This window comes from Pseudidiomarina marina (assembly GCF_044807045.1).
In the GTDB taxonomy this organism is placed as follows: domain Bacteria; phylum Pseudomonadota; class Gammaproteobacteria; order Enterobacterales; family Alteromonadaceae; genus Pseudidiomarina; species Pseudidiomarina marina.
In genome coordinates this window covers 2245660-2361002 of record NZ_CP085233.1, presented here as the reverse complement: position 1 = coordinate 2361002, position 115343 = coordinate 2245660, and the positions used below count along the sequence as shown (strand labels likewise).

Genomic DNA, 115343 nt, shown 5'->3' with positions numbered 1-115343 from the left:
TTCCCAACTACCGAGCAAGGCCTTGAAGCCTTAACCGAAGAGCCAAACGTTGACCCGCGCCCGCGCAACTACCGTCGCGGCGGCTACATCCAACGTTTGCCATCCGACCCATGGGGCAACGAATACCTGTTATTAAGCCCGGGTGAGTTCGGCGATATCGACATTTTTTCAGCCGGTCCTGATGGCCAAACTGGCACCGACGACGACATCGGCAACTGGAACATCGAGTAGCCCGTCGTTCCACGACGGGTGGCCGAAGGCCGCTAATGATGCTACCCACGAATCATGCCGCTAATCGCAGAAGCCGAACGAGTCACCAAGGCTTCACCCTAGTCGAAGTCATGGTCACCATGGCGGTTATCGGCATGCTGGCGCTGACCGTCAGTTTCGTCGTACCCGATAAACAGGACGACGAAGCTGCCGACAATGCACGAGTACTCTACGAACGCATCCGCTACGCCCGCGAATACGCCTTAGTGCGCCACGCCATTCTCGGTTTGCGCATTGACGACGGTAACAGCTACCGTTTTCTTCAATTCACCGACGGTCGCTGGCAGGATATCACCCACCGAGGTTTGCGGCGCACGGATCTCAGCACCGATATCGAGCTAACCGTCGAGGCCGGCGATCTCGAGCTGTTACAACAAGACGATACTGAGCTCGATGAAGTATTCGCCGTGGACCGTGAGGACCGCGGAACTCGCTCCGACGACGACAAACCAGCCAGTGAACCCACACCCCAATTATTTATTTTTGGTAGCGGCGATCTCCCACCATTTGAATTATTTGTGCGTCATGTGGGCTTGCTAGGAGAGCCAGTTAGCTGGCGCATTGCCAGTACGGATGGCGTCGATATTGTGCTGGAGCGCGAAAATTAATGAGTATGCGTAACCGTGGATTCACCTTAGTGGAAGTGATGTTTGCACTGGGCATTTTCGCCTTGGCGGCACTGGCTGCAGTGGCTGCAACCAGCCAACATTTAAATGATCTGAACTACATGCAGGACAAGTCGATGGCGCAATATGCCGCGGCGAATGCGATGGCGCGAGTGAGCTTGGATTATCCTCCTGAAAACGGTGCCAGCGGCGCGGAAGTGGTTGGCTCACGTCAGTGGTTTTGGCGCTCAGAAGTGTTGAAAACACAAACCGAAGATGTGTTTTATGTGACGGTGCGTGTATTTGCAGAGCAACCCAGCTCGAGTGATAGTAACGAGGGTGCTTTGGTGGTCTTGAGCCGATATTTAGGCCCAGACTCTGGTTCTGCTGATGGCGGTGCGCGCCCATGATGCAGCATCGTCGCGGATTCACCTTAGTTGAAGTATTGGTCACCGTCGTCATCATGGCGGTGATAGGGCTTGCCTCAGCCGCGGTGATTAACGCCATTATGCGTACCAGCGAGCAAAGCGAAGCCGCCATCGCCCGGCTCGAAAAACTCCAGTACAGCATGCTGATTTTAGAGCAAGACATTCGCCAAATGGTGGCACGCGATAATCCGACTGGGCGTTATATCTTTATTGACGATGATCGTTTGGGATTTGTTCGCTCGGGCTGGTTTAATCCGCTGGGCTTATTTCCGCGCAGTGAATTGCAGCCGGTGGCCTACTTAATTCGCGAAGGCAATCTGGTGCGCGAGCATTTTAACTTTGTCGATGTGAGTGAATCGTCCGATCCGGTATCGCGCATCGTGCTTGAGGGCGTCACCGCCTTCACCGCCAAACCCCTTAAGAGGGGTGCAGTCCAAGGACAGACCCCCACCTCCGCGCGCAATAATTCGAACGACAATAGCGATATCGAAGGCTTACCGCCAGCGCTCGAGATTACGATTGAAACAGAAACTTGGGGCACCATCACGCGGGTGTTTTTGATTAATGACGGAGGTCTTGATGATCAGCCGTCGCCGTAATTCGCCCGCAGTCGGGCCTGTGCGTCAACGTGGTGTGGCGTTATTAATGGTGCTATTAGTTGTGGCACTCGTATCCATCATGGCCGTGACATTAAGTGGGCGCTTACAAACCACGGTGTTGCGAACCGCCAATTTTCAACAAGCTGAACAAGCCTATTGGTATTGGTTAAGCGCCGAAGAAATTGTGCGAGAGTTGCTACAACGCGAAGTGAGTGAAAACGACGGGGTCGTGACCCAGCAGCAAATGTGGTATCAGCAAAGTAAGAGCGGCAGCATTTACCCAGTTGATGGCGGTGCAATCAAAGGTGAAATTCAAGATTTGCAGAGTTGTTTTAATTTGAACTCATTGCGGGTAGAGGATGGGGTCAGCTCCGGCTCCGGAGCAGGGACTGCACCCCCTTCGAATACCGGGCAAGGCAGCCAAAGCGGCACCAATACCGGCTCGAACTCCGGCACGAATAACAACAACGCCAACTCGGGTAGTGGCAATAATGCGGGCGGTTCAATCGCGCCAGATGTGTTACGCGAACGCCGCAAAGCGCAACTACGCATGCTGTTGATGGCAACTGACGATAACATGGAGCCATATGCCGCAGACGTGATTGTCGATTCGCTGGCCGACTGGCTCGATAGCGATGATAACATTGATGGCAGTTACGGCGCTGAATCGGTGGATTATCAGAGCTTGCAGTTTCCGTATCGGGCGGCGAACAGTTGGCTGGTTCATGTGAGCGAATTACGCTTAGTGCGTGGTGTGACGGCGCGTATTTATCAGCAAATTAAACCGTACGTATGTGTTATTCCTCGCGATAACAGTCTGAAATTAAACATAAATACGGTTAGTAAAGAGCAACCCGAGCTCTTGCAGGCTGTAACAGTCGGTGCAATGTCGATGGGCGATGCCGCGAGTTTCTTGGCCTCCCGTCGCGAAAGTGGCTATGAAAGTATGGACGATGCGCGTAATAATGGGGCGATAAATGATGCCGCATCGCGCGGTACCCGACCGAATTTTGGCGGCGGTGTAACCCCAAATGGCGTGACCGCGCAAACAATCGGTGGTGCACTTGACGATTTAGACGTGAACAGTAAGTATTTTCAATTAAACGCAAAAATTGGTTATGGCGACCTGACGATGGCCGCCGAGAGCCAGTTTTTAATCACCAGCGAGACCGCAGAAGTATTGTATCGCGGCGCAGGAGAACCCTAAATTATGGAACAACTATTTATCCGCTTGAGCTCGGCTGAACGCGAGCCGCTGCACTGGCTGATTTGGAGCCCAGCGCAAAGCGAATTAATTGCAAGCGGAACGCTGAATGATTTGTCCGAGTTAAGCCAACTGACGGACCACGCCCGTAGTCGCGAGGTAATTTGTTACGCGCCAGGTACCGAGTTGTTACTCACACAAGTGGAATTGCCTAGTAGCGCGATTCGCATGCTGCCACAGGTAGTGCCGAACGCGTTAGAAGATGAATTGGCGCAGGATATTGGCGAGTTGCACTTTGCGTGGCCTCCGGCGAAGAAGGGGGGGGCAGTCCTTGGACTGCACGTTGCCGTTGTCGCCCGCGAAGTTATGGCAAAATGGCTAGCAGCATTGGACGAAGCCGATATTGAGTGCGACGAAATTTACCCCGATATTTTTATGGTGCCAGCGCCGCAGGTACAACCGCAGTTGTCTGAAAGCGAAGAGGGTGCAGGCCCAGCTCCGGAGCAAGGACTGCACCCCACCTCCCTAACCCTAGGCGAGACGGTGATTGTGCGCACCGGACAGTACACCGGCTTTACCACCGACACCGCGCTCGCGCCAATTGTAACCGAAGGTATGCAGTTGCAGCCGGTCGAGCAGATGGATATCGAAGTGCCATTGAGTGTGGTTGCCACCACTTACAACGCGCGGAAATCTGCGCCACCGATGATTAATCTTCGTCAGCAAGAGTTTCGCTCGCAGCGTAAAAAGCGCAAAGGCGTGAAAGTAAGCACTTACAAACCAGCGGCGATTGCGGCTGGTGTACTGTTGGCGGTGGCTTATAGCTCGCAAGTGATTGAATATGTGCAACTTGGCAATCAAAGTGCGCAACTCGAACAAGCTATTGAGCAAACCTATCGCGATGCGTTTCCGAATGAAAAGCGCATTGTAAATGTCCGCTCGCAACTCAATCGCCACTTAGAAAGTTTAGGCATGCAAGGCACAAAATCATCGCCGCTTGAGTTATTGGCGCATCTTGAAGGTGCGTTTAAAGCGAATCGCGATGTCAGACTTGAGCTTATCCGTTACGATGACAAAACCCTTCGCATGCAAGTAAACGCCAGTAGTTTCGACAGCTTAGAGAACTTTCGTAAAGTAGCGAATCAAGGTGGGCAGGTGGTTGTTGAGCAAGGACCTGTGAGTAACCAAAGCGGTGCAGTAAGCGGCGCCCTAACCGTGAAGAAGGATGTGTGATGCCTCGTTTGTTACAGCAGAGTTTGTTACAGCAGAGTTTGTTACAGCAAATAGTGCAACGCGTTCCGGGGTTAGAAGCGCGCGTGAACCAAATGAACCAACGCGAGAAACGATTAGTCAGCGTAGCCGCAGTGCTTCTGGTCATTACGTTGGCGTACTTCATTGCCTGGAAGCCGTTAGCCGATGGCATCGCCGAGCGTGAAGCTAAAGTTGTCGCGCAGCAAGAGCTATTGCAGTGGGTGCGTGAAAACACCGGCCGCTACCTTTCGCAAAAAGGTGGGGTGCAGTCCAAGGACAGCACCCCCACCTCAGCCATGAACGGCAGCATGAGCGAACGCGTCACGCGCTTAGCTACCGCCGCCAAAATCGAAGTCACGCGCATGCAACCACAGTCTGACAGCTTAGTTGTGGTAATAGACGAAGTGCCATTTAACGCGCTGCTGCAGTTCATCGAAAGCCTTGAGACTCAAGCTGGCCTCGTTATCGAACACCTCGATGCGACCGAAGGCGGTGAGCCGGGTATTGTTCGGGTACGTCGCTTGCAGGTGGCGGAATGATGTCGTGGCGCTGGCTGTTATGGCTAATTCCGTTGTACCTGATTGCGCTGATCGCGTTGACACCCGCTTCAGTGATTAAGTGGGGTGCAGGCCTAGCTCCGGAGCAGGGACTGCACGTCTCCTCCACCGCAGGTACGATATGGAACGGGCGGGCGAATATTAGTGCAAAGCTGCCGACAGGCGGCATGTTAAATCTTGACGATGTGCAATGGCAGCTGAATCCGTGGAAGTTATTCATGGCTGAAGCGGAAATCGCAGTCGAAATTCCGTCGAAGAATTATCTGTATGGCACAGCCGTTATCAACGCGGGAATGTCGCAGGCGCAGCTCAAAGGCAATCTCAAGGGCGCAATGCAGCCGGCGATCCAACAACTGAAACTTCCCGTACCCATCACTATGGCTGGTAACTTCGAACTTGATATCACTGATTATCAAGTCTCTGATTTTAATAGCGGAAAGATCTGCGATGCGTTAGCCGGTACAATCAATGCGCGGCGAACTGAAATGCGAATTAACCAGCAGTGGTATGAACTGGGAGACTATTTAGCGACGCTCACATGCAATGCTGAAAATGGCATAAATGTTAGAATCGACGATAATAACATCGTTGGTTTGCGCTTAGACGCACAAGTGAATGGGCGTATCGATGCACCGCAACTGAGCGTAAACGGCAGTATGAAACCAACGTTGCAAACCCCGCAGCCAATCTCTGAGCTGTTAGTTTTCATCGGAAAACCGGACGCTCAAGGCCGATACAACTTTAAATGGTAAAAAGGAGTACTTATGGAACAAGTCACGACATGGATTAGCGAAAACCAAGAGCTAATTCTCAGCTACACCGTAAAATTTATCGTCGCAATTATCATCTTAATTGTCGGTAAGATTGTAGCGAACTCAGTTTCTAAGTTAATGGGCAAAGGCATGGAGAAACGCGGCACCGATAAAGCCGTGATTAGCTTCCTTGGCGCCATTGTTCGCTCGGTTATTTTCATCGCCGCCGTGCTCATGGCGCTGTCTCAGGTTGGCGTCGAAACCACATCCTTCATTGCTATTTTAGGTGCCGCCGGTTTGGCAATCGGCCTGTCACTGCAAGGCTCGCTATCGAACATGGCGTCGGGCGTATTAATCATCTTATTCCGTCCATTCCGTGCCGGTGAATACGTGGACGCAGGTGGCGTTTCGGGTACCGTTGAAGAAGTGAACATCTTCCAAACTATCCTGAAAACACCAGATAACAAAGTGGTATTCGTGCCGAACGCGCAGATTACCGGCTCGCCAATTACGAACTACAACCGAGAAGATACTCGCCGTGTCGATCTGCTTATCGGCGTGTCATACGACGCCGACTTGCACAAAACCAAAGAAGTGCTTGAAAGTGTATTGAAAGCAGATGAACGTTTGCTGAAAGATCCAGCTTGGAACATCCAGGTTCATGCATTAAACAGCTCTTCGGTCGATTTCATTGTTCGCCCTTGGGTGAAAAGCACTGACTATTGGGCGGTGTATTGGGACTTGATGCGCGAAATTAAAATTGCATTAGACAAAAACGAAATTGGAATCCCTTATCCGCAAATGGATGTGCACCTGCACAAACAAGACTAGAAAAAGGAGGGGTGCAGTCCAAGGACTGCACCCCACTTATTTACTTCTGCGAAAGCGGATATTCGCGCACTAAACTCTCAAGCGGAATATCCAGTCCATGGTTTAGATTTCGAATCATCGCCAAACTTAGTTTGCGTTTTTTATTCAGCACTTCACTGACTCTGCTACGTTGTCCGAGAAACGGCACTAAATCGGCATCTGCTAACCCCAACTGTTCCATTCGAAACTTAATTGCTTCAACCGGATCGGGAGTTTCAATGACAAATTTTCGTGTATCATAAGCCTCAACCAGCGTTGTCAGTACATCAAGCTCGTCACCTTCAGGCGTGTTCGGTTCCGCATCGAATATTTCTTCGATGCGTCGCATAGTCGACAGATAGTCGTCTTCTGTTTTGATAGGTTGAATATTCAAGTGCTATACCTCTGCCGCGTTAATCTTGTCATATTGCTCATGAGTACCCACAAACCGGATATAAACGATCGAAAATTTGTAGTTAACCATGACAATCAAACGATATTTGTTTCCGTGAATATTGAAGATGACTCTGTTTTTACCGACAAAGCTCGCATTTCTGTACTGCCATTTGACGTCGTTTGGAAATTTCCAATCGGCCTTCTTTACTTCATCAAACCATGCTTTGAGCGCCTGCTCAGAGTCGGTAAACCTGGGTTGTTCCCAAAAATCACGAAGTGTTTTTCTTGAAATTATTCGCATTATAGCTCCATTTTCCCGATATGGGAAATAAAGGGGTGCAGTCCAAGGACTGCACCCCTCCTCTTATTCATCTTCGTCGTCGGCGAGCGCCATGTTGACGAGGCGGGTGTAGCTCACGAGCGGGAAGTCGACCTGCGCCGAGAGCATTTTGTGGAACTCTTCGTCGCCGTAGACGGCAATTTGGTTGCGGGCAGTGTTGATGATTTTGCACTGAGCTTCGTAATGCGAGGCTTCGACATTGAACGATCGACGAATGAAATCCCGATAATTAGCTTGTCGCTCATCTGGGTCCGAGCCAAGTAGGGTATACAGCGGATGTTCCACTAAACCATAGCTGTGTAATCCCCATGCGTTGGTGTGAAAACTGCTCCAATGATACTGACGTGGGCCCTTTACCATTCCAGCGCGCACCGGATTCAACTCGATATACCGATATAACTCTAAAATGTATCGCTGGCCATCTGCTAATAGTTGACGGAATCGTTGCTCCCAGAGCGTGCCTGAGCGGTTGTATTTCTTGTTGTAATGCTGCGTATAACTCCCTTTAAGTTTTTGCATGAAAATACTGATGGTGCGTGGATTTTTAGGCGTGAGCAAAAAATGAAAATGATTGCTCATCATCACCCAGGCGTGCAGGGCAATCTCGTACTCTTCGGCGAAGTCAAAAGCGCGATGAATGAACGCCGCATAGTCTTTTTCGTCATGAAATATCCGCATTTTATTGATGCCACGATCAAAGATATGCTGACAAACCTGAGCCCCTTGGTATCGCTTTCTGCGAGGCATAACACACTCCTTGTGTATGGATGGGAGAGGAGGGGTGCAGTCCAAGGACTGCACCCCACTTACCGGTGCGGGCACCGATGCCTTATTTTACCACCTTTCAGGCCACGTAAATTCTGAGCAAAAGAAGGGTGCAGTCCTTGGACTGCACCCCACCTCTCGCCTATGCTGAAAGCAGGACTTCAACAAAAGGAAGAGAGCAATGAAACCTTTCGTAACAAAAATGTCAGTTGCTGCGCTAGCAATCGCCGCATTAACAACAACAGCGCAAGCGCAACAAACTCTACAACAGCCTAGCTTCGACAAGCTCGGCGTGAGCTATATCAACTACGACCTCGAAGGCGAAACCTTGAACGGCGCCGGCCTGCAGTTTAACCGCCACATTAATCAAGACTGGTTCTTCGACGTAAATTACATTTACGCCACCGACGATTACACCGTTAGCGGCGTTGACGTCGACGCCACCGCAAATACGCTGTACGGCAACCTTGCCTTCAAGTTCTATCAAATGAATAACATGGTGGCTTACGCCAGCGCTGGCTTGGTGTACAGCGAAATTGACGTCGACAGCGGTGTTGGTAGCTTCAACGAAGACGACACCGGTTGGAACGCCCAAATTGGTATGCGCACCCGTATCACCGACGTTTTTGAAGTCGACGCAAACGTACGTCACGTCGATATCTACGACGGCAGCGACCAAGAATGGAGCATTAGCGGCCAGTACTACATCACTAATGAATTCAGCTTAGGCCTTGGTTACACACTTGTTGACTCTGATAACAGCTACGTCGCGCTAAGCGGCAACTTCCACTTCTGATAAAGAGGGGGCAGTCCTTGGACTGCACCCCACCTCTCACTTACAATTTTCACCTTTACAGACCTCTAACTAACTGATAGATTTACAAGTGATCACTCACATAGACGTGAGCTGATTGGCCAATCAAAGAAGTAAGGAAGAGGAAATATTATGAAAACTTTATCAGCATTATTTGCTGCTGCACTTATGGCGTTAGCGCCAACTGCAATGGCATCTGGTCAAGCTGGTGGCGCTGAGGCATCTGGTTCAGGTGCAGCATTCTCTACTGGCGCAATGGTAGCCGCTGGTGTTGCTGGCGTAGCTGTTTTAGTTGTTGCAACTGACGATGACGACGATTACGTCATGCCAGAAAACAACGACAACGACGACGATGATGACGACGACGATAACGGCAACGGTACCGTTACTTCAACTAGCACAACTACCTCAACTGTAGGTATGTAATCTAGTTTGAAGTAAACATAAAAGTCGCAAGCGCAAGCTTGCGGCTTTTTTATTTTGTGAAGGTGATAATTATGTTAATATCGCCGGAATAAATAGAACACAAAAGCTCCAGCAAACAGAACCCAAAACTAAATCATGAAAGCCAAACAAACCTTTTACATTCAAGTCATCATTTTGGCTCTCATCAGCACGCTGATAAGTGGCTGTAGCGCTCGCCTTCAAAATTATCAAGAAATTGTCACCGAACTCTTCAGCACACCAGAAGACGTGACGCTCAGCCAACAAGAAATTGAAGAATTCCCGTATGCCGGTAGCTACATTCAAGTTGATAAGCGACCGCGCGCATTTATGGCATTGGCATTCGACGATAATGGCGTACTTAAATGGCGCACCGGCGGTGAGGAAATTATCCACACCAAGCACGGTCGAATTACAGCGACCAATAATATGAGCGGCGCTATCGCACATACCAGTAACTTAAAAAATGACCCGCTAGGGTGTTTCCGTGTTGCTATTATTGATGATAACGATCTCGAGACCTGCTCAACAACCTGGCAGCGTGAGATCTGGGTCACCACCGCTACGCCGGAAAAAATCGAAGATCAGGCGTACACCTATACCTCTGAATTCAAAGTAGGCGCTACCGAGCAAGTCAGTTTGGCTAACGGCAGCGAGCACCAAGTCATCAAAATTGAAGAACGCGTAAGCACTGGCACAAGCGACCACCACATCACCAACACCTTTTACATCAGCACCGACAACGGTCGCATTGTGAAATCGCACCAGCTCATCGCGCCCCAAAGTAACTCCGAAAGTACCTTCGCAACCATTGAAGAAGTGAAGCCGTACACCCTAGAAAAAGTGAAGAATAACGGATGATCACGCGCACTCTTAAACTCACAGCCATCGCATTCGCTGTAGCAACGGCTGCAACAAGCGCTTATGCCCAGAACCAAGCAACGGTCGCCGTAAAAATTCAAGGCCCAGAAAAGGCCCCAGAGTTGCAATTTGCCGGCAGCCCGCGTCTACACCAGGTGTACGAGAACGCGCAAATTAAACCAGAAGAAATCTTTTGGCCGGGCGTGCGTCTTGTCAGCGCAGAAAAGCACAACGAGATCATTCAAAAGCAAAAGCAGCTTACCCAGCAACTCTACAAACTCGAACGCTACTTTCAGCAAGAAGGCCAACGTAGTTATGCGCAACTAGCTAACCGCATCGCCAGCCAAATCTCAAATTGGCCGGTAGTGGGCGCTGAGCCAATTGGTCGCGGCCATGTTGAGCAGGGTCCGAAAGATGTCACGCTAGGCGTCGATATCAACAAAAAGAGCAGCCTTACCAGCTATTACGACGAGGCGCGCCTCAACATCAATGCAAACCCGCAGCTACCGCAGGGCTCCAAAGAGCAGCCGGCGCGGTATCAGTTGCTCATGCCAACAATCGAGAAACACCAAACAAAGCACCTGCAAGTAATTGGCGCTGTGTGGATGCCGTTCACCATGAGCTACCACCCGCATTTCACCGCACGTGAAACCGCGCACAAAGAGAACTTCAAGCAGCGCCTTGAAGCGATCACGCATAAAGACAAAGTGCTACAAGTAACCGCTCAAGGCGACATTCAAGAAATCGCAATCGATCCATATAACGCTCACAGCCAGAAATTTTCAGCTGGCGCAAAAATACTAGCGTTGTTCAACACCAAAAAACTGCCAAAAGAATTCAAAAACATAAACACGCAAATGGCAGAGCTTGCGAAGTACTGGAACCCATTGCAGCCAACTCTGCATGAAACCAGTCATTTCACTACGTTGGGTAAGTACACCCAAAGCGAAAAAGAGCAGCAGCCACCAATGCTTATCTTCGGCGAAGCGGACAAGAAGCCGCGTCCAAGTACGAGTGATTATGGCAGCGTGGGTCTGTTGCAAATGCCAAGTGGACGTCATGCCGAACAGGGTGAATTTAGCTTTACCTATTCCGATCAGGAAGAGTACCGTCGCTGGGCATTGAATCTACAACTGTTCCCGTGGTTAGAAGCAACACTGCGATATAATGATATTCGTACCCGCAAGTACAGCCAATTCGAAGAGTTCTCAGGTGATCAAACCTATAAAGACCGCGGTGTCGATTTAAAACTTCGTCTTACCGAAGAAACGCGCTGGATACCCGAAACCAGTGTGGGTATTCGAGACCTTGCTGGTACCGGTTTATTTGCTGGTGAGTACGTAGCTGCCAGCAAGCGTTTAGGTAACTTTGATTTTACTGCGGGTATCGGCTGGGGCTACCTCGGTAAAAATAACAACATTAACAATCCGTTCTGCGAACTCACCGACGAATTCTGCAATCGCACAGGTGGTTTCAGCGGCCGAGGTGGAAGCTTTGAAGTGGATAAATGGTTCAAAGGCAACACCGCCTGGTTCGCGGGGCTTGAATACCAAACGCCGTGGGATCCGCTTAGCATCAAAGTTGAATACGACAGTAACAACTATAAAAATGAGCCGTCGACGGTCGCTATGCCGCAAGACTCACGTTGGAACTACGGCTTAGAGTATGATCTCGGCAATAACATGAGCCTGAAAGCCAGCTACGAACGCGGCAACACCATCATGTTTGGTTTTACCCTGCGCACGAACCTTGCGAATGCAAAACAGCCAAAAATAGATAGCCATCGGAAGCGCCCACCAGCGCCACCGCGGCTGCAAAGTGTCGAACAGCTCAAGCAACAAGATGAGCTCAATAAACTACGCACAACAATGAACGCTGAAGCGAGCACGTGGGTACGTGAGTTGGCGCTTAGCGAAGACGAGCAAACGCTCACGTTATACGGTAGCCAATATCGCTATCGAGACAGTGAACTTGGCCTTGAAAAAATCAGCCGCGTACTCGCAACCGAAGTACCTGATTCCATTAAAACGTATCAGTTCATTGATCAATCAGGCACCATGAACTTGGCACAAAACAACATTGATGCTGAGATATTCAAAGACGCCATGGGCCGCCGAACTATCAATGCCACCACGCAACAGGCATACAGCCGTAGCGAGGTGACCGATAATCCAGGCGACATGATTTACAAGAAAGAGTTTGAGTTTGCCGATCTACCAACGGTGAGCGTGAAGCCTTACCTAGACCAAAGCTTCGGCGGGCCAGAAGACTTTTATTTGTATCAGCTCGGCGTTGATGCGCGCGTGCGTTATTCATTAAGCCGTAACACGTTCGTCGCCGGTACCGCCAGCTTACGCGTTATCGATAACTACGATAAGTTCAATTACACAACCGGCACGGAAACCGGTGCATTGCCGCGCGTACGTACCTATGTACGTGAATATGTGACAGGCAGCGATGTGTTCTTGCGCAACCTGCAAGTAATCCATCGTCGCCAGCTAGCCGACAATTGGTTCGCCGCGGGTTACGTCGGGTACCAAGAACAAATGTTTGGTGGCTTTGGTGGCGAATTGCTTTATCGTGAATTAGACAGTAATTGGGCGGTGGGCTTAGATATTAACTATGCCAAGCAACGTGACTGGGAAAACCACTTCGGTTTCCGTGATTATGACGTGATTACCGGCCATTTAACCGGTTACTGGCGTCCGAACTTTATGCCAAATAGCTTGGTGCGTGTAGCAGCAGGTCAATTCTTAGCCGGTGACCGTGGTGCGCTCGTCGCATTTGATCACAAGTTCGACAGCGGCATCATTGTCGGTGCCTATGCAGCGAAAACCAATGTCTCAGCGGAAGAATATGGTGAAGGTAGCTTCACCAAAGGGTTCTATATCAGCATTCCGTTTGACATACTGCAGCTACGTTATAGCCCGGGCCGCGGCACAATCGGCTGGAGCCCATTGACACGCGATGGCGGCCAAATGCTAGGTCGCGAATTTAGTCTGTTTGGCGCAACCGATAAACGTAGCCCGTATTATGTTGATTAAGAGGGAATTTAAATGGCAAAAGTAGTTGTCGCCGGCACCGGATACGTCGGCCTGTCAAATGCCGTGTTACTAGCGCAGCACAACCAAGTGCATGCGCTCGATATTGTGCAAGAAAAAGTTGACCTGATTAACGCAGGTAAAAGCCCAATTGAAGATAAAGAAATCAGCGCGTTTTTAGCCGAAAAAGAACTGAATTTAACGGCGACAACTGACCCAAGTGTATACGCGGAAGCGGAGTGGGTGATTATTGCAACGCCAACCGATTACGATGCACAAACCAACTACTTCAATACGCGTTCGGTTGAAGCTGTGATTGAAACCGTACTAAAGCATAATCCGCAAGCGGTGATGGTGATTAAGTCGACCATTCCGGTGGGCTACACCAACGAACTGAAAGCCAAATTCAAAACCGACAATATTATCTTTTCGCCAGAGTTTTTGCGTGAAGGTAAAGCATTATACGATAACCTGTACCCATCACGCATTATTGTGGGCGAGCGCTCACCGCGCGCCGAGACGTTTGCGACGATGCTGAAGCAGGGTGCGATTAAACAAGATGTACCGGTATTGTTCACCGATGCCACTGAAGCCGAAGCGATTAAATTGTTCGCGAACACTTTCTTAGCGATGCGCGTGGCGTACTTTAATGAGCTAGACACCTATTCAGCAGTGCATGGCTTAGATAGCCGTCAGGTGATTGAAGGCGTATGCTTAGATCCGCGAATTGGTAACCATTACAATAACCCGAGTTTCGGCTATGGTGGTTACTGTTTACCGAAAGACACCAAGCAGTTGTTGGCAAACTACGATGAAGTGCCGCAGAATATGATTCGTGCGGTGGTTGATGCTAACCGTACGCGCAAAGATTTTATTGCCGAAGATATTCTGCGCCGCAGCCCGAAAGTTGTTGGTGTATACCGCTTGGTAATGAAGCAAGGCTCAGATAACTTCCGTGCTTCGGCAGTGCAGGGCGTAATGAAACGCCTAAAGGCCAAAGGCATTGAAGTGGTAGTGTACGAACCAGTATTAAAAGAAGAATCATTTTTTAACTCACGTGTGATTCGTGACTTAGGTGAGTTTAAGCGGATGAGCGATGTGATTGTGAGTAATCGCCATCATGACGTGCTTAGCGATGTCGCGGATAAAGTGTATACGCGTGATTTGTTTGGTAGTGACTAAAACTACAATTATAGGTCGATAAATAAATGAGCAATGAAACGACTAAAGGTGTAAGTGAAATAAAATTCAACGAGCTGATAGCCGATTTATGGCAGAAAAAAATAACCATCATCGTATCAACGATAGTTGGTTTTATTATTATGCTAGTTATTGGATTAAGCCTACCAGATTATTACCGGTCTGAGGTTACGCTGGTTCCTTCCGAGTCTTCAAATAAGTCTATGTTGCCGATTGGTGGTGAACTTGGAAGTATTGCAACCTTGGCAGGATTGGATGTTGGACAGCAAGGAATAGATAAAACACAACTGGCTCTAGAGATAATACAATCTAGACGGTTTATTAATGAATTTGCAGCTAATAGGCAGATTCTTCCCGATTTAATCGCTTACGACGAATGGGTTAAAGAGGGTCGACGAAATTTATATGACGACGAGCTCTATGATGCAAATTCTCAGCAATGGGTGGAAACCCAAGGCGGTACCCAGTTTCAACCGTCGACTGCTAGAATTTATAAAGAATTTACGGAGTTGTTAACTATCGAAACGGATAAAAATACAGGTGTAATTCGAATCGCCGTAAAACACTTTTCTCCAGATATTGCACAGAAATGGACTGAATGGTTGATTGAAGACATTAATAGCGAAATGCGCAAACGTGATGTCCAAGAAGCTCGAAATAGTATTAGGTTTTTAGAGAGCGAACTGAAAAACGTGACCTACTCGGAAATGCAAAGAGTATTTTTTCAACTAATGGAAAGTCAGTTGAAAACAATCATGCTCGCGGATGTGCGGCCTGAGTACGCTCTACAAACAATAGATCCTGCGGTGGTGCCAGAGCGACCAAGCGAGCCCAACCGAATTATTATTTCGTTTTTAGGCTTACTATTGGGTGGATTTGTCGGCGTAGTTATCGCATTAAATACAGGGAAACGGAAGGCAATCTGATGTTACTCAGCGTTATTGTACCTACGTTTAATCGCGCGGATATGCTTGAAAACCTACTAAATCGTTTTCAATCACTTATTGATGCTCGAGATTGTGAAGTTATTGTTGTTGATGATGGTAGTCGACCAGATCAAAGATCTAAGCTAGAACTATTGCAGAAACAGTTTTTAAATCGAGTTACTTTTCATTTACTAGCGTCAAACTCTGGCGGCGGATTTGCACGAAATGCCGGAGCTAAGATTGCAAGTGGTCGCTGGCTTTGGTTTTTCGATGATGACGACGATATCGACTCTGAAAACTTAGATACGTTGATAGATACGTTACGGAGCGACTCTGAAATCGATAACGACATGATTTTCCTAGCTTACAATGAGATTTTCGAAAGCGGCAAAAATAATTATGTTGTACCAACTGGAACAAAGCTTTTCGAGGAATTTCGTCGATACGGGCAAGCCGTTAATACATCTTGTTTGCTTATAACCAGACAACTATTTGAAAAAATCGGAGGCTGGGATCCTAGTTTGAAAGCTGGCCAGGACACGGATATTTTTTTAAGAGCATCATGCTATTCGGATGCTTACGTTATCTCTAATATTCATGTGAATGTATTTTTTCATGAAGGAGAACGAGTAACAACGAATCCCAGAAAGCAAGTTGTCGCAAAATTTCAGTTTCTCAAGAAGAACTGGAGGCTACTCCACTGGTCAAGACGTTTACGCTATTTAGTCACAATGATTTTTCTCGTGCCTTATATAAAGAAAACTTTGGGTAGATGAAAAAAATTAGCTTCGCCATAGTACTCTTCATTGCGTTCTATAAGGTCACGCTACTAAGTAGTGCTTTGTATCTTGTATTTCCAGTGACGATATTAGGGTTACTTTTGTTAATACGAGATAATCATTTAATTAAGGGTTTCATTGCCGATAATTTTCACGTTATTGGTGCTTTTTTACTGTTATTTGCATTTACCGTCCTCATTGATGTGGTCGGCGGCGGATTATCAAGCAATTTGATGGGATCATTCACGTTACGAGCCATCACATTAATTTTGATGAGTTTTATTCCCGCATTTGTGATTATTCATTATTACGTTGGTACGGATTTAAATAAACTTCGCAATATATTCATAATCGCGATAGCAATACAGATTATTTTTTGGCTAATCACTTTTCTCAGCACAGACATCAAAGTAGCCGTTTATTCTCTAAGTGGGCATGGTGACTCTGTTAATTTAAGACCGCATAACCTTTCTACTCGCGGATTCGGGTACACCAGTGAGATTAACTTTACTGGTCCATTCATGACAGTGGTCGTTGCTTTGATCTTTTTACGAAAATTCTTGTTTTCGGCTGCGGTGACTTTGATGCAACTTGTCAATTCAAACATGACAATTGTCGCAGCCGTTGGGGGATTAATTCTTAGTAAGATACCCAATTATTTAAAAGTATTGATTGTTGCGGTTGGCGTAATAGCCATAGGGATAGCAGGTAGTATTTTATTCCCAAGGTTTTACGATGAATTCATCACCGGCGGGGGAGTTCGGACCTTGATGATTTTGTTAGAAAATCATGTTGTCGTACTCAACAACAGTATGTGGGACAAGTTATACGGATTGGGTGTTTATATATTTGATGGTAATGAAAAAGTATACTCGGACATCGGTTGGGTAATCATGTTTAACTTTGGTGGGTGGGTTATTGTATTACTCTTTTTGATACTCCTCGCCACGCTTTCATATAGTATTTTTGGATTCAGTATGTTGGGATTGGCATGGTTTGGTTTTGGTTTAGTGCTAAATACAAAAGGTTTGTTATTTAGTCCGAATGCTTACATGTTCGTCTCATTTTTACTGCTTTTGTATGGCGCGCTCACGCAAAAAAAAGTGTCGCTTTAGACATTTGAGTAAAAAGTGTTGCGGATAGTCATTAATTTACCAGAAGCGAGTGATTAGGAATAAAATAATGTTTAAGGATAAAATCTTATTAATATCAGGCGGTACAGGCTCTTTTGGTAATGCCGTCCTTCGCCGTTTTCTCGATACAGACATCGCAGAGATTCGCATCTTCAGCCGCGACGAGAAAAAACAAGATGACATGCGTAAAGCGTACAACAATCCTAAGCTTAAGTTTTATATTGGTGATGTACGTGACTATCAAAGCGTGTTGAACGCAACACGTGGCGTTGATTTTATCTATCACGCAGCCGCGTTAAAGCAAGTACCATCGTGTGAGTTCCACCCCATGGAAGCTGTTAAGACCAACGTTATCGGTACAGAAAACGTTCTTGAAGCCGCTATTCAAAATCAAGTGAAGCGCGTGGTGTGTTTAAGCACCGATAAGGCCGTTTATCCAATTAATGCCATGGGCATATCAAAAGCCATGATGGAAAAAGTCATGGTGGCAAAATCGCGTAATGTAGATGAAAGCAAAACCGTTATTTGCGGTACCCGTTATGGTAATGTTATGGCTTCACGTGGCTCAGTTATTCCGTTGTTTGTAGACCAAATTCGTGCTGGTAAACCTATCACTATGACTGACCCGTCAATGACGCGATTCATGATGACCCTTGATGATGCAGTGGATTTGGTACTCTATGCATTTGAACACGGTAAAAACGGTGACATTTTTGTTCAAAAAGCACCAGCAGCAACCATCGACACACTATCTAAAGCCATTTTGTCATTGATTAATAAAGACGATTATCCAACTCAAGTGATTGGAACACGTCACGGCGAAAAACTCTACGAAGCGCTGCTTTCTCGCGAAGAGATGGCCTGTGCTGAAGATATGGGACAGTACTACCGTGTACCGCCAGATTTGCGTGACCTGAACTACGCCAAGTATGTTGAAGAAGGTGATAGCAAAATTAGTGAATTGGAAGATTACAATTCACACAACACCGAGCGCCTTGATGTTGATGGCATGAAGCAACTCTTGCTTAAACTAGATTTTATGCGTGCCTTTGCCGCGGGCAAGTACATTCATCCAGAAGGTTAAATCATGAAGCTGTTAATTACCGGAGCAAACGGATTCGTCGGTAAGAACTTGCAAGTTCATTTAAGTGAAATGCCTGACGTGAGCTATAAATGTTACACGCGCGAAAATCATGTCCGTGAACTTGAAAGCATGTTGCAAGACGTTGACGCCATTATTCATTTAGCTGGTGTGAACCGTCCGCAGCATGAACAGGAATTTCAAGAAGGCAATGCAGATTTAACCCAAGCATTGGCTGATGCGGTTCGTAGTGTTTCAAAAGAGCAGAAGCGTCGTATTCCAATTCTTTATAGCTCGTCGATACAAGCAGAGCGCGACAACCCGTACGGGCGTAGTAAAAAGGCCGCTGAAGATATCTTGCGCAAGCTTTATGGCGAAACGCAAAACCCAGTGTATATCTATCGATTAGCTAATGTGTTTGGTAAGTGGTGCAAACCGAATTACAACTCAATGGTAGCGACATTCTGTCATAACATAGCGCGTGATTTACCCATTCAAATTAACGATGAAAAAGCGCAGGTACAATTAGTTTACGTTGATGACGTGATAGATGCGTTTTTGAAAACAGTATTCAAGGCCATCACCGCGATTAAAAACAAGAAACCTGTGCCTATATCAGGTTTGAAACTTGCCGGGCCAGTGCATACCAAAACTGTGGGTGACATCGCCAAACACATTCAAGCATTCAAGAACAGCCGCGAAACGCTGATTACTGAGCGCGTTGGAACCTATTTTAAACGTAAGTTGTATTCAACGTACGTGAGCTATTTACCAACCGATAAGTTCACTTATACGGTGCCGAAGTATGGTGATGAACGCGGTGTATTTGTCGAAATGCTGAAAACGCCAGATAGTGGGCAGTTCTCTTTTTTTACAGCGCACCCTGGAATCACCCGTGGCGGGCATTATCATCACACCAAAACCGAAAAGTTTCTGGTAATCAAAGGTAAAGCGAGCTTTAAATTCCGACATGTTGTGACCAATGAGTTTTATGAGTTGTTTACTGACGGTGAGAACCCTGAAATTGTTGAAACGGTGCCTGGTTGGAGTCACGACATTACCAATATTGGCGACGAAGAGATGGTGGTGATGTTATGGGCGAACGAAATATTCGACAGAGAAAAGCCGGATACCTATGCTAGCCCTGTAATGAATAACACCGAACAAACGAAAAAATAAAAGAGCTGAAAAGAATGAAAAAACTAAAAGTCATGACAATTTTGGGAACGCGCCCAGAAATTATTCGTTTGTCACGCGTGATGGCCGCACTTGATCAAGTCGTCGATCACAAAATTGTTCACACCGGTCAAAATTATGATTACGAATTGAACGACGTTTTCTTTGAAGAACTCGGTGTGCGGCAACCCGATCACTTTCTCAATGTCGACACGTCAAGCTTAGGTCGTAGCCTCGGCGAAATATTGATTAAAACTGAGCAGGTGATTCTTGAAGAAAAGCCTGATGCCGTGTTAGTACTTGGCGATACCAACAGCGCCACAGCGACCATTATGGCAAAACGCATGAAAGTGCCGACTTACCATATGGAAGCAGGTAATCGTAGCTTCGATGCGAACGTACCAGAAGAGATCAACCGCAAATTAGTCGACCATCTTGCCGATTTTAACTTGGTATATACCGAACATGCTCGCCGTCATTTAATTAGCGAAGGCTTATCGCATCGCTTTATTTATTTAACAGGTTCGCCAATGCGCGAAGTGCTCGAACACTCACTCGATTCAATTCAGAACTCGAATGTCTTGAAACAACTCGAATTAGAACCGGGTAAGTTCTTTATTGTTAGCGTGCACCGTGAAGAGAACGTAGACAGCAAAGAGAATCTTGCCAAAGTGGTCGAAGCACTTAATGCGCTGTATGAAGTATATGGTTACCCCGTGGTGGTTTCGACGCACCCACGCACCCGTAACCGCCTTGAGAAACTTGGTTTAGATAAAATTAGCGGCGATATTCGCTTTTTAAAACCATTCGGTTTCTTTGATTACAACAAGCTACAAATGGAAGCATTCTGTGCCATTTCTGACAGCGGTACCATTAGTGAAGAATCATCTATTTTGAATTTCCCTGCAGTAACGTTGCGCCGATCCATTGAGCGCCCAGAAGCACTCGATACCGGCGCTATCGCGCTGACAGGCCTCGACAAAGACACTCTCATTGAAGGTGTTCGCATAGCAACAGCGAGTCGCGATGTGTTTTCAGGCACCGAGCGTGAAATTCCGGAAGAGTACAAAATCAGAAATACCTCAGAGCGTGTGGTGCGATTGATTACAGGAACCGCCAAACTCACACCGCATTGGAAGAATATGGATTCGTTTAGCCGATATGATTGGTAGTTAACAGCATGGCTAAATTGTTGCTATTAATCGATGACTATTTGCCTCATAGCACACGCGTTGCTGCAAAAATGTTTCACGAGCTGTCACTAGAGCTCGTGAAACTTGGTAACGAAGTTACCGTTGTGACTCCCAATTCAGTACTAGAGTCTTCATTTGAAGAGAAATTCATTGATGGTATTCGGGTTTGGTATTTCCAGAGTGGTGATGTCAAAACACCATCGAAAATCAAACGCGCAATTACCGAAACGTTATTGTCTTACAGAGCGTGGAGTAATCTCAAATTCAAATTCAAATCCGAAAGGTTTGACGGAATTGTCTATTATTCACCATCAATATTTTGGGGTGGGTTAGTAAAGCGATTAAAGCGACTGTACCAAGTGCCCGCTTATCTTGTGCTACGTGATATTTTTCCGCAATGGACCATTGATGCAGGTATGATCCGCGAAGGTTCGGTCATACATCGTTATTTCAAGTATTTTGAGTTGTTGTCTTATCGTCAGGCCGACATGATAGGGATGATGTCTGAGGCGAATATTAACTTTTTCAATCAACTTCATGGTAATGGCTTTCCACTTGAAGTACTCAGAAATTGGGCATCGCTTAATGAGCCGACCAAGCCACAATCTTATCTTTCACAAAGAGAGCGTCTCGGACTACAAAATAAAGTCATCTTCTTCTACGGCGGAAACATTGGTCATGCGCAAGATATGGCGAATCTCATGCGACTTGCTCGAGCGTTAAAAGACGAACCCGAAGCGCATTTTTTATTTGTAGGGCAAGGCGATGAAGTTGAGCTAATTAACCAACTTGCTAAAGAATGGCAGCTTGATAACGTCAGTTATCTTCCGTCTATTGATCAAGAGTCATTTGCTGCGCTGCTAGATGAAGTCGATATAGGTTTGTTCTCACTATCGAACAAACATTCGTCACATAATTTCCCTGGTAAGCTGTTGGGGTATATGCAGCATAAGCTGCCAATATTAGGTAGTGTGAACAAAGGAAACGATTTAATTAGCGTTGTTGATGCCAACAAAGCTGGTTATATAAGCATAAATGGCAACGACGAAATACTTTACAGTAATGCAATAACATTACTTTCAAGTTTAGACGAACGAACAAAACTTGGTGAAAATGGTTACAAATTGTTAACGAAAGAGTTCTCAGTAGAGGCCGCTGCGCAGCAAATACTCGTTAAATTACTCATGCCAAGCGATAAATAGTACAATTAGCTCAATTTGTGTACACATAAAGTTAACGTCTTCAAATGTAAATATGCTTACTGTCCGTGGCGTTGTAAACAACAATAGTGTAAAATTCGGCTTAATTTGGATATAAAAATAACGTATTCCGTCTGGAGATGACCCAAAGTATGTCCGTTTTACCGATTTTGATCGTATTAGCAGCGACAGCGTTAATGCTGCGGCTTATGCATCCTGTAGCCGTATTGATCGATTTGTTGGACAAACCTTGTAACCGCAAACAGCACACTGGCTCTGTACCTCTTATTGGTGGTATCGCGGTGTTTGGTGGGCTTGCGGTCGCTATGCTGTTTTCAGCAGAGCTCGCACTACATAGCCGGTTATTTCTTGTGAGCGCAGCCATGATGGTATTTATCGGAATGCTTGACGATAAATATGATTTAAGTGTGCGTCTTCGCTTAATTGGTCAATTCATCGCAGCAAGTGTCATTATTTTCGGTGGTGACTTATATATTTCAAATCTTGGTAACTTGTTTGGATTTGGAACTGTTGATATGGGAATGGCGGGTATCGTCTTCACATATCTAGCCGTGTTGGCGGCAATGAACGCATACAACATGATTGACGGTATCGATGGCCTCCTCGGCTCGATGGGCGTTATCTCCTTCTTCGGTATCGGTTTACTGGCAGCGCTAAACGGTCATGCTGAATTACAATTGATTGCGACATTAGCAGGTTTTGCGTTGGTGCCGTTCTTATTCTGCAACCTCTCAATTTCGAAACGCTATCGCAAAGTGTTTATGGGCGACGCTGGCTCTATGTTCGTCGGTTTGGCCGTTGTTTGGTTACTTACTCTAGCCACACAATCGCAATTCACAAGTGTTGAAACAGCGATTATCAGCCCAGTAACTTCATTGTGGTTAGTGGCCATTCCTATCATGGACATGGTCACTATTATGGTGCGTCGTGCTAAGAATGGCGTAAACCCAACCACACCTGATCGTGATCATATTCACCACTTCTACATGCGTGCAGGGTATTGCCCGCGTCAAACATTAATGATTCTTTGCGGTCAAGCCATTGTACTGGCGGCAATTGGCGTTGTATTGAACCAACTTCAGACCCCAGAATGGGCGTCATTACTCTTGTTCTTAGGCGCATATGCGGTATATTGTCGTCAGTTTAAGATGTTAAAACGCAAAGCCCGCGCATTAAGCGAAGCTCAACTAGAAAAATAATCGCAGTAAAACATACAGGAAGGAGACGGTAGTGCGCCGCATTCTCTCAATTACTGGCCTAGCCATGGTCATGCTATGGACTAGCCTTTTTGCATTTTCATACTCAGCGCAGGCACAGGTTGCCGGCGTTACCCCGCAGCAAATTGAACAATTCAAGCAGCTTCCGCGAGCTCAGCAAGAAATGCTGGCGCGCCAGTATGGTTTCGACCTGTCTTTACTCGATTCTCAAGATACCTCTACGGGCAGTCGCACGAACGAAGACCCACAAACGGTTTTCCCGCGGGGAACGACATTTGACGATAATGGCGATCCGGTTATTCCAGAAGATATCCGAGCACAATTCGCCGAAGAAGAAGGCGTACCGAAGCCATTCGGTTATAAACTATTTGCAGGTGAGCCGAGTACATTCGCACAAGTGACGGGTGCACCTGTTCCAAGCAACTACATTATTGGTGTAGGCGATACCATTTCGGTACAGCTATATGGCAAAGAATCTAAATCACATCAATTAAAAGTCGACCGTCAAGGGTTAATCACGGTTCCTGATCTCGGCCCTATTCAAGTGGCTGGGCTAACGTTCGACAAAATGCGCGAACTAGTTCAACAAGAAGTATCGCAACGCCTCATTGGTATGCAAGCCGCTGTGAGCATGGGCGAACTGCGTTCGATTCAAATTTTTGTGATGGGTGAAGCACATAAACCAGGTGCTTATACGGTAAGTTCACTCACCACCATTACTCAAGCGTTGTTTGTCAGCGGTGGTGTTTCAGATATCGCCTCGCTACGTAATGTGCAGCTAAAACGTGATGGCGAAACCATTGCGACGCTCGACCTCTACGATTTTCTCATTCATGGCAACATGGGCAACGACCGTCTATTGCAATCAGGCGATATGGTATTTATTCCATCGCGTGGCGACATGGTAACCGTTCAAGGTGAAGTAGTTCGTCCAGCAATTTACGAATTAAAAAATGAAGATAGCTTAGCGGAAGTACTTGAGCTTGCGGGTGGTGTGTTACCAACCGCTTATAAAAAAGCAACGCGCATTGAACGCGTTCGCGATGGTCGTCGTTTGGTCAGTACCGTAGATCTCGCCAATGCGAAAACCCTTAACGTGGGCAACGGCGACGTGGTTGAAGTGCCACAAGTATCGAACGAAATTGTCGATTCAATCATGTTAGTGGGTGCGGTTGCCCGCCCTGGTTACTATGAATTTAACCCTGGCATGAAAGTGTCAGACGTTATTACGAACATCAAAACCAGCTTACTGAGCTACGCCGATTTAGGTTATGGGCTGATCGTTCGCGAGCGTGATAATCGCGGCAATATCGAGTTGCATCAATTTGATGTGGCGGCAGCGGTTGAAGGCGACGCGGAACACAACAAACAACTCGAAGCGCACGACCAATTGGTTATTTTCTCGCGCTATGAAGATAAAAAGCTGCAAGATTTGCAGCTAACGGATTGGATTGTTAGCGAAACCGAAAAGCAACGCAAAGAGCGCAAACAATTGCTGAAAGATTACCGTCAGAATTATCTGCGTGGTTTGGTAGCAGAACAAAAGCGGGAGCTTGCAGAAGAAGAAGAGTCTCAGCGCTCTGAAACGCAAGTCGAGCTGCAGGGATTATTTACGCAGAGTAATATGGATAGCGATATTGCGAATGCAAAAATTGAAGAATATGCAGAATATTCGCGTAATAATTTGCTAGAGCCGATACTCACTAAGCTCCGTCACCAATTTAGCGAAAGTGGTAATTTACCTTTGGTGTACGTATCCGGCGAAGTGAAATACCCTGGCGTATATCCCTTAGTCGAAAAAGCTGATGCATCAGACCTTGTCGCAGCGGCCGGTGGTTTAAAAGAGTCAGCCTATTTAGCGCGCGCGGAAATTACGCGAACGCAAGTGAAGGGCGATGAAACCGTTACGGATTATTTAAGTTTTAACTTGTTCGATGCATTAATGGGTAAGCAAAACGTGCCAGTGAAGGGACGTGATAGCTTGAACGTATTTGCGATTCCAGATTGGCAGAACACGTTAGAAGTAATACTTGAAGGCGAAGTTAAATTTCCAGGTAAATATACAATTCGCCGTGGGGAAACTTTAACGGCTTTGATTGAGCGTGCCGGTGGTTTAACTGAATATGCATTCCCGCGCGGTGCTATTTTCACGCGTGAAGAGCTGAAAGAACTTGAACGACAACGTATGCAGGCATTGGCTCGCGAACTTCAGCATGAGGTGGCAACAAATAGCATTACTGGGAACAATCAAAGCAATATGAGTTATTCTCAAACTCGCCAGCTTCTGAAAGACTTGATGGAAGTGGAGCCGGTAGGCCGCCTAGTCATTGATTTACCGCACGTGATGAGTGGCAGCATGAATGCCGACATTCAATTGAAAGACGGCGATCGCTTGGTGATTCCAGCACAGCGCAATACTGTTAATGTGATTGGCGAAGTACAGCTAGCCAGTTCTTTCCTTTATGACGGTAGTTTGAACGTTGAAGACTATCTGCGTCGTGCCGGCGGTACGCGTAAGAAAGCCGACGAAGAACGTATCTTTATCGTTAAAGCCAACGGTTCCGTTGAGACGGTTGAGCTTGGTGGCTGGTTTAGTCTAGCGTCGAATAATCGCCTAGAACCAGGCGATACCATTGTGGTTCCGTTGGATACCGAGTACACCAACAATATGGAACTATGGCGTGATGCAACGCAGATTCTGTATCAGATTGGCGTCGCGTTGGCCGCACTGACCGCTATCTAGTGAACATGGATGAACAATGATTATAGAAAGTGATTTTCTGAACTTAGATACCACTTACCAAGGCGTCGATATCGACGCCTTGCGTGACTTTGCTGCGAAGCGTTTACCAGAAAATTTCGATAAGTTACGCACTCAACTTCTTCGTGGCGAATTCTATAATGCTACGGAAGACAGACATGTCAGCCATTGTTTAAATCGCTCAATCCACAACGTTGTCAGAGCCGGTAACGGTAAAAACCGATTCTGTACTATCGTACGTGAACTACGTGCTGGAAAGTGGCTGGGCGCTACCGGTAAACCGATTAAAGATGTGGTGAACATCGGTGTCGGTGGGTCTGACTTAGGGCCAATGATGGGTAGCTTTGCGCTGAAAGAATTTGCTGACGACAACAGTCTTCACCACTTAAGCGTGCACTTCGTAAGTTCAATGGACGGCGGCCAGCTTTACGCGGTGCTGCCAATTGTTGATCCTGAAACCACCCTATTCATCATTGCATCAAAAAGCTTCGGTACGATTGATACCTTGGCCAATGTCGATACCGTGAGAAAGTGGATTGAACCAACGCTCACGCAAGAGCAGTGGCTCAGCCGACATGTGATTGGCGTTTCAGCAAACAATCAAGCTATGACCGACTTTGGCATTCCACCAGCACAGCAACTGAGTTTTGCTGAATCAGTTGGTGGTCGTTTCTCGCTGTGGTCAGCCATTGGTTTACCCATTGCGCTCACGATTGGTTCTAATCAATTTGGGCGGATGCTTGAAGGCGCCAAAGCGATGGACGATCATTTTGCCAACGCACCGCTCGAGCAAAACATTCCACTGCAAATGGCACTTCTGGGCGTTTATAACCGTGAAGTACGCGAGATTAATAACCTTGCTGTTTTGCCATACGATGGCCGTTTGCGTTACTTACCGAGCTACCTACAACAGCTCGACATGGAAAGTAATGGCAAGCAATGCGACTTTGAAGGCAACGCCATTGATTACCCAACCGGACCCATTATTTGGGGTGGTTTTGGACCCAATGGTCAACACGCATTCTTCCAGCACTTACACCAAGGTTATGACAAGTTCTGCGCTGACTTCGTGGCAGTATTAAAACGTGCCGCGCCTGACTTTGAACCGGCTGTTCAAGAAGGCCTAGCAGAACAGCAGCGCCTCGCTGTGGCGAATTGCTTAGCGCACCGACGCCTCATGTGGTTTGGTGCTGAAAACGGTGAAGCGCGTAACCATTATATTGGTAACCACCCGTCGAATTTATTGTTTGTGGATGAGCTTACGCCGCAAAGTTTTGGTGCATTGATAGCTGCATATGAGCATAAAGTGTTTACTCAAGGGGTGATTTGGAACTTGAATAGTTTTGATCAGCCGGGAGTCGAAAAGGGTAAAAAGCTAGCAGTTGAAATTTTAAGCGTATTGGATGACGAGGTTGAATCATTATTTGATGAATCAACAGATGGTATTCTTTTACGATTTACAAAGATAAAAGGTCAATAGCCGTTGATATCATCGGAAGACAGGCGCTGATTCGTGTTGTTCAGCCTTCCTTTTGGGTTTAGCGAGAAGTAAATGAGTTCCTCAACTTTAAAAAAGTATTTAGCAAACACCAGCTGGATGTTCAGTGATAAGGTACTCAGTCTCGCTCTGAATTTTGTAGTATCGATTATTATCGCCCGTTATCTAGGCGCCGAAGACTACGGAACTTTAGCCTACGTACTTTCTTTAACTACGATTTTTACCGTAGCCGGACATATGGGGCTCAGCGGACTAGTAGTACGAGAGATAGTAAATAGCAAATCTGAACACGATGTTATTTTGGGCACATCTTATGCGATTAAGATGGCTGGAATGCTGTTAGGTTTCATCGGTCTTCTTGCGTACGCTGTCTTAACAGAACTAAACAATGTAACAGTTTTTTGGATGCTTATTTTCGCATCATTACCAATGCTAATACAGCCTATTACGGTTTTAGATTTTTGGTTTCAGTCGCAAGTGCAGGCAAGATTCACGGCAATTTCAAATACTTCAGGTTTAGTAGCGGCTTCGCTATTTAAATTGCTACTTGTTTTTTCAGGCGCTAGCGTTTTGTTTTTTGCGTTAGGAAACTTGATTCAATCATTTGTCGTTATGACCTTACTGATTTTCTTCTACAAAAGGTCATCGAGCTTATCAATTTCTGAATGGCGATTTGATAAGAACAAAGCAATAAGCTTGGTGAAGCAAAGTTGGCTTATTTTTGCCGGAGCAATTTTTGCTGTTATATACATGAAAATCGACCAAGTCATGTTGAAATTTTTTGAAGGTTCTACAAGTGTAGGCATATATGCCGTCGCAGCGCAGATATCCGAGGCTTGGTATTTTATTCCTACTATTATTGCCGCATCGATTTTTCCGAAACTAATTCAACTGCGTGAAAGTACTCCCAATGAATTCTACAGACGGCTCCAGCAGTTGTTCGATATCTTGTTTATCATTGGCCTAGTTATTGCTGTTATAACGACCTTTGTAGCGCCATTCGTAATCAATTTTCTATATGGTATAGAGTACCTTGAGAGTGCAAATATTCTTGTTGTGCACATCTGGGCTGGTATATTTGTAGCTCTTCGAGCTGCTTTTTCTAAATGGATCCTTATCGAGAACGCATTGGTTTTTTCTTTGGTTACTCAAGGAGCCGGGGCTCTATTAAACGTTGTGCTAAACTGGATTCTCATTCCCCACTTTGGTGCAATGGGTGCTGCGGTATCAACACTAATTTCGTATTCAGTCGCATCATTTTTTGCTCTGACGTTGAGTTCTCATACCAGACCGATATTTTGGATGATGTTCAAAGCGATGTTTGCGCCAATTCGATATCCATTAAGTCTGTCAAAATAATCTCTGTGGAGTTACTGAATTGAAGTCAACATTAAAGAAAATCTTACCTCAGCGACTTGTTCTGAAAGTACGGTATTTTTTCATGAACACTGAGGTGGCTTTGACTCGTATTTTTTCTAAAAATGCCGTTTTAGCTTCTATATATTACCTGTTGTTTAATAGAAGTTTTTATAGAGAACATCGAAGTGTTTTAGCGGGTCGTATAGCGTACAAAGCGTCATTGAAAAAAATTGATAGTTCAAACTATTTATTGAGACGCAACATTCATCGATTAGAGAAAGGTCTGATCATGCGGCCGCGTCGACCAATTTTTGCGCTTGATTATATTGCGGAAACAATTGAAATATATGGACGGTCTGTGAGTTCGCAAAAACTTTGTATCAGTGAAGCAAAGTGGGCTACGGACGTGCTTACCGAGTATTTCAATGTTGTCACTGCGAATAAATTAATTGAACGTTTGGCGAATGATTTTAACGAATACAAAGATAGCTATTTTAGGTTGTTAGCAAATAGAAAATTAGAAAATGAATCGCCAAACTTTATTCCATACCCTTCAAGCAAGCTTCCAAAGCTTGAGGTTACGTCTGACTCATTGCACCAGTTATTTTTACGCCGAAGATCGACTCGGTGGTTTGAAGAAACCCCGGTTGCAAAAGAACTACTACTTCAAGCAATAGACATGGCTTCGCTTGCCCCTTCAGCGTGTAACCGTCAACCATACCAATTTAAAATTTTGACCCAAGCTTCAGCAGCGCAACGAGTTGCAAAATTAGCGATGGGAACTTCTGGTTTTGTAGAAAATATACAAACGTTAATTGTGGTTGTTGGTGACTTAAGTGCTTATCCTTTTGAACGAGATAGGCACTGCATATATATCGACGCGTCACTTGCAAGTATGCAACTAATGTTAGCCTTGGAAACAATGGGGTTATCAACGTGCCCAATTAACTGGCCAGACATAGAGTCTCGAGAAATGAAGATGCAAGAAATGCTGAGCTTGCCGCACTATTTAAGACCGGTAATGCTAATTGCAGTTGGATATGCCGATAAAAATGGTGGTATTCCATATTCGCAAAAGAAAAGCAGTCAAACCCTCGCTGACTTCATTGAATTATAATGGAATAAGGCGGATTCCATTGGGTTAAATTTTTATTCTACAAATTTAGGTTTCAAGATGATTATAGAAATTAAAGGAATAGGAATTCCGAATAAAGGTGCAGAGTTAATGCTCGTAGCGATCATAGAGCATTTTCAAGACTTAGGGATTAATGCAAAGTTCGTTAGCGCACCACAGACTGACTATGAAGCTAGAGCTAGATACGGTTTGTATCAGCTCGCTACCTTACGTTTAAGAAGGTTAGACTTAAGCTGGCTATGGAATTTTGTGCCGTCTAGGCTTCGAAAGCAATACGGTATTGTTCTGCAAAAAGAAGTTGACGTGGTACTAGATGCATCAGGCTTTGCATACGGTGATCAGTGGGGAGTTGAAAAGCTAAAGCATAGGTTGACCTCTCGAATCAGAAGCATGAAGAATAATAAAACGAAAGTTATTCTAATGCCTCAAGCGTTTGGCCCGTTCAAAAAGAGCGGGTTTGCGAATGAGCTAATAACCTTAGCTGATCATGCGGATTTAATTTGCGTTCGTGATTCGCGGTCTTTTTCCTTTTTGAAGGATATCGTCGGCACTCGTGAAAATATTGTTTCATTTCCAGATTTCACTGGAATTGTTTTACCTGCATCAAATCAGGCTCACAAAGATAAAGATTACGGAATTTGTTTTATACCAAATTCGAAAATGGTTGAGATGAGAGGTGATGGAGAATTTTATCAAGATGAAATGTTTCAGGCGGTTAAATGGGCATCAGATTCTGGATTCAAGGTCACTCTTTTAGTGCACGAAGGCAAAAAAGACAAAATTCTTGCTAAAGATCTTCAAGAGAAAGTTGGTGGGAATATACAGTTACTAGAGGCAAGTGATCCAAAAGAAATAAAACAAATTATCTCGCGATCTCGAATTGTTGTTAGTTCTAGATTTCATGGTTTAGTCAGTGCTTTGAGTCAAGGGATTCCCGCGATCGCTACTGGATGGTCACATAAATATGCAGAACTTATGAACGACTACCAAGTTAATGAACTGATGGTTGAAGATTTTGCTGATATTAAAAACAAACTGCAGTGGCTTTCATCTTCTGAAAACTATGAATTGATTCGGGATAAACTGGTCGAAAGTTCTTCGCTTCAGAAGCAGGAAATTAAGCGAATGTGGTCGCACATAGATCAGGTGATTGGGGTAAATCAGTTGTGACGGATGCTAAGCAAGTTGCTCAAGACTCTTTGCCATTAATTACTGTTGTTATACCAACCTACAATGATTGGGAAGATCTTTTACGATGTATTACTGCTTTGCAGGAACAAACCTACCCGTCTGAAAAATATGAAGTGATTGTAGCCAATAATAATCCTAAAAATACAAAGCCGAGGTGGTTAGATAATTTTCTAACGATCAAAGTTATTGATGTCGAAATTCCTGGGTCCTACGCTGCTAGAAATGCTGCCTTAAAAATTGCTACGGGTGATGTGATTGCATTTACTGATTCAGACTGCACCCCTGAAAAGGATTGGTTGATGCAAGGTATTAGTCACTTATTACTTGGACATGACAGAGTTGCAGGACATGTTGCTCTATATTTTGAAAATGAACGGCGATCAGTAGCTGAGCTTTACGAAAAGATTTTCGCGTTTCAACAAAAAAGAAATGCGCAAAATGGTGAGTCAGTAACCGCTAATTTATTTACTTGGAAATCGTTATTCACAGACGTTGGATTTTTTGATGATTCACTCATGTCTGGAGGAGATTTGCAATGGAACAGAAGGGCATCAAAGCTCGGTAAAACAATATCCTACGCAGAGGAATGTGTGGTATATCATCCAACGCGAGCGACTTTAAAAGAGCTTCTAAGAAAGAAGAAACGAATAAGTCGCGGTGCAGTGGCAGCCGGACTAATTAAGAAATCAGATTATTTTATTAGGGGACTAGTCCCTCCTGTTTTTGTCATTCCAAGAATTTTTAAGACTCATGGTTTGACGTTCATACAAAAGTTAAGTGTCTTCGGTATCTGTTACCTTTTGAAAGTGTACAGTGTCTTTCAAGTATACGGATATATAATGGGCTTGGGCAAACAAACCCGTCGTTAGCTGATTTAGTAAAGGTAAGGTGAATTGTTCATAAAATGAAATGGTATGTCATCCGCACCAAACCGCGGCAAGAGCAGCGCGCGTTGGTGAATCTCGAGAACCAAGATATTGCGGCGTACTTGCCGCAAATTACGCTGGGCAAAGTACGGCGCGGTAAGCGGGTGCCGGTTACTGAAGCGTTGTTTCCTGGCTATATCTTTGCGCAGTTGGATGATTTTGCGGGATGCTTCCATAAAATCCGTAGCACTTTTGGCGTACAGAAGTTGTTAATGTTTGGTGAAAAGCCTGCGACAATTCCTGACGCACTGATTGAAGAATTAAAGACACTTGAACACGACCCCATTACTCAGGCTACTGCTGAACATCAGTCATCGCCACAAGTTGGTGATCAAGTTGAGATTGCCAGTGGTCCATTTGCAGGATTTATTGCGAAGATCATTGATTTAGATGGTGATTCTCGCTGTATCGTTCTCCTCGATTGGCTTCAAAAAGACGTACAAGCATCATTTTCGTATACCGAAGTGAAGAAAATCTAAGCACATTTCAAGCAACAATTGTTTACATTTTAGACAAAGAACACACCCCGCAATCCCGCACCGTACAAGCCATTCACATAAATTTAATTTTATTTTTCAGTTGTAAAAATTTAATTAAAATGCTCCAATATCGATAATATAAATACAACAATTAAACGCGTTAATAATAACAGAATACAATGAACGCGTTAGCAGAGAGCAATGTGGGAGCTGTAACCTAAGGGCGGTAGCGTGTCTGAAGTTAGGGCAAAAACACTGCACAAATATCGCACAATTCTTTTGCTAATTTCCTACAGCCTGCTATTCTTTCTGCATCATTCAAATTCATTTAGGGACAACAACAGATGACAAAATTGACTTCGTCTTTCGCTGCAGTGATGGTAGCCGTTGCTTTAACCGCAACACCAATTGCATTAGCTAATCCTGAGCCAGCACCGAAACCAGCGCCGGCTCCAGCACCTGCGCCGCAAACAGGTACAGCAGCAGGTGGCGCAGCCGCTGGTGGTGCCATCGGTGGTGTTACTGTCGCTGCAGTTGTTGCAACGGTTGTAGCTGTTGGCGTTATCGCTACTGTCGCATCGGATGATGACGACGAAACACCAACCACGGTGACGAACAACTAAATTGTGATAAAGCAATTCAAAACGGCCACTTCTTTAAGTGGCCTTTTTTATGGTTGTTTCGCGCTAGCGGCTATGACCACTCTTTCAGGTTGTAGCTTAATGCGGTCAACCCGGGTGCTGGATGAGTCTGCCAGTGCCGCCTCGCAAAGTCTGTACTATGCGTTTGCCGGTCAAACGGATGTAGAACTGACCGAGCAGGAAATAGCCGAGTTACAGTTCGCCGCCAACTATGTGCAATTTGAGAATCAAGCGCGAGCGCTCATTATTTTAGGATTCGATGATGGGCACTCACTGCAGTGGGTGTCGGCTAACAACGAAGTGATTACGACCAGCCTGACCGGTCGCGTTATTCGTACCGATAGCCTGCTAAGTAACCTTGAGCACGTTGCGAACTCTGAAGCTGATCCTTTAGCTTGCATTCAACAAGCACCCTCGATTGAGCAAGCTCAGCAATGTCAGCCTTCGTGGCAACGACTGATTACTACCGAACATAACGGGCAGTTTAGCCAGTGGTTAGTAGAAACCACCTTTGAAGTGGAAGATAAAGACGCTATCCGTATTGTTCGAGAAAACGGCACGGCAACACCAGTTTCTCGGCAGTCACACGCGGCAGAACCGAAGCTGATTTCAAATACCTTTGAGTTTGCGGCTTACAACAATGTGTTTAGGCCGGTTGCGTCGACGCAATGGATTAGCCCTGAATTAAGTGTGCTTCAACAACAAGAAGTGAAGGCATATAGCGAATACCTGTCAAATGACAGGTTTAAGCAGTCAATTGACACAAAAGATCAGAAAAACACGTCAAAAGACGCAAATAATAATCAAGGCATGTCAAATGATCATAAAAACCTGTCAAATGACATGTTTTTTCAAGATCAGCTATTCAGCCAGCCGCCTCAACTCACAAATCAGCAGATGTGGGTGCGTATTGAGCGTAGTAATGGCACCAAGGTAGATATTGTCACCGATGGTGAACCACGCATAAGCCAGTTACTCGATGCCGTGCCAACAGCGCAATCGGTGATGTGGCCGCAAACGAAGATCAGTAGCCCTTCACTTAGCCAACAATTTGAAGCGCGTAAGCAGGGCATGTATGTGCGATTAAAAATGCTTGCGCAAACTTTCCGATATGATGGTCAAGCAGATCTTGCGACAAAAGCTGACGCATTGGCCGATGCGTTTCTAACCTCGCCATTAAAGCCAAGTTACGTCACAGATTTCTCGCGCGCTAAGGCACGACAGGATTTGTCGCAGAATCCGTTGCTAAATCACGCGCAGGTTGGCGCGGGCCGAATAAATAATGAGCCGCATTACACCATTACGTTAAGCGCGTACTACGACCAAACGCAGCTGCCGGCCTTACCAATTGCTGACCATGAATTACCGAAAGGCTTTCGTGACGTAAACCAGCAATTACGAATGTTCATGCAATACTGGCACTTTACCGAAGCAGTAGGGCAGCACTAGATGGCATTGACTAGCTCAGCTTTGGTGATATTGGCAAGTAGTGCTTGGCAGCCTGTAAGCTTTCAGCCCGAGACAGTCAATCAGAGTGATTTTGGTGGTGTTGGTTTAATGCAAACACCAACGGCGCGCATGCATAATGAAGGTGAATTCTCGTTAAACTACGTGGATAACGAGCAGTTTCGTCGGATGTCGGTGAGCTTGCAGGTGTTTCCTTGGTTGGAAGCGACGGCGCGATATACGGATGAGCGCGAAGTGAAGTGGGGCGGTGGCCCTGACTTTAGTAACAACCAAACCAATAAAGACAAAGGCTTCGACGCCAAATTCAGGTTGTGGCTAGAAAGTGAGTACTTACCGCAGGTGGCGCTTGGATTGCGTGATATGGGTGGTACTGGTTTGTATGCTGCAGAATATATTGTCGCAAATAAACGCTTTGGGAATTTTGATATAAGTCTTGGTATGGGATGGGGTTACCTCGGTCGTCGTGACAATATGACTAACCCGTTTTGTGAAGTTGCTGACAGATTTTGTGAACGACCAGTAGAAACTTCAGGACGTGGTGGCGAGTTTGAAGTTGATGAAATGTTTCGTGGTCCGGCAGCAGTGTTTGGCGGCGTACACTATCAAACACCGTGGCCGCAACTTCAACTGATGGCCGAATACGATGCGAATGATTACAGTCAAGACCGCGTCGAAACGCCCATTCAAGTCGATAGTCCTTGGAACTTCGGCGCAAACTACGCGGTATCTGATAACCTCAACTTAAAGCTCAGTTATCAACGTGGTAACACGTTCATGTTTGGGGCAACTTTCCATTTCAACTTGGCGACGATAAGCCAAGCTAAGTACGAGCCAGCGCCACAAAAAGTTGGTTACAGCGAAACGCGCGAACTCAGCCAAGTTGATTACGAGCGGTTAAGCCAAGATTTATTGCGCGAAGCTGGCTATAAAGTGCATGCGGTTGAAACTGATAAAACCCAACAACGCGTGACGTTCTACACCACGCAAACACGCTACAGAAATAGTGAGCAGGCGGCCGAAAAAGCCGCAAGCATTCTCGCAAATAACTTGCCGGAAGAAGTCACAAGCTATGAGCTGGCGCAAACCGATAACGGTTTAGCATTAACTCAACATAACGTTGATGCCATGCGCTTCAAACAAGCAGCTCGCGGTGAGCGGTTCTTCGCAAAAACCGAACAAGCGCTCAGTGAATCAGATGTTCGATATAGCTCAGCTGATTCAACCAAACGCTTGTACACCCGTGAAGCGGCAACATCAAAACAAGACAAGTGGAAATTCGCCGTACGCCCCGATTTAGATCAAGCGTTTGGTAACCCAGAAACCTTTTACCTGTATCAACTGAGTTTGTTTGGTACCGCCGATTGGCAACCGAGTGCCAATTTCAGCATCAATAGTTCGGTGGGTTTAAATCTCATCAATAACTACGATGAATTTAACTTCTTGGTGGATAACCTCGATACGCCGTTACCGCGTGTGCGTACCCGCATTCGTGAGTATTCCGTTGCCAACGATGTTTGGTTGCAGAACTTACAAGCAACCTATACGCATCAATTCAGCCGTAACTGGTATGGTCTAGCGTACGGTGGTTATTTAGAACGCATGTTTGCCGGTGTTGGCGGTGAAGTTTTGTATCGTCCGCATAATAGCGATATCGCCTTTGGCTTCGATGTAAATTACGTGAAGCAGCGTGAGCCAGATAGTTATACGGCTTTAGAAGATTACGATGTGCTGACTGGTCACGCCGCCATGTATTGGCAACTGCCATTTATCGATGACACTTTGCTCACGTTAAAAGCCGGGCGTTTCTTAGCGGGTGATGAAGGCGTACAAGTCAACTTCGCCCATGAGTTTGATTCAGGCGTGATAGCTGGCGCCTATGCCGCCTTTACTAATGTCAGTTCAGAAGATTACGGTGAAGGTGGTTTCACAAAAGGCTTTTACTTAAACATTCCATTTGATTTATTCTTTGTAAAACATACAAAAATGCGTGGTACCGTGGGTTGGAACCCAATCACCCGTGACGGCGGCCAAATGCTCAACCGCAGCCGCCAACTCTACCCCATGACCGAAGGAAGGTAGCCCGCCGTTCCACGGCGGGTAGCGCGCAGCGCTGTTAATCTCGAATTCAAAAATAGAAGCAAAATAATGAAATCAAAACTATTACTTATATTCTCAGCCTCACTACTAACAACAAGTTGCGCTTTCGCCCCAGGTAGCCACATTCCAACCGATGGCAATCTCTTTAGCGACGACAACCGTGACGCCAGCCAACAAGAATTCAGTGAAGCTGATTTCAGCAAGTTAGTCAGCACCTACACCATTAGCCCAATGCTTCTGGCTGAACTCAACGCCGCAACACCCAAACCAGAGTTCAACAGCGAACTAGAAAATCAACGCCAACAGTACGATTACCGCGTAGGTAAAGGCGATATCTTAAACATTACCGTGTACAACCACCCTGAGCTAACCATTCCAGCAGGCTCTATGCGTAGCGCACAAGAATCGGGTAACTGGGTTCACAACGACGGGACCATTTTCTATCCGTACATTGGTAAAGTCGAAGTTGAAGGTATGCGTGTAAGTGAAATCCGCGACATTATTGCGAAGCGCCTTGCTACCTATATTGAAAGCCCACAAGTAGATGTCACGGTAGCGAGTTTTCGTAGTCAGCGCGTTTACGTGACCGGCGAGGTACAAAAGCCAGGGGTGCTGCCAGTTACCAACGTACCCATGACCCTTATTGAAGCTGTTAGCGAATCGGGCGGTTTAACGCCGGAAGCCGATTGGACAACAGTAACCCTCACACGTAACAACCAAGAATTCGATTTCAACCTGAGAGAGCTATACCAGCAGGGCAACACCGATCAAAACATTCTGCTACAACCAAACGATGTGCTACACGTTGCCCGCAACGATCAGAATAAAGTATTTGTGCTAGGTGAAGTGCGCCAACCGAAGAGCTACATGATGGGCCGCAGCGGCATGACGTTAGCCGAAGCCCTAGCTGATGCTGGCGGCTGGTTCGAAGCAACCGCCGATGCCGAAGGCGTATTTGTGATTCGCGCAGCGAACCCTGCGTCAGGACGTGTCGCAGAGGTGTACCAACTCAACGCCAAAAACGCTACCGCCTTGGTACTTGCGGAACAATTCAAACTGCAACAACGCGACATCGTTTACGTAACCGCCGCCCCAGTAGCCCGCTGGAACCGCGTCATCAGCCAGCTTCTACCGTCCATCACCGGCCTCTACTCACTGGGTAGATTCCAAGATGACGTCCGTAACTAATGTTGGTCGCTTACGCGCCCGCTATTGTAGCCCGGCGTTCCACGCCGGGTAGCGCAAAGCGCTGTAAATATCTGAGGTTTATTTAATTGTTTAACAAAATACTAGTAGTCTGCCTTGGCAACATCTGCCGCAGCCCAACAGCTCAATTCCTGCTGCAGCATCACTTGCCAAACAAAACCATCCACAGCGCTGGCATAACTGCCATGGTACGCGATGGTAAAGGCCATGACATGGATAAAACCGCACGTGAAATTGCGGCAAAAAATGGCTTTGAGTTCCCAAAGCATGAAGCGCAACAGCTAACACGCGAACTCATCGGCCATTACGATTTAATTTTAGTGATGGAAAATAACCATCGCAGCCATATTGCGAACCGTTACCCTGAAGCTCATGCCAAAACGATGTTATTAGGCCAATGGCTTCAACAAAGCGGAAAAGAAATTCCAGACCCATACAAAAAAAGCGAAGAGGTGTATCAGCATGTCTTCGAATTAATTAATAAGAGTTGTGATCAATGGAAAACAAAACTGTGACAATGCCGAACCCAAATATTCAACCGCAACGCAATGATGAAGATGAGATCGATCTCGGCAGACTCTTTGGTTTACTGATTGATCACAAATGGCTCATTGCTCTTATTACCGCAGCCTTCATGTTTGTGGGCGTCGTTTACGCGATGCTTGCCACACCGATTTATCAAGCGGATGCGTTGCTTCAGGTTGAGAAAAAATCATCAGGTATCCCAGCCTTGGGTGAAATGTCTGAGATGTTCGCAACTGAAAGTGAGGCCGCAACAGAAATCGAGATCATGAAATCACGGATGGTGATTGGTGCCGTTGTTGACCAACTCGAGCTCACCAATGTGGTTAAGCCAAATTTCATGCCATTTATTGGTGAGTTTTTGGCACGTCGCTCAGGTGAAAATAATCAAGTAGTATTAGAAGCTCTGCAAGTACCTGAAAGCCAAATAGGTAAAGAGCTTAAGCTGCGTCTGAAAGATAAAACGTTCACCTTATTTGATAGTGAGAGTGAGGAAGTAGTTACTGGTGTGGTGGGAACGCCTGCCGAGAATGGTAGCTGGTTAATTCATATTTCAGATGCAGTAACTGCTAACACCAATAGTTTTACGTTGGTGAAACTAAACCGCTTGAAAGCCATAAATGATTGGCAGGCGGCACTGAGTGTCATTGAACGTGGTCGTCAAACAGGTATTTTAAGTGCAAGCATACAAAATGCCAATGCCAAGCATGCTGAGCGCGTATTAGATGCGATTGCAACGGAATACATGTTGCAGAACATTCGCCGTAATGCCGCTGAGGCGGAAAATAGCTTAGAGTTTTTGCAGCGCCAAATTCCAACCATTAAAGAAAACTTGAATGAGGCTGAAGAAAAACTTAATTCTTATCGGTTGCAGAGTCAGTCAGTCGATTTAAGCCTTGAAACGCAAGGGTTACTTGAGCAGTTGGTTGAATTAGAGAAGCGCATTAATGATTTAACCTTGAAAGAAGCTGAGCTTAGTCGTTTATATACTAAGCAGCACCCTAGCTATCAGGCGTTGATTGAACAAAAAGCAAACTTAGAAGCAGACCAGAAACGTTTAAGTTCACAGATTCAAGAACTACCTGAAACGCAACAACAGGTTTTGCGTTACACGCGTGACGTTGAAGTCAATCAAGAGATTTACTTGCAGTTACTCAACCGCATGCAAGAGTTGAATGTGTTAAAAGCAGGCACCGTTGGCAATGTTCGCATTCTTGATAACGCTGCAACAAAACCCGAGCCTGTGGCTCCCAAAAAACCTTTGATTGTTGTTTTGGCAACAATGTTAGGTGGGATGTTATCGGTTGGCTTGGTATTTGTGAAAGCAGCACTGAATCGAGGTGTTGAGAGCGCCGAGCAGCTAGAAAATGAAGGAATTAATGTTTACGCCTCGGTACCTAAATCAGAAGTGCAAGAGACTATGGATCAGCGTTTGGTAAGAATGGCCAAACGCAAAACGCATGAAGTGATTAAAGCACCATTGTTAGCAAAAGAAGATCCGACTGATTTAGCGATTGAAGCCTTGCGTGGTTTGCGTACCAGCTTACATTTCGCAATGTTGGAAGCGCGTAATAACATCATCATGATTTCAGGCCCTAGCCCTGCTGTGGGGAAAAGCTTCGTTACAGCGAATTTAGCAGCAGTATTAGCCCAAGCAGGTCAGCGCGTTCTTCTAATTGACGGCGACATCCGCCGCGGCTACCTGCACAGCATGCTCCAAGCGAATAATGATAAGGGACTAGCCGACCTGTTAGTAGCCCGTCGTTCCACGACGGGTGGCGAAGCCGTTAATGGTAATTCTTCTGAACTGGTCGACTATAAGCCATATATCCAATCCGGCTACATAGAAAACCTAGACTTCATTCCACGAGGAACCTCAGCACCAAACCCAGCTGAACTTTTGATGCACCCAAGAATGAATAATTTCATGGAACAGGTATCCAAAGAATACGATTACGTATTAATCGATACGCCACCAATTCTTGCGGTGACAGATGCTGCGATTGTAGGAAGCTATGTTGGCACAACACTTCTTGTAGCCCGATTCGGCTTAACGCCAGCAAAAGAGATGATTCACACAATAAAACGTTTCAATCAGAATGGTATAGAGATAAAAGGCGTAATTTTAAACAGCGTTGAGCGTAGGACAAGTGTGTATTACGGTTATAATTACATGTATGGCTACGAATATAAGCCAGAAAGTCAATGACTGGCTGATGTTTATCTATATAAGAATAAAAGTTTTAGTACTAAATCTGAAGCTAAGATGAAGAAAAATTTATACTATTTTTCCGGAATGCTTTTATTGGCACTAGCTCAATGGTCTCTTTTACGAAATGTGCTAAGTTTTTATGGCGTAGAGGGTGCTGGACTATACTATTTGTATATTAGTATCTTGACGCCATTTTATGTGCTGTTAGGAGGTGGGTTTAGGTTTTATTCACAAAATCAAAATTCAGTCTTAGACGATATGATACGATTCAGATGGCTGAATATGTGTATCATCTTACTTTCCTCAGGTGTTTTAGCCTTAACCACAGACAGGATTACATTGTTTCTGCTTGCTTTTTCTCAAAAGTTTATCGATTTTAGCTTGGAAAGCTCACAAGGATTGAAAAATAAGACCTCAAGAGACACTGATACGACACTGATATCACTTGTTATTGTAAACCTAATATTGATTTCGAGTCAGTATTTTTCAGAAAACTTGAGGAATGCTAATTTGATTAATATTGAAATCGTTTTGCCGATTGTCATTATTGCCTTTGCATGGATGATGTTGCCAAAGGCGATGTTGCGAAAATTCACTTATACATACGATGTTAAAAAATTGCTGTCTGTTTTTAATAAATATACCTATGTTTATGCATCTATCGGAATCCCAGCACTTATTATCGCTTTAATAGCTCTAGTTCCTAGGTTAAGCATTGAGTTTTTGATCGACTCTTTTGCATTGGGTGTTTTTGGCACGTACATGTATCTATATATTATTGCTAAAATAATAAATCAGTCATTAATAGTTACGTTGATTTCTAAACAAATTGATGCTTATAAAATAATAAATATAGGGGTATTCAATGCCTTAACGTTAGGACTTATAGCTGTAGCTGTTTCTCTATTTTTTCATGAAGAAATAATATCTATAATATTCGGTGATAAGTTAGCTGAATTTAGTTACTTACTGCCAATATTTTTGGTTTTATTTATTATTGAGAGCATCAATTCGACACTTGAGTATTTAATTGTTTACATGCAATCTTCGGTTGATTTCTTAATATATAATTCGTACCTCCTTATAATGTCAGTATTGTTGTGTCCATCTTTGATTTATTTATTTGGTTTTGACGGCGCTATATATTATTTATTTTCGCTTGCCTCGATAAAGTTCTATATATATCTAAAATCATTTTTAACCTGCTACCAAAAGGCTAGGGCGCTTTGTGAAAATTCGAATTAACGAATTGTTGGTCTTGCTTTTATTCGCTAAGATTCTTGTGTTGATCGCTGTATGGATTGGTATGGGAGATTCAACTCAAATTGGTGATACTCAAGACTATATTTCCGGAAAATATATATATAGAAATGACTTACTTTCGACAGCCTATATTATGTCGGTTACTGGATACTTTTTTAATTCTATTACAGGATCAGCCCTAGTTTCAAATATACCTTTGCTTATAGTTAGTTATATTGCGGTAGTTTATTTCTTAAAAAAGGCGAGCATGCCATTTAAGTACAATGCAATAATCTTAACTTTACTATGTTTAAGCCCTAATTATTTATTGTGGACTTCATTGCATTCAAAAGAGGCTGTATTCAATACGGCTGCATTTTTTTATCTTGGGTTATTAGTTTCTACTCAGAACTCCACTGATATACGGAATAGTCTAAAAATTATAAAATCTGTGTTATTGCTCGCATGTTTATTGATTATGTGTTTTTTTAAAGTGGCCTATACCCCGATTCTATTATTTATACATTTTATGATTCTATATAAGAAATATTTTAAAAATAACATGATACTTATACTTATTATGTTATCTTTTTTTCTGTTTCTCATTTTAATCGCATTAAAAATGTATATCTCAGAACTTGATTCAATATTCTCCGTTATGCACTTGCATTTTTCCGGTGATGGTGACAATACGAGGCTAGACCATAAGTGGAATGGCTTAGCTGACATGTTAAGTGATCTGCCCATTGGGGTTGTAGTTAGTTTTTGGGGCCCGACAATTTCTGAGTTATCCGATAAATTTTATTCGCCTATATTCTTTATTGAAAGCTTTTTGTGGCTTTGTGCGCTAATTTACTTTTTATCGACCTCCTTTAATCGTTTCCCCAAGATAAGCCTTTGGCTGATTATTCTGTTTGCCATATCCATAGTTGGCTTTATTGTTGTTCATTATCCGTTTGGTTATTTTAATTCTGGCTCTGCTTTACGTTATAGACAAAACTTCGCCCCATTTCTTATTTCTCTAGTCGCTTATTTTGGCTATCAAAGTAAAAAGAAATAGCGATTTTATTCTTAATATTTTTTTTCTAAGGTTTATTTTAATTTGATTGTTTGACTAAGCGCCTAAAATTTTAATAGTTATCGTCAGTTTTAATTGATTATTATAAGTGCAGTACCGAGTTTGAAAAGACTGGATGTAATATTTATTTGGACTTATTTATGAATTTTTCAGGGTTATATTATATCAATGAAGATGGATTGGTTATATCGTTCAATCCGAAAATACAAAAGAATTTGGGGTTATCTCTTTGTTCAAAAGGAGAGTTTGTATTTAATAGATCGATAAAACAAAGGTTTTATTTGTTTTATCACAAGAACCGTGTGTACGTAACAAAAAGAATAAGGTCATTCTTAGATTTTAAACGTAATGAAATTTCTGTATCTTTGGATAGTTCATTATTTTATCAAAAGTTTGGGTTTATTTATCCTCCATATACACTGTATAATAATATTTTTCTGATGTCTCCGTTTGTTGGTTTTAGAATCATTGATGGAAAGGTTGATGTTTCAACACTGCCATTTGAAAGTCTGAAAAAGGATGACGACGATCCTCTAACATACTCTGGAATAAATTTAGATGCTCACATTAAAGGTTTGTTAGCTCGCTTTGTAGATAAATCTTTAACACAATCAAAAACCAGCCATTTATCAGTACTTTTTAGTGGAGGTATAGATTCGTCCGTTCTTTTAGCGCTAACTAAAGATAAGCGGCACTTCGATTGTGCTTATACTTGCAATATGCCGACGTTGCAATCTGAAATAGAAAAATCAAAATTAATGTGTGAATATGCGAAAGTCAATCAAGCAATTATCGACGTCCCCGCGGATCTGGAATGCGAAGCAGAAAGGTTTCTAGAATATAGTCTCGAGCCAATTCAAGATAACATTGCACCTGTATTAAGCTACGTCTATCGAGAGATTGGATCTCGAGCAGCCAAAAAAGATTTTAATTTAGATTCGTACTATTTGCTGGATGGGCAAGGTGCCGACTCACTCTTGTCTGGATTGCCACACGACAAGGTCTATCGCGCATATAAAATAATATCTCGAGTTCCTGGCTTGCGTTCGGTTTTAAAATTCCTCCCGCAAAGTTTCAAAAGAGAACGTTCTAGACTGTTATATAGAATCTTTAAAGCTTTATCAGCATTATCTGCGGAAAACGCTCAAAGTATGTTGGTTAATGCATTGATTGAGAATAAAGAAGTTAATCTGAAGTCAGATAATCGGGTTCTGTCATATATGAATCAAGAGCTCAATGAACTTTGTTGCGTTTATGATGATTTTCATATGGTAATTCGTTATTTCTTTATGTTTAGGGTTCTCCCAGCTAGAGAAATGCAAAAGTATGTCAACGTACCCTCGGGGATTAACATTCTTTTACCATTTTTAGATGACGAAGTGGTATCCGAGTTGTTTTTTACGCCCTCAAATAAATTAATTAGAAATGGAATTTTTAAGGCTCCAATGGTGCATATAGCGAAAAGCCATTGGCCAAGTTTTTTCTCTAAATCTAAAACATCACCGTTCGCTGTTTTTTACAAGGTAGGTAGTACTAATATAGTCGAGTATTCCTTAACTGGGTTGAAGCGATTAGTTGGAAACTCCGAGAGCAGTTAAATTTTAATTTTTCTCTTTTTATAATTTGTCGCAATTGTTTTCAATTTGTTCTCTGAATTTTTTCCTGATTATAGAATTTATTTTAATTTAAGGATGTATATTGAGAGTTTTGTTTGTAGTAAATGTAGATTGGTTTTTTATTTCTCACCGGTTACCGATAGCATTAAAACTTAAAGAACTTGGTTATGATGTTCATATTGCTTGCAAATTCACCGAACACAAAGAATGCCTTGAGGAGGTGGGTTTTGTTATTCACCCTATTGAGTTTTCTCGCTCGCGTTCCAATCCTTTAGATGAATTAAGAATTTTACTGTCTGTTCGTAGGCTTTTTAGAAATTTGAATCCAGATATTGTTCACGCAATAACGATTAAGCCAGTATTGTACAGTGGAATAGCTGCGAGATTTATCAAAAAAACTCCGAAGTTCGTTTTTGCGATATCCGGTTTAGGTTACGTCTTTGCATCTAAAACCGTTCGGGCTACAGCAACCAGGAAATTTATATCAGTATTCTATAAAATTGCGTTTAGTAAGAAGCAAAAGACAGTTATTTTTCAGAATTCCGTAGATGACGCAATATTGAGTGCTATCACTTCACTTGAGGATAATGAAAAAGTACTTATTAAAGGATCGGGTGCCGATTTAACTAGCTATAGCTACAGCCTAGAACCCAAGGGTAATGAAATTCGTGTAGTCATGGCTGCGCGGTTGTTAAAAGAAAAAGGCGTTTTTGAATTTATTGAAGCTTCCCGTCTTGTCGCTAATCAAACTTCAAGAGTGAAATTTATTCTTGCGGGCCCATTAGATCCTGATAATCCTCATGGAATTGATGGTAGTGACGTATCCGAGTGGGTTAACCAAGGAATTATCGATTACATAGGGCCACGCGACGACATTCCACAAGTTTTCGCGAACTCACATATTGTGGTTCTGCCGTCATATTACGGTGAAGGATTACCTAAAGTGCTTATTGAGGCGGCAGCATGTGGCAGGCCAATTGTAACGACAGATAATCCAGGCTGTCGTGATGCAATAATCGATGGAAAAACAGGGTTGTTGGTACCAATTCGTGATTCTGAAGCGTTGGCGCAAGCTATTACAAAGTTAGCGACCGATAGTGAGCTTCGACAAACAATGGGGCTAGAGGCAAGAAAGCTGGCTGAACAAGAGTTTGATGTCAATTCGGTGGTGGCTAAACACATAGAAATATACGACCGGTTAATGGCAGATAAACACGTAGACAACGGTTAAGGATGCATAATCTTAGTGTATAAAAAAGTCGTCGCTGTTACGGGTGCTACTGGGTTTGTTGGTGAACATGTCAGCAACCGTCTAATGACCGAAAATTATTCAGTTATTTCCATAGGTCGAAGAAAGCCAGTACTGACTTCTGACGTTAACAATGTTCATTTTGATTTGCATCAGCCGGCGATTGACAAAATGTCATTGCATGGGGTTGATACCTTTATTCATTGCGCAGCGCGCGCTCATGTTATGGATGAGGATCAGAATGAAGCTCGTGAGCTTTATTTAACAACAAATACAGAAGCGACCGTAAAGCTAGCCAACGAGGCTGCTGACGCTGGTGTGAAAAGATTTATTTATATCAGTTCAATAAAAGCCATCGGTGAGAAAACAAATAACGGAGAACCCTTACGATTTGATTCCGACTACAATTATGAAGATGCGTATGGAGAGTCCAAGGCTCTTGCGGAGAAAGCGTTGAAGGAAATAACCGAGAATACAAGTATGGAAGTCGTCATTATTCGTCCCCCGTTGGTTTATGGACCTGGAGTGAAAGCTAACTTTGCGGCAATGATGAAGCTAGCCAAACGAAACCTACCTTTGCCATTGGCTTCTGTGAAGAACAAAAGAAGCTTAGTAGCGATAGATAACCTTGTCGATTTAATTGTTACATGTATTGAACACCCTAAAGCCGCGAACCAGACTTTAATGGTTAGCGATGATCGCGATGTATCAACCCCTGAATTATTGTCGGCCATGACCCAAGCTCATGGTTTGCAACCTCGGTTGTGGCCATTTCCGGTGAATCTCCTGCAAATGGCCGCAACACTAGTGGGCAAGCGGAACCTAGCGGATAGGTTGTTCAGTTCACTTCAGGTCGATATTGAACACACCAAAAATATTCTTGGGTGGCGACCTAAGGTCACAATGGAAGAACAGTTGAAAAAATGCGTTGAAGAGGATGTCACGTGATTCGTTTGTTTGATTTTATTTTTGCCTTAGTTGGTCTGATTGTTGGTTTTCCGATATTGCTACTTTTGACCATTATTGGATTATTTGATACCGGTTCCCCCATTTTTCGACAAGAGCGTGTAGGCCGTAACGAACTTCCGTTCACTTTAGTAAAATTTAGAACTATGCGTGTAGATACCGTATCGGTTGCTAGTCATTTGGCGAGTGCTTCATCAATCACTCGATTTGGTCGTTTTTTACGCCGTACTAAACTTGACGAATTACCTCAACTTTGGAACGTACTTAAAGGTGAAATGAGCTTAGTGGGGCCGCGTCCGTGCTTGTTCAATCAAGAGGAACTCATTTCTGAGCGTCGAGCGCGCGGGGTGCTAAACGCCCGCCCCGGCATAACCGGTTTAGCACAAGTAAATGAAATTGATATGTCGACTCCGGTATTACTAGCAGAAACAGACGCAAAGATGCTCTCATCATTAACATTGAGCGATTATTTCAAGTACATCTTCATGACTGTTACCGGAAAAGGTAGTGGTGATCGAGTTACAAAGAGCTCAGCGAGTAGGGAAGAATGAAAGTATTAGTTACAGGTACAGCCGGTTTTATTGGACACTTCACGGCACTGCGCCTATTAGAAATGGGGTACGAAGTTATTGGTCTCGATAGCATTAATGATTATTACGATGTCGCGTTAAAATACGGCCGTTTAGCTGAAGCAGGATTCACTCGCTCTGATGTAAAGCCGGGGAATTTGATTCGGTCGTCACGTTTCGATAGTTATCATTTTATACAAGGTAAGCTTGAAGATCGTGAATTGTTAAACTCGCTATTTGAAACTGAGAAATTTGATGCCGTTTGTAACTTAGCCGCACAAGCGGGCGTGCGTTACTCCTTGCAAAATCCGCATGCCTATATTGACTCTAATGTTGTTGGTTTCATGAATATTTTAGAGGCTTGCCGATATAATGGCGTCAAAAACTTAAGTTACGCCTCAAGCTCATCGGTTTATGGCCTGAATGAAACCATGCCGTTCTCAACATCGCATAACGTTGACCACCCAGTCAGTTTGTACGCTGCAACCAAGAAGTCTAACGAGTTAATGGCGCATACATACGCGCACTTGTATGGCATTCAATGCACCGGCCTGCGATTCTTCACTGTATACGGCCCGTGGGGACGCCCTGATATGGCACCGTTCTTGTTTACCAAGGCTGCCTTTAATGGCGAAACCATCAAGGTGTTTAATCACGGTAAAATGAAGCGCGATTTTACGTACATCGATGACATTGTTGAAGGTGTGGTGCGAGTGATTGAAAACCCATGTACCACTGATTCATCATGGAGTGGTTCGCAACCGAATCCTTCAAGTTCATCTGCGCCCTATAAGATTTATAATATTGGAAACAGTGACACTGTTCAGTTATTAGATTTTATAAAAGCGGTGGAAGATGCTGCAGGTGTTGAGATCTCAAAAGAGTTCTTACCGATTCAACCGGGCGATGTTGTTGCAACATATGCTGACGTATCTGATTTGGCAGCAGATATGGACTACCGTCCATCGACACCTGTTACCGAGGGTATGAAGCGCACCGTCGCTTGGTATCGCGAATTTTATGGTGTTTAGTTGCTGAAATGAAAATATCCCGCAAACAAGCAATCTACATCGTCACTGTTCTGCTGGCATTACTGCTAGGCTTTGCCCTAGCCGTATGGCTGCATGACTCCGGTCAGGTGGATATCACTTCATTCACCGTCGCGGTGTTGTCGGGCGTGATTTCGTTGGTGGCGCTGTTTATTGCACTGCAAACCTATATCTCTATAGACAGCGTTAACAACATCACCAAAATGGAAGGTAACATTCTCGATAACGAGCACTATGTGACTTCCATGCCTGAATTTATCGAGACTTATCCGCAAACCACCGAAGCATCGTTGCGCAGCGCCATTATTAGCGAAATGCAAACCAAGCTGGCGCAGCAGTCGAATACCGGAGTGGATTTCGCCGATACCCTGCAATCCATGATCGATATCTTGGTGCTGTTTCCAGCAATGAATGCGAATAGTGATGAGGCCGCCAAGGCGAGTATCGCTACCATGATTACGGATATGAAAACCAAGGCCGCCGATTTCCAATCAATTAGCAAAGGCAATTCCATACAGATTCAACAGGCGGCGAAGCTGTTTGAAGCGGTTTGCGAGTACCAAGGGCTTATTGTTCACAATAAAACGGCCTCCACCGGCTTGTTGAAGGTTCGTGGGCCGGTGTTGCGTAACCCGGTGAGTGTGACGGTTTATTATAATTATCTTGGGCTACATTATCGCCGTTTAGCGGTAGGCTTGTTTGGTAATAAAGATGAGCTTGATGTGGCGTCGTTGAAAAAGGGCATTGCAGCGACACGTGCTTTGTCAGCTTATGAGATGGAGAAGCTGAAGCGCTATGTTGCGCTTGCTGATGAATCATTCGAGCGGGCATTGAGTCACTCACAAGATGACCCTATGTGGCGCGGTTATATTCTGTTTAACCAAGCGCGACTGTATTTTGCTCGGGCTGTGACTCTGGGCGAAAAGTACGACTTTGCATTGGACTACATGAAACGCGCTATTGATGCGCGCACAACATTGAATGAGCTGATTCGAGATGTGGTGAGCTCAGATTCTGAGTTGAGCATTTTGCAAAAGCATTATCTGTTTCAAGAAGAGTACGCCCGTCAATTGTATGTTAGCTACTGTTTAGCGGTTGGGCGCGATGCTTCGTATCGTGGGCAGAAGGTTACGCTTGGTGCTGATTACGAGGCGCTGGTTGCCGATAAGGTGGCTGTGCTGTGTGATGTTGACCGGAAGAAGCTGGCGGCTATGCGCGCTGAATAGGCTAGAGGTGGGGTGCAGTCCTTACTCCGCACCCTCATTGAAATGTGGGGCTCTTCGATAATTGACGTTATGCCACGTTAGATTCAAACTTTATCTTCAATGAAAAGGCACTGGCGCTAACCTAAATTTCGTTCAATTTATTTTTGATTAGTCGATATCGTTCATGTATAAACACCTACCAAACAGCTTATAAGTGTTTAATATATAAACATAAGATTTAATTTCGTGGTATTTGAAGTTGACAAACATTTATCGATTTAAGCCATCATAAAATAGGGAGTATAAAATGGAAGATAAGAAGTCTGGATGGAATCAAGATTCAGACCAAAGCAATTCAGATTCCCATGGCTCTGTTAGCTTATTGTGCTATTTGATATCGATAGGCATGCTCATTTATGCGTTCATACTTGGTTACCAAGAGCCTGGCTACTCTAATAAGATAGTTGGCGGAGATGCTTATAACTATCTCATTTATACTAACCGAGCCATTATATTTGCTTTAGCAGGGGTCGCCTTTGCGGCGATGGGACTTGGCTGCCAGGTTGCTAAAGTCTGTAACAAACTTTGATAAAGGTTGCATTGCTGATTTGGGCCCTCTGCAAATAATTCGTGAGTACCTAGGCTTGTTAGGATTTGCGCGTCCTTGTTACGGAATACCGCACCAGTGGGCATAGTATTGTTCCCCAGTGAATATCCCTCCATACTTCTCTCCTTCCCAACAGTTAAACCATATTATGAATCGGAAGCTTCTAGTAGCGACACTTGATGTCGCACGTTGAGCTAAATATGACATTTGGTAGGTGGTTTAATGTCCAATGCGGTGGCACCGTTAAGTTTCGTGTGTAATGCAATAAGCGTTTTGGTTTCACGGGAAAAGCTTTCATATACAGAGCAGTTAAACGTCGTGAAGAAAAGAGGGGCACCCCTTGAACCGAGCAAGAAATTTGACTCTTGATTACATCTTAAATTGACATCCTAAGTAATTATGATGTGTCATTGTTAGGTGGAGATGATTATGGCCAAGAAGCCTAAAAATATGTCTGATACGGAAGCTCAGTCAGCTTCTGTCGAACAAAAACCTAGAAGCATTTTTGATTTCAAAAATAATGACGATATCTTTTCTGCACTCAAAGAGTTGGAATTCGAAGACGTGCTTGGTCGAGTTCAAAACTACTTAAAAGAGCTCGTGGTTGAATACAGTATCAGTAATTACATAATTTTATTTTTATTTGATGAATATGACCCAATAGACAGTTTCCATGCCAATAAACTTTATGAAGTAGCAAGACATGCGCGAGACGATAAAGACATATTGTTAATAGTTCATTCGAGCGGCGGCAAAATCGAACCTGCGTATTTAATAAGTAAGACTTGTAAAAGTTTAAGCAAAGATAATTTCGTCGTGGCAGTTCCACGAAAGGCTAAGTCAGCGGCAACATTAATCACTCTTGGCGCAGATCAAATTCACATGGGCCTAATGAGTGAGCTGGGGCCAATAGACCCACAAATTAACGGCTATCCAGCATTGGGACTTTCAAATGCTCTCCTAAAGTTTGCTGAAATTTTGAGTGATTACCCACAAAGTTCTGAAATGTTTGCTCTGTACTTGACTAAAACACTAGATCTAAAGGACGTTGGCTATTTTGAGAGAGTCTCTGAATCCGCTGCGCAGTATGCCGAAAGACTACTGACTGGTAAGTTACTACCGAAAGACCAAGATGCGAAAAAATTAGCTAACCATTTTGTTAATCATTACAAAGATCATGGCTTTGTTATTGATATTGACGAATGTAACTCACTTTTAGGAGAGTCGATTATTCAGCGGGAGTCAAATGAATATAAGTTTGCGAATGAAGTTTTTCGTGTATACAACCATCTAGCAATATGGTTACGTGTTATGAAGAATAGTTACCTCTGGCACGTCGGTGGCATAGATGACAAAATCAATGTTTCTGAACGTAAGAAGTCTAATTAAAAAGTCTTCGTTTTGACGTTCATAATGTTGCTTTTTGCACCATCAAAGGGAGCTATTTGTCAATTAATCACAATGTAGGGGGAAGGTGACACCTCTTCGAAATCTTTCTCAAAATATCAGGAAAGCCGTCGGGCGTTATTTCTGCGATATCAATTTGATTTTTCACTTTATCAAAGAAGTATGCAGCTTTGCATTTCGGAGCCATTAGGTACAGTAGCCTGAGGCTACGCTCATAGCGTGTACGAACCTTGTTATCCATTACGTCATGCCCGCAATATTCAGTTCTGGAGTTAATTTTCTGAATATTTAGTTCAGAATCGTATGTACAAATGTAGTATGGGTAAGAGTTTTTAGTAGGTATGCATGTATAGTTGTGCTTAGAAACGGATTAGTAATATTCGAGAGGTAAAGTGAAGTTGTGGCGAACGAAGAAATGAATTTTGACTGGAGTGCCTCGCAACAAATCGAGGAACAAAACTTTCCGGCTGACACACTTAGACGATCTCAATATGCTGAATTATTGACTAAATATCTTTGTGAACGATCGCTACAACGAAGCTATGTGCTTAACATAAACTCGAAGTGGGGAAGCGGCAAAACCTACTTTATTAAACGTTGGGTACAAACGTTAGATGCTCATTTTGATGTGGTTTACGTTGATGCTTGGAAATACGACTATTCAGATGATCCACTGTTAACTGTCATTTCAGAGATTAAAAAGCAGGTTCCGCGGTTAAGTGACAAGCTAAGCCAATTGAAGATTATTGGGGCTATGGCTAAAGCGGGTTTGCCAAACCTCGTGAGTGGATTTGTCAAAAAATATATTGGTTTTGACGCTGAAAGCTTAGGGGAAAAAATTGAAGCGGATTTTCTTGCTTCGTCTACAGAAAAAGCAACGGAAGTACTATTACAAAGCTTCGAGCAACAAAGAGAAGCGATTTCTTCATTTAAAAATTACCTGCGTGAGCTGGAGCCAGAGAAAAACAAGGAAAAGCCATTCTTTATATTTATTGATGAGCTTGATAGATGTCGGCCAACCTATGCAATTGAATTATTGGAGACGGTAAAGCACCTTTTTGATGTGCCTGAATTTGTATTTGTTATCGCAACCGATACCGAACAATTAGCGCATTCTATTTGTGCGATATACGGACAGGGATTTGATGCTAGAACTTATTTGTCGCGTTTTTTTGATGATAGTTATAAGTTGCCGGACCGTGATATTCGACCATTTATTGAGTCGATTGGATTCCCTAAATTATTCGATGTGGCAAAAGATCTAGTAACCCCAATTTGTGAAAATGATAGTTTAATCGTAGCTGTTTGTGCATTATTTCGGCATTTCAATGTTTCGCTTCGGGAAATTGAAAAGACTGTCGCGCGATTCCAGCTTTTTATTTTGCAAGTTGAGCATAAACAAAAATCGTTTGATCCACTATTTACGATTTTAGCGCTGATTATGGGGAATTGTGATAAAACTCTTTTAGATAGTGTATTCAATGAAGGTAAAGTGTTCTACCGTTCGGGACTTCTCAATGGGTTGTCTAGAATTGAAGTGACAGTTTACGAGGAAAAGCAGAGAACGTGTACGACAAATTTGAAATCATTATTAACGGATAGACAGAAAGCATTAAACGGTGAAATTACTAGTCTCACAGTGATGCAAGAACTGCAGGCTTATGGAAGCAGAAGTGGCAAGTACCCTCCCAGAGATCATGATATTTACCGCAAGATTGCAATCGTCTATCAGCCACAGAATAGAGACCACCTTAGTGTGAGTGAGTATCAGGCGATATTAGAGAATGCGACTTTACTTGAATGAGTGAAGGTTTTTCTTTTCAAGAAAACGAGGGCTGATAACGCTCCTGATCTTAGGTTTAAGTGTTAGTTACAACAAATTAGGAAAGGACATGAAAATAGCCTCTACTGAGTATCAGTATGATATTTGCTGGCGATATTTCGAACTACATGCGAATCAGCGTCTAAAAACCTTCAATTTTTTTCTTGTTGTGCAAGGTGTACTTTTCGCACTCTTAGTAGAGCAACTAAAAGCTGATGCATGGTCTGCATCGCCTTATTTGTCAATATTGGGTTTTTCGATTTGTATCGTAGCCATGGTTTTTGGGGGATTGGATAATAGAACGAGAGAACTGATACATCATGCTGAGTCGAAGCTCATTGAAATTGAAAATGCAGTTTTATCGGAGCATGAGAAATCGGAGGGAGTATTTTATGCAAACATATTTTCAAGTGAGGACATTACCGCCAAAGTAGGGTGGCTAACTCAGGCACCGAAATATACTGCATGTTTTAGAGTTTTGTTTAGTGGGACTTTTTTGATAGGTTTTATTTTTGCTTTTATGTATTTTTTGTTGCGATAATTAACGATATTGATAGACAACCACTTTTGCAGTAATTGATTAGCGGGGCCATTGTCTAGACTCTTGGAGAAAGTGATGCCTTATGATTTAACCAAGCGACTAGTGGTCGGAATTTCATCGAGCGCACTTTTTAATTTAGATGAATCTGACCAGATATTCAGAACGCAAGGTGAAGAAAAATATCGCGAATATCAGCGTGAAAATCAGCACGTGACGTTGGGGAAAGGAGTCGCTTTTCCATTTGTAAGGCGTTTACTAAAATTAAATGAATTACAAATTGACGACCCACTTGTTGAAGTAGTGCTATTGTCGCGAAATGACCCTGATACGGGTTTAAGGGTTATGAACTCGATTGAGCATTATGGATTAGGGATTACTCGGGCTGTATTTTTGCAAGGCAAATCGCCCCACACCTATATTGAAGCGTTCGACATAGAGCTTTTTCTTTCTGCAAATAAACAAGATGTAGTGCAAGCGACAATGGCCGGCTATCCCGCAGGGCAAATATTACAAGGTGATGTAAAAGATATATTGGCTGATGATGAGCTTCGGATAGCTTTCGATTTCGATGGTGTTCTCGCAGACGATGAGGCAGAAACTGTCTTCAAAACGACGAATAAATTAGAAAAGTTTCACGCTCATGAAACTAAAAAATCTGAAATCACACATAATCCTGGACCACTTAAAAAATTTCTCGACAGGATCTCGGCAATCCAAGAAATTGAGGCTGCTCGTGAATCTTCCGATTCGACTTACAAAGCTCGACTAAAAGTTTCAATAGTTACAGCCAGAAACGCACCATCACATAAGCGTGTTATTAATACGATGCGGGAATGGGGTATTACAGTAAATGAGGCATTTTTTCTTGGTGGAGTTGAGAAAGCAAAGATTTTGAATATATTGAAACCGCATATTTTCTTTGATGATCAGTTAAGTCATTTAGAAGCGTCGGCATCAATTTTACCATCCGTACATATTCCTTTCGGCATTGCTAATAGCAAAATAGATTAGCCTCTCAATTGTAAGTATCATAGCATATACTCTTCAGTAGGCATTCGAAATGGAGGGTGGTACGATAAATCAACCAACCGAATTTCTGTGCGTTGCATTCGCCGATAATGTAGTAGCCACTCCGATGTTAGGTATTGTTCAAAGTAGCTGGTTTCGTATGTTGGTATGCCTATGTGGTAATGCCAAAGCGCGTAAAATTGTGCGAAGCTGTAAAGTTCTTCGAAGTTGTCGGTTTCCGGAGGTATTCGGGTTGAAGGAACATTTTTTCCGCATAATCCTGAGAAACCATAGCTTTGATAATGTTCAATGAAATCAAGAATTTTGTCTTGATCATCGGGTGGGAAATTACCGAATTGCTGAGCGAATAACTTACCAAGAGTTACTTTGTTATTTGACATCCTGTCATTTCCGTCGGCTAGTTTGAGTTCGCGAAGTCTAGAATTTTTTTACGCAACGTTTCGCGATTATCAGCCGGCGATAATTCTAGTACAGGCTCGTGAACTGTTCTTTGCAAACGTGCAAGATTAAGTACGTTAAATTGAGGGTGTTCACTTCTGATACCCTCAGCGATTGATTCAGCTTCGCCAGAGTCGTATCCTAATTGTTGAAGTAAGTTGTGCATTTGAATCGGTTGTGAACTACCTTTGGGATCCGTCCACTCCTCGAAGTTAGCATGAGTGTATTCGACTAAAGACCAAGGCGACATATGCGAGTACTCGCGCCAAACGATGTCAACAGTCTGAATAATCATATCTGTGGTTGTTAAATCACAATTTTCTCGAAGTTTGATTGAATGATTTTGGCGTTGCTCGAAGCAGTTGTCCCATTGCTCTTGAAGTTCAGGTATTGCGCAGCCATTCATTAAATCATAGGTTGTACTAAGCACGGGCCCATGGTTCATCGATACATATCGGTCAAACGTCAATGGTTGAGCATATTCGTTCAGCGCATATCGATCACTGATATAAAGAAGCTTCATTAGCTTCAAAATATTCAGTTCTCCGCCCGCAGCTGTGATTAGTCTACCTGCTAATTCGATAGTTCGCTTAATGTTCAATTGGCGCCTCGATGCTATTTAGTTAAAGGGTTCTGTTTCATTTATGGCTACAAATTATACACCATGCGCGTTTGTTTTTCACTAGAGGCGATGTCCTATGTAATCCCCCCATTTTAAGCAGCAGTTATTCGTAGAATTAATGAACCGCTTGCGTTAATTGTTTGGGCGGAATGCCTCCGATGGCCGTGTTAGGCCGTTCGTTGTTATAAAGCCAAAGCCACTGAGTGGCAAGTTCTTGTGCATGTTCTACGCTTTCAAACAGGTGTAAATCGAGCCATTCATGCCGTACTGTTCGATTAAATCGTTCAACATAGGCATTCTGAGTCGGTTTACCTGGTTGAATATAGAGCATCGTAATTTGATGTTTTTCAGCCCAGTTAATCAGCTCGCTTGACAAATATTCTGGGCCATTGTCGCAACGTATCGCCTCAGGTTTTCCCCGCCATTCAATCACTTGCTCTAAGGCGCGAATAACCCGGGCACTTGGCAGCGACAGATCGACTTCAATGGTTAACCCTTCGCGGTTGTAATCGTCGATGACGTTAAATGTTCGCAGTGAACGACCATCGACCACAAACTATCGGACATAAAGTCCATCGACCAGACTTGATTCATTGCGGTTGGCACGCTTAAAGCGTCCGGTTTGTCACGTCGCAGGCGACGCTTGGGTTTGATTCGTAAGTTCAGCTCTAGCTCGCGATAAATGCGATACACGCGTTTGTGGTTCCATGGAAACCCTTTCACGTTTCGCAAGTGCAAAAAGCACAAACCAAAACCCCAGCGCTTGTGCGCCGTGGTTAAGCGCAGCAACCAATCAGCAATCACAGCATTTTCATCGCTGAGTTTGCTTTGATAGTGGTAGCAGCTCGTACTAATGCCCATACAAACACAGGCAAAACGAACGCTAATACCATGACGTTGAATGGCAGCTTGCGCCATCTCCTTGCGCTGAGATGGCTTTACAACTTTCCCTCAAGGGCCTCCTTGCGGATCTCAGCCTTGAGTCGCTCTTCGGCATACATTTTCTTGAGACGCTTATTTTCGTCCTCAAGCTCTTTGAGACGCTTCATCATTGATGCGTCCATGCCACCAAACTTGGCGCGCCATTTATAAAATTGAGCTGAGCTCATACCGTGCTCACGGCAAAGCTCTGGAACGGGAACACCGCTCTCGTTTTGTTTCAGAATCGCTAAGATCTGACTGTCTGTGTATCGTGATTTGCGCATAGAAAACTCCTTCGTTTTAGTTTAACGGAATTTTCTACTTATAACTGCTCCGATTTTTCGGGGGGATTACATGACATTTGCTGGTTAAAGGTTTCAAGTTCCAATTTGTGTTGCTCCTAGATTGGTAGCTGGTTAAGTCATATTTAGTTCATAGTTTATGAATGTGGTTGTTTCAATGTGATTATGAGATTTGGTAGGTGTGTGTTGGGAATGGGTGCGACATATCGTGTCGCGTGGTTTGTGGTTTGGTGGAGGGGGGGCAGACCCGAGACCGGACCAGGCTCTGCACCCCTTTAAAATTGAATAAATTTTGTTCAGGTACTATCATTACAGGCCGCTTAAGAACCAAAGCCTGAAGGAGCGTATCCGTATGACGGACACCAAAGGAAACAACACATCAAACTATTCATTCGACCTAGCCCGAATGACTGAAGCTGTCGAAGGCAACGACAGCGATGATGTGGTTGTGTTGACGGGGCCAATGACGGTCGACGAAATACAAAAAACGTTAGAGCAGGCCTATTACGACTTGGTAGCTCAGGAAGGTTAAAGCAACTTAACCACAAGGATGATTGTCATGGAACGACAGCTATCAGTAAGTTTTCACTTCTTAAAAATCTACATGAATGCGAATTTGATCATGGCGAGTTAGCGGCGGTTATTCATAGTCCATTTTCACGATGGTTAGAGCTTTCTGATTCTAAGCGGATGAAAAGCAACCAAAAACGTCAAAAATACAATTTTCGGTCGAGGGCATTTAATGGTTTTGATTAAAGCCGGTTCAAACACTATTCTTAAAGTTAAATTGAAAATTTAAACCCAAGTAAGTCTACGACGAGTTTTTCTCACACATGATTAACGAAGCCATGCCCGTTGTCAATTGACAATGACTGATAAAGGAACTATCTTATGGCCAACCGAAGAAAACATGCATCCCAAGATATTGAAGCTGCAATTCGTTATGCAGAGGCAAGCAGATGATGAAAAATTATGAGTTCAGTTTGCGATTTGATGTTTCTGCGTGTCAGTTGAGTCGAGATGAAATTGATGATCGGCTATACGAGGCAGGCTGTGATGATGCATTGGTTCGTCATAGTCGTGTAGGAGAGATACTGATTGAATTTAGTCGTGAGGAGCATTCAGCACTTAATGCATTGGCTTCTGCGAAACAGCAAATTCTGACCGCACTCCCACAAGCACGAATTTTGGAAGCAAAGCCTGACTATGTGGGACCAACGGATATAGCTAAATTTTACGATGTTTCTCGACAACGTATTCAAACTATCATTCATGAAAGACAACTGGGCGTTCATGCGGTTACCTGTGTTGGTAATACCCAGATTTTCAGGCTTGCGACGGTGATTGAGGCGCTTGAGCAAGTCGGGACTGTTATTGAAGATGATGCGATTCGTGAAGCGGCATTCGCGGCTTTGCAATTGAATCGTGAGAATGATCATTACGGCGCTTCGCGCCACCCGGCGTAGAACGCCGGGCTACGTTGGGCCGGGCTACACTTCCTTCGCGCCCCAGTGCGGGAAGTGTTTCCGCACGTAGGTGTTGAGGTTTTTCTCGAATTCGCTGACTTCGCCGGGGGCGGCGGTTTGATCGGTTAGCGGCTGATGCACCATGCCGGCGCCAACGGTGGCGTTGGTGAGTTTGTCGATGAGTATGAAAGCGCCGGTGCTGCGGTTGATGCGATACTTGTCGAAAACTACGCGCTCGTGCACATTCACATCCACTAAGCCAATTTCATTAAGCACTAAGGTTTCGGCGTCGGCTTCTTCTAAGGTGTTCACATCCACGCGATAACGTACGTTTTCCACCACACAGGTAGTCAACTTGCTACCCATCTTCAAGTAATATTCTTTATACGGCACGAGGCCGTCTTCATTTAACCACACCATTTTTGCACGCAGCCGGCTGGACATATGCGGCATGGCGTTCTTCTCAACAATCATATCCCCACGACTAATATCAATTTCGTCATTCAGGGTCAGCGTGACTGCTTGCGGTGCTTGCGCTTGGCTGATTTCACCGTCGAAGGTGTAAATACTTTTGATGGTGGAGATTTTGCCCGATGGCAACACGCGAATGGTATCGCCTGTTTTAACGATGCCTGAGGCAATGGTGCCCGCGTAACCTCGAAAGTTGGGTGTTTCAGCGGTGTTTACTCGGTTCACGTACTGCACCGAGAAGCGGAAATCGCTGTGATCGCCGTCGCGATTAATCTCAAGTGTTTCGAGATATTCCATTAGTGTGCGGCCGCGGAACCACGGCGTGTTGGCGCTTTTGTGCACCACGTTATCGCCTTCGAGTGCGCTAATCGGCACGAAATGGATATCGGGAATATCGAGCTGACCAGCAAGCTTCAAATAATCGTCTTGAATGGCTTTGTAACGGGCTTGGTCGTAGTTGATTAAATCAATTTTGTTTATGGCCACAATGGCGTGCTTAATGCCGAGCAAGCTGACGATATAACTGTGGCGCTTGGTCTGGGTTTGTACGCCTTTGCTGGCATCAATCAAGATAATAGCGAGCTCGCTGGTGCTGGCGCCGGTTGCCATGTTGCGGGTGTACTGCTCATGGCCCGGCGTGTCGGCAATGATGAACTTGCGCTTGTCGGTACTAAAATACCGATACGCCACGTCAATGGTGATGCCTTGCTCGCGCTCTGACTGTAGGCCATCGACGAGGTTTGCTAAATCGAGCTGCTGGGTTTTATTGTTGGTGATGGCAGCGAGCTGATCTTCGTAGATTTTTTTACTGTCGTGCAGCAAACGGCCGATGAGGGTACTTTTGCCGTCATCCACGCTGCCACACGTAATAAACCGCAGCAGCTCTTTTTGCTCATGCTGCTTGAGGTAGGTGAGGATATCTGGCGCTTGTGTTTTGGCTGCTTGCATCAGAAATACCCTTCCATTTTCTTCTTTTCCATGGAGCTGTTGGCGTCATTATCAATCACGCGGCCTTGGCGCTCCGAGGTGGTGCTGAGCAACATCTCTTCGATAATTTCCGGCAAGGTGGCGGCGGTGGATTCAATGGCGCCGGTCAATGGATAGCAACCGAGGGTGCGAAAGCGCACAGTTTTGAGTTCTGGCGTTTCGTTTTTTTCGAGCGGCATACGTTCGTCATCGACCATGATCAAGGTGCCACTGCGTTTCACAACCGGGCGCGGCTTAGCAAAATACAGCTGAGGAATTTCGATATTTTCGAGGTAGATGTACTGCCAGATGTCCAGCTCCGTCCAATTGCTCAGCGGGAACACGCGAATGCTCTCTTGCGGATGCACTTTGCCGTTGTAGATGTTCCAGAGCTCCGGGCGTTGATTCTTTGGGTCCCAGCGATGGTTTTTGTCGCGAAAACTATAAATGCGCTCTTTCGCCCGCGATTTTTCTTCATCACGTCGGGCACCGCCAAACGCGGCATCAAACTGGTATTTGGTGAGAGCTTGTTTGAGCGCTTGGGTTTTCATCACGTCGGTGTGTATGGCGCTGCCGTGGCTGAACGGGCCGATGCCTTGACTAATGCCGTCGGGGTTCGTGTGCGTGATGAGTTCAAAGCCGTGCTTCGCTGCCATGCGGTCACGAAATTCAATCATTTCTTTGAATTTCCAGGTGGTGTCAACATGTAGCAGCGGGAATGGAATTTTGCCTGGTGCAAAGGCTTTGCGCGCAATGTGCAGCAGCACCGAGCTGTCTTTGCCCACCGAGTACAACATCACCGGATTGCGCAGTTCAGCCACCACCTCACGCATCACGTGAATGGCTTCGGCTTCGAGTTGTTGTAGGTGGGTGATTTGGTTCATGCGCTTGAGTTTATCTTATGTGGCATTGTTGTGGAAGTGGGCTACCCCGATGTTTGGGTTATGTTGTAGTATCGGGCTATGAGGTAACAAAAGGACGTTACGAATGACTACAAATATTGTCTGGCATGAGGCCTCGGTTTCGGCTGCGGAACGCGCGGCGCTAAAAGGCCACAAACCATGCGTGCTTTGGTATACCGGCTTGTCGGGCTCGGGCAAGAGCACCATTGCCAACGCGGTGGATAGAAAGCTGTTTGAGCGCGGTTGCCACAGTTATGTGCTGGACGGCGACAATGTGCGCTACGGCCTGAACAAAGATTTGGGCTTTGATGATGCCTCGCGCGTTGAGAATATTCGTCGCATTACCGAAGTCGCAAACTTAATGACCGATGCCGGGCTAATTGTCGGCACCGCATTTATTTCGCCGTTTGTGACGGACCGGGCGCAGGCTCGCTCGTTGGCTTCTGCTGACTTTATTGAAGTGTTTGTCGATACGCCGCTAGAGGTGTGTGAGCAGCGCGACCCGAAAGGGCTATATAAGAAAGCTCGCGCGGGCGAGATTCCGCATTTTACTGGCATTAGTTCGCCGTATGAACCGCCGGCGGCGCCGGAAGTGCATCTGCGCACAGCTTCGCTGAGCGTAGAAGAGGCGGCGGAGCAGGTGGTGCAGGCGCTGGTGGCACGTGGGGTGCTGAATGTACGTTGATGTATTTAATGGCGATGCCGATGGTATTTTCTCTTTAATTCAGCTGCGTAAAGTGTTTCCGGTTGCTGCAGATTCGCAGATGTTGATTAGCGGCGTGAAGCGCGACAATGCGTTGCTGGCGCGGGTGAGCGATGATCAGGCTCGCGACGCCGTGGTGCATGCTTTGGATATTTCTTTTGATAAAAATACCGACGACTTGCGACGGATTCTGTCGCAGGGGGCTTCAGTGTTTTATTGCGATCATCATCAAGCGCGCACGCTGTTTGAGCACGAGCGTTTGCAATGCTTGATTGATTTTGCGCCGACTGTTTGTACTGGGCTGCTGATGAATTCTTATTTAGAGGGGCGTCAGCGGTTGTGGGCGGTGGCGGCGGCGTTTGGTGATAGTTTGAATCATGTTGCCGAGGCTGAATGTGCCGCATTAGGGTTGTCTGCTGCTGAGGTTTCTGCATTACGCGAACTGGGCGTGTTGGCGAATTACAACGGCTACGGCGCCTCGGTGGACGACTTGCATTATGCGCCGGAAGATTTGTTTCGGGCGTTGATGATTTACGATTCGCCGTTGGCCGCCGTGGCTGACTCGGCGGCTGATGCACCGTTTGCGGTGTTGCGTCGTGGCTTTGCTGAAGATATGGCGTTGGCTGCAGCAGCTGATGTGGTGGCTTGTGATGATGTGGTGCGTGCGGTGATGCTGCCTGCTGAAGCGTGGGCGCGCCGCATTAGTGGCACCTTGGGGAATGATTTGGCGCATGCTAATCCATCGCAAGCGATTGTGATTGCGACGCCGAACGCCGATGGCGCCACGCTGACCGTGAGCTTAAGGGCACCGAAGGTTCGGCTTGAGGGCGCTGGGGATATCTGTGCGCGGTTTGATGGTGGCGGGCGCGCTGGCGCTGGTGGGGTAAATGCGTTGCCGGTTGATGCGCTGGAAGAGTTTGTTGGCGCTGTCCGTGGGTATTACGGTGGCGGCGAGGATAACGGCGCTTCGCGCCACCCGGCGTGAAACGCCGGGCTACAGAAACGAGTCGATGGGGAGTAGTGAGAAGAAGCGGATGGCGAGGCGGTTAAACCAGGTGGTGCCGGGCTCGGTAGTGTGGCGCTTGGTGATGTTACCGTTGGCGTCGCGCTCAAGCCATATGAGATCGCCGGTATCCGACAGAATGACTTCGAAAGATTGTACTGGTGTATCTCGCTCGAATGCTTCGGCCATTCGGCTTCCCAGCTCATCGCTGTGTACGACTAAACCGAGTTCGGTGTTGAGATTTATCGAACGTGGGTCAAAGTTGAATGACCCGACAAATACCCGCTGCCTATCGATAATAAAGGTTTTCGCATGCAGGCTACTGGCGGATGAACTGGAAAAGGTCGGGTCTTCGTCATCTTCAGTAGATGGCCCTGTAATGGCGGCGGGGCGCAATTCAAATAATCGGATACCGGCTTTTAGCAATCGTTTACGCCACTTCGCGTAGCCCGAATGCACAATGGCAACGTCATTGGTTGCAAAGGCGTTGGTGAGCACGCTCATTTGTACGCCTGTATTAATTATATTCTGCAGTGATTCTACGCCGGCTTTGGTGGGAATAAAGTACGGTGAGATAATCAATACTTCTTCTTCTGGTACGCCAAGCACTTCTTTCAATTTGTAGGTAATACGCTGCTCTTCTTCAATGATTCCGAGTACTTTATTGGGCGCATCGCTGACCAAAATAGCGTTGGCCCAGGTCATTTCATGCGTATTGAAAAAGTCTTCGAGGTCGTGTGGTGGTTGATACTTCGCAGGGTCGAAGCTGGTTTGGCTGAAGGCTTGTGCTGAGCTGGCTGTATTGGGTTCGAGTAACTCAAGCGGATAACTGGCGTTGCTATTCCAATAGGTATCAAAGTCGTTGGAAATGGCGCTAACAATTTCACCGATGACTAAAAGGTCGAGATCTGAAAATAAAATATCGCTTTCGCCGCGCAGAAAATAATCATCTCCCACATTGCGACCACCGACAATCGAGGCTTGGTTATCTGCTGTGAGCGATTTATTGTGCATGCGTCGATTGGCTCGTTCAAAATCGGTGATAAAGCCCCAGACAATTGCTCCCCGTGGCATAAAAGGGTTCACTAACCGAACGTGAATGTTCGGATGAGCGTTTAACTGATGCAACAATGCGCTGATTGCGTTGGCATGAAAATCATCAAGCAGTAGGCGTATGCGCACACCGCGGTTTGCTGCGCGTTGCAACGCTTCAGTCATCATCTGACCCGACGTATCATCGCGCCAAATATAGTATTGAATGTCGATGCTTTGCTCGGCATGTTCAATAAGCATTAATCGCGCATCGAGCGCCGCTTTTGCTTCGCTGAGAAGAACAACACCTGCGTTCGTTTGCGTATCTTGGCTATGTTGGGCGATGACGGTACCCAGTTCGGTGTTGCTTGTGTCACTGGCGGGAACGGCATAGCTGGCGTTGCGCTCTGCGAGATCCGGCAGGCTGGCACAGCCTTGCAGGTTGATTAGCAACAGGCTTGTGAGCGTTACGAGAATGTGACGAATGCGGTTCATAGCTATGCTCGGTTAGCATGGATGTATTAACGGTAGCGCATGGTGTTGGGTTTTAGCAATGGTGGGGGACTGCACCCTTCTTGACAAGTGGGCGCGGGCGGCATAATTTTCAAAGGTTACCCTTTGTAAGGGTTCTATTGTGAGATGACGCTCATGCGCAACCTACTAATAATAGCGGTGCTGGTGTCGGCAATGGCTGACACAGCGAACGCACAGACCTACCAAATGCCTGAGGGCGAGCAGGGTTACTGGAAGCTTGAAGAAACGATGATGTGGCAGCTGACAGACCCGGCTGAACGCGGCGAAGTGTATGCGATTTCGAAGCTCAATAGTCTTGTGAAAAAATGCCTTGAAACTGCCGCATGCAAAGGGCCCCTGGCCAATCGAGGCGAACATCCGACGCAGCAACAACGTGAGGCTGCTGTGGCAGCGGCTAATTTAGCTGATCTGTTTCTCAATAAGGCGGAGCGAGCTGGGGTTGAGCGCAATCCGACACTTTTTGTACGCCTTCATACCTTCGCCAATAACTTAACCTATGCGCCAAGTACTTACGCTTTAGGGCGTCAATTTCTTCGCGGCGGCATTGTGGCGAAAGACCCAGAATATGGCGCGCAATTGCTACAAAGTGCGCTAGCGCTTGGACACATTGAATCGGGCATTGAGCTTGGTTTGTATTATCGCTCCATTGGTTCATCGCAGGCGGCTCGATCCGTCTTTGAGGAGGCGTTCGAGCAGCTATCATCTCGGCTCGATACACCTGAATCGTTCGTGCAGGTGATTCATTCGAATTTGCGCGAACTGGGTTATCCACTAGATAACGTGCTGGCGGAACGTCGGTCTTCGATGACTTCTGAGCCTGCCAAAGTCGCTCAAACATCGCAACAGCCGACAGTGCGTGCAGAGCGTGTGGAACTCGCTCGCCAATGCTTTGCGGACGCTGAAAACATTACCCGCCGTGATAGCGCGTTGCGTAGGCAGTTACGCACCATTGATAACCAGTTGAATGATGTTGAGGGCGACATCAACGTGTTACGCAATACGCGTGGTACGGTGCGCGGCACTTATGAGGGGCAATTGGAAAGTTATGCACGCAGCGGGCAGTTTAGCCAACTTGAGCAAGAACGACGTGATTTGCTGCGCGAACGCGGGTATCTAGATCGTGAGCTGCGTTCGTTGATTGATTATGCACGCTCGCGTCAAAGCGAGTGTAATTTGTCGCTGTATCGCTCTGAGTATGATTTGGTTTGCAAAGGCAACAGCGGCAACTCGTTTTGTAAGGGGTATGACTTATGAGCGCGGCAAAAAAATGGGCTTTATGGGGCTTAGTTGGCGTGCCGGTGGGGGCATTATTGCTGTTGTTTACGCTAGGTATGCTAAAAGACTTCGGGCTGTTGCCGGAGCGTCGACCATGGCATGCTTCGGCTGCTGAAACGCCCTCGGGCGCAGATTCAGAAGTTGGTGTAGCCGCTGGTGCAGCAGCACCTGACGCTCTTGGCGATAAGGAAGCACCGACACCGATGGGGGCATATGTCGCCCAACATTGGACAGATGCTTGGTTGCGGACTTACGACCTTGTCTTACAAGCGACTAGCGGCGATAAAACTTCTGAAGTGCGCTTGCGTGAGATATTGGCGCATTGTCCATCAATGGACGTGTGTAAAACCCCGGAACATGCATTTTCGCCGATAAATGATGCTCTCGCTGATTTTATCACCGCGCAATATTTGTTGGGGAGTTATTACCTGCAGCGCGCAGAGGCCACCGGTGATACCAAGGCCGGTGATTATGCGTTTCAGTATTTAAACATTGCGACATTGTATAAGCATCCGCTGGGGGCATTCGCTTATGCGCAATTGCGTGAAAGAGGCAAATATACCGAAAAGGATTTGAACAACGCCTACGCGTTTTACTTTGAGTCTGGTCAGGCAGGTTATTTGCAAGGGGCGATACGAGCCGCAAATGTTGCATCAAATGCGAAAAGTTGGGGCTACGCCCGCAATGCGTTTATGTTGGCGTTGCAGTATCCGTTAAATGATTCGCAGCGCGCTATGTATGAACAAGACTTGCGCAGTGTTGAGCGCGCAGCACTTAACGAAAGTTTAGTCACCGCCGAAGAACTCCCGCGCACCATCCGCCTATTTTGAATAAGGAGGGGTGCAGTCCAAGGACTGCACCCCACTTACGGCGCTTCGCGCCACCCGGCGTAGAACGCAGGGCTACTATTGCTACAATTCCTTAACACAGTTATAATTCTGTTGCTTTGGTATTAAAAAAACTTAACGAAACGGAATTATTTTGTACAAGGTTGTTGTTTTAGCGTGAAATTCTTAATGCCCGTACTGCAGCTACCGCGCTCCATGAAGCGCTTGGTGAGCTTGCTTGCTGATGCAATTGCCATCTTGGTTGCGTTGATTGTTGCGCACGTGTTGGCATATTTATACCAGCCGCCGAGCGATTTATTGCGCTGGGCGTTTTTGTATGTGGCGTTAACCATCGGTTCGCTGGCGGTGTTCACGAAGCTCGGGCTGTATCGTGCGGTGGTGCGTTATGTGAGCTTCCGTGCGCTAGGTTCGGTGTTAGTCGGCGTTTTTGTCTCTACGCTGTGGCTGTGGGCACTACGTACCATGCTACAGCTTGATTTCCCTGGGCACGCGGTGGCCAATTACGGCTTGATGGCACTGCTGATGATCGGCGGAAGTCGTCTGATTATGCGTGAGATTTACCATCGCATGGTGAGTCGTCGGAAGCGCCGCGTGCTTATTTACGGTGCAGGCTCGGCTGGCCGACAGCTGGCGCAGGCTTTGATGAACGGTGAGCAGTTTCATCCGGTGGTGTTTGTGGATGACGACCGAACGCTGCAACGCACAACCATTCTCGGTATTCCAGTCATTGACCCGTCGCAAGTGGAAGATGCGGTAAAAAGTGGTCAAATCGAACGTATTCTCTTAGCGTTACCGTCAGCCTCTCGCTCAGTACGTAAGCAAATTCTTGAATCGCTCCAACCTTTGAATATTCGCGTGCAAACCATTCCCGGCATGGCCGACATGGTGAACGGCGATATCTCCATTGATAGCTTGCAAGACGTCAACATTGAAGACTTGTTGGGGCGCGATCCGGTGGCGCCGGATACTACATTGATGCAAAAGCACATTCGTGAAAAGGTTGTGATGGTAACGGGCGCCGGAGGTTCAATTGGTTCTGAGTTGTGCCGCCAGATCATCATGCAAAAGCCGCGCGCGTTGGTGTTGTTTGAGTTAAGCGAATACAGTTTGTACGCGATTGACCGCGAGCTACGTCAGTTATGTGACCGCCACGGTGTCAGCCTTGATATCTTCCCAATGATGGGGTCGGTGCAAAATCAGACGCGCGTTGAAGGCATTATGAAAGCGTTCAAGGTGCAGACGGTTTACCATGCGGCGGCCTATAAGCACGTGCCGCTGGTGGAATTTAATATGGTTGAAGGCGTGCGCAATAACGTGTTTGGCACTTGGGCGACGGCTGAAGCGGCGATTAACGCACGGGTTGAGCAGTTTGTACTGATTTCAACAGATAAAGCGGTGCGGCCTACGAACGTGATGGGCACGACGAAACGCCTAGCAGAGCTGGTGTTGCAGTCGTTGGCTGCGCGCGAAGATGTATTGACGCGTTTTTGCATGGTGCGTTTCGGCAATGTGCTGGGTTCATCGGGTTCCGTGGTTCCGCTGTTTAAGCAACAGATTGAAAACGGTGGGCCGGTGACAGTGACGCACCCTGATATCACACGTTATTTCATGACCATTCCTGAGGCCGCGCAGTTGGTGATACAGGCGGGCACTATGGGTTCGACCGGAGCAGTATTTGTGCTGGATATGGGAGAGCCTGTGCGCATTGTCGATATGGCGAAAAAGATGATTAACCTGTCGGGGCTTGAACTGCGCTCGCGTGACAACCCAGATGGCGATATTGAGATTAGTTTTACTGGCTTGCGCCCCGGCGAGAAGCTCTTTGAAGAGTTGTTGATTGGCGATAATGTAGTGCCGTGTGCGCACCCGCGCATCATGCAGGCGCAGGAAGATTACATGTCATGGACGGCGATGCACGATTTGCTGCAACTACTCGAAAATGCCTGTGAGCATGCATTGTATGACACCATCCGCACTCTTTTATTGCAGGCTCCCTGTGGCTATATGCCCACTGAAGATCACGTCAACGATTTACTCGCCCGCCCTCTTTTATAAGTTAAGAGGGGTGCAGTCCAAGGACTGCACCCCACCTCCTGCTCAAATCACGGAACCAGTAATCAACCCAGATCGCTCAATCGCCGCGGCCAACACTTTTTTAGCCCCATCTTCGCCATGCACGAGTCGCACATCACGCACCGAACCCACGGTGGTCTGCAAAAACTCCAAGAGTTCACGTTGGTCAGCATGCGCACTATAACCACCAAGCGTATGCACTTGCGCACGAATGTCGTAGCGCTCATGATCCAAAATCACATAACCACCGCGCGGACCATAGTCCTGAATTTGTCGCCCCGGCGTGCCTTCGGCTTGATAACCAACAAAAACAACATCGGTACGCGAATCGCCTAACAAAGCCTTCAAGTAGTTTACGATACGACCGCCGCTGCACATGCCGCTGGCAGCCAATACAATGGCTGGCTCACCGCTGTCGCGCAGCAAATCGACAATTTGCATATGTTGCTCGTGGCTTTCTACGACATGGAGACGTTCAAAGTTAAGTGGATGGCGGTCATCCGCTAAGCGTTCTTTCGCTTCTTCGTCCCACAATGTCTTCAAGCGCCGATATTGTTTGGTGTATTGGCTTGCCAGTGGCGAATCCAATATTACGGTCATGGTTCGCCAGTCGGGGTCTTGGTGCATGATATCTTCAATTTCGTACAATAATTCTTGCGTACGGCCAATACTAAACGCCGGAATCAGTACTGTGCCACCGTCGGCATAAGCGCGTTCAATCACATCTTTCAAGCGTTGTTGGCGCGTGCTGCGATCTTCGTGAAAACGATCGCCGTAGGTACTTTCCAACACCAGAAAATCTGCGTATTCCAACGGGGTTGGATCGCGCAGTAGCGGCGTATTCTTACAGCCTAAATCGCCGGAAAATACCACGCGCACCGGCTGTTCGTGCACACCAACCTCAACCATTTGCTCAAACTCAACATAGGCCGAACCCATAATATGTCCGGCGTTGCGCAGACGTAGCCGCCAGCCTTGCTCTAACGCCAGCCAGCGATCAAGAGGGAGGGGTCGGAGTAAGGACTGCACCCCACTTAATACTTTAGCGGCGTGCGGAAAGCGGGTGATCTTCATCGCGTCGGCCAAAACGATTGGCAACAGCATCGCGGTAGCGGGGGTGCAATAGATGGGGCGGCGAAAGCCGGCAGCCATTAAGCTCGGCAAACGACCCACGTGGTCAATGTGACAGTGAGTGATTACTAGGCCAACAAGGTGGTCAATCGGGAAGTCAATTTCTTGGATGCGACTCACTGTGTCGCTTTCAATCGAGAAATCGGGCACGTCGCCGCCTTGAAATTGACCGCAATCAATAAGCATTGCGGCGGAATCGGTTAAAACGAATTCGTGGCAGGAGCCGGTAACACCTTGATGTGCACCATGATGTTTAACGCGCTGACGAACTTCCATGTTATCTCCTAAAATAAAGAAACAAATTAATCTATAAAATTTAACAAAACTCTATTACCTATGCTTGGTTTTGTTTTCAAAAATATACGTTATTCTTTACATTGATTTTACGATTAGTGCACATGTTGGTGCATTTTTCAAAATAATTATAAAAAGTCACATGGAGAGTTGAAAATTGAGTGACCTAGAGACGACACAAGTAGTGGAGCCTGAGCACGTTGAAACGAGCGCGCATCGTAAACGTCGAAAGATATCGTTATATAACGGTACAGAGAAGTTGTCCGACCTTGGTGTACCCATGGCGGAGTCAAATGGCGCTGCCATCAAGCGGGCAATGGCAGAACTGCAGCGTTCACCAATTATGACGCACGCGGTATTTCGAGACCGTAAAGGGAAGCAGTGGGTCATTCCTCGCGCTATCTCTATTCTAAAGCGTCTAAAAATTCAATTGTTTGCTAACTAGCAGGTAACAAGCAAAATTTACATTTCTACGCTAGTCATTCTGTTTTTGTTGTGGTTATATTGGAAACATAACAACAATAAGAAAACAGAGGCGGGGAATGCGCATAATTCAAGTCGATCAGCAGGCCAAAGCGGTCGTAAACCTAGTGATTGGCATCGCTTTGTTTATGGCTGCTTTTGTGATCTTGATGTATCGATTTTTGGAGCCCACCCAGCTTCAGCTTTATCACTCGCTTAGCTCATCCATTCTTATTGCCGCCGGGGCTAACGGCATCGCATTATTAACCTACGATTTAAATAGCAGCAAAGAGTGGAAATCTGGCGTTTCACGCTTGTTTGCCGTGCTCGCCATTATCGCGTCGGTTGATGGCTTCATGGGAAGCTTGTTTGACAGTTTTGACGCCCAGATTCATCAAAGTTTATATGTCACCTTGGGCATTACTGGCCTTTGGATGGCGCTGCGCTTGCGTAACGTGGTTGCGATACGTGCGCAACGTATTCTTGCCGCATTGGCAGCGCTGGCGTTGGCAGCTATTTTACTGATGCATTTTGTTACCGAAACACCGCTGTTAGCGCGTCACCCGACTGGTAGCTTAGTGGCGGGGGCTCTGGTGTTACTCGCCCTGATTGGGCTGTGGAACCAAAGCACAGCGACTGAAGGCGAATTGCCGTGTGTGAGTGTTTTGACAACCTCGGTTGCGGTGGTTGGATTACTTATTTCCTCCGCCATTGGCGTCACCCTGTTTCATAACGAAATGAATGAGTTGCGCGATAAAGGGCGTGAGGCCGCCGTGGGGTTAAACCTGAGTCGCCGCGCTGCTGGTAAGGAGCATGTTAGCACCCTTCGGCGCTTAGCCGAACGTTGGGAGAATTATCCGCAAACCATTCATGACGAGCTGATGGCGCTGGATATGGTCGCCGTTTTGCGCGATGTCGATTTTCTTGAAAGCCTGATTTTACGTCGTGGAAACGAATTGGTTTGGGAGCGCTCGCGGCATCAAGATACCACTTATAAAGAGATGTATTTGGAAGACGGGTACTTGCAGCAGCAATTTGACCCAACCCGTAAAGGTGAAGTACAGATGCTGGTGGCATCGCGTTCGCGTACTGAAACCGGCGCTCGCTTATTTATTCATGTGCCTATCGATTTCAAAGATGATAACTACGAAAACGGTTATTGGGGCGTGTTAGCGGTTGTGAACGTACCGAAAATGTTGTCGAACAAGGCGCTGACCTATCGCTCGCCAATTTATACCTATACCGCTATTTCGAACGGTATGTTGCTTGATGAATATGGGCACTGGGTATCGGATGCTACGCTCGATTATTTACAGAATCGCGCGTTGTTTTTATACGAAAGTGCACTCGATACAGAATTTACGAGCGGCACGCCAATTTATTCTTACATGTATGACCTTAAGGAAATGCAAGCGCGAGCGAACTTACAAACGTTGGTGACCTTTGCTGGCATTGCCATAGTGCTGTTCTTGGCGCTTACCATTGAGCGTAACCGCGAGCTTGTGGTGCAGGGGCGTCAATTGCGTTTCCAAGCTGAGCATGATGCGTTAACCGGATTGTATAATCGCACCACCATAGAGCGCATGATTGCGGATAGATTCCATAAACAGCGTGATTTAACCGCGCTGTTCATTGACCTCGATGGGTTTACGCTGATCAACGATAGCTTGGGGTTGCAGGTGGGTGACCGCTTACTTCAGGTGCTTGCGCAGCGGTTAAGCAATATTGTTGGTAATCGTGGCATGTTGGCGCGTTTTGGCGGCGATGAGTTCTTAATTGTGACGCAGAACATGCATGAGAATGAAGAAGCGGTGGCGGAATTAACCAGTAAGATTCTCAGTGCTGTCGCCCAGCCTTATCGCATTATGCATCATAAGATTTACCTGACTGCGAGTATTGGTGTGGCGCATCAAACCGAAGATCAATACGCACCGCTTGAGTTGATTCAACGCGCGGATATGGCGATGCACCAGGCCAAGCGTCAGGGCCATAACCACGTACAGATTTATCAAGACAGCATGAGCTTGCAGTTTAAATCATCGGCGGCGATGCGTTCGAGCCTGCAAGAAGCGATTGAGAAGAATCAGCTAACACTGCATTATCAGCCAATTGTCCGCTGTAACGATGGCGCGACCATTGGTTACGAGGCGTTATTGCGCTGGGAACGTGAGCCTGGCAAGTTTATTTCGCCAACCGAGTTTATTCCGCTGGCTGAAATGACCGGACAGATTATTCCGCTCAGCGAGTGGGTGTTCCGTCGCGCCTGTGAGGCCGCAGTGAAGTTGCAAGAGCATGGACCATGCAAGATGGCGGTGAACTTGTCGACGTTGCACTTTAATCGTACTGAATTTACGCCGTTTTTAGAACAAACGCTGGAAGAAACCGGGTGTAAGCCGGAGTGGCTAGAGCTTGAGCTAACCGAAAGCATTTTGATGGAAAATACGGATTACGCAGTGGAAGTTCTGCAGAATCTGCGGAATAAGAACATTACGATTTCATTGGATGATTTTGGTACCGGTTTCTCATCGTTGAGTTACTTAAAACGCTTGCCGGTAGATAAAGTGAAAATTGACCGTAGTTTCGTCGCCGGTATTCGTACGCATCGTTCAGACCGTGTGTTGATTGGCTCGGTGATTAAAATTGCGCAGAGTCTCGATTTCGCGGTGGTTGCTGAGGGCGTCGAAACCCCACAACAAGCCGAATTTGTTACCGAGCTTGGCTGTAACTACATGCAAGGATTCTACTTCGGCCGCCCAGTGCCGCTAGAGGAACTGTAGCCCGGCGTGAAACGCCGGGTAGCGCGCAGCGCTGTTATTGTTCGGGCTTCTTCGATGACTAAAGCATTAACCGTGGCTACGCCACGTCCCGGCGTTTAACGCCGGGCTACGTAAAACATTCGTTAATTTCGATCTTTTGGTCTATTAATTACATACACTTATGTATGTAATTTACAATCTAAAGGCCAAACCATGTCATTTCCTGTGTTGCTAAGCATTGTGGTGGTGCTGTGGCTTCTGTTGGTTGCAGCGGGTGCTTTTGAGGCACTGAGACACAAAATTCTTCTCCGAAATATTCCGGTAAGGGTGCATGTTAACGGCACCCGTGGCAAAACCAGCGTCACCCGACTGATTGCGGCTGGCTTGCGTGGTGGCGGCAAACGCGTGTGCGCCAAAACCACCGGATCAGCGGCTGCCATGACCGACCCAGATGGCCGTGAATTTCCTATCTACCGCATTAGCGGTGCCAACATTATTGAGCAAATGCGCATGCTAAAACGCATGGCGGTGCTGAAGCCTGAGGTGGTGGTGGTGGAGTGCATGGCGCTGCAGCCGCACTACCAAAGCTTGAGTGAACTACGCATGGTGCGCTCGACTGTGGGCGTCATTACCAATGCGCGGGCGGATCATCTCGATGTGATGGGCCCCGGTGAGCGTGATGTAGCGTTAGCGCTGGCAGGTAGCACACCGGTGCGAGGCAACCTATTCACCGCAGAGCGCGATTTACTCGAGGTATTTGAAGAATCTTGCCAAGACCGCCGTAGCCAACTTCATGGGGTTACTGAAGACGAAGTTGCTGCGATTCCTGAAGAAGTGCTCGCCGAATTTAAATATGCCGAACATGCAGAGAACGTCGCCTTGGCGCTGAAAGTTTGCGAGCACCTGGGCGTTAAGCGCGATGATGCCCTCAAAGGCATGCTGGCGTTAGAGCCGGAAGCGGGTGCTATGCAGGTGCTTCATGTTCGCTACTTTGAGCGTGAGCTGATTTTTGTGAATGCCTTCGCTGCGAATGATCCTGAATCGACCGGACGTATCTGGGAAAACATGCTCGAAAAGCATGGTCAAGGGCGGCACTCGATTATGCTGATTAATTGCCGCGCCGACCGCCCGCATCGCTCTCAGCAAATGGCTGAGGCGGTGGTGCAATGGTCGCCAGCCAGCAAGATTATATTGATGGGCTCGGGTTCTTTTATTTTTGTGCGCGAGGCCATGAAATATGGGCTCGATCCGGACAAGTTATTGGTCATGGAAGGCGCTCATATGACGGAGATAACCGAAGTTTTGCTGGAGCAATCGCAAGGTAACGCGCTGATTGTGGGCATGTGTAATATTCATGGTGGCGGCGAGGAAGTCGCACGCTTTTTCCAAAACCGTGCAATTGATGAGGAAGACGTATGATAGCGCTCAATATTCTCGCCGTAGCTATCGGCATTGGTTTGTTTTTCACGCTACTGCTCACCCAAACCTTGGGATTAGCGGCTGGTGGTTTAGTGGTACCTGGTTATGTGGCGTTGCAATTGACTGATCCGCTCAGTCTAGCGCTAACACTGGTTGCGGCTTTCGTGACCTATCTCATCGTCAAAATTGTTTCGAGCTTCGTGATTGTTTATGGCCGCCGTCAAACCATCATCATGATTCTAACCGGTTACATTATTGCCGGGCTGTTCGATATGTTTATTGGCAACCTTGTGACCTGGACTGACCTACAAATGATAGCCGGCGTAGATGAAGCACAAGCCCAAGTGCAGCCACTGGAATCAAGCCTCATGATGGCGGTAATGGAGAGCAGCATTATTGGCTACATCATTCCGGGTTTAATTGCGATTTGGTTCGAGCGCCAAGGCGTGTTGCAAACTTTATGTGGCTTGGCGGTAACCGCGGTATTGGTGCGCTTAGCGCTCATCGCGATTATGCCCGAGTCATTGCACATGTATGAAGCAAGCCGCGCATTTCAAATGCCAGGCTGGTAAGTCAGCGCCAACAGGAGAATTATTCACATGAGTAAATTTACCAAGATTTATTGGCGCTCGTCAGGGGTGCCACTTTGGGGACAAGTCTTTTTAATTGCGCTGGCGGTACTGGCATTTTTGCTGGCCGAGAACTTACGCCAACGCGATCCGGTGGTGGATAAAAACTACGCCACCATGGTGAACGCCGCGAAGATTATGCGCGAAGGCATGGATGTGTTGCAGCCGTTGCGCGCGCAGCTTGCGCCAATTAACCCTGAATTTGATCCGCAGCGTTCTGGTTTAGTGGGCCTAGAAAATTCTGAGATTACCACCAACCAAGGTGGTCGCGAATCAAAGCAAACCACCGTGAACCCGAATTGGGCTGCCGTTGCCGTGAAGCTATTGGCCGATGCCGGTGTGGGCGAAGGTGACTTGGTTGCGGTGACCATTTCTGGCTCGTTTCCAGCGATAAACCTTGCTGTGTACTCAGCGCTTGAAGCGCTGGGCGCCGATGCGGTGATTATAGCTTCGGCATCATCGTCGCAATGGGGCGCTAACGTGCCGGGCTTCACTTGGCTTGATATGGAACGTGAGCTACGTAGCGCTGGTGTAATTTCACTGAAACCGATTTATGCCTCTCTGGGCGGCATTGAAGACCGAGGCATTGGCATTTCCGAAGAAGGTATTGCCATGCTCAAGCGCTCGATTGACCGCGCAGATATTAATTTGATTGAGCCTGCAAATTACCAAGAAGCGGTTGCTGACCGTATCGCTATTTTCCGTGAATACTCTGCCGAGCGCAGCTACAAAGCGTTCGTAAACGTCGGTGGTGGCGCCACCATTGTTGGCCCGCCGGGCATTGACGACATGTTCAAATCCGGCCTGCAAAAGGATGCGCCATCCCGCGCGTTCGCAGTCGATACGGTGATGGGCTATTTCTTACAAGAAGAAATTCCGGGAGTTCATTTTATCGGCATTAAAAATTTAGCAAACCGCTACGGCTTACCGATTGCACCCGTTGAGCCAGTACCCGTTGGCAATGGTGGCATCTACTCGGCAACAGTCTACAACCGCTGGCTGGCAATTGCGCTTGGCTTGGGCCTCTTTGGCATGACTTGGTTGATTGTGCGCTCAGCACGCATCACCAGCATCTTTAATCGCGCCGGCGGCCACGGCAAAATCACCAAGCCAATGGTGTAGCCCGGCGTTCTACGCCGGGTAACGCGCAGCGTTGTTCGTTACTCGTTACTCGTTGCTCCAAAGCATGGTTCAAATAGAATCGATGTTTTGGGATGTTTCATGAAAGCTCTATAGGTGTGTGGGGTGTCTCTGAAAAAAGACTGTTCAGTTGCATCAAAAAAGTAGCATTTTGGGGTGCCTTATTTGTAGCAAATTTGATGCAACTGAACACTAAAATTTTTAGGGGGTATGCACAGCTCTATCGTCTCCTAATATTTCCTGATAATTCGCAATTTCACCGCGCGATTTCGAATGTATCCAGCAAGCTTAGTCAGATATCAGTCGATATCAATCGCGTGTTAGGCAGATATCAGTCAGGTATTAGTCAGGTATTAGTTAGGTATTAGTCAAGTATTAGTAAGGGTTCTGTCAGGTTTCAATCAGGCTTCAGTCGGGTATCAGTCATGTATCAGTCTGGTATTAGTCAGGTATCAGCCGCTGTCAGCCGTGTATCAGTCGATTAGGTTTCTAGCGTAGATTCCGCTGACTTTGCCATCTATTGAGTAATAGGCGTTAGTGGCACTGCGCAAATGTCGCCGATGTTGATTAAATAGGTTAACTCTGAGTCTGTTTCGACAGATGGTTGCCCTAAATTTTCTTTAAAACTCTCCGCGGTTGTACACAATTACAATTTCTTGTCTGTGATGAATAAAAAAAATGGCTAGCCAACTAAATGACTAGCCATTTCTGCGTTGTGTCTTCGTCCTTCTTACTTCGTCCTTCTTACTTCGTCTTTCGTCCTTCGTCTTTCGTCCTTCGTTTTTCGTTCTTCGTTCTTCGTCTTTCGCTTTTCCGAATAACGAATAACCAATAACGAATAACGTTTTTCGCTCTTAGAACGTGTACATCGCCATGAACTGGACGCGAGTTAAGTCGCCGTCCTGGCCTGCGTCATTTTCACGCTGTGCCAGTGACACTTCGCCACCGAAGGTGAGCTTCGGGTCAACTGAGTGCATGACGTTGAAGCCAATGCGCTGGGTGAACTCAGTGGCCAGTGAGCCTTCGAGGTTGTCGGTGTTGTCGGCCCAGCCGCGGCTGTAGACGATGTTAGAGCGGGTTTTGTCGCTCCAGTGGTGGCGATATGCAAAAGTCACGCCCATTACGTCGAGTGACTCGAGGCTGTTGTTCGGGTCAACGTAAGCGCCGTTGAAGGTGTTGAGGCCCATGTAGCGGCCGATACCTGAACCTGCGGTGAAGCTAGCACGGATGTCGTTACCGTTATCAAATGCCAATTTACCACCGAAAGTGACGCCGTAGCCGGTTGCGGTTTCGTCGCTGCCGTCGCTGTCGATGTCGTATGCTAATTGACGCACTAAACCAGCCACGCTGTAGCTAAAGTTGCCGCTTGCGCCTTTATACTTTGCGGTAAAGTCTGGCATGATGCCTTCGCTGGTGGCGGCACGCGAGACTGCACCGGTATCTGCATCAACTAAGCTCACTGTGGTTTCTGGGTTTTCGATAGAGAAGCTCCACGCGCCGCTGGTGTATCGTACTTGCGGTTGACGCATAAACACCATACCGTCGGTAGCACCAACGAAATCAACGGATTCAGGCAGAATACTTAAGTCTTGGAAGTTTGACCATGCTTGACCAATCATCCAGTTTTTGTACTGTAGAAATGCTTGACGCAGACGCGGCGCATAGGAGTTGGTAATACGCTCGTCCCCACTCGGTACGGTCATGAAATCGAGTTCGATATGACCGGTGATCGCTTCACCGTTCTCAAGTGTTTGTTTTACATCGAAGAAGAAACGCGATTGGCGAGCGTGGAAATCGGTGACGGCATCGTCGCCTTGACCGCCTACTGGCGTTAAGCTAGGAATATAAAACTGGCGACCGATATTTCGGTCGGTGCCTGCGCCGGCTGAACCGTCACCATAGTCAGAAATCATGGCATCGAGTTTGACGTAGCCACCGAATGACCATTCGGGACCTTCTGCAGCATGGGCATTCGTGGCTAGGCTGCCTGCTAAGCTAGCAAAAACTGCACTGGCAACTAGCGATTTGGTTAGAGTTTTTTGCAACATTGCTGTGCTCCTGTTTTGTAAGACGTTGTTCGTTATTCGTCCGCTTCGCTGTTCGTCCGCTTCGCTGTTCGAATAGCGCGTAGCGCGGACGAACAGTGAGCAAAGCGAACGTACGAATGACGAAGCACGTAGTTTCTAAGCTTTTAACATGCGGGCGTAATTATCAATCTAGACTATGGTCTAATGGCTTGATCGCGCGCAATAACTGAAGGTATAGGCATCAAAAACAAGAGCGATATTAGCTATTAGATATTAGATATTAGAAGAGATTAGCTATTAGATATTAGATATTAGAAGAGCAAGAGCGATATTAGATATTAGAGTGCGAGAAGAGCAGGCTCTTGGGTTTTGCTAATATCCAATATCCAATAGCTAATATCGACTTAGCAGTTCAATAGGAGGTTTTATGCAACATGGGGTTTATAAAGTGCCGGCAGATGCGAAAGCGCGGGCATTGGTGAACAATGAACAATACCTGGCGATGTATGAGCAGAGCGTGAAAGACCCTGAGGGTTTTTGGCGTGAGCAAGGGCAGCGTATTAGCTGGTTTAGCCCCTATTCGAAGGTGAAGAATACGAGTTTTGCGCCGGGCAATGTGAGCATAAAATGGTTTGAAGATGGCACCTTGAATGCGTGCTACAACTGCGTCGATCGGCACTTGGCGGAGCGCGGTGATAAAACTGCGATTATTTGGGAAGGTGATGACCCAAGTGTGAGCGACGAGATTAGCTATAAGCAATTGCATCAAGAAGTATCGCGTTTTGCGAATGGTTTGAAGAAGCTGGGCGTACAGAAGGGTGACCGTGTGGCAATTTATATGCCGATGGTGCCGGAGGCAGCTTATGCGATGTTGGCGTGTGCGCGCATTGGTGCGGTGCATACGGTTATTTTTGGTGGCTTCTCGCCGAATGCGATTGCCGACCGCGTGAATGATTGCGGCGTGAAAGTAATTGTGACTGCGGATGGCGGCCGTCGTGGTGGTAAAACGACGCCACTGAAGGCGAATGTTGACGAAGCATTGCGTGGTGGTCGTTGTGCGACGGTTGAAAAGGTTGTGGTTGCGAAAGTAACGCACGGCGAAACCGAATGGGACGACAGCCGTGACGTGGCGTGGGATCAGTTGGTGAAAGATGTACCTGCTGAGTGCCAGCCAGAAGTGATGAATGCTGAAGACCCGCTGTTTATTTTGTATACCTCGGGTTCAACCGGTAAACCAAAGGGCGTGTTGCATACCACTGGTGGTTACATGGTGTATGCGTCAATGACGCACGAGTTGGTATTCGATTATCACGAAGATGATGTGTACTGGTGTGCAGCCGATGTGGGCTGGATTACTGGTCATAGCTACATTGTTTATGGGCCGTTAGCTAACGGTGCAACCACGTTGATTTTTGAAGGATTGCCAACGTATCCGGGCGTGGGTCGGATTGGTGAAGTGGTTGATAAGCACAGCGTCAATATTCTGTACACGGCACCAACGGCGATTCGTGCGTTGATGTCGAAAGGTACTGCTGCTGCGGAAACGTCTTCGCGTAAGTCATTGCGTACGTTGGGGTCAGTCGGTGAGCCGATTAATCCAGAGGCGTGGGAGTGGTATTACAAGGTGATCGGCGATAGCCGTTGTCCAATTGTGGATACGTGGTGGCAAACTGAAACGGGTGGCATCATGATCACGCCATTACCGGGTGCGACTGATTTGAAACCAGGTTCGGCAACGCGTCCTTTCTTTGGTGTGCAGCCGGCGTTGGTGGATGCCGATGGCAACGAGCTTAAAGGCGCTGTTGATGGCAATTTGGTGATTAAAGATTCATGGCCAGGTCAAATGCGCACGCTATGGGGTGACCATGAGCGCTTTGAGCAAACCTATTTCTCTGCCTACAAAAACATGTATTTCACTGGTGATGGCGCGCGTCGTGACGAAGATGGTTTCTTCTGGATCACCGGCCGTGTGGACGACGTGTTGAACGTGTCGGGTCACCGTTTGGGTACGGCTGAAATTGAATCGGTGTTGGTTGAACACGAGAAGATTTCTGAGGCGGCGGTTGTGGGTTATCCGCACGACGTGAAAGGTCAGGGTATTTATGTGTATGTGTCAGCAATGGCCGGCACGGAGATTACCGATGAGTTGACCAAAGAAGTGCGCGACTGGGTGCGTAAAGAGTTAAGCCCAATTGCGACGCCAGATTTCATTCACTGGACAGCGGATTTGCCGAAGACGCGTTCGGGTAAAATCATGCGCCGCATTCTGCGTAAGATTGCCGCCAACGAATTCGAGAATTTAGGCGATACCTCTACGCTTGCCGATCCGTCTGTGGTAGATTCGTTAATCGAAAACCGATTGAATAAGTAGCCCGTCGTTTCACGACGGGACGTGCGCAGCACGGTTATTCTCAACGTTTAATCGATAGTTGGGCATTAACGACGCTGCGCGTCACCCGGCGTGAAACGCCGGGCTACGGGAATCCTATGGCGAAATTTTTAATAGCAGATGATCATCCGTTGTTTCGCGAGGCCCTGCAGGGGGCTCTCGCGAACCATTATCCTGAGCTTGAGTTACGCGAAGCGGGCGATTTAGACGCGACGCTTGCGGCGCTCAATGAAGATGATGATCTTGATTTACTTCTATTGGATTTGCACATGCCGGGCAGCGGCGATCTGTACGGGTTAATTCGTATACGCGAAGATTATCCGCTACTTCCCGTTGCCATTATTTCTGGTTCTGAAGATCCTGCCGTGGTTGCCAAATGCATTGGCTTCGGCGCGCTGGGTTTTATCCCGAAATCGCTCTCTTCAGCAAAGATTGCTGAGGCCATCGATGTGATTTTGCAAGGTGATACTTGGGTTCCGGCGGAAATGCGCGGGCGCCTCGATAACATCACCGATGAAGATCAAGAGCTTGCCAAGAAAGTTGCCGATCTCACCCCACAACAATACCGAGTACTTTTCCTGCTGCACGAAGGCTTATTAAACAAGCAAATTGCTTATCAGTTGAACATCACCGAAGCTACCGTGAAAGCGCACATTACTGCTATTTTCCGCAAACTCGGCGTTTATAGCCGTACTCAAGCGGTTTTGCTGGCTGAGCGTTTGCAGCTTGAACCCAACCCCACCTAAATTGTTACACGTTGTTACAAATTTGAATAAAAATTGATTCAATTGTTAACTGTTTGTAGGTAATTTCTTCCTTTGCGACTGTCAATGTCGTACACATCTGACACAAACAAGGAAGAGCAATGACAACAATAAAAACTGCTCGGTGGTCGACTTTAGCGATAGCGGTTGCTGCAGCAACATCGGTATCGGCATTGACGGCTCAGGAGTTTCAAAAAGTAGATGCGGCTATCAAAGTGACCGAACGCCAGGTCAATTATACTGGTGAAAAGCACAAGATGACGATTGAAGAATTCGCTGCAGCACACCAATCAACGCGTTTTTTAATTGAATTTGTAGAGCCTGCGGTGGCTGTCTATAAAGGCGGTATTGCTGGTTTTGAAGCGACCTCGGCGAAAGCGACTGGGGCTGAACGCTTAGACGTTAAATCTCACAAAGTACAAAGCTATGCGCAGTATCTTCAGCGCCGTCAACAAACCGTATTAGCCGAAGTGGCTAAACGCGTTCCTGAGTTGAAAACTCAATCGCATTTAACCTTAACTTTCAACGGTGCCATTGTTGAATACAAAGGGACTGATTTAAAAGCAAAATTACGCGGTATTCCGGGTGTGAAAGCGGTGCATGAAGATCATGTTGTTTACACCGATATGGATGCCTCCAACGACTTGATTAACTCGCCTGCCGTTTGGCAAATGCTTGGTGGCCAAGATGCGGCCGGTAAGGGCGTTAACGTCGCGATTATTGATACCGGTATTGATTTTGCCCACCCGATGTTTGCAGACAATGGTCATGATCCTGCAACCACGTCGGCGACTGACGATTACTGTGCGTTAAATGCCGGTGTGTGTAACGACAAAATTGCGGTTGCTCGTTACTACCCAGCTCCTTCTACGGTTCACCCAAGCGAGTATATGGATTCGCCGCAGGACATGAATGGTCATGGTTCGCATGTGGCTGGAACCTCTGCCGGTAATCTTGTTAGTGCGACATTCAATGGCGTTGCTTTGAATTTCTCAGGTGTTGCACCAGGCGCTAACCTATTTGTTTATAAAGGGTTGTGGAATACCGTGGATGGCCGCGGCTCGGGTTTGACGTTAAGCCTTGCCGAAGCGTTGGAAGATGCAGCAGCCGATGGCGCTCATGTGATCAACAATTCATGGGGTGGTGGCGCTGGTGCCTCTCCGGCGAGCAGTTATTACACCCCAATTATGAAATCGCTTGATGAAATGGGTGTGGTAACTGTCACCTCTGCCGGTAACTCTGGCCCTGGCGAGCAAACCGTGGGTTGCCCTGGTTGCGCTGAAGAAACCATTACTGTTGCCAGTACGCGCACTGGTCGGGTGTTTGGTAACCCAGTTGATGTTGATGGCTTTGACGAGATGTTGTCGATTGCCGGTACTGGCAGTTTTACGATTGATTCGGCTATTACCGCGCCATTGATGCCGGCCTTAGAAGTGGATAACACCAACGTTGAAGGCTGTAATGCATTTCCAGCCGATTCATTCGCTGGGCATATTGCGATGATCTCGCGCGGAACCTGTAGCTTTGAAATTAAAGCCAACAACGCGCTATTAGCTGGCGCCACCGCGCTGATCGTGTATAACAACGCTGGCGGTGCGGCAGGTATGACGATGGGTGCAGCCACGTTACCTAGTGTGATGATTGGTCAGGACGATGGTGAAGCGATTCTAGCCGCTTGGACTACAGGCCTTAGTGCGACGATCAATCCTGTTGATGCCATTATTGATGACGCTAATGTCGATGTGCTGTCTTCCTTCAGTTCACGCGGGCCAAACGGTGACCCGAATATGCTGAAGCCAGAAATTGCGGCCCCAGGCCACGACATTTTGTCGGCAGCGCCAGGGCAAAGCTACCGAGCTATTAGCGGTACTTCCATGGCGAGCCCTCATGTCGCAGGTGCTGCTGCACTGTTGTTAGCTCACAATCCTGATTTACTGCCACAACAGGTGAAGTCAATTTTGATGACCTCGTCGGTTGACGGTGTACGTAAAGATGATGGCGTTACCCCAGCTGACCCATTTGATGTGGGCGCTGGCCGGCTGGAATTACCACGCGCATTTAACACGGGGATTACCTTTGATGTCGCGTCGTTTGCGAACCCAATGTGCTTAAACGAATGTAGCTTTACTCGTGAAATTACCAATTTGGATGATGCTAACGGTGAGTGGCACGTTACGGTTGAATTTGCCAACCCGAATGTGACGACGACTTATTCGGAAACAATTAACCTTGATGCGAACGGTAACGCAGAATTTGTACTGGACGTGGTTGGTCGTTATGCCGGCGAAGGTTGGCAGTTTGGGACGGTGACGTTTAGCGACGCCAGTGGCTCTTTTGCCGATGCGCGATTGCCTATTGCTGTATACACCGCGTTGTCGGAAAACCCAGGTGTGATGAGTAGTGGTGTTACGGCTGGCGAAGTCGCTGCCGATTCACCAATGACGCTGACCATGATGAGTGCACTTGGCAGTACTGGCGAGGACGTGACCATTACGGCACAATTCCCAAGCGATGAGAACTTTGTGGTGGATGAAGATTCAGTGGCTGTCACTGAAACCTTAAGTTCAACCACGAGCTCAACGTTGGACAGCACCGCACGCACCTATACCTGGGTGGGTACGCAAACGGATAATCCAGCGGTTGTGACACAGCGATTGGCAACCTCGTTCCCATGGGCTGGTGTCGGCTTCGATATGATTGGCGGCGCAACATTCACTGAATGTGCGAGCGGTTGTGATGAAGCGGCTTTCACACTGGATCTCACTGGCATCGCGAGCTGGGAATATGAAGGCACGCAGCATTCGAAGTTCACTTTCTGGGAGAACGGTATTATCCAGCTTGGTGACCCCACTGTTGCGACGACCTATCAATTGCAAGGTTTGCCAAGTTCGGCAGAACCGAACAATGTGTTAGCGCCATTGTGGGCGGACTTTGAAACTGAAGCCGGCGAAGGCGAACTGCGCTATGACGTCGTTTTTGATGGCACCGATAACTGGTTAGTAATTGAGTGGTATCAAGTGCAGGAATGGGGTGACACAACCGGTGCGACGCATACCTTTAACGTGTGGTTCCGCTTAGATGGCAGCGATGCCTATTTCAACTACATCGATGTAAACCAAACTGTCGATCTGTACGGTATTATTGGCCTTGAAAACGCCGACGGTACGCTGGGTGGCATGGTGTATGCAGCTGGTAGTGGCTACTATCCTGCGGATGGCGACGCAATCGAAATTGGCTTGACCAAAGGCGAGTTGGCATCTGTGCAGATTGACTTAGATGCTTCGGTAGCGACATTTGGTGACGTATCGAGCGCCAGTGGTAATGGTTCGCACAGCCGTGCAATGAGCGTCGATTTGACCGATGCCGTTGGTGCCCCGCAACGCGATTTGCTAACGCTAATAAATATTAGCAGTGGCACTGTGTCTTACGACGCCATTCTGCCATTATTGATTCAACCGGACGGCGATTTGAGCGTTGAAGTGACCGCGCAACCTGAGCATGGTTCGGTGAGCCTAGATGGCATGACGGCAACTTATACGCCAGATGCTGGCTACATAGGTGCCGACAGCTTTAGCTATCGCGTGGTGGATGCGGCTGGCGCCACGTCAACCGAGAATACGGTATCGATGACGGTTACCAACACCGCACCAACCGTCACGGCGACAGCGCCAGAATCGGCCGAAAACGGTGACACCGTGGTGCTCGATGCATCATCGGCGGCGGATGCCGATGGCGATGCGTTAACCTACAGTTGGACACAAACCGCGGGTCCTGATCTTGAACTGAGTGGTGCTGATACAGCGCAAGCTTCGTTCACTGCACCGTTGTTTGAAGAGGACGATACTGATTTTGGTTTCACGGTGACGGTAAGTGACGGCTTTGAGTCGGTAACCAGCGATGTGGTGGTGACTGTGTTAGCTGATCCGAACACGGCGCCGGTCATCAATATCAGCGCGCCAAGTTCAGTCAGTGCCGACACGATTGTGCGTTTAGACGCATCGGGTACAACGGATGCAGAAGACGATACATTGACCTTTAACTGGCAGTTTGCTGGTGGTACCACCGTGTCGTTGAACAACGCGAATACTGCGGTTGCGACGTTTACTGCGCCACGTGTATTTGAGCAGGCTCAGGCGAACTTTATGGTGACTGTTTCTGATGGTCGCGCGACCAGTCAGCAAATGGTTACGGTGACCATAGAGGCCGAGAAAAAATCAAGCGGCTCAATGCCTTGGCTGTTTATATTCATGGCATTGCCGTTGTTATGGCTACGTCGTCGTAAAGGTTAAGTTAAAATAAATTTTTACAAAATTTATTCTTTTGTAATTTGGTCTAAAACGGCGATAGTATGAACTATTGCCGTTTTTTATGAGTATAAAAACAACTATGAAAACACTACAGACAACACTTGCAGTAACTATCGCGGCTTTGCTCTCAAGCGGAGCAACAGGGGCCGTTTATGCCACGGACATTCAGGTAAAAGTGAATGAGCGGACAGTAGCCGCGCCCCAGCGAAAAATTCCACAGCCAGCTGAACAGCAAGTGCGTATTTCGGCGCCGAAGCGTTATTTGATTCAGTTGGAAGAGCCAAGTGTTGCGACTTATAAAGGCGGCATTGCGGGTTATGCGGCAACGGCTGCGACGGTGACTGGCGATGAGCGCTTTCAGCGTGGCTCGCGAGCGGTCGCCGATTATTCAAGCTACGTTCAAAAACGCCAGAAAGAAGTATTCAGCACAATTGCACAGCAAGTGCCGTCGGTGGCGATGAAGAAGCAAATGAAGCTCTTATTGAACGCTATGGTTGTTGAGTATGAGGGGGATGATTTAGCACAACGGTTGGCAGGCACGCCGGGTATTAAAGGTGTGTATGCTGATCGCGAAGTATATGTTCAAACGGATACCTCGAATGCACTGATTGAAGCGCCAGCTGTGTGGCAACAGTTAGGCGGACAAGCGCAGGCCGGCGCGGGCGTGAATATCGCTATTTTGGATACGGGTATCGACCCTGATCATATTATGTTTGAAGACAATGGCCACACACGCCCTGATCTAGGAGTGACCGACGATTACTGTGCCAGCACCCCGGCGTTTTGTAACGATAAGCTTGTTGTGGCTCGTTATTTCTTGCCAGCCGGTTTTGATTTGCATCCTGACGAATTTGCCGATTCGCCAGAAGATTTAGATGGTCATGGTACACACGTAGCGGGAACCGCAGCGGGAAACCCGGTAAGCACCACGTTTAATGGTGTTGCGGTAAATTTCTCGGGCGTTGCTCCGGGCGCTAATTTGATGGTTTACAAGGCGTTGTGGGTCAATGCCGATGGCAATACCACTGGGTCCTCGATTAGCTTGGCGGAAGCGTTGGAAGCAGCGGCGAACGATGGTGCCGATGTGATTAATAACTCGTGGGGTAGCTTAGATAACGGTGTAGCGCCTTACGAAGCTGATATTGTTCGCGCCATTGATGCCATGGGTATTGTCAATGTAGCGGCTGCCGGCAACGATGGCCCAACAGAGAGCAGCATGGGCTGCCCAGCCTGTATTGACGAAATGTTGGCGGTTGCCAATACGCAAACGGGTCGCAGTTTTGCTGTGACAATGACACATAGTGATTATAGCAATGCGATTCCGGTGCTGATTGGACAAGGGGATTTCACTATTTCTTCACCAATTACTGGTGCTTTTCGCACTGTAAAGCGTGATGCACCGTCAAATCCACTAGCGTGTAGCAGTTTTAGCGCTGGTTTATTTACCAATGAAATTGTATTGGTTGAGCGTGGTACCTGTACCTTTGAGCAAAAGGCGAATAACTTGCAGGCCGCGGGCGCACGGGCCATGGTGTTGTATAACAACGTGGATGGCTCGATTAGTATGGAAATGGGGGCGGCAACGTTACCAAGCGTATCCATCGATCAAACGACTGGCGAACAGCTCGAGTCGGACTGGACTGCCGGTGAGCAAGTTACAATTAACCCACCTGAACGAGTGATTGATGAGTCGCTTCAAGATCGTTTGGCAAGCTCGAGTTCGCGAGGTCCGAATCGCGATAGCAGCATACTGAAACCAGAGGTAGCGGCGCCGGGTACTGGCATTCTTTCGGCGTACCCAGGTGGTCAAGTGGCATTGTTGAGCGGAACCTCGATGGCGAGTCCACATGTCGCTGGTGCCGCCGCATTGTTGCGTGATCTGAAGCCAAACTGGACCAATAGCCAAATCAAATCGGTGTTGATGACCTCTGCCAATGCGAATGTTACGCAGAGCGACAATGACGCCCAAGCGACCCCGCATCAGGTGGGTGCTGGTCGCATCGATTTAGCAGCAGCTGTGGACTCTGGTCTTAGCTTTGACCGTGCTTCGTTAAACAATAATGCGTGTATCGGTATGTGTGACTTTGACCGTACACTCACCAATTTGACCGCGAGCGAGCAAACGTGGACGGTGGCTGCCACCTTTAATGACCCTAATATTACGGCAACATTCCCGACCTCGATTACGCTTGCTGCAAACGAGAGCAAAACCTTATCAGTGACCGTCAATACGGCTTTTGCTGAAGAGGGCTGGCAGTTTGGTGCGCTGACGTTGACATCCAACTCAGGCAATTATTCACCAGCGCGACTACCGATTGCGGTGTTCACATCGCTTTCTGATGATTCCCGCATTATCTCTGCTGCTATCGCCTCAGGTGCTGCTGTTGCAGGTGAAGCGATGCAATTGCAACTGCGTGGTGGCTTGGGCTTTACTGACGGTAGCACGGAATTCTCAGTGGCATTGCCAACTAGCGCCGGCATTTCGATTGATTATGACAATATTGGATTGCAGTTAACGCGTAGTACGCAAACGGCTTTTGACGTGAACGAAGCAACCGGCACCTTGGTTTGGCAAGGTGATCAAAATGATGCACCTGATTCAGCGGAAATTAGTGCAACAACTGGGTTCGCTTATGCGGGTATGTCGTTGGCAGATATTGCGGTAACTGAAGATATCAGTATTTCGAGTGTTTGTAGCGAAGGCTGTGACGATTTGGTTGCTGAAATTGAGCTAGAAGGCGAAGGGGCAACGTGGCGCTTCGATGGCTTTGAGCACAATATATTCTCAATGTGGAGCAACGGTTTGGTGGAGCTCGGTGAAAGCCGCGCATTATTCACGGCAAGCGCCGCAATGTTACCAAATGAAAATGAGCCGAACGGCATTGTTGCGCCGTTTTGGACGGACTTGGAATTTGTTAATGGCGATGGCGAGATGAATTATGCCATTGTGACTGAAGGTACTGATACGTACTTAGTGCTTGAATGGGAAAACGCACGGAGTTGGGTTGCTTCAGGCGCTACTGATAGCGGTGTACGTTATACCTTTAACGTGTGGTTCAAGCTGGGAACCAACGAAGTGATTTACAATTACGTTGACGTGAATGGCGGCGCGCCAACTTACAACACGGCCATTGGTTTGGAAAACTTCCGTGGCGATGTTGGGGCAACGTACTACTTCTCTGGTACCAGTACTGGAACGTATCCTGCAGACGGTGCAACCTTAGCCGCAAGCTTTAATTATGGTGAGCGCGCTGAAGTACGCATGGATGTACCCGCAACGGTAACTCATTTAGGCCCGCTGGCCGATGTTACGGTGGCAGGTACAGCCAACCGCTCGGTTGAAGTGGATTTCGCTGAGGCGACAGCTGAATTAGGGCATGAATTTGTGGTGCTGATGAATATCAGTAGTACCGATGCCGGTGAGCCAATTGAGTACGCCGCGCAATTACCAATTTCCGTGCAGCCTGAAGGTGCTTTGGCGGGGGCACTAGTGAGCCAACCTGAGCATGGTACAGTGAGTTTTAGCGGCGCTACTTTAACCTATACACCGGACACCGACTTCACGGGTAGTGATAGTTTTAACGTTCGGTTAGTGGACGAAGCTGGGTCGCCAACAGCAACCGCCACGGTAACCGTTGAGGTGACTAATACGGCTCCGGTAGCAAGTATCGATGCACCAAACAGCGCCACCTCAGGTGAAACGGTGCGCTTAGATGCCTCCGGTAGCTCGGATGCGGATGGCGATAGTTTGGAATATGACTGGCAGGTAGTTAGCGGCACTGGCGTGACCTTATCGGGTGCGAATGCGGCGGTAGCGACCTTCACAGCGCCCGAGGTGACCACTGCGACGACCATTCAAGTGCGTGTGATTGTGTCAGACGGCATGGCCACTGCACAAGAAACCGTATCGGTGAGTATTACCCCACCAGAGAAAAGTTCAGGTGCTATGGGGTGGTTGCTGATGTTGTTGGCATTGCCGCTAGTATGGCTACGTCGCCGTCAGGTTTAGCATGTTAAGTTGGTATAAATAAAAAAGAATCGGCGATAGGATGATTCTATCGCCGTGAATTAACGAGGTGTTGCTATGACGAAGGAACTATCGAAAGGGATAGGAAAAGGACTAAGTATTCTTGCTTTAGCGTTTGCCATGAGTGGTTGCGTTGATGCGGAGCAAGCCAATAGCGAAGGAAGATCGCCAATGTCAGATGAGAGAGAGCAAGAGCAAAGCGTCGATCCGGCAGCTGATGCTAATCGCGGCGCCCGTATTGCTGAGTTAGATAATCAAATTCGCACAATGGTTGGCGTAGCGCGTGCTGATTCACTGGATCAATGTCGTTTGGCAGCAGTTGGTAAACGTGCCTGTGGCGGCCCAGAATACTATATTGCCTATTCAACCAAAGTGACCGATGAAAAATCGTTGCAAAAGTTGGTCGATGAATACACGCAGTTGCGTATTGAGCACATTAATGCAACTCAGGAAATGAGCACCTGTGAGGTGATTCCTGAGCCGCAATTATCGCTTGAAAATGGTGTTTGCCGTGCTGTTGCGCACAGCACAATGTAAAACCTAAGAATCAAAAAACTTATTGCCGCTCCAAATATTTCAGCAGTGATTTGAGAGCGGCTGGCTTCACCGGCTTCGCCAAGAAGTGCAGATTCTGTTCGCGGGCTTGTTTGCGTACCGAATCGTCACGCATCGCAGTGACTAAAGCGCCTGATAAGGTATCGCCCCAGTAATGCCTTAGCGCCTTCGCTAAACTTAAACCGTCATGTTCATCGTCACCGAGCTGATAATCGAGCAGAATGCCGTCTGGACGTTCATGGGTGCTCGCATACTCCAACGCCGTGGCGCTACTGGTAAAGGTTTCAACAGTACATCCCCACTTTTCTAGCAAGGCGCGAAGTGCACTTAAATTTTCTTGGTCGTCATCAACACATACCATGAGCATGCCTTTGTTCACGTCGGCAGCGCTGGGTTGTTCTGGTTTTTCGTAAACCTGTGCTGGGCTACCAAGCGGTACTTGCACCGAGAAACAGCTACCGGATCCTTCGACCGTTTTTAAACGCAGCTCACAGTGCAACTGCTCGCTCATGCGTTTCGCCACGCTCAAGCCAAGGCCTACGCCTTCAACGCGCGTCTGTGAACCGCGATAAAATGCGTCAAAGATTCGGTGACGTTGTTGGGCGGTAATACCCGGGCCGGTATCATAGACCGCAATGAGGAGATGATTGCCGCGCTTACGAACCGCTAATAATACCTTGCCGTTGTCGCGGTTGTACTTCACCGCATTCGATAAAAAGTTTTGAATAATACGACGCAAGTAGGTTGGGTCGGTGTAAACCACACCGTCGTGCAGGTGGGTCTTCAATGTTACCCCACGTTGCTCCGCCAACACGCCGTATTCATGTATTAGAGGCTCAAGAATGGTGCTTAAGCGAACGTGTCGGAAGTTTGGTTGCAGTGCGCCTTGATCCATCTTGGCAATCTGCAATAGGGTACTGAGCAAGTGTTCGGTGGACGCCAGTGCGGTATCTAGCTTGCTTAATAGCTGCAAGTTATTGGTATTGAGATTCGCTTCATCCATTGCCGACAGGTACAAACGAGCCGCGTTAAGTGGTTGTAAGATGTCATGACTGGCAAGCGCTAAAAATCGAGTTTTGGAGGCATTGGCTTCTTCGGCCTCTTGCGTCGCCTTTTTTAGCTCAACCTCAACTTTACGTCGCCGCTCAATCTCTTCTGTAAGCTCGTTATTGATTTCACGAATTTTCTTTTGACGCACATTGATGCGTTGCTCGAGGTCAATATTGGCTTCTTCAAGCGCCTGCTGGGTTTCAACGTGCTCGGTGATATCAGTGAATGAAGTTACAAAGCCGCCATTCGGTAGCGGATTGCCCACCATTTCGATCACGCGACCATCGCCACGGCGCCGAATAAATCGGTGTGGCGAGCCCAGTTGCATGTGCTTTAAGCGCTTCGCGACCAGTTCATCAATTTCGCCTGGGCCACATTCACCGCGTTCAGCGTTGTAACGAATCAGCGTGGCAATGGGTTGTCCCGGTTTCACCATGCCATCAGGGTAGTCGAAGAGATCAAGATAGCGCTTATTCCACGCCACCAAACGCAGTTCGGCGTCGACTACTGAGATACCTTGCGCCAGGTTTTCGAGCGAGCTAAATAGAATGGATTGCTGGGTTTGTAATGCTTGTGTGGTGTCATCGAAAAAGTGCACCACTTCCTCAAGGTGTAAACGCCGGTCACGCAGTGCCGCTTCAACCAGCGAGCGCGCGGTGGCGGCCCCAAGCACCCCAGTTAGCACACGTTCGACGTAGTCGATAAATTCCCGCGAAGCCACGTCTTCTTTATTGGTGTGGCTGGTGTCGTCACCTTGCGATTCGGCAAAATAATCTAGTAACTGAGCGGTGCGTTGCTCGCCTACGAAAGTTTGCAGTAACAACATCATGTCGCCGTTGGTGGCTTGATGATGACGGCCAATGGTGTGTTCTTGCACACGCGAGCGCGGCTTCACAAACGCGGTGGCTTGTATCCGATCAATGAGGCGTGGCTGCGCGAGTAACGAGAACACAATATAGAACGCGGTATTGACCGCCAAGCTAATGACAGTGCCTTGCGTAATGACGCTGGTGTCGGTGCTGTCATGCGGCAAATACATTGGTACGGCGACGGCGAATAGCCAAGCAATCAGACCGGTACCTAAGCCGACATAAACGCCGCGTGCGTGACCGCGACGCCAATACAAGCCGCCTAATACCGCCGGTAATAATTGCAGTACAACTGAGAAGGCCAATAGACCGATACTCACTAAGCCCGTTCCGGCTGCCCAGAAGTAATAACACAGATAACTAAGCAATAAGATTATTGCGATGGCGACGCGGCGAATAAGCAGCAAACGTTTCTGGAAGCTGGTTGGGAAACGGCTGCGACGTTGGAGGATGACTGGCATGATCACGTCGTTCGTGACCATGGTGCTGAGCGTGACTGACGCGATAATTACCATCGCCGTTGCCGCTGAGAAACCGCCGATAAAGATGAATACTGCCAGCCACGTTTGATCATGCAGCAGTGGTAAGCGCAGCGCGTAAGTATCGCCATCAATGCCGTTGCCGAAAAACAGGCCGCCACTCAAAGCAATCGGCACAATCGCAACGGCAACCAACACCAAATACAGCGGGAAGCCCCAACGTGCGGTTTTCAGGTGGTTCACGTTAACGTTATCGACTACCGCAACGTGAAACTGGCGCGGTAGGCACAGAATGACCCCAGCAGCCATAAAGGTTTGCACAATAAAATCAAACTCAGTGACAGCTTCCCAACTCCAGGCTTTCGAGGTTGGCGTGGTGACTTGCTCCCACATGCTAACCGGCGATGCGTCATTAAATAAGAAATAGGCAAACACCGCAGCCGCCAACAGAGCAAGCAGTTTCACAGCTGACTCAAAGGCAATGGCTAAAATCATTCCGTTACGGTATTCGGTCACCTCAATATGTCGGGTGCCAAAAAGCATCGCAAACACGGCCATAATCGCCGCGGCCACGAGTTCGTTTATCGAAAACTCGGTGAGTGCCGAGGTGTTCTCAGTAAGTACCACAAAGGTTAATCCGACCGCTTTTAATTGCAGCGCGATGTATGGAATTGTTGCCAGTGCGGCAATCAAAGTCACAAATAACGCTAAGCGTTGGCGTTTGCCATAACGGCTGGCAATAAAGTCGGCAATTGACGTGATATTCTGCTGCTTCGATACGCTCACCAACTTCTCAAGTAACGGTAGCGCGAAGATAAATAATAAGAACGGCCCCAACAAAATGGGTATATAGGCCCAGCCGTCAGTTGCCGCATTTCCCACCGCGCCATAGTACGTCCAACTGGTGCAATAGATTGCCAGTGACATACTGTAAATGATTGGTTTATAGCTGATTTTGTTGGCCAATGAGTTCGGTTTGTCGCCCCAATGTGCAACGGCAAAAAGCAAAGCGATGTAGGCCAATGAGGCTAAGATGAGTAGTAATGTCATTTGAAAATCAAAGTCGATATTAGCTATTAGATATTTGATATTAACATCAAGCGTTAAAAAGCAAAGACGATATTAGCTATTGGATATTAGAGCGGATGTATTGGTGTTTCATCTAATATCCAATATCTAATAGCTAATATCGCTTTTGCATGTCGTTAGACCAATGTCTTATTTCCCCTATTGCCATATCCCGTCTAGATTGCATAAGTGATTCTTTAAGTGAATAAATCACTCATAACAACATAAACAATAACAGAACAATCTGGAGGGCGTATGGCTTTCAAAAGCGAAGAACTCGCAAAAGCCTACTGGCGCGATAATATCAGCCTAGTACTGAAGTTGCTGGCGGTGTGGTTTATCGTTTCATACGGGTTTGGCATCATCTTAGTAGACTGGCTAAATCAGTTTACTTTCTTCGGCTTCAAGTTGGGCTTTTGGTTTGCTCAGCAAGGGTCAATCATCACCTTTGTGATTCTAATCTTCGTGTACGTGAAGCGTATGGCGGCGTTAGATAACAAATATGAAGTTCACGAAGAGTAAGGGGCCGAATCATGGATATTCAAACTCTCACGTTTATTATCGTCGGCCTGACGTTCGCTCTCTATATTGCCATTGCAATTTGGTCACGCGCGGGCTCGACTTCTGATTTCTACGTAGCCAGTGGTGGCGTACACCCAGTGATGAACGGTATGGCAACAGCCGCCGACTGGATGTCTGCTGCTTCGTTTATTTCAATGGCCGGTATTATCGCTTTCGCAGGTTACGACGGTAGTGTGTACCTAATGGGTTGGACCGGTGGTTACGTATTGTTGGCTCTTTGTTTAGCGCCATATTTACGTAAGTTCGGTAAGTTCACCGTGCCTGATTTCATCGGTGACCGTTACTATTCGCAAACTGCACGTACTATCGCTGTTATCTGCGCTATCTTGATCTCGTTTACTTATATTGCAGGTCAGATGCGTGGTGTGGGCGTGGTATTCTCGCGCTTCTTAGAAGTTGATATCGCAACGGGTGTATTCATCGGTGCGGTTATCGTGTTCTTCTATACTGTCCTGGGTGGTATGAAAGGTATTACCTATACGCAGGTTGCACAGTACTGTGTACTCGCGTTTGCGTACTTGGTACCAGCAATTTTCATCTCGATTTATATGACCGGTCACGTATTACCTCAAACTGGCTTTGGTGCAACCATTGCACAGGGGGTAGCTGGCGAGGGGACCTATTTGCTTGATAGGCTTGATGGCTTGTCCGCCGAGTTGGGGCTAGCCGCATATACTTCAGGTATTAAATCGAAGATTGACGTATTCGCAATTACTTGTGCGTTGATGGTTGGTACCGCTGGTTTGCCACACGTGATTGTTCGCTTCTTCACCGTACCAAAAGTACGTGACGCGCGTCGTTCAGCGGGTTGGGCATTGGTATTCATTTCTGTTGTTTACCTCACTGCGCCATCGATTGCTGGTTTCGCGAAAGTGAACTTGATTAACACGGTAAATGGTCCTGATCTGCAAGGCGTTGAGTATGACGCTGCACCAGACTGGGTGAAAAACTGGGAAAAAACCGGTTTGATCACGTGGGAAGACAAGAACGACGACGGCAAGATGTTCTATTCAGGTGATGATCGCAACGAAATGACGGTTGATCGCGACATCATGGTACTGGCAAACCCTGAGATTGCTAACTTACCAGCTTGGGTTGTGGCATTGGTTGCTGCGGGTGGTGTTGCCGCCGCGCTTTCTACCTCGGCAGGCTTGCTGTTGGTTATTTCAACCTCTGTATCACACGACTTGTTGAAACGAACCTTGACGCCAAATATTACCGATAAGCAAGAGCTGATGTGGGCACGGGTTGCCGCAGCTGTAGCTATTGCGCTATCAACGTGGTTTGGTATCAATCCGCCCGGCTTCGTGGCGCAGGTGGTCGCCTTCGCGTTCGGCTTAGCCGCAGCGAGCTTCTTCCCTGCCATTATTCTGGGTATCTTCTACAAGCGCATGAATAGCACCGGTGCTATCGCTGGTATGATTGTGGGTATTGTGTTCACCTTGGCGTACATTATTTACTTCAAGTTTGTGAACCCAGCCGCAAATACTGCTGATAACTGGCTATTCGGTATCTCGCCTGAAGGTATTGGTACCATTGGTATGTTGCTAAACTTCATCGTGTCTTATGTGGTACATAAGATGACGGGTGATGCGCCGCAAGATACGCAAGATTTGGTGGAGTCGATTCGTTACCCGCGTGGTGCGGGTGGTGCGACGCACTAAAATACAAAGCCCGGCTTCACGCCGGGCTTTTTAATTCAAAAGCGATATTAGCTATTGGATATTAGATATTAGATCTGAAGTTTCCGGTTTGACTAATATCCAATATCTATTAGCTAATATCGTATTAGTATTTTGCTAATATCCAATATCTAATAGCTAATATCGAACTTGGGTTTCAAACAATGCAGCCGGAATTTACTGAGGTTCAGCGCTTTTTACTCGATTGCCCACCATTTGACGAATTAACCGGTGAGCAGCGACAGTGGGTGGCACAGAATATTGATGCCGCTTATGTCAATGAGCACAACGTGGATGCGCTGTTTAAGCAGCACAGCCCCGCGCTTTATATTGTGCGCTCGGGTGGTTTTGATTTGCTGGCGCCCGATGGACACTTGATTGAACGTTTAGAATCGCATGACTTGTTTGGGTTTCCGTCGTTGTTAAGTGGCCGACCTGTGGTGAACAAGCTCAAAGTGATTGAAGACGGCATTATTTATATTGTCTCGGCGGCGATGTTCGATAAATTACGGCAGCATGCGCGGGCCTTCGAACAATACTTCATTCGCGCCCACGGCCAACGCCTGCTAAGCGAAGTAGCCCGCCGTTCCACGGCGGGACGTGGCGAAGCCACGGTTAATGCCGATGCGAGTAATAATCGCGATTTTAATGAAACGGAGAGATTAACTACTAACGCGTCCCGGCCTTCAGTTACAGAAAAGTCGCCGGGCTACGACACCCTCGAGCTCACCATTGCGGAAGTGATTAGCCGCGAACCAGTTACGGTATCAAGTACAGCCTCCATTCGCGAAGCCGCCGAGCTCATGCGCGATGAAAAAGTCTCATCGGTGATGGTAACGGGGGCAGACCTTGGACTGCACCCCACCTCCTCTAAGCTTTTCGGCATTTTAACCGACCGCGATTTAAGAAACCGCGTCATCGCTCAAGGCTTAAGCTACGACATTCAAGTGAATGCCGTGATGACCCAAGCGCCGGCGACGGTTTACGGACGGCAAACACTCATGGATGCGCTGACGTTAATGACACAGCACAACATTCACCATCTGCCAGTGTTAGACGACAATGACCAGCCGATTGGCATGATCACGAATACTGATTTAATGCGGCAACAGCGCAGTGAACCGGTGATGTTGATTAGTGCGATCAATAAGGCTGACACGCGCGAGCAATTAGTTGCTGAAGCACAACATATTCCAGCGTACATGCAAACCTTTGCGGCGCGCGTGCATGACACGACCATGGTGGGGCGTCTGTTAGCGTCATTAACCGACAGCATGACGCGCAAGTTGATTAGTTTATATGAGCAAGAGCACGGCGTTGCGCCGAGTGCTTACTGTTGGATAGCGTTCGGCTCACAGGGGCGGGAAGACCAGGTGCTCAGTTCAGACCAAGATAACGGTTTGTTGTTAGGCAACGGCTTGAACGAGCAACAGCTTGAGTGGTTTAAAGGGCTTGGTGAATATGTTTGCACCGGCTTAAATGAATGCGGTATTCCGCTGTGCCCTGGCGATATCATGGCATCGAACCCTGATTGCCGACGCACGCTAGACGGCTGGCTCGATAGATTTCAAACTTGGACTGAGAGTCCAACACCAAAAGCACTGATGTACTGCCAGATATTTTTCGATTCACGCATGGTGCACGGCAATAAACGCTTGTATCAACGTTATCGTGATGAAGTTGCCAAACTGGGCAAAAGTGAATTTTTCTTGGGTAACTTAGCGCGCTTGCAGGTTAGCGTTCAGGTGCCACTTGGCTTATTTAATCGATTTCGTGGTACCGAATCGGGTAAAGATAGCGATTTGATTAACATAAAGCGCTACGGCATTGCCCTGATTAATGACATTGTGCGAATTTATTCATTGCAAGCTGGGTTGACAGCACCTCAAACGTTGGTTCGCTTAGAGCAGTTGCGCGGCAGTAATTTACTGAACCGTAAGGATAACCAATCATTGGCGGAAGCATGGCAGTTTCTAACTCAATTGCGATTGCAGCATCAGCTTGATATTTGGGGTACCGATAAATCGAAGAACGCTTTAGATCCGGATGAACTCAGTACGTTAACTCGCCGGCAATTAAAAACGGCCTTTCGAATCATCAAAGATTGCCAGCAGGGTGTTGGTTTAAAATTTGGGCGTATTGGCTGATGTGGTCGGCAATAAAACGTTGGTGGCAAACACACAAAGCGCGCCGAAAGCCGTGGACGGAACATCGCTATATTGCGTTAGATATTGAAACCAGCGGCTTGGACCCTACCAACGATCAGATACTGGCAATTGCGTGGGTTGAGGTATCACCGCCTGTTATTCACTATACAACCGGTCGCTACTATCTCATTAAACATGATAAAACTGACTTAAAGCAGTCACCAGTGATTCATGGCTTGGTCAAGAAAGACTTCATTGAAACGTCAGAATTGTGTGATGTAATGAAAGCACTCGCTGCTGAGCTTAATAACAAAATATTAATTTGCCACCATATACAACTTGATTGGCGATTTCTAAAGCAGGCTGCCAAACACTGCGATATTCAACTTTCTCCGCTCGCGCTATTTGATACGTTGGCATTTGAGGCCAGCCGCTTGAAGCGTCAACAACATCATATTCAACGCGGTTCGCTGACCCTCTCAGCCTGCCGATCGCGCTATGGTCTCCCGGAATACGACTCGCATCATGCGTTTAGTGATGCTGTCGGTTGCGCTGAATTGATGCTCGCGCAAGGCTACAAGTTTGCAGGTAGTTCAAAAAGTTCAATATTTTGAAGCGTTTCTAGGCAACTTTATGCGATTTTCGATGAGTGACGTTTTATTTATGTTGAAAATCCATTGAAATCAGTTAACGACTGTGGTTATCTAAGCAAGATTCTATGTCAGTTAGCAGTAACTTCATTAGAACACTCAGATTTCGGTACGAACGCTAATTATAAAAAAATGCTTGGTACTGAAGCAATTACAATAATAATCTCAGGGAGACTTAACATGGCTCAAAAGTCATTTTTGTCAGACTCAATCCGCGCCATCATGATGGCAGGTTTTGGTTCTGCGCTAATTGCAGCTCCTGCAATGGCTCAAGATCAAAACGAAGATGAACAAGAAGCTGAAAAAGCGGTTGAGAAAATTCAGGTAACTGGTTCTCGTATCCGTACCGATGGTTTGGATAGCCCAACACCAATCGAAATTATTACTACTGAACTTGCAGAAGACCAAGGTTTGAACACACTGGGTGAATTGTTGCGTACATCAACAGTTGCTTCTGGTTCTGACCAGTTGGTTTCTGCATATTCTGTTGGTTATGTTACCAACGGTGGTAGTGGTGCTGAATCAATCTCTATGCGTGGTTTAGGCGCTGGTCGTACCTTGGTACTCTTGAACGGCCGTCGTGCTGGTCCTGCTGGTACCCGTGGTACAGTTTCTGCATTTGACATGAACGCATTACCAATTAGCGTCATCGAGCGTGTTGAAATTCTTAAAGATGGTGCTTCTTCACTATACGGTTCTGATGCGGTTGCTGGTGTAATCAACATCATCACCAAGAAAGGTGAAGGCGGCCAAGTCAACGTTTCTGGTTCTGCTCCATTTGAAGGTGGCGGCGAAACTTACCGTTTGAACGCGACTTACGGTAGTGCATTTGACCGTGGTTCATGGCGTGTGGTTGTTGACCACAACGTGAACACCGGCTTGAAGCGTGCTGACCGTGACTACTTTGATTGTTCTACTCGTTACTTGTTTAATGATATCGAAACTGGTGAGCGAGCTGATCCAATCGATCCACGTACTGGTGAATATCACTGTAACGAAAGCGGCTTTGGTTTGTGGCACTCAGGTTCTGCAGGTACAGGTCGTATTCAATACAACTACGGCAACTATGATGTCGATCCAGTAACTGAAACGAACCCGAACGTAACGCAAGCGCCAGACGGTTGGTACTGGGCTGGTTACGATAAAGAATCTGATGGTTTGTTGGACGGTGGCGGTCACCCGTTCCGTTTAGAACAAACGATGATTCCAGAGACTACAGTTAACTCAGCGTACTTCCAAGCGGATTACGACTTAACTGATACTATCTCTACTTACGGCGAACTGTTGTACAGTCAGCGTGTAACGAAGTCGCAAAGCGCACGTCAGTTCTGGCCTGCAGACTTAGTTGGCTATGTGCCAATCAGCACCGTGCCTGGTTTTGATGGTGACAGCTTTGTTATGCCAGTTCACTACACCAACCACTATGGTAACGAAACCACGGTTGATTACACGCGTTTAGTACTTGGTTTAGAAGGTTCTATCGGTTTCTGGAACTGGGATATTTCATATCAGCGTTCAGAAAACGATGGTACTTACGAGCAGGATATCATTCTTCGCGACTCGATGTTGATGGCGCAAGAAACCTTGTTAGGTGTACCTTGTGAAGGTCGTGTCACTTCAATCTCTGGCAAAGCTTGCTATGAGTATGATTGGTTCGATCCACAAAACATCTATGGTAACCCAAGCCAAGAAGCTCGTGATTTCCTATTCGGTTACGACAAAGGTAACACTGAGTACACCCAAGACACCATTGATGCGTACATCACTGGCGACTTGTTCGAAATGCCAGCTGGCCCAGTTGGTACTGCCGTAGGTGTTTACTGGCAGCGTGATGAAATCAATGACGTTCCTGGTGAGAATACTCGTGCAGGTAACTCATGGGGTCTTTCTGGTGCAGGCATTACTGCAGGTGAAGCGAAAACTACTGCGGCTTATGCTGAGTTCCAAGTTCCATTGCTACGCGACTTGCCATTCGTTGAAAGCTTAGACTTAACAACTTCTGGCCGTTGGACTGACGTAGATATCTACGGTAGTGACACGACGTTCAAGGTAAGCGCTAACTGGGAAATCGGCGCCGGCTTCCGTCTTCGTGCATCACGTGGTAGCTCATTCCGTGCTCCAGCGCTTTATGAGTTGTTCCTACAGAACCAAACTGGTTTCTTAGGTCAAACTTCTGATCCATGTTTGAACTGGGTTGAATCAACGAACCCACAAGTACGTGAGAACTGTGCGGCAGAAGGTATTCCTGAATCGTACACCACAGCGGTTGGTAGCAGCGGTTCAATGACTTCAATCACCGGTGGTGGTGCAGGTCAATTGAAAGCTGAAACTTCAATCTCTGAAGGTATTGGTTTAGTTTACTCAACTGATGACGGTCGTTTCGCTGCGTCTGTTGACTACTATGACGTAGTTATCAGTGACCAGATCTCTAGCGTTGCTGGTGGTTCAGTATTGAACCAGTGCTACACTTCAAACGACTTCGCGAACGAGCCTTTCTGTGATCAAATCACTCGTCGTGACGGTTCTGCTGACGGTGACTGGAGTGTCTTAGAAGTTCGTGGTGGTTACTTGAACACTGCACAACAAGTTGTTCGTGGTGTGGATATTGTTGTGACTTACCAAGATTCATTTGATTTTGGTGATTTACGCATCAAGTTAGATCACACGAACCAAATCGAGCGTTCATTCCAGCAGTTCGTTTCTGATGATCCAGAGCAAAACATTGGTTACATTGGTAACCCACGCAACGTAGGTACGTTGAACACTACCTTGACGCGTGACGAATGGAGCTTCAACTGGAACATGAGTTACTTTGACGCAACATCTGACTACCGTTATTTCGGTACCAGCTCAACCACTTACCGTGGTGAGACTGTGCGTTTCGTAGCTGAAACTCCAACTTACGTGTTGCATTCACTGTCTGCTAGCACCACTTTCAATGACAATATCGATGTCACTGTAGGTGTTGGTAACATCTTTGATAAGCAACCACCAATGGTGAGCCCAGCAGCAGCAGCTGTTGTTGGTAACACGCCATTATTTGCTTCTCAGCTCGACTACTTAGGTCGTCGTGCATTCTTCAACGTTTCTTACAGCTTCTAAGTTGTTAAGGAATTAGTGAGAAAGTGAATGACCAAAGCCCCACCTTGGTGGGGCTTTTTTTTGCAAAATTACAATAACAAAGTAAGACAGAACACGAGGTTAGGATGAAGATTTCTAAATTATGGCTGATTGCCGCAGTGATTATTCCAACGCTGGCAAGCACAGCAGAGATAAAACAAGAGGTGCTGGAGAATTACGCTAAGCACGCGCAATACCTCAGTGTGAAAATTTCTCCAAATGGAAAACACCTCGCAGCGACAGCACGCAACGAAGAAGGCACGATTCAGCTGACTGTTCTGGATATTAAAAACAATAAAATTCTTTCGGTTACACAAGGTAAAGGGAACGAGTCTGTCTCGAGCTTTAACTGGGTGAATGACAACCGATTAATTATGACCATGGCGCGCGAAGTTGGCTCATTAGATATGCCTTTGCCAACCGGTGAAATTTTCGCGATGAATGCGGACGGTAGCAATCAACTTATATTGACAGGCCCGCGCTCGGATGGTGGTGAGTATGAATTTGCGCAAGTGCTCGATATGTTGCCTGATGAAGAGGATAACATTTTAATCTATACGCGCTCGATGATGTCCTCTGAACCTTACCTCGATATTTACAGAATGCGCGCTAACTCAGGTCGTAAGCGCAGTGAGGGACGTATTCCATTAAAAGCTTATCGCAGTACCAACGTACAGGTTTTGGTTGATCGTGCAGGTATCGCACGTGTTGCGGTGGGTGTTGATCCTGAAGCAGATAACCGAGTAGTTATTTTGGCACGTGAAGGCGCCAATAAAGAATGGTATGAGCTAGCCAGTTACGATACAGATGAAGGCGGATTTTCTCCGCTGCTATTGAATGCTGACGCAACCAAAGTGATTGGGCTAAGCAACAGTCAGACCGATACGCAAGCCATCGCCACTCTTGATTTAAAAACTAAAAAAGAAACTGTGTTAGCAGAGCATCCTGGTACCGATCTCGCGCCGATTATGAGTATTACAAAGGGGCGCGCACAGGAGTTGGTAGGTGCCGCGTTTGAATATGATGGTATTGAGGCTGTATTTTTCGACGACATTCAAGATAAGCGTTTTGTGCAAATTGTTCAGGCACTGATGCAAAGCTTCCCGAATCATTCGGTGAGTATCAGCTCAGCAACGCACGACAATAGTCAAGCGATCATTCGTGTGGGTTCAGCGAATTTACCAACGATGTTCTATCTGTTTAACAGCCAAGAGAATAAATTATTACCATTAGCGCCTTCGACACCATGGCTTGATGCGAAGGAAATGCCGGAAACCAAATTAATTACTTATACATCAAGAGATGGTTTAACGATTCGCGCACTATTAACCTTGCCGCGCGGCAAGAAGGCTGAGAATTTACCGTTAATTCTGGTGCCACACGGCGGTCCTCATGGTATTCGTGATTCGTTAGCAGGTATCGATGGCGATGCGAAAGTCTTAGCAGAGCATGGTTACGCAGTATTACAACCGAACTTCCGTGGTTCAGGTGGTTATGGTCGTGAATTCCTCGAGCTTGGCCACAAGAATTGGGGAACCACGATGATTAATGACATGACCGACGGTGTGCAGCATTTGATCAAAGAGAAAATTGCCGATGCCGATCGCGTCTGTGTTTATGGTGCGTCTTACGGTGGTTATGCTGCATTGCAGAGTGCAATTCGTGAGCCTGACCTATACAAATGTACCGTCGGCTTTGTTGGTGTTTACGATTTAGAACTTATGTATGAACAGGGTGATATCTCCGAAGCACAAGCTGGTCGAAACTATTTAGACCAAGTATTGCCAAGTACGAAAGAAGAGCGTCAAGCGCAATCACCGGTACACAACACCGACAAACTTAAGGCGCCGGTATTTATCATTCAAGGTGGTCGCGATGTTCGTGTACCGAAGGAACATGCGTTCCGCTTACGCGACAAGTTAAAAGAGCAAGACCACCCATACGAATGGATGATGAAAGACGGCGAAGGTCATGGTTTCTACAAACCTGAAAACAATATAGAGCGATGGGAGCGCATGTTAACATTCTTTGATAAGTACATAGGCGAATAAATATGGCTTAACCAGTTGACCAAAAAAAGTTCCCTAAATGCACAAAAAAAAATCATATTTAGGTACTTTTGTTCGTTAAGTAGGTTGCCGATATAGTTTTTTTTGATTAGTATCGAGTACTGAGCGGTCAAGGTTTGCGCTTTGTAAGCCTTGATCGTCGACGCACGAGGGCGTTCACGTGCCGACTTTAAACCTAGTAAATCACCTATAAAGTGATCCAGGGAGAACACAGTATGTATACTAATAATAAATTGGCTAAGTCTATCCGCTTAGCTCTTATGTTCGGTGGCGCTTCACTTGCGTTATCAGGCACTGCGGCAGCGCAGGATCAGTCTGGTGACGAAGAAGCTGAAGAAGCCCAAGAACGTATTACCGTAACAGGTTCACGTATCAAACGTACTGACTATGAATCATCTAGCCCAGTACAAATCACCTCTTCTGAAGAAATCAAAAACTCTGGTTTTACCCGTATCGAAGACTTGATGAACAGCTTGCCACAGGTAGAAGCTGCGCAAACTTCATACATCGCTAACGGTGCGTCTGGTGTTGCAACACTTGACCTTCGTGGTGTTGGTACTAACCGTACGTTGGTTCTGATGAATGGCCGCCGTCTACAATCAGGTGGTATCTATTCACAAGCCCCTGACGTAAACCAAGTTCCAGCTGCGCTTGTTGAGCGTGTTGAAATCTTGACTGGTGGTGGTTCTGCAACTTACGGTGCCGATGCGGTAGCCGGTGTTGTTAACTTCGTAATGAAAGACGACTTCGAAGGTCTAGAAGTTAACGTTGGTGCGTCTGGTTACCAGCACAGCAACGGCAACGACTATATGCAAGGCCTGATGGATGCACGTAACTTCGGTTATCCTACTGGTGGTAGCGGCATCGACGGTAAGTCGTACAACATCGACGTAACCATGGGTAGCACGTTCGCTGACGGTAAAGGTCACGCAACTGCATATGCTACATGGCGTCAAATCAACGAGCTTCGTCAAGAATCACGTGACTATTCATCATGTGCTCTGAACGCGGCAGGTACTGCGTGTGGTGGTTCTGCAACTGCGCCATTACCAAACACTTACTTCGCACCAATTGTTGGTGGCGAGTATGACCTAGACCAAGAAGTATTGTGGTCATTAGGTGCTGACGGTACTTTCCGTCCGTATGATGGTTCTAACGTGTATAACTATGCGCCAATCAACCACTTCATGCGTCCTGATACCCGTTACACCATGGGTGCGTTTGTTAACTATGACGTAAACGACTCATTCCGTCCGTACATGGAAATCAGCTACATGCACGACCGCACTGTTGCTCAGATCGCTGAGTCAGGTGTGTTCTTCCAGTACTTTGAATTTGATATCGATAATGCAATCTTCAGCGATGCACAACGTGCACAATTGCAAGATGCATTCGGTGCTGACGCAGACACTGTTGGTGCATACATCGGTAAGCGTAACGTAGAGGGTGGTCCTCGTCAGAATGCTCTTGAGCACAGCGCATACCGCATGGTATTCGGTGCTGAAGGTTACCTGAACTCAAACTGGTCATATGACTTGTCATTCCAGTATGGTTCAACTTCTTCAAGCACTGCGTACATCAACGACTTCTATGTTGATTACATCGGTTCTGCATTAGGTGCAAATGGTTACGACGCTTGTACTGGCGACTGTATCCCATACCCAGTATTCGTTCCAAATGGCGTTTCTGCAGAAGCAGCTGACGGCTTGGGCGGTGTTGCAATCATGAACGGTATCACTTCACAGCGTATCTTAAGTGGTTTCGTGACTGGTGAATTCGACGCTAGCTTGCCAAGCTCTGACTTGCCAATGGCAGCGGTATTTGGTTTCGAAAACCGTGAAGTTGACTTCGAGCGTATCGCTGACACCATCTATCAAGAAGGTGCGTTGGCTGGTCAAGGTGGCCCAACTAACAGCTTAGCTGGTGGTTACAACGTTAAAGAATTGTTCGGTGAGTTAAGCGTACCAATTGCTGAAGGCCGTGATGGCATCGACAGCATGACTTTAGACTTGGGCGTACGTTTCTCTGACTACAGCACTTCAGGTAACGAAACTACCTATAAAGCAGCGTTAGATTACAACGTAACAGCGGATTGGAAAATCCGTGCTAGCTACAACCGTGCAGTACGTGCACCAAACGTTGCTGAATTGTTCTCAGCAAGCTCACTTGGCTTGTGGAGCGGTGAAGACCCATGTGCTGGCGATACTCCTGAGTATACAGCGGCACAGTGTGCGAACACTGGTGTACCTACTGACCAATACGGTTCAGTTGGTGAGAGCCCAGCGTCTCAGTACAACGGTATCTTCGGTGGTAACTTGAACCTTCAACCAGAAGTTGCTGACACTTACACCATCGGTGTAGTTGGTAACCCATTGGATAACTTGAACTTCACAGTTGACTACTGGGCAATCGACATTGAAGACGTAATCGGTACCTTAGGTGCTGAAAACACCCTTCGTCAGTGTGCGTTGACCGGTGATGCAGTTTACTGTGACAACGTAGTACGTGGTCCAGGCGGCAGCTTGTGGCGTGGTGAGGACGGTTATGTAATCGCTACTAACTTGAACGTTGGTACTGAGAACTACCGTGGTATTGACATGAACGTTAACTACACTGTTGAAGACGTTCTTGGCGGTACTATCACTGCACGTATGAACGGTTCATACTACCTTGAGAAGTACACTGATGCTGCAGGCGTTGACTGTGCTGGCCAAATCAGCACCAACTGCTTCCCGCAGCCAGATTGGCGTCACTCTTTAGCGGTAACTTATACTCCAGACGATATCTGGACCGCTCAAGTTAAATGGCGTTACTTCGGTGGTGTTGACTACACTGGTTCAACTGACCAAATCTTGTTGGATCGCGGTATCGCATCACAAAGCTACATCGACTTAGTAAGTACTTTCGAAGTTAACGAAAATACTTCATTGTTGGTTGGTATCAACAACGTGTTAGACAAAGAGCCACCATTGGTAGGCGGTTCATTGGCTACTAACGCGAACACTGTTGCTGGTTTCTACGACACCTTAGGTCGTTACATCCACGCTAGTGTTACTTTCCGCTTCTAATTCAATTTAGATGTGGTAAACAACAAGTAAGTGAAGCGGCGACCTTGGTCGCCGCTTTTTATTGCAAAACAGTATTTTAGAACAGGTGGCTGAGATGCAGTCCAAGACAGTTCAAGATCCGCTTCAGCATATTGTCCAACAAGTGCAGGGGCTCGCGAGTCAGCAAAAGTTTCAAGAAGCCCGTGAACTTATTCGTGGGGCGACAAAAGACGCAAACGTTCCGGTACTACATCGCGCCCATCAATTAGCGATGTATGTTCAGGATGCTTCAGGGGCGTTAGAGTATCTAGACAAAGCGCTCGAGCAAATGCCTGACCAACCCGTGTTGGTGGCTGACAAATTACGTGTGTTAGTGCAGTTGCGTCGCCGCAAAGAAGCACTGAAGCTAGCTAAACACGCCGAGAAGTCAATTCAAGCAGGTCCACAATTTTTACATCATATCGCCCGTATCTATCAGCAATTGGAGCAACCTAAGTTAGCTCTGAAGTTGTTAACTGCGCTAGCCAAGGAGCAGCCAGAGAATATTGAAGTGCGTTATGAACAAGCCAGCCAACAGTTCTTTTTAAACAAAATGTCGGCGGCCGAAAAGAATTTTGATTGGGTTATTCAAGCAACCCAAGGCAAGGTCGCCAATGCTTATCACATGCGTTCAGCGCTGCGTAAACAAACGCCAAATGATAATCACGTTGCTGAACTACAGACACGCTTAGAAAAATCAGAAGCGGGTGATGCACCCATTTGGTTTGCTCTAGCGAAAGAGCTGGAAGATTTAGGTGAGTACGATAAATCGTTTGAGGCATTAGAAAAAGCCAATGAATTAAAAAGGGCGACGGTTCAATACAACGAAGAAGCCGAGCTTACTGCGATTGACCAGTTGATAAACGTTGCAAAAGAATTTGACTATTCAGGTAAAGAATCAAAATCGAAGACAACCCCGATTTTTGTGGTTGGTATGCCACGTACTGGTACCACTTTGGTAGAGCGTATGCTGGCAGCACACAGCGATGTGGTGAGTGCTGGTGAATTCCAAGATTTTCCATGGCTTATTGCCACAGCAATTAATGATATTCAAGCTGCTTCTGGTGGAAAATTGTCGCGCGATGAAGCATTAAAGCAAGTCGATTTTGAAGCGCTAGGTCAGCGCTACTTAGCACAGCTTAAAGATGTTGCTGGCAATGCGAAATATGTGGTGGATAAACTACCATTCAATTTCTTGTACATTGGCTTCATCAAGAAAGCGTTGCCTCACGCTAAGTTCATCAATCTGCAGCGCGACCCACTCGATGCGTGCTATGCCATTTATAAGACCATGTTCTATCAAGTCTACAGTTTCTCGTATGATCAACGAGAGCTTGGTCATTATTTCGCGAAATACCAAGAAGTGATGGCTTTGTGGCATAAGCTATTTAAGAAAGATATTTTCGCTGTTAGCTACGAAGATTTGGTTACTAAGACCGAGAAGCAAGCGAAAGCGTTGATTGATTACTGCGGATTGGCCTGGGAAGACGGTGTGCTTGAGTTTCATAAGCAAGATACAGCGTCAACAACGGCAAGTAGTGCTCAGGTGCGTCAGCCGGTGTATCAATCATCTGTGGGCAAGGTGCAGCATGTTGAGAAGCATCTCAACACACTGCGTGAAGCCTTAAGTGGTAAATAAACCCTTGTTACCACTGCGGTGAAATATCACAAGGTGCCGTGATGCGAGCTCCATGCCCGCTGAACGGCACTGTTCCGTGAAAGAAATAACTTGGGAAGAACACACAATAGCCAACCTGAGGGCACTTTGCCTCGGTAACTGGCGTTAACCCGGGTAATTCAATACCTGGGTCGCCAAAGCGAATCCATCCCGCTTGTTCCGAATCATTTGGCGTAATTTGTTGCGGCAATTGAATGTAAGTACAACACGATAACCAACCCTCTGGGTGCACATGATTGGTGTGAAAACCTTGCTCTTTTAGACACACCGACCATGCGCCGGTAAAACGAATTTGCTTATTCTTGCGTTGCAAAAAAGGGTGTTGTGAATCATCTGGTAGCCCATCTATATAACTGTGTGCTGCCTGCTCTATCATTTGCTTTAGCTCGCCAATTATTGGCGCTTTGTTGGCAAACAAATTTCCCATCGTCTGGGTGCCATGGCGCACACTCTGGTCAAGCGGATGTTGGGTGCTGTTGTGCATGCCCGAGAGGGTCTCAGCTAACTCGTCCATGAAGCTCTCGATAGATGAATAGCTTTGTGGTACCTGCAACGGAACAACCTTCACAAACTGCTCATAATTGTTAAGCCATTGCGCTTTGTCGTTACCAAGTGCTTGAAAACAGAGCGCCTGATAAGCCAACATTTCTTGATTGTAAGGGTGCATTTTTGCAACGGCTTTTACGTGCTGAAGCGCATCTTCATAGTCACCGTGACGCATTAAATTCACTGCTAAATCGAGTTGATGGCGAATGCTGTTAGGATTTAACTCAACCGCTTTCTGATACGCACCGCGCGCCTCGTCAGGTTGTTTAAGTCGAGCAAGGGTTACGCCTTGTAAATGATGAAATTCAGCCCACTGTGAGTGCTTTTGAACGACACTCTGACAAAGCTCCAGAGTTTCTTGGAGTTTTCCTGCTAAAAGTTTATGAGTGGCAAGATTAAATAGTAGCGGACGCGATTGCGGTAAACGTTCGAGAGCTAGCTTAAAAGAGTCTAAAAACTTTTCTTGCGGGCCATATTCCCAGTACAGCTTATTCAGCGCGACGTGCGCATCAATATACTCTGGTAGTTGTCGCACTAAATTCTGCAAAATTACTTCGGTTCGCTCGTAATCTTCGAGGTCGTAATGAATACATGCTTTTAAATAATCAACGATGGGAGAGGGCTGTTGTAATTTCTGCTTGGCATGCTGAATCGCTTCCATGGCTTCTGTAGCCAAACCTAACTCCCGATAAAGCTTGGCTTGCAAAAAATAAGGTTCAAAGTGATTTGGTTGATCTTGAATAAGTGCATCGATTTCTTGTTGCGCAGCGTCGTAATGACCATGTTGAATATAAAGTGCGATTAGACTTTTCCGAGACGGGCAATGGTGCGGGTTATGTTTGAGTGCCGCTTTTAAATTTTCGGCGGCTGCTTTAGGTTGATGTTGATGCTGTAGGCTCAGTGCCAAAATATGAAGTACGTCGGGGTGCTTTGCATTGAATCGAAGTAAGTGCCTGCATTGGTGCTCCGCCTCGCTATATTGCTCGGCGCGAAAGGCATTAACAGCTTGCTGGAACAATTTTTGTACATCGGTCATGGTTACTACACTTTTTATTATTATTGTTGTGTAGATTTTGTACCACTGAGCGATGAATGGATCAAGTTTTGCGATGAATTACTTGTTGGCGTCCCCGGCAGGAGTCGAACCTGCGACCTGCCCCTTAGGAGGGGGCTGCTCTATCCAGCTGAGCTACGGGGACACGCGCTTTATAATAGACATAAAAAAACCAGCCGCAGCTGGTTTTTTTAAATCGTACGTCGGTAACGCAACCGAACAGCGTCTTACAGAGCGCTGATTTTCGCGTTGAAGCGGCTCTTATGACGAGCGGCTTTGTTTTTACCGATGAGACCTTTAGTCGCGTAACGGTCAAGTACCGGTTGAAGGCTAGTAAATGCCTGCTGTGCAGTCGCTTTATCGCCTGCTTCAATTGCAGCAGTTACTTTCTTCATCAAGGTACGCATCATTGAGCGACGGCTCGCGTTGTGGCGACGGTTCTTTTCCGCTTGTACCGCACGCTTTTTAGCAGACTTAATGTTAGCCAAGGTGAACTCCTAAAATTCGTTATCTATGTGCAATGGTTTTGTAGGGCGGGGAATATGCCTGTTTTCCGACTGAAAGTCAAGGACGATATTAGCTATTGGATATTAGATATTAGAAAAAACGGGTTAAGATTGCATGGCACAGGGAGGTGTTCATGTTTAAAGATTTGAAAGTTTATAATTCGGCGATGGACTTATGCGTATCAGTCTATAAGATAACTGATAGTTTTCCGGGACATGAATTATTCGGGCTTGTCAGTCAAATGCGGCGAGCCGTGGTTTCTGTTTCTAGCAACATAGCGGAAGGTGCTGGCAGGGGCTCTTACAGAGAACAAATAAGATTCTATTACATTGCTCGTGGTTCTCTTGCTGAGTTAGAAACACAGCTCGAAATAAGTTTTCGATTAGGTTACGTCGATTGTCGTTTGCATAATGAAACTCGCTTCGTTTACCGACTACTTAATGGTTTGATCAATTCAACCAAGAAAATGATGCTAGTCGATTCGACTTAACTAGGTTTTACTAATATCTAATATCCAATAGCTAATATCGTACTTGAGGTTCCATTGTCAAAATCGCTTACTAAATCCGGCATCATTGTTAGCTTCATGACGCTCATATCGCGTGTGCTTGGGCTTGTGCGCGATGTGGTGATTGCGAATTTGATGGGGGCTGGGGCGGCGGCCGATGTGTTCTTCTTTGCGAACAAGATACCGAACTTTTTGCGACGGTTGTTTGCGGAAGGGGCATTTGCGCAGGCTTTTGTGCCGGTGCTGACGGAGTATAAGCAGGGTAAGACGCTGGATGAGCAGCGCTTGTTGATTGCTCGGGTGGCTGGAACATTGGGGACGTTAGTCACCATAGTGACATTGGTGGGTGTGATTGCCTCGCCGGTGGTGGCAGCGATGTTTGGTACGGGTTGGTTTCTTGATTGGTACCACGATGGTCCGCAGGGGCATAAGTTTGTTTTGGCGGCAGACTTGTTGCGTATTACGTTTCCGTATTTGTGGTTTATTACCTTTACGGCGTTAGCTGGCGCGATTCTGAATACGATTGGAAAGTTTGCGGTGGCGGCGTTTACGCCGGTTTTTTTGAATATTGCGATTATTGTTTTCGCCATTTGGATTGCGCCGCAACTGGAGCAACCTGAATACGCTTTGGCATGGGGTGTATTTGTTGGTGGCGCTGTTCAGTTTCTATTTCAAATTCCGTTTTTGAAACGCGCAGGGTTGTTGGTTCGTCCGCGCTGGGGATGGCGTGACCCTGGGGTAACCAAAATCCGCACGTTGATGATTCCTGCGTTATTTGGTGTGTCGGTAAGTCAGATTAACTTACTGCTGGATACGTTTATCGCGTCGTTTTTAATGAGTGGTTCAATTAGCTGGTTATATTACTCTGACCGGTTATTGGAATTTCCGTTGGGATTATTTGGCATTGCGATTGCGACGGTTATTTTGCCAGCTTTAAGCTCACGTCATGTGGACAAGTCAGCCGAAGAGTTCAGCCGTACTTTGGATTGGGGTATTCGTACGGTTGTACTGCTTGGATTACCGGCCATGTGCGGTTTGATTGTGCTGGCGGAACCTATGCTGATGGTGTTGTTCATGCGGGGTGAATTTACGCCTGAAGATGCGCGCTTGGCCTCCTATAGTTTATTTGCGTACGGCTCGGGCTTACTGAGTTTCATGTTGGTGAAGGTATTGGCGACTGGCTTCTATTCACGCCAAGATACCAAGCGACCCGTGAAGTACGGCATTATCGCCATGGTGACCAACATGGTGTTCAATATCATTTTCGCGATTCCTTACGGTTATGTCGGCTTAGCCATTGCAACATCTCTGTCTGCTGCAGTGAACGCCGGTTTACTGGGCTATAACCTGTGGCGCGATGGCGTACTTAAACGTTACCCCGGAACATTAACCTACCTCTCGAAAGTGGCGCTCGCTGTGGCGGCGATGGTCGCAGTCGTGCTCTATCTTGTGCCTGCTCGTTCGTGGTGGCTTGCGGCTGAATTTATTGATCGGGTGTGGCAGTTGGCGTTGTTGATTGGCGCGGGTGGGGGCACGTACTTACTCTCCCTCCTCCTCCTCCGCGTTGTGAAGAGCAAAAACGATATTAGCTATTAGATATTGGATATTAGAAGAGCTAGTACGATATTAGCTATTGGATATCAGATATTAGAAAAAGCCGAATAGTCAGAGCTAGTATCTGATATCTGAGTGCTAATATCGTTTTCGATTTCCTAATATCTAATATCCAATAGCTAATATCGCCTTTGTTTTTCGGTGGGTCTATATTTGGTCTTTATTTAGACTTCTCCGCCATTCTCGTCTAATCTTATTCCTGAAACCACCAACAAGGAATAAGAGCCATGTATACCGTTAAACGCCCGCGCGTGACCACTGTTTCAGGGTTTAAGAAAGAAATTGCGACCATGGATGTGAATGAACCGGTTTTGGTGACCCAGAACGGTGAACCGTTGTATGTGGTGCAAGATCCTGCCCAATACGAAGCCATGCAAGAGCAGATGGCGATGTTGAAAATGATTGCATTGGCTGAAAAGGATGTTCGGGCTGGTCGTGTTGTTAGCCGCGAAGAGCTGTTCAAAGGATTGGCAGAGGAGCTCGGCGCAGATGACGATATCAATTAATTATCCGAGCCATTTCCAATCGCAAGCTCGCGACCAGGTCAGGTTTCTTACAAAAAAAGTCGGGTATCGAGCGGCGCAAAAATTTGTCGATACCGTGCTTGATCTATTCGAACAGAGAGTTTCGATGTTTCCGCAGGGAGGCGCTCGATGCTTGGAAAGCGCCGAGTTAGGATTTGGTCAATATTATGAGTTTGTTGATACAAAAGCGCAGATTCGGGTTATTTATCGGCTTGCCGAGAGCGATGATTCTCTTATTTCAGCCTTGTTATTTTTGCGAACGAGGCAAGATCTGCGTGATCAGCTATTTCAGCTGGTATTAATGAGCCCTTAGTGTCTGGTTAGCGTTTGGCTTGCCTGTTATAATCGCCGCTTTGTTAATCACCTGATATAACGACAGGCTTGCGACGCACTGATGCAGTTAATTCGCGGAATCCATAACATTCGATCTGAGCACCGTGGGTGTGTACTTACTATCGGCAACTTTGATGGTGTTCATTTGGGGCATCAAGCGGTGTTGGCGCAGGTAAAGGCGCAGGCGCTAGCACGCGGTGTTCCGGCGACGGTGATGACGTTTGAGCCGCAACCGCAAGAGCTGTTTCAGCCTGATAAAGCGCCGGCGCGGCTGACCAATTTTCGCGAAAAGCACATGGCGCTGCGTGAGCAGGGTATCGATCGCCATATTGTCATCGAGTTTAATCGTAAATTTTCTAATCTGCCGGCACGCGAGTTTATCGAGCGAGTGCTGGTTGACATGCTCGGCGTGCAGTTTTTGGTGGTTGGTGATGATTTTCGCTTTGGTCACGGGCGCGAAGGCGATTTTGCAATGTTGCAGCGTGCGGGCGCAGAGCTCGGCTTTGAGGTTGTTGATACACAAAGTTATCGCCAACAACAGCAGCGCGTCAGCAGCACAGCGATACGTCAATGTTTAAGCGATGGTGACTTTACTCAAGCAGCCGCGATGTTAGGTCGTCCTTATGCGTTTGAAGGTCGTGTGGTGCACGGTGAGAAAAAAGGTCGTACTATCGGCTTTCCAACCGCAAATATTCAGTTAAAACGGTTGCATTCGCCACTTCAGGGTGTATTTGCTGTGCAGGTACAATGCAATGATGGCAAAATGCATGCAGGCGTTGCTAATATTGGTAGACGCCCAACATTAAATGGCGAGCGGGTGCAGCTTGAGGTGCATTTGTTCGATTTTGTTGGTGATTTATATGGGCAGCAGTTGCGGGTGGTGCCGACGCATTTTATTCGCGCTGAGCAGAAGTTCGCTGATTTTGCGCAGCTACAGCAACAAATAGCCGCCGACGCTGAAAAAGCAAAGGCGATATTAGCTATTGGATATTAGATATTAGAGCTGATGTTTCGGGTATTTGTGTTTTGTCTAATATCAAATATCTGATAGCTAATATCCTACTCGAATTCAAAAATTGAAATAAGTTGTGGGGCAGATAACACCCCCGAAAAAGGAACCGAAATAATGACCGACTACAAACACACACTGAATCTGCCGGAAACTGAGTTTCCGATGCGCGGGAATTTGGCGCAGCGAGAGCCGCAGATGTTGCAACAGTGGTACACCGATGATGTGTACGGCCTCATTCGCCAAGCGAAGGCGGGTAAGCCGGTGTTTATTTTGCATGATGGCCCCCCGTATGCGAACGGTGATATTCACATTGGTCACGCAGTGAACAAGATTT

At 46.6% G+C, this 115343-nt stretch carries 92 protein-coding genes, 1 tRNA gene and 1 pseudogene (2 of these 94 only partly in view); 79 read left to right on the top strand and 15 right to left on the bottom strand.

Annotation, left to right across the window (positions count from 1 at the left end):
- The 9 genes in view from gspG to LG272_RS11180 are tightly spaced (at most 35 nt apart) and all read left to right on the top strand, a layout consistent with a single transcriptional unit that may run on beyond the window.
- A protein-coding gene (gene gspG / locus LG272_RS11220) for a type II secretion system major pseudopilin GspG (RefSeq protein ID WP_404408647.1) crosses the window boundary here: on the top strand, positions 1-231 show its 3' portion. Its footprint begins 186 nt before the window's first position; 231 of the gene's 417 nt are visible here — the last part of the coding sequence; its start codon lies off the left edge, out of view; its stop codon occupies positions 229-231.
- Positions 232-266: 35 nt separating this feature from the next.
- Positions 267-878, top strand: a complete 612-nt coding sequence (locus tag LG272_RS11215; RefSeq protein ID WP_404408645.1) for a Tfp pilus assembly protein FimT/FimU — start codon at positions 267-269, stop codon at positions 876-878.
- Positions 878-1285 carry a type II secretion system minor pseudopilin GspI gene (gspI, locus tag LG272_RS11210; protein ID WP_404408643.1) on the top strand — a complete coding sequence of 136 codons (408 nt, stop codon included), beginning with the start codon at positions 878-880 and terminating at the stop codon, positions 1283-1285. The genes LG272_RS11215 and gspI overlap by 1 nt, the downstream gene beginning before the upstream one ends.
- Complete coding sequence (gspJ, locus tag LG272_RS11205; RefSeq protein ID WP_404408641.1) at positions 1282-1902, top strand: type II secretion system minor pseudopilin GspJ; 621 nt, start codon at positions 1282-1284, stop codon at positions 1900-1902. Before gspI ends, gspJ begins: the two co-directional genes overlap by 4 nt.
- On the top strand, positions 1883-3109 hold the full coding sequence (gene gspK / locus LG272_RS11200) for a type II secretion system minor pseudopilin GspK (protein ID WP_404408639.1): 1227 nt from the start codon (positions 1883-1885) through the stop codon (positions 3107-3109). The genes gspJ and gspK overlap by 20 nt, the downstream gene beginning before the upstream one ends.
- 3 nt (positions 3110-3112) lie before the next feature.
- On the top strand, positions 3113-4339 hold the full coding sequence (gene gspL, locus LG272_RS11195; protein WP_404408637.1) for a type II secretion system protein GspL: 1227 nt from the start codon (positions 3113-3115) through the stop codon (positions 4337-4339).
- Positions 4339-4896 carry a type II secretion system protein GspM gene (gspM, locus tag LG272_RS11190; RefSeq protein WP_404408635.1) on the top strand — a complete coding sequence of 186 codons (558 nt, stop codon included), beginning with the start codon at positions 4339-4341 and terminating at the stop codon, positions 4894-4896. Before gspL ends, gspM begins: the two co-directional genes overlap by 1 nt.
- Positions 4893-5666, top strand: coding sequence for a type II secretion system protein N (locus LG272_RS11185; protein ID WP_404408633.1), 774 nt, complete (start codon positions 4893-4895; stop codon positions 5664-5666). Before gspM ends, LG272_RS11185 begins: the two co-directional genes overlap by 4 nt.
- A 12-nt stretch (positions 5667-5678) precedes the next feature.
- A complete protein-coding gene (locus LG272_RS11180; protein ID WP_404408631.1) occupies positions 5679-6497 on the top strand; it encodes a mechanosensitive ion channel domain-containing protein in 819 nt (272 codons plus the stop codon).
- 40 nt (positions 6498-6537) lie between these two features.
- Here LG272_RS11180 and LG272_RS11175 read toward each other — a convergent pair whose 3' ends face one another.
- From LG272_RS11175 to LG272_RS11165, 3 genes are all read right to left on the bottom strand, one after another.
- Positions 6538-6909, bottom strand: coding sequence for a type II toxin-antitoxin system HigA family antitoxin (locus LG272_RS11175; RefSeq protein WP_404408629.1), 372 nt, complete (start codon positions 6907-6909; stop codon positions 6538-6540).
- A 3-nt stretch (positions 6910-6912) separates the two neighbouring features.
- Entirely contained in the window at positions 6913-7212 is a 300-nt protein-coding gene (locus tag LG272_RS11170; protein WP_404408627.1) for a type II toxin-antitoxin system HigB family toxin, read from the bottom strand.
- Positions 7213-7275: 63 nt separating this feature from the next.
- On the bottom strand, positions 7276-7998 hold the full coding sequence (locus tag LG272_RS11165; RefSeq protein ID WP_404408625.1) for a transposase: 723 nt from the start codon (positions 7996-7998) through the stop codon (positions 7276-7278).
- A 199-nt stretch (positions 7999-8197) separates the two neighbouring features.
- On the opposite strand from LG272_RS11165, the gene LG272_RS11160 reads away from it, so the two are divergent.
- The 39 genes from LG272_RS11160 to LG272_RS10970 all read left to right on the top strand — a co-directional run bounded on the left by LG272_RS11160 (position 8198) and on the right by LG272_RS10970 (position 54957).
- A complete protein-coding gene (locus LG272_RS11160; protein ID WP_404408623.1) occupies positions 8198-8812 on the top strand; it encodes an outer membrane beta-barrel protein in 615 nt (204 codons plus the stop codon).
- 150 nt (positions 8813-8962) lie between these two features.
- Positions 8963-9256, top strand: coding sequence for a hypothetical protein (locus LG272_RS11155; RefSeq protein ID WP_404408621.1), 294 nt, complete (start codon positions 8963-8965; stop codon positions 9254-9256).
- Positions 9257-9391: 135 nt separating this feature from the next.
- Entirely contained in the window at positions 9392-10135 is a 744-nt protein-coding gene (locus LG272_RS11150; RefSeq protein ID WP_404408619.1) for a YjbF family lipoprotein, read from the top strand.
- On the top strand, positions 10132-13179 hold the full coding sequence (locus LG272_RS11145; protein WP_404408617.1) for a YjbH domain-containing protein: 3048 nt from the start codon (positions 10132-10134) through the stop codon (positions 13177-13179). Before LG272_RS11150 ends, LG272_RS11145 begins: the two co-directional genes overlap by 4 nt.
- Positions 13180-13191: 12 nt before the next feature.
- Positions 13192-14358, top strand: a complete 1167-nt coding sequence (locus LG272_RS11140; protein WP_404408615.1) for a nucleotide sugar dehydrogenase — start codon at positions 13192-13194, stop codon at positions 14356-14358.
- Between the two features lie 26 nt (positions 14359-14384).
- The gene (locus LG272_RS11135; RefSeq protein ID WP_404408613.1) at positions 14385-15302 is read left to right on the top strand and encodes a Wzz/FepE/Etk N-terminal domain-containing protein; all 918 of its coding nucleotides are present in this window, start codon (positions 14385-14387) and stop codon (positions 15300-15302) included.
- Positions 15302-16078, top strand: coding sequence for a glycosyltransferase family 2 protein (locus LG272_RS11130; protein WP_404408611.1), 777 nt, complete (start codon positions 15302-15304; stop codon positions 16076-16078). The genes LG272_RS11135 and LG272_RS11130 overlap by 1 nt, the downstream gene beginning before the upstream one ends.
- On the top strand, positions 16075-17196 hold the full coding sequence (locus LG272_RS11125) for a hypothetical protein (RefSeq protein ID WP_404409985.1): 1122 nt from the start codon (positions 16075-16077) through the stop codon (positions 17194-17196). Before LG272_RS11130 ends, LG272_RS11125 begins: the two co-directional genes overlap by 4 nt.
- Before the next feature lie 67 nt (positions 17197-17263).
- The gene (locus LG272_RS11120) at positions 17264-18298 is read left to right on the top strand and encodes a polysaccharide biosynthesis protein (RefSeq protein WP_404408609.1); all 1035 of its coding nucleotides are present in this window, start codon (positions 17264-17266) and stop codon (positions 18296-18298) included.
- Between the two features lie 3 nt (positions 18299-18301).
- The gene (locus LG272_RS11115; protein ID WP_404408607.1) at positions 18302-19474 is read left to right on the top strand and encodes an NAD-dependent epimerase/dehydratase family protein; all 1173 of its coding nucleotides are present in this window, start codon (positions 18302-18304) and stop codon (positions 19472-19474) included.
- A 14-nt stretch (positions 19475-19488) separates the two neighbouring features.
- The gene (gene wecB / locus LG272_RS11110; protein ID WP_404408605.1) at positions 19489-20643 is read left to right on the top strand and encodes a non-hydrolyzing UDP-N-acetylglucosamine 2-epimerase; all 1155 of its coding nucleotides are present in this window, start codon (positions 19489-19491) and stop codon (positions 20641-20643) included.
- Between the two features lie 8 nt (positions 20644-20651).
- Positions 20652-21866: a glycosyltransferase family 4 protein gene (locus LG272_RS11105; RefSeq protein WP_404408603.1), complete on the top strand. Its 1215-nt coding sequence runs from the start codon at positions 20652-20654 to the stop codon at positions 21864-21866.
- A gap of 149 nt (positions 21867-22015) precedes the next feature.
- A complete protein-coding gene (wecA, locus tag LG272_RS11100) occupies positions 22016-23083 on the top strand; it encodes a UDP-N-acetylglucosamine--undecaprenyl-phosphate N-acetylglucosaminephosphotransferase (protein WP_404408601.1) in 1068 nt (355 codons plus the stop codon).
- A gap of 31 nt (positions 23084-23114) precedes the next feature.
- Positions 23115-25844: an SLBB domain-containing protein gene (locus LG272_RS11095; protein WP_404408599.1), complete on the top strand. Its 2730-nt coding sequence runs from the start codon at positions 23115-23117 to the stop codon at positions 25842-25844.
- Between the two features lie 16 nt (positions 25845-25860).
- Positions 25861-27342: a glucose-6-phosphate isomerase gene (gene pgi / locus LG272_RS11090; protein ID WP_404408597.1), complete on the top strand. Its 1482-nt coding sequence runs from the start codon at positions 25861-25863 to the stop codon at positions 27340-27342.
- 72 nt (positions 27343-27414) lie between these two features.
- Complete coding sequence (locus LG272_RS11085) at positions 27415-28719, top strand: flippase (RefSeq protein ID WP_404408595.1); 1305 nt, start codon at positions 27415-27417, stop codon at positions 28717-28719.
- 82 nt (positions 28720-28801) lie between these two features.
- Positions 28802-29836, top strand: a complete 1035-nt coding sequence (locus LG272_RS11080; RefSeq protein WP_404408593.1) for a nitroreductase family protein — start codon at positions 28802-28804, stop codon at positions 29834-29836.
- A 57-nt stretch (positions 29837-29893) separates the two neighbouring features.
- The gene (locus LG272_RS11075) at positions 29894-31024 is read left to right on the top strand and encodes a polysaccharide pyruvyl transferase family protein (protein WP_404408591.1); all 1131 of its coding nucleotides are present in this window, start codon (positions 29894-29896) and stop codon (positions 31022-31024) included.
- Complete coding sequence (locus LG272_RS11070) at positions 31021-31914, top strand: glycosyltransferase (RefSeq protein ID WP_404408589.1); 894 nt, start codon at positions 31021-31023, stop codon at positions 31912-31914. Before LG272_RS11075 ends, LG272_RS11070 begins: the two co-directional genes overlap by 4 nt.
- 35 nt (positions 31915-31949) lie before the next feature.
- A complete protein-coding gene (rfaH, locus tag LG272_RS11065) occupies positions 31950-32450 on the top strand; it encodes a transcription/translation regulatory transformer protein RfaH (protein ID WP_404408587.1) in 501 nt (166 codons plus the stop codon).
- A gap of 344 nt (positions 32451-32794) precedes the next feature.
- Positions 32795-33073 carry a hypothetical protein gene (locus LG272_RS11060; protein WP_404408585.1) on the top strand — a complete coding sequence of 93 codons (279 nt, stop codon included), beginning with the start codon at positions 32795-32797 and terminating at the stop codon, positions 33071-33073.
- Positions 33074-33172: 99 nt separating this feature from the next.
- The gene (locus LG272_RS11055) at positions 33173-34540 is read left to right on the top strand and encodes a YjbF family lipoprotein (protein ID WP_404408583.1); all 1368 of its coding nucleotides are present in this window, start codon (positions 33173-33175) and stop codon (positions 34538-34540) included.
- On the top strand, positions 34541-36637 hold the full coding sequence (locus tag LG272_RS11050) for a YjbH domain-containing protein (RefSeq protein WP_404408581.1): 2097 nt from the start codon (positions 34541-34543) through the stop codon (positions 36635-36637).
- Positions 36638-36703: 66 nt separating this feature from the next.
- Positions 36704-37843 (top strand): polysaccharide export protein, encoded by a 1140-nt coding sequence (locus LG272_RS11045; protein ID WP_404408579.1) that lies wholly within the window; start codon positions 36704-36706, stop codon positions 37841-37843.
- A gap of 86 nt (positions 37844-37929) precedes the next feature.
- Positions 37930-38376 (top strand): low molecular weight protein-tyrosine-phosphatase, encoded by a 447-nt coding sequence (locus tag LG272_RS11040; RefSeq protein ID WP_404408577.1) that lies wholly within the window; start codon positions 37930-37932, stop codon positions 38374-38376.
- On the top strand, positions 38358-40592 hold the full coding sequence (locus LG272_RS11035) for a polysaccharide biosynthesis tyrosine autokinase (RefSeq protein ID WP_404408575.1): 2235 nt from the start codon (positions 38358-38360) through the stop codon (positions 40590-40592). Before LG272_RS11040 ends, LG272_RS11035 begins: the two co-directional genes overlap by 19 nt.
- Before the next feature lie 57 nt (positions 40593-40649).
- The gene (locus LG272_RS11030; RefSeq protein WP_404408573.1) at positions 40650-41840 is read left to right on the top strand and encodes a hypothetical protein; all 1191 of its coding nucleotides are present in this window, start codon (positions 40650-40652) and stop codon (positions 41838-41840) included.
- Entirely contained in the window at positions 41824-42897 is a 1074-nt protein-coding gene (locus tag LG272_RS11025) for a hypothetical protein (protein WP_404408571.1), read from the top strand. The genes LG272_RS11030 and LG272_RS11025 overlap by 17 nt, the downstream gene beginning before the upstream one ends.
- 158 nt (positions 42898-43055) lie before the next feature.
- On the top strand, positions 43056-44513 hold the full coding sequence (locus LG272_RS11020) for an asparagine synthase-related protein (RefSeq protein ID WP_404408569.1): 1458 nt from the start codon (positions 43056-43058) through the stop codon (positions 44511-44513).
- Between the two features lie 100 nt (positions 44514-44613).
- Complete coding sequence (locus LG272_RS11015) at positions 44614-45762, top strand: glycosyltransferase family 4 protein (RefSeq protein WP_404408567.1); 1149 nt, start codon at positions 44614-44616, stop codon at positions 45760-45762.
- 15 nt (positions 45763-45777) lie between these two features.
- A complete protein-coding gene (locus LG272_RS11010) occupies positions 45778-46728 on the top strand; it encodes a UDP-glucose 4-epimerase family protein (RefSeq protein WP_404408565.1) in 951 nt (316 codons plus the stop codon).
- Positions 46725-47297: a sugar transferase gene (locus tag LG272_RS11005; protein ID WP_404408563.1), complete on the top strand. Its 573-nt coding sequence runs from the start codon at positions 46725-46727 to the stop codon at positions 47295-47297. Before LG272_RS11010 ends, LG272_RS11005 begins: the two co-directional genes overlap by 4 nt.
- Positions 47294-48346, top strand: coding sequence for an NAD-dependent epimerase (locus LG272_RS11000; RefSeq protein WP_404408561.1), 1053 nt, complete (start codon positions 47294-47296; stop codon positions 48344-48346). The genes LG272_RS11005 and LG272_RS11000 overlap by 4 nt, the downstream gene beginning before the upstream one ends.
- Positions 48347-48354: 8 nt before the next feature.
- Positions 48355-49590: a hypothetical protein gene (locus LG272_RS10995; RefSeq protein WP_404408559.1), complete on the top strand. Its 1236-nt coding sequence runs from the start codon at positions 48355-48357 to the stop codon at positions 49588-49590.
- Between the two features lie 286 nt (positions 49591-49876).
- Positions 49877-50158 carry a hypothetical protein gene (locus tag LG272_RS10990; protein WP_404408557.1) on the top strand — a complete coding sequence of 94 codons (282 nt, stop codon included), beginning with the start codon at positions 49877-49879 and terminating at the stop codon, positions 50156-50158.
- 447 nt (positions 50159-50605) lie between these two features.
- Entirely contained in the window at positions 50606-51565 is a 960-nt protein-coding gene (locus LG272_RS10985) for an ATP-dependent Clp protease proteolytic subunit (protein WP_404408555.1), read from the top strand.
- A gap of 418 nt (positions 51566-51983) precedes the next feature.
- Positions 51984-53387, top strand: coding sequence for a P-loop NTPase fold protein (locus LG272_RS10980; protein ID WP_404408553.1), 1404 nt, complete (start codon positions 51984-51986; stop codon positions 53385-53387).
- An 88-nt stretch (positions 53388-53475) separates the two neighbouring features.
- Positions 53476-53946 (top strand): hypothetical protein, encoded by a 471-nt coding sequence (locus LG272_RS10975; protein WP_404408551.1) that lies wholly within the window; start codon positions 53476-53478, stop codon positions 53944-53946.
- Between the two features lie 75 nt (positions 53947-54021).
- Positions 54022-54957: a 5'-nucleotidase gene (locus tag LG272_RS10970; protein ID WP_404408549.1), complete on the top strand. Its 936-nt coding sequence runs from the start codon at positions 54022-54024 to the stop codon at positions 54955-54957.
- 17 nt (positions 54958-54974) lie between these two features.
- Here the strand turns inward: LG272_RS10970 and LG272_RS10965 are convergent, their stop codons facing one another.
- The 3 genes and pseudogenes from LG272_RS10965 to LG272_RS10955 all read right to left on the bottom strand — a co-directional run bounded on the left by LG272_RS10965 (position 54975) and on the right by LG272_RS10955 (position 57240).
- Positions 54975-55355 (bottom strand): hypothetical protein, encoded by a 381-nt coding sequence (locus LG272_RS10965; RefSeq protein ID WP_404408547.1) that lies wholly within the window; start codon positions 55353-55355, stop codon positions 54975-54977.
- Positions 55356-55372: 17 nt separating this feature from the next.
- A complete protein-coding gene (locus tag LG272_RS10960) occupies positions 55373-55936 on the bottom strand; it encodes a Panacea domain-containing protein (RefSeq protein ID WP_404408545.1) in 564 nt (187 codons plus the stop codon).
- Between the two features lie 214 nt (positions 55937-56150).
- A pseudogene (locus LG272_RS10955) lies at positions 56151-57240 on the bottom strand (IS3 family transposase).
- Between the two features lie 370 nt (positions 57241-57610).
- Between LG272_RS10955 and LG272_RS10950 the strand changes: the two are divergent.
- The gene (locus tag LG272_RS10950; protein ID WP_404408543.1) at positions 57611-57790 is read left to right on the top strand and encodes a hypothetical protein; all 180 of its coding nucleotides are present in this window, start codon (positions 57611-57613) and stop codon (positions 57788-57790) included.
- A gap of 427 nt (positions 57791-58217) precedes the next feature.
- Positions 58218-58724 (top strand): hypothetical protein, encoded by a 507-nt coding sequence (locus LG272_RS10945; RefSeq protein WP_404408541.1) that lies wholly within the window; start codon positions 58218-58220, stop codon positions 58722-58724.
- Positions 58725-58748: 24 nt separating this feature from the next.
- Here the strand turns inward: LG272_RS10945 and cysN are convergent, their stop codons facing one another.
- Both cysN and cysD read right to left on the bottom strand, forming a co-directional pair.
- Entirely contained in the window at positions 58749-60143 is a 1395-nt protein-coding gene (gene cysN, locus LG272_RS10940; RefSeq protein WP_404408539.1) for a sulfate adenylyltransferase subunit CysN, read from the bottom strand.
- On the bottom strand, positions 60143-61045 hold the full coding sequence (cysD, locus tag LG272_RS10935; protein ID WP_404408537.1) for a sulfate adenylyltransferase subunit CysD: 903 nt from the start codon (positions 61043-61045) through the stop codon (positions 60143-60145). The genes cysN and cysD overlap by 1 nt, the downstream gene beginning before the upstream one ends.
- Positions 61046-61148: 103 nt before the next feature.
- Here cysD and cysC point away from each other — a divergent pair, with 103 nt between their 5' ends.
- Positions 61149-61748 (top strand): adenylyl-sulfate kinase, encoded by a 600-nt coding sequence (gene cysC / locus LG272_RS10930; RefSeq protein WP_404408535.1) that lies wholly within the window; start codon positions 61149-61151, stop codon positions 61746-61748.
- Complete coding sequence (locus LG272_RS10925; protein WP_404408533.1) at positions 61738-62751, top strand: DHH family phosphoesterase; 1014 nt, start codon at positions 61738-61740, stop codon at positions 62749-62751. The genes cysC and LG272_RS10925 overlap by 11 nt, the downstream gene beginning before the upstream one ends.
- A 9-nt stretch (positions 62752-62760) precedes the next feature.
- Here the strand turns inward: LG272_RS10925 and LG272_RS10920 are convergent, their stop codons facing one another.
- The gene (locus LG272_RS10920) at positions 62761-64296 is read right to left on the bottom strand and encodes a phospholipase D family protein (RefSeq protein WP_404408531.1); all 1536 of its coding nucleotides are present in this window, start codon (positions 64294-64296) and stop codon (positions 62761-62763) included.
- Between the two features lie 153 nt (positions 64297-64449).
- On the opposite strand from LG272_RS10920, the gene LG272_RS10915 reads away from it, so the two are divergent.
- From LG272_RS10915 to LG272_RS10905, 3 genes are all read left to right on the top strand, one after another.
- Complete coding sequence (locus tag LG272_RS10915; protein ID WP_404408529.1) at positions 64450-65589, top strand: hypothetical protein; 1140 nt, start codon at positions 64450-64452, stop codon at positions 65587-65589.
- A complete protein-coding gene (locus tag LG272_RS10910) occupies positions 65586-66440 on the top strand; it encodes a hypothetical protein (protein WP_404408527.1) in 855 nt (284 codons plus the stop codon). The genes LG272_RS10915 and LG272_RS10910 overlap by 4 nt, the downstream gene beginning before the upstream one ends.
- Before the next feature lie 174 nt (positions 66441-66614).
- The gene (locus LG272_RS10905) at positions 66615-68513 is read left to right on the top strand and encodes a polysaccharide biosynthesis protein (RefSeq protein ID WP_404408525.1); all 1899 of its coding nucleotides are present in this window, start codon (positions 66615-66617) and stop codon (positions 68511-68513) included.
- Between the two features lie 42 nt (positions 68514-68555).
- Here LG272_RS10905 and LG272_RS10900 read toward each other — a convergent pair whose 3' ends face one another.
- Positions 68556-69938 carry an MBL fold metallo-hydrolase RNA specificity domain-containing protein gene (locus LG272_RS10900; protein WP_404408523.1) on the bottom strand — a complete coding sequence of 461 codons (1383 nt, stop codon included), beginning with the start codon at positions 69936-69938 and terminating at the stop codon, positions 68556-68558.
- Positions 69939-70113: 175 nt separating this feature from the next.
- Here LG272_RS10900 and LG272_RS10895 point away from each other — a divergent pair, with 175 nt between their 5' ends.
- From LG272_RS10895 to pgsW, 5 genes are all read left to right on the top strand, one after another.
- Entirely contained in the window at positions 70114-70401 is a 288-nt protein-coding gene (locus LG272_RS10895; RefSeq protein WP_126759319.1) for a hypothetical protein, read from the top strand.
- A 97-nt stretch (positions 70402-70498) separates the two neighbouring features.
- Complete coding sequence (locus LG272_RS10890) at positions 70499-73195, top strand: putative bifunctional diguanylate cyclase/phosphodiesterase (protein ID WP_404408521.1); 2697 nt, start codon at positions 70499-70501, stop codon at positions 73193-73195.
- A 192-nt stretch (positions 73196-73387) separates the two neighbouring features.
- Positions 73388-74593: a poly-gamma-glutamate synthase PgsB gene (gene pgsB / locus LG272_RS10885; RefSeq protein WP_404408519.1), complete on the top strand. Its 1206-nt coding sequence runs from the start codon at positions 73388-73390 to the stop codon at positions 74591-74593.
- Positions 74590-75165 (top strand): poly-gamma-glutamate biosynthesis protein PgsC, encoded by a 576-nt coding sequence (gene pgsC, locus LG272_RS10880; protein WP_126759316.1) that lies wholly within the window; start codon positions 74590-74592, stop codon positions 75163-75165. The genes pgsB and pgsC overlap by 4 nt, the downstream gene beginning before the upstream one ends.
- Positions 75166-75192: 27 nt before the next feature.
- Complete coding sequence (pgsW, locus tag LG272_RS10875; RefSeq protein WP_404408516.1) at positions 75193-76344, top strand: poly-gamma-glutamate system protein; 1152 nt, start codon at positions 75193-75195, stop codon at positions 76342-76344.
- An 872-nt stretch (positions 76345-77216) separates the two neighbouring features.
- Here pgsW and LG272_RS10870 read toward each other — a convergent pair.
- Positions 77217-78410 (bottom strand): DcaP family trimeric outer membrane transporter, encoded by a 1194-nt coding sequence (locus tag LG272_RS10870; protein ID WP_404408514.1) that lies wholly within the window; start codon positions 78408-78410, stop codon positions 77217-77219.
- A 406-nt stretch (positions 78411-78816) separates the two neighbouring features.
- Here LG272_RS10870 and acs point away from each other — a divergent pair, with 406 nt between their 5' ends.
- From acs to LG272_RS10845, 5 genes are all read left to right on the top strand, one after another.
- Complete coding sequence (gene acs, locus LG272_RS10865; RefSeq protein ID WP_404408512.1) at positions 78817-80760, top strand: acetate--CoA ligase; 1944 nt, start codon at positions 78817-78819, stop codon at positions 80758-80760.
- Between the two features lie 116 nt (positions 80761-80876).
- Positions 80877-81524 (top strand): response regulator transcription factor, encoded by a 648-nt coding sequence (locus tag LG272_RS10860; RefSeq protein ID WP_126759313.1) that lies wholly within the window; start codon positions 80877-80879, stop codon positions 81522-81524.
- A 119-nt stretch (positions 81525-81643) separates the two neighbouring features.
- On the top strand, positions 81644-85831 hold the full coding sequence (locus LG272_RS10855; protein ID WP_404408510.1) for a S8 family serine peptidase: 4188 nt from the start codon (positions 81644-81646) through the stop codon (positions 85829-85831).
- 97 nt (positions 85832-85928) lie between these two features.
- Positions 85929-89858, top strand: coding sequence for a S8 family serine peptidase (locus LG272_RS10850; RefSeq protein WP_404408508.1), 3930 nt, complete (start codon positions 85929-85931; stop codon positions 89856-89858).
- Between the two features lie 75 nt (positions 89859-89933).
- Positions 89934-90413, top strand: a complete 480-nt coding sequence (locus LG272_RS10845) for a hypothetical protein (RefSeq protein ID WP_126759311.1) — start codon at positions 89934-89936, stop codon at positions 90411-90413.
- Positions 90414-90432: 19 nt separating this feature from the next.
- On the opposite strand, the gene LG272_RS10840 is transcribed toward LG272_RS10845, so the two are convergent.
- Entirely contained in the window at positions 90433-93879 is a 3447-nt protein-coding gene (locus LG272_RS10840) for a PAS-domain containing protein (RefSeq protein WP_404408506.1), read from the bottom strand.
- A gap of 273 nt (positions 93880-94152) precedes the next feature.
- Between LG272_RS10840 and LG272_RS10835 the strand changes: the two genes are divergently transcribed.
- The 8 genes from LG272_RS10835 to LG272_RS10800 all read left to right on the top strand — a co-directional run bounded on the left by LG272_RS10835 (position 94153) and on the right by LG272_RS10800 (position 108872).
- Positions 94153-94419, top strand: coding sequence for a DUF4212 domain-containing protein (locus tag LG272_RS10835; protein WP_092856100.1), 267 nt, complete (start codon positions 94153-94155; stop codon positions 94417-94419).
- A gap of 11 nt (positions 94420-94430) precedes the next feature.
- Complete coding sequence (locus tag LG272_RS10830; RefSeq protein WP_404408503.1) at positions 94431-96143, top strand: sodium:solute symporter family protein; 1713 nt, start codon at positions 94431-94433, stop codon at positions 96141-96143.
- Positions 96144-96325: 182 nt separating this feature from the next.
- Positions 96326-98308: a DUF294 nucleotidyltransferase-like domain-containing protein gene (locus LG272_RS10825; protein WP_404408501.1), complete on the top strand. Its 1983-nt coding sequence runs from the start codon at positions 96326-96328 to the stop codon at positions 98306-98308.
- Positions 98308-98922, top strand: coding sequence for an exonuclease domain-containing protein (locus tag LG272_RS10820; RefSeq protein WP_404408499.1), 615 nt, complete (start codon positions 98308-98310; stop codon positions 98920-98922). Before LG272_RS10825 ends, LG272_RS10820 begins: the two co-directional genes overlap by 1 nt.
- Before the next feature lie 216 nt (positions 98923-99138).
- Positions 99139-102060, top strand: a complete 2922-nt coding sequence (locus tag LG272_RS10815; RefSeq protein ID WP_404408497.1) for a TonB-dependent receptor plug domain-containing protein — start codon at positions 99139-99141, stop codon at positions 102058-102060.
- Between the two features lie 104 nt (positions 102061-102164).
- Positions 102165-104129, top strand: coding sequence for a prolyl oligopeptidase family serine peptidase (locus tag LG272_RS10810; protein ID WP_404408495.1), 1965 nt, complete (start codon positions 102165-102167; stop codon positions 104127-104129).
- 233 nt (positions 104130-104362) lie between these two features.
- The gene (locus LG272_RS10805; RefSeq protein WP_404408493.1) at positions 104363-107215 is read left to right on the top strand and encodes a TonB-dependent receptor domain-containing protein; all 2853 of its coding nucleotides are present in this window, start codon (positions 104363-104365) and stop codon (positions 107213-107215) included.
- A gap of 94 nt (positions 107216-107309) precedes the next feature.
- A complete protein-coding gene (locus LG272_RS10800) occupies positions 107310-108872 on the top strand; it encodes a tetratricopeptide repeat-containing sulfotransferase family protein (RefSeq protein WP_404408491.1) in 1563 nt (520 codons plus the stop codon).
- Positions 108873-108879: 7 nt separating this feature from the next.
- On the opposite strand, the gene LG272_RS10795 is transcribed toward LG272_RS10800, so the two are convergent.
- The 3 genes from LG272_RS10795 to rpsT form a co-directional block, all read right to left on the bottom strand.
- Entirely contained in the window at positions 108880-110493 is a 1614-nt protein-coding gene (locus LG272_RS10795) for a 2OG-Fe(II) oxygenase family protein (RefSeq protein WP_404408489.1), read from the bottom strand.
- Positions 110494-110579: 86 nt separating this feature from the next.
- Positions 110580-110656, bottom strand: a tRNA-Arg gene (locus LG272_RS10790).
- A gap of 82 nt (positions 110657-110738) precedes the next feature.
- A complete protein-coding gene (gene rpsT, locus LG272_RS10785; protein ID WP_404408487.1) occupies positions 110739-110999 on the bottom strand; it encodes a 30S ribosomal protein S20 in 261 nt (86 codons plus the stop codon).
- Positions 111000-111151: 152 nt separating this feature from the next.
- Between rpsT and LG272_RS10780 the strand changes: the two genes are divergently transcribed.
- The 6 genes from LG272_RS10780 to ileS form a co-directional block, all read left to right on the top strand.
- On the top strand, positions 111152-111508 hold the full coding sequence (locus LG272_RS10780) for a four helix bundle protein (RefSeq protein ID WP_404408485.1): 357 nt from the start codon (positions 111152-111154) through the stop codon (positions 111506-111508).
- Positions 111509-111562: 54 nt separating this feature from the next.
- Positions 111563-113122, top strand: a complete 1560-nt coding sequence (murJ, locus tag LG272_RS10775; protein WP_404408483.1) for a murein biosynthesis integral membrane protein MurJ — start codon at positions 111563-111565, stop codon at positions 113120-113122.
- A 245-nt stretch (positions 113123-113367) separates the two neighbouring features.
- On the top strand, positions 113368-113646 hold the full coding sequence (locus LG272_RS10770) for a type II toxin-antitoxin system prevent-host-death family antitoxin (protein ID WP_404408481.1): 279 nt from the start codon (positions 113368-113370) through the stop codon (positions 113644-113646).
- Positions 113630-113977 (top strand): hypothetical protein, encoded by a 348-nt coding sequence (locus LG272_RS10765; RefSeq protein WP_404408479.1) that lies wholly within the window; start codon positions 113630-113632, stop codon positions 113975-113977. Before LG272_RS10770 ends, LG272_RS10765 begins: the two co-directional genes overlap by 17 nt.
- A gap of 81 nt (positions 113978-114058) precedes the next feature.
- On the top strand, positions 114059-114991 hold the full coding sequence (ribF, locus tag LG272_RS10760; protein ID WP_404408477.1) for a bifunctional riboflavin kinase/FAD synthetase: 933 nt from the start codon (positions 114059-114061) through the stop codon (positions 114989-114991).
- A 132-nt stretch (positions 114992-115123) separates the two neighbouring features.
- Positions 115124-115343: the start of an isoleucine--tRNA ligase gene (gene ileS / locus LG272_RS10755; protein WP_404408475.1), read on the top strand. It continues 2633 nt past the right edge of the window; 220 of the gene's 2853 nt are visible here — the first part of the coding sequence; it begins with the start codon at positions 115124-115126; its stop codon lies off the right edge, out of view.

What these genes read in the sequence shown, in the direction of transcription:
- LG272_RS11215 (WP_404408645.1), top strand. Translation starts at nt 267, where the DNA reads ATGATGCTACCCACGAATCATGCCGCTAATCGCAGAAGCCGAACGAGT.
- gspI (WP_404408643.1), top strand. Translation starts at nt 878, where the DNA reads ATGAGTATGCGTAACCGTGGATTCACCTTAGTGGAAGTGATGTTTGCA.
- gspJ (WP_404408641.1), top strand. Translation starts at nt 1,282, where the DNA reads ATGATGCAGCATCGTCGCGGATTCACCTTAGTTGAAGTATTGGTCACC.
- gspK (WP_404408639.1), top strand. Translation starts at nt 1,883, where the DNA reads ATGATCAGCCGTCGCCGTAATTCGCCCGCAGTCGGGCCTGTGCGTCAA.
- gspL (WP_404408637.1), top strand. Translation starts at nt 3,113, where the DNA reads ATGGAACAACTATTTATCCGCTTGAGCTCGGCTGAACGCGAGCCGCTG.
- gspM (WP_404408635.1), top strand. Translation starts at nt 4,339, where the DNA reads ATGCCTCGTTTGTTACAGCAGAGTTTGTTACAGCAGAGTTTGTTACAG.
- LG272_RS11185 (WP_404408633.1), top strand. Translation starts at nt 4,893, where the DNA reads ATGATGTCGTGGCGCTGGCTGTTATGGCTAATTCCGTTGTACCTGATT.
- LG272_RS11180 (WP_404408631.1), top strand. Translation starts at nt 5,679, where the DNA reads ATGGAACAAGTCACGACATGGATTAGCGAAAACCAAGAGCTAATTCTC.
- LG272_RS11170 (WP_404408627.1), bottom strand. Translation starts at nt 7,212, where the DNA reads ATGCGAATAATTTCAAGAAAAACACTTCGTGATTTTTGGGAACAACCC.
- LG272_RS11165 (WP_404408625.1), bottom strand. Translation starts at nt 7,998, where the DNA reads ATGCCTCGCAGAAAGCGATACCAAGGGGCTCAGGTTTGTCAGCATATC.
- LG272_RS11160 (WP_404408623.1), top strand. Translation starts at nt 8,198, where the DNA reads ATGAAACCTTTCGTAACAAAAATGTCAGTTGCTGCGCTAGCAATCGCC.
- LG272_RS11155 (WP_404408621.1), top strand. Translation starts at nt 8,963, where the DNA reads ATGAAAACTTTATCAGCATTATTTGCTGCTGCACTTATGGCGTTAGCG.
- LG272_RS11150 (WP_404408619.1), top strand. Translation starts at nt 9,392, where the DNA reads ATGAAAGCCAAACAAACCTTTTACATTCAAGTCATCATTTTGGCTCTC.
- LG272_RS11145 (WP_404408617.1), top strand. Translation starts at nt 10,132, where the DNA reads ATGATCACGCGCACTCTTAAACTCACAGCCATCGCATTCGCTGTAGCA.
- LG272_RS11140 (WP_404408615.1), top strand. Translation starts at nt 13,192, where the DNA reads ATGGCAAAAGTAGTTGTCGCCGGCACCGGATACGTCGGCCTGTCAAAT.
- LG272_RS11135 (WP_404408613.1), top strand. Translation starts at nt 14,385, where the DNA reads ATGAGCAATGAAACGACTAAAGGTGTAAGTGAAATAAAATTCAACGAG.
- LG272_RS11130 (WP_404408611.1), top strand. Translation starts at nt 15,302, where the DNA reads ATGTTACTCAGCGTTATTGTACCTACGTTTAATCGCGCGGATATGCTT.
- LG272_RS11125 (WP_404409985.1), top strand. Translation starts at nt 16,075, where the DNA reads ATGAAAAAAATTAGCTTCGCCATAGTACTCTTCATTGCGTTCTATAAG.
- LG272_RS11120 (WP_404408609.1), top strand. Translation starts at nt 17,264, where the DNA reads ATGTTTAAGGATAAAATCTTATTAATATCAGGCGGTACAGGCTCTTTT.
- LG272_RS11115 (WP_404408607.1), top strand. Translation starts at nt 18,302, where the DNA reads ATGAAGCTGTTAATTACCGGAGCAAACGGATTCGTCGGTAAGAACTTG.
- wecB (WP_404408605.1), top strand. Translation starts at nt 19,489, where the DNA reads ATGAAAAAACTAAAAGTCATGACAATTTTGGGAACGCGCCCAGAAATT.
- LG272_RS11105 (WP_404408603.1), top strand. Translation starts at nt 20,652, where the DNA reads ATGGCTAAATTGTTGCTATTAATCGATGACTATTTGCCTCATAGCACA.
- wecA (WP_404408601.1), top strand. Translation starts at nt 22,016, where the DNA reads ATGTCCGTTTTACCGATTTTGATCGTATTAGCAGCGACAGCGTTAATG.
- pgi (WP_404408597.1), top strand. Translation starts at nt 25,861, where the DNA reads ATGATTATAGAAAGTGATTTTCTGAACTTAGATACCACTTACCAAGGC.
- LG272_RS11085 (WP_404408595.1), top strand. Translation starts at nt 27,415, where the DNA reads ATGAGTTCCTCAACTTTAAAAAAGTATTTAGCAAACACCAGCTGGATG.
- LG272_RS11080 (WP_404408593.1), top strand. Translation starts at nt 28,802, where the DNA reads ATGAACACTGAGGTGGCTTTGACTCGTATTTTTTCTAAAAATGCCGTT.
- LG272_RS11075 (WP_404408591.1), top strand. Translation starts at nt 29,894, where the DNA reads ATGATTATAGAAATTAAAGGAATAGGAATTCCGAATAAAGGTGCAGAG.
- rfaH (WP_404408587.1), top strand. Translation starts at nt 31,950, where the DNA reads ATGAAATGGTATGTCATCCGCACCAAACCGCGGCAAGAGCAGCGCGCG.
- LG272_RS11060 (WP_404408585.1), top strand. Translation starts at nt 32,795, where the DNA reads ATGACAAAATTGACTTCGTCTTTCGCTGCAGTGATGGTAGCCGTTGCT.
- LG272_RS11055 (WP_404408583.1), top strand. Translation starts at nt 33,173, where the DNA reads ATGCGGTCAACCCGGGTGCTGGATGAGTCTGCCAGTGCCGCCTCGCAA.
- LG272_RS11050 (WP_404408581.1), top strand. Translation starts at nt 34,541, where the DNA reads ATGGCATTGACTAGCTCAGCTTTGGTGATATTGGCAAGTAGTGCTTGG.
- LG272_RS11045 (WP_404408579.1), top strand. Translation starts at nt 36,704, where the DNA reads ATGAAATCAAAACTATTACTTATATTCTCAGCCTCACTACTAACAACA.
- LG272_RS11035 (WP_404408575.1), top strand. Translation starts at nt 38,358, where the DNA reads ATGGAAAACAAAACTGTGACAATGCCGAACCCAAATATTCAACCGCAA.
- LG272_RS11030 (WP_404408573.1), top strand. Translation starts at nt 40,650, where the DNA reads ATGAAGAAAAATTTATACTATTTTTCCGGAATGCTTTTATTGGCACTA.
- LG272_RS11020 (WP_404408569.1), top strand. Translation starts at nt 43,056, where the DNA reads ATGAATTTTTCAGGGTTATATTATATCAATGAAGATGGATTGGTTATA.
- LG272_RS11000 (WP_404408561.1), top strand. Translation starts at nt 47,294, where the DNA reads ATGAAAGTATTAGTTACAGGTACAGCCGGTTTTATTGGACACTTCACG.
- LG272_RS10995 (WP_404408559.1), top strand. Translation starts at nt 48,355, where the DNA reads ATGAAAATATCCCGCAAACAAGCAATCTACATCGTCACTGTTCTGCTG.
- LG272_RS10990 (WP_404408557.1), top strand. Translation starts at nt 49,877, where the DNA reads ATGGAAGATAAGAAGTCTGGATGGAATCAAGATTCAGACCAAAGCAAT.
- LG272_RS10985 (WP_404408555.1), top strand. Translation starts at nt 50,606, where the DNA reads ATGGCCAAGAAGCCTAAAAATATGTCTGATACGGAAGCTCAGTCAGCT.
- LG272_RS10975 (WP_404408551.1), top strand. Translation starts at nt 53,476, where the DNA reads ATGAAAATAGCCTCTACTGAGTATCAGTATGATATTTGCTGGCGATAT.
- LG272_RS10970 (WP_404408549.1), top strand. Translation starts at nt 54,022, where the DNA reads ATGCCTTATGATTTAACCAAGCGACTAGTGGTCGGAATTTCATCGAGC.
- LG272_RS10965 (WP_404408547.1), bottom strand. Translation starts at nt 55,355, where the DNA reads ATGTCAAATAACAAAGTAACTCTTGGTAAGTTATTCGCTCAGCAATTC.
- LG272_RS10960 (WP_404408545.1), bottom strand. Translation starts at nt 55,936, where the DNA reads ATGAAGCTTCTTTATATCAGTGATCGATATGCGCTGAACGAATATGCT.
- LG272_RS10950 (WP_404408543.1), top strand. Translation starts at nt 57,611, where the DNA reads ATGACGGACACCAAAGGAAACAACACATCAAACTATTCATTCGACCTA.
- LG272_RS10945 (WP_404408541.1), top strand. Translation starts at nt 58,218, where the DNA reads ATGATGAAAAATTATGAGTTCAGTTTGCGATTTGATGTTTCTGCGTGT.
- cysN (WP_404408539.1), bottom strand. Translation starts at nt 60,143, where the DNA reads ATGCAAGCAGCCAAAACACAAGCGCCAGATATCCTCACCTACCTCAAG.
- cysD (WP_404408537.1), bottom strand. Translation starts at nt 61,045, where the DNA reads ATGAACCAAATCACCCACCTACAACAACTCGAAGCCGAAGCCATTCAC.
- cysC (WP_404408535.1), top strand. Translation starts at nt 61,149, where the DNA reads ATGACTACAAATATTGTCTGGCATGAGGCCTCGGTTTCGGCTGCGGAA.
- LG272_RS10925 (WP_404408533.1), top strand. Translation starts at nt 61,738, where the DNA reads ATGTACGTTGATGTATTTAATGGCGATGCCGATGGTATTTTCTCTTTA.
- LG272_RS10920 (WP_404408531.1), bottom strand. Translation starts at nt 64,296, where the DNA reads ATGAACCGCATTCGTCACATTCTCGTAACGCTCACAAGCCTGTTGCTA.
- LG272_RS10915 (WP_404408529.1), top strand. Translation starts at nt 64,450, where the DNA reads ATGCGCAACCTACTAATAATAGCGGTGCTGGTGTCGGCAATGGCTGAC.
- LG272_RS10910 (WP_404408527.1), top strand. Translation starts at nt 65,586, where the DNA reads ATGAGCGCGGCAAAAAAATGGGCTTTATGGGGCTTAGTTGGCGTGCCG.
- LG272_RS10900 (WP_404408523.1), bottom strand. Translation starts at nt 69,938, where the DNA reads ATGGAAGTTCGTCAGCGCGTTAAACATCATGGTGCACATCAAGGTGTT.
- LG272_RS10890 (WP_404408521.1), top strand. Translation starts at nt 70,499, where the DNA reads ATGCGCATAATTCAAGTCGATCAGCAGGCCAAAGCGGTCGTAAACCTA.
- pgsB (WP_404408519.1), top strand. Translation starts at nt 73,388, where the DNA reads ATGTCATTTCCTGTGTTGCTAAGCATTGTGGTGGTGCTGTGGCTTCTG.
- pgsC (WP_126759316.1), top strand. Translation starts at nt 74,590, where the DNA reads ATGATAGCGCTCAATATTCTCGCCGTAGCTATCGGCATTGGTTTGTTT.
- pgsW (WP_404408516.1), top strand. Translation starts at nt 75,193, where the DNA reads ATGAGTAAATTTACCAAGATTTATTGGCGCTCGTCAGGGGTGCCACTT.
- LG272_RS10870 (WP_404408514.1), bottom strand. Translation starts at nt 78,410, where the DNA reads ATGTTGCAAAAAACTCTAACCAAATCGCTAGTTGCCAGTGCAGTTTTT.
- acs (WP_404408512.1), top strand. Translation starts at nt 78,817, where the DNA reads ATGCAACATGGGGTTTATAAAGTGCCGGCAGATGCGAAAGCGCGGGCA.
- LG272_RS10860 (WP_126759313.1), top strand. Translation starts at nt 80,877, where the DNA reads ATGGCGAAATTTTTAATAGCAGATGATCATCCGTTGTTTCGCGAGGCC.
- LG272_RS10855 (WP_404408510.1), top strand. Translation starts at nt 81,644, where the DNA reads ATGACAACAATAAAAACTGCTCGGTGGTCGACTTTAGCGATAGCGGTT.
- LG272_RS10850 (WP_404408508.1), top strand. Translation starts at nt 85,929, where the DNA reads ATGAAAACACTACAGACAACACTTGCAGTAACTATCGCGGCTTTGCTC.
- LG272_RS10845 (WP_126759311.1), top strand. Translation starts at nt 89,934, where the DNA reads ATGACGAAGGAACTATCGAAAGGGATAGGAAAAGGACTAAGTATTCTT.
- LG272_RS10840 (WP_404408506.1), bottom strand. Translation starts at nt 93,879, where the DNA reads ATGACATTACTACTCATCTTAGCCTCATTGGCCTACATCGCTTTGCTT.
- LG272_RS10835 (WP_092856100.1), top strand. Translation starts at nt 94,153, where the DNA reads ATGGCTTTCAAAAGCGAAGAACTCGCAAAAGCCTACTGGCGCGATAAT.
- LG272_RS10830 (WP_404408503.1), top strand. Translation starts at nt 94,431, where the DNA reads ATGGATATTCAAACTCTCACGTTTATTATCGTCGGCCTGACGTTCGCT.
- LG272_RS10825 (WP_404408501.1), top strand. Translation starts at nt 96,326, where the DNA reads ATGCAGCCGGAATTTACTGAGGTTCAGCGCTTTTTACTCGATTGCCCA.
- LG272_RS10820 (WP_404408499.1), top strand. Translation starts at nt 98,308, where the DNA reads ATGTGGTCGGCAATAAAACGTTGGTGGCAAACACACAAAGCGCGCCGA.
- LG272_RS10815 (WP_404408497.1), top strand. Translation starts at nt 99,139, where the DNA reads ATGGCTCAAAAGTCATTTTTGTCAGACTCAATCCGCGCCATCATGATG.
- LG272_RS10810 (WP_404408495.1), top strand. Translation starts at nt 102,165, where the DNA reads ATGAAGATTTCTAAATTATGGCTGATTGCCGCAGTGATTATTCCAACG.
- LG272_RS10805 (WP_404408493.1), top strand. Translation starts at nt 104,363, where the DNA reads ATGTATACTAATAATAAATTGGCTAAGTCTATCCGCTTAGCTCTTATG.
- LG272_RS10800 (WP_404408491.1), top strand. Translation starts at nt 107,310, where the DNA reads ATGCAGTCCAAGACAGTTCAAGATCCGCTTCAGCATATTGTCCAACAA.
- LG272_RS10795 (WP_404408489.1), bottom strand. Translation starts at nt 110,493, where the DNA reads ATGACCGATGTACAAAAATTGTTCCAGCAAGCTGTTAATGCCTTTCGC.
- LG272_RS10780 (WP_404408485.1), top strand. Translation starts at nt 111,152, where the DNA reads ATGTTTAAAGATTTGAAAGTTTATAATTCGGCGATGGACTTATGCGTA.
- LG272_RS10770 (WP_404408481.1), top strand. Translation starts at nt 113,368, where the DNA reads ATGTATACCGTTAAACGCCCGCGCGTGACCACTGTTTCAGGGTTTAAG.
- LG272_RS10765 (WP_404408479.1), top strand. Translation starts at nt 113,630, where the DNA reads ATGACGATATCAATTAATTATCCGAGCCATTTCCAATCGCAAGCTCGC.
- ribF (WP_404408477.1), top strand. Translation starts at nt 114,059, where the DNA reads ATGCAGTTAATTCGCGGAATCCATAACATTCGATCTGAGCACCGTGGG.